The organism is Corynebacterium sp. LaCa_23 (assembly GCF_058182375.1).
In genome coordinates this window covers 1132707-1248049 of the sequence record NZ_CP190825.1, presented here as the reverse complement: position 1 = coordinate 1248049, position 115343 = coordinate 1132707, and the positions used below count along the sequence as shown (strand labels likewise).

The window sequence follows — 115343 nt, the reverse complement described above, 5'->3', positions numbered from 1 at the left end:
ATCCGCGCTCATGCCCTCCGTCACAGAAGCTACCTGAAGGCCAAAAAATTCCACGACGGGCCGCATCCATTCGGCATCGCGGCTGGCTAGGTAGTCATTGACCGTCACGACGTGAACGCGCTTTCCGGTCAGCGCGAAACCCGTTGCGGCCATCGCGCCGACGAGAGTCTTGCCCTCACCGGTAGCCATTTGAATGACATCGCCGGTAAGCAGTCGCAGTACCGCCTGCGATTGCACGGTAAATGGGTGCAGGCCCAGGGTGCGTTCGCACGCTACGGCCAATGCACCCAGGAATTGTGCCTTGTCTGCGACCTCGCCGCCGCGCACCGCAGCGCGGGCGGCTTGGGCCACGGCAGCATCGTCGCTCTGCGCGAATTTCTCCGCGGCGGAGCGAGCTTCATCCACGATGGCCTTGGATTTCTTATCGTTTCGCTCGCTTTGCGAGCCCATCGCTTTCCAGAACCAATCGAATGCTCCCACGACAATTCCTCCTTTAGGGGCTGGCTGCCTACGACTCTAGTCAACCTCATCTGGCTTGGAACTTATGGGGCCGTTATTGTAGGTGCCATGCAATCCGTCAATGTTAAGCTGCCGTCCAGCCGAGGAACCGAGATGGCAGGAACCATCGACTTTCCTGATGCTCCCCCTCTCGCCTTCGCCGTCTTCGCGCATTGCTTTGCCGGCTCGCGCCACACCCCTGGCGCGGCCCGCACCTCGAAGCAATTAACGGAATTCGGTATCGCCACCTTGCGCTTTGATTTTCCCGGTTTGGGGCAATCAGAAGGCGAATTTGCGGACACTACGTTTAACCAGAATGTCGACGATATCCGCGCCGCAGCGGACTGGCTAGAAGAACACTATTCCGCACCACAGATGCTCATTGGTCACTCCTTGGGCGGCGCAGCGGTGCTCAAGGCCGCCACGGCAATGAAAAAGATTCGCGCCGTGGCCACCATCGGCGCCCCCTTCGATCCCGCGCACTCCGTGCTGCACTACGCGGATAAGATCGGCGAGGTAGACGCTAATGGTGAGGTCGAGGTCGTCTTGGGCGGCAGGGCCCTGACCATTTCGCGCAAATTCCTGGAGGATTTGGCAGAAACCAATCCGGAAGAATATCTACCGCGGTTGCGCAAGCCCCTCTTGTCCCTGCATTCCCCCATCGACCAAACGGTGGGCATCGACAATGCGCAAAATATCTTCCGCATGACCCGCTACCCCAAGTCCCTCGTCTCGTTGGATAAGGCCGATCACCTGCTCACGAAACAGGGTACGGCGGCCCGCGCCGCTGATCTGATCGGTGCCTGGTCCCAGCAATTTATTGTTCCCGACTATGAACCCGAGGAAGTGGGCACCGACGCCGCCGTTGCCCGTCCCGCTACCGGCACCAAGTTCGGCGTCGTGGTCCGCCACAATGATCACTCCGTGACCGCGGACCGCACCAAAAAGGAAGGCGGAAAGGGCAAGGGCTTTACCGCAACCGGCCTGCTCATGTCGGCCTTGGCAGCTGCCTCCACCCAGGCCATCAAGGAGGCCGGCAAGAAGCTTGCGCTTGACGATGTCCACGTGACCATCACCCAGACCGGTACCACCTCCTTCGAGCGCCGCATCGAACTAAAAGGCTCCTTGAGCGATTCCGATATCGATGCATTGCGTGCGGCCGCACGCGATACCGACGTCGAGCGCATGGCCGCCGGCGCTACCATCACCGATGTCGTGGACGCCAACTAATGGTGGCCCTCAACCCCATCGCCGGTTCCCGCCGCTGCCCCTGCACGAGCGGGCTGAGCTTTGGCGAATGCTGCGGCAAGTACCATGCCGGTGCCAAAGCTCCCACGGCCGAAGCCCTGATGCGTTCGCGGTTTAGCGCATTCGTCAGCGGCGATGAGGACTATCTTCTGCGCACCTGGGATCCGGTGACTCGGCCGAGCTCATTGGACTTGGCTGACTCCCCCATCCGGTTCTACCGCCTCGATATCCTCGATACCGAAGGCGGTGGTCTTGTAGACGATAAGGGCATTGTGGAATTTGAGGCCTTCTACAAGGGCGAGGCGGTAGGCTCCCAGCGAGAGCGATCGTCTTTCCGGCGCCTTAATGGCTCATGGGTCTATTCCACCGGCGAGCTTTAATGCAGGTCATGGCCTTGATTTCACTGTGGAATTATCCTGATGTAATCTAGGGCAGTCGCAACAAATAATGCGACGCCGGGCTATGGCGCAGTTTGGTAGCGCACTACACTGGGGGTGTAGGGGTCGCAGGTTCAAATCCTGTTAGCCCGACAAATTGTCCCACGGCTATGGAATCACCTCCTCAGCCGTGGGATTTGCTGTGTGCCTTGCCTACACCGCAAATAGGATGGCGAGACCAAGCAGGATAAGCACCGTGGGAAATAACACACTCTCCCACTTCTCTAGTGCTTCTGCCACCGCTGGCCGTGTGGCCACGAACTTCGCGGCCGCTACAAGGCCTGCGACCAAAACGAGGAATACGATGCAGTACACCGCGATGTCTGCCGGCGCAGACGTGGTAAATACCGGCAGGTACACACCGATATTATCGCCGCCGTTGGCAAACGTGACCCCGGCTACCGCAGCGACACTGAGCTTCTTTCCAGAAACGTCATCGTCGTCTTCCCCGCGAAAAGCCTCCCAGGCTGCCCAGAGGCCAATGGCCAGGGGAATAAGCCCGAAAAAGCGAATCCAGTTTTCCGGAAGGATGGCGCTAAGTCCCAGACCAAGTGCCACGGAGACCGCGAGGATCCCCAAAAATCCCAGGTACTGGCCCAAAAGGATGGTTTTAGTCGTGCCCTTCCTGCCCGCGCCACGGGCAAAGAATAGCGAGAGAACAACGATATCGTCGATATTGGTGACGATGAATAAGACGATTGCGGATGCGAGAGTAGTAAGCACCCAGCTAGCTTAACGCATCCACCGATGACAATTGTCATGGAAACCTAGTGACACAGTTCCTGCTATTACGAACACAAGCCTGGTTAAGTGCAAAACATGAAAACGACACGCACCCCAAGCTCAATTTCCTCACCAGCGATTAAAGTACGCGACGTAGAAAAAGTCTTCGCAGCAAATTCCTCGCATTCAGTGCGAGCACTTAATGACGTATCAGTCTCCATCGCCCCCGGGGAAATCGTAGCGTTGCTAGGTACCAACGGCGCTGGAAAGTCCACACTCATTGACCTCATCTTGGGGCTTACCGAACCATCTTCCGGCACTGTCACAGTCCTAGGCAAAAGCCCCCAGGAAGCGATCAACAACGCACAGCTAGCAGCGGTGCTTCAATCCGGAGGTCTTCTCCCTGACCTCACCGTAAGCGATACTTTAAAAATGATTTCCGCTACCTTTGCCCAGCCCCTAGACATTGGCGAGGTTGCACATCACACCAACTTAGAACCGATATTGTCTCGACGGGTAGGCAAGTGCTCTGGTGGCGAGCAACAACGTCTTCGATTCGCGCTGGCGCTCCTAGGTGACCCGCAGATTCTCATCCTTGACGAGCCGACTGCCGGTATGGATCCAGGCGCTCGCCGGGACTTTTGGGCGTCTATGCAGCACCAGGCTGAGCTCGGGCGCACCATCTTCTTCGCGACTCACTATCTCGAAGAAGCAGACAATTTTGCTGAAAGGATAGTGCTTTTGCACAAAGGGGAAGTTGTGGCCGATGACAAGGTAATTGACATACGTAGCCGCGGCGGGGTCCGAAGAATTACGGCCCAATTTGACGGCAGTATTCCTCCAGTCAATTCGCTACCGGACGTAACTGATGTCACCCGCACTGGAGATCACATTCAAATGACTACCTCAGATTCGGATTAACTGGCCCGCCATCTTCTTAACCACACAGGCGCTTATGACCTCACCATTAGCGCTCATAGCCTGGAAAATACTTTCCTCGCGCTTACCGATGAGCACAGCTAACCCATTTCTCCTCCCGCCAGCCCCCAAACGAAAGATTCCAACCATGTCTAATAGTTCCACCGTGCCTGGGTTTAGTAACACAATGCGTTTTGCTGGGTACAATTTCCTCCGGCTGCGCCGCAACCTCGCCCCGCTATTTTTCACCACCATTTTGCCGGTATTTTTCTATTTACTTTTCGGCACACTAATGGACTTTGGCAACCTTCCCATTCACAACGGTAACTTTGCAGCTCTCCAAATGATCAGCATGGCCCTGTACGGCGGCGTCGCCGGTGCGGTGGGAGCCGCTGCTGCTTCAGTCACTGATGCTCGATCCGGTTGGAGACGCCAACTAGCGCTTACTCCGCTGCGCCCTCACCAGATTTTCTGTGCGAATATCACCTCCATAGCATTGCAAGCTCTGCTCCCCATTGCAGCAGTGTTTCTCACTGGTGCATTAACTAACGCTGACATGGAGCCCCACCAATGGGTTCTGTCCTTTCTTGCGTGCGTTGTTGTCTCTATTCCCTTTGGCTTATATGGGATGATATGGGCACTTGCTTTACCGACGGATAACTCCGTGGCCATTGCTTCTTCCTCTATTGTCCTCCTGCTGTTCGCCGCCAATGTCTTTATCCCCCTATCTTCCTCACTTATGGCGTTTGCCCGCTTTACACCCCTTTTTGGCCCAGTAGTGCTGGCTCAATGGCCGTTGGCAGAAGGGATGCAACTGCTCAATGATGCCGATGGCACGGTTAACCATTCCTTGTGGAGCGCGGGACTAAACTTCGCCGTATGGACCGCAATTTTCGTCGGAGCCTGCGCAATGCTGCTCCACCGCGACAAATCACGAATGTAATGGATTCATTCCATTCGCCCTTCAAGGGATTCGCTACAAATAATGCGGTGTTTGCTAGCGTTTGGCTTATATTTCTGCTCTTCGGCTTAATTCTCAGTTTCGCTCAGCCTGGTGTGGACGCTACGCAGCGCCTAGGTTCCACTGCCTGTGTTATCGCTTTCAGCGCCCTATATTTCTTCAGCTTTGGTTCAGTGACTTACTACCCGCGGGGCTGGAACTTACGTTATCGCTTGGCCGCTCGGTGGTCTGCCTTAGCGCTCATAGCACTTATCTCCATACCCTTCTTCGGAGTTTATGCTACGACGTTTGTGCCCTATCTAGCTGCTTTCCTCGGGTTTCAATTACCGTTGCGTCGGGCATTATTATGGGTACTTCTTACCGGACTCGTAGTCACAGGTGCCTTATGGAGCGTCGATTCGCAGGACCTCTTAGGGACATTCATTGTGATATTCGGCTGGCCAATTTTGCTGGTGTTGCTAGGCACAATGTCTCAAAGAGAAGACTCGCGCACGGATTTAGAGCATCAACTCGATCTCGCTCGCCAACGTGAAGACATTGCCACAGACGTCCATGATTTGCTCGGTCACTCGCTTACCGTCATCAATTTAAAATCTGAGTTGGCACAGCGGCTAGTAGACGTAGATCCAACTCGAGCTCGAAACGAGCTTCAAGAAATAAGTGACCTTTCCCGTAAGAGTTTGGCAGAAGTCCGCTCCACAGTTACCCGGATGCGTATGCCGACCTTCGAAGGAGAAGTTCAGGCAGCACGACGAGCATTCGATACTACAGGGATTCAAGCGCATCTTCCTGCCAACGTCCAAGCCGTAGGACTTTATGACGCCGCCTTTTCCTGGGCATTACGTGAGCTCACCACTAACGTTATTCGCCACTCAGGAGCACAGAACTGCTGGGTTAGCATAACCCAAAATAAGCTCCAAGTCGTAGACGACGGTTGCGGCTTCGATCCGAAAAAGCAGTACCAAAGTGGCGGGCTACACGGGCTGCACAAGCGAATGAAGGACAGCGGCGGAAAGTTGATTATTATGAGGAAGGACGACCGCACCGTAGCGCTGATTACTATGAATGGTGATACTGAGTTACTACCCTTAGACAGTGAAGTGGAGTCCGATGGCTGATACATCTCCACCCATCCGCATCCTCATCGCGGAGGATCAATCATTGGTTCGCGGTGCCCTTGTCGCTCTCCTAGCTACCGAACCAGATATCGAGGTAGTTGCTCAATGCGCAACGGGCAACGAGGTTGCAGGGCTCGTTGCCAAGCACAATGTGGAGGTAGCTCTACTCGATATTGAGATGCCTGGAAAGAGCGGTCTAGACGTAGCTGAAGAGCTCTCCGGCGGTCCATGCAAATGCCTCATCGTTACTACTTTTGGCCGTGGCGGCTATGTAAAACGTGCTATTGATGCTGACATCGCTGGATTCATAGTCAAAGACACTCCCCCCGAACAACTCGCGGAGGCAATTCGCCGAGTAAAGGCTGGGCTGCGGGTGATCGATCCTGCCTTAGCACGAGAAAGTCTTTTTACCCCGGACAACCCGCTCACACCCCGGGAACGAGAAATCGCGCGGCTTTTATTATCTGGGGTGACTTCCTCAGAACTGGCGCGCAAAGTGCATCTTAGTCCAGGCAGTGTACGCAATGTCGTGTCCAGTATCATGACAAAAACCGATGCGAATAATCGCTATGAGGCTGCGACGAAAGCCCAAACTCAGGGTTGGATTTAAAAAGCGCATTTTTCACCAGTCCAATCGGACCGCGTATTCCAGAAAAATCGGCCATAGACATAGGCTTAAGCCCCGCTCCTGTCTGGAACGGGGCTTAAGCGATATTTAATTAGAAACTAGGGCGAGAACTACTTGTTCTCGTCGTCGCCGTCATTATTGGTGCCGAGCTTGTCATCAATGGCATCGCGGGCCTTATCTACCTGGTCTGCCTTGTCCTCGCCCAGCTTGTCCTTGGCAAAGTCCTCGGCCTTGTCCAGGCCTTCCTTGGTAACTTCCTCGCCCTTTTCGGAGTTCAGTGCTTCCTTTGCCTTGTCAAAGATACCCATTGCTAATCCTTTCGTTGTTTACTTCATCTAACCATTGCCGCATCCGGCAACACTGCCCACGATAACGACGCTGTCGAGACTTCGCCACCAAAGGTTGTCAGAAGTTCTAAAGTGATAGCGTTAATGAGATCAATGACCAGCTCGCACGGAAAAGGCAGAAAATGACGCACACTAGCCCTAGTGCAGATGGCAACGCCGCGGAATTCTTTGGGTTGGTGTGGCCTGGCAAGCAGGCCGCGCGCGCGGCAGCAGAGGCTCCCCTAACCGCCGAGTTCGAGATCGATGCTGCGTTAAGCAGCGTAACCGACTCCCCCAATAGCATCTATTTGGCCGATAACCTGGCGGTTCTACAGCACTGGGCTTCCACGGGCGAGACCTTCGATGTCATCTACATCGACCCGCCGTATAACACCGGCCGGGACTTTGTCTACCGCGATAATTACCGCGCGCGACGCGAGGTAAATTCCGGCAGCTATGCCCAGTGGCACGCCGAATGGCTGTCCATGATGTTGCCGCGGCTCATCCTGGCGCGGCGGGTGCTGGCGGAAAACGGCTTTATATTCGTCTCCATTGGAGAGGACGAGGCTGCTAATACCCGCAAGGTCTTGGATGAGGTTTTTGGCGAGGGCTGCTATGCCGGGCAATTCATTTGGAAAAAGGCCGGCACTGGGAAAAACGATTCCAAGTATGCGGTGGTCGAACACGAATACATCCTCTGCTATGCCAAGAACCCGGATAACCCTGGATTTAACCTGGATGCAGAGGGCTACACCAGCACCAAATATAACCACGAGGATGAACGCGGCAAATACTCCTTGGTGCGCCTTGATTCTAAGACCCTGGGGTACCTGCCATCGCTGGATTTTCCCATTGCCTCACCCGATGGCACGCAACACTGGCCGGACCAACCGGCTGGCCACAGCCAGGTAGCGCGCTGGCGCTGGGGCAAGGACATGGTGGAAAAACGCTACGATGAGTTGGTCTTTCGGCGCGGATTCGTCTACACCAAGAACTATCAAAAGGCAGGGGTGCGGCCGCGATCCATCCTCGATGGGCAAAGGTTTGGCGTAACGCGCACTGGGCGCCGCGACGCAGAGGACGTCATGGGCGTAGAGGGAACCTTTGATTTCCCCAAGCCAGTGCGCCTTATCAAGCATCTCATCGCCATTGGCGGCGGGGACGATGCCCGGGTGCTCGACTTTTTCGCAGGCTCTGGCACCACGGCGCAGGCGGTCATGGAACTCAACCGGGAAGACAATGGCGCGCGCAGCTTTCACCTAGTGCAAATTCCAGAGCCCACTGCCCCGAACAGTGCGGCGCACCGGGCAGGCTTTTTTAGCGTCGCGGATATTTGCGTAGAGCGCGTGCGATCCGTGCCTGGGTCCTCTTTCCGGGCCTACCGCGCGATCTAGGTTTCGCGGGTGCCGTCGGGCCTGCCCGGAATACCGAAGAAGTCCAAGACTCGGTCAGTGGCGAAGAACTTTCCTACTTCATTATTTTTGTCTCCAAGACCACCCGGCCACACGTGGGAGCCGCCGCCAATTCGGATATGCTCCAGCGGTGCAGAGCATCCCCGCCAATGCATGTCGAGGGCATTATTGACCAAGCGGTTGGTTTCTACTTTCTCCGAGCATTCATTGCGCTTGCGGTCCTGCTCTAGGACGGATTCGACGGAGAAGTACTTGGTCTTGTGCCGGGTTCCGCCGTAATAGCCCACGACGGGGTCATCGGTGCCGTGCATATCGAGGCGTCCTACGGGTTCATGGGCGCAATCTTTCAGAATATCTTCGTAATATGCAGCGGAAATGGTCGCGACCGAGTGGAAGATGCCGGGCATCTGGCAGGCCAGGTAGGCAGCAAAACCGCCGCCATTGGACATTCCGGTGGCAAAAAGCCGCGAATCATCAACGTTATAGGTCGCGCGGAGGGAATCGAGGATATCGAGCACGAATTTCTTGTCCTCGCTCCCGCTCGTTTCCGCATATGGGGCTGGACTCCACGCCTTTTTCTTGCCCGTGGGAAAGACGGTAATGGCTTGTGCCGCATCGAGGCGGGAATAGCCGCGCAAGTTTTCCGCTGACTGTCCCCATCCGTGAAAAGCCAACACCACAGGCCACTGTTTTTGGGCCGTATAATTTTCCGGAACGCTGAGAATAAATGAACGCCCAGACGGCAGGTTAATCGTGGTATGGGATCCCGGTTTAGGGCCACTGAGCGGCGCAGAGGTTGGAATCCCGAGCTGCGAGGCAGCCGAACCGTGCGATTGCGTGCTTTCGCTGCGTGCCGCCGAGCCTGATTCTTCCTCGTTATTTGCGCATGACACGCCCAGCGCCGCCACGCAGCACAAGACTGCGGTGCTCAACGCAGCGCGCATCGGCCTCCGTCTCATGATGTACGTCCCTTCTGCCAAGCGGCCCATAATTGTTTATAACGGCCCCCATAATTTAGCAGTTCTAAATGGCTACCCTGTTCTACCACCCGGCCATTGTCCATGACCACGATGGCATCGGCGCGCGAGGCCTGATCCAGGCGGTGCGCAACCACCAAGGCGGTCCGCCCCTCCATCACAGTCTCCGCGGCGTCCTCTAAGGATTCAGCGCCCACCGAGCCTGCTTCCGCCGTGGCTTCGTCCAAGATGATGATGCGCGGATCCAGCAACACGATTCGGGCAAGAGCCAATTGCTGCGCAGCCACCGGGTCCAACGGCATGCCTTGCGCGCCCACGATGGTATCGAGGCCCGCTTCCAGATCGAAAAACCAGTCAGCCTGCACTTGGCGTAGGGCCTGAACCATTTCCGCATCGGTGGCCTGTGGCGCTGCGAGTGCAAGATCCTCGCGCAAACTCCCAGAAAAGACGTGCACCTCCTGGGAGACGAGGGCGAGGCGCTGGATACGCTCGGCATCGGAAAGCAGCGAAACCTCGACGCCATCAACAAGCACGGTGCCCTTATCCGGGACGCGCAAGCCCGCGAGCAGGGCTGCCACGGTGGACTTTCCCGCGCCAGACGCCCCAACGAGGGCCACCGTTTCGCCCGGCTTAATCGCAAGGTTGAGCCCCTCGACGGCCCACGAGTTATCGCCATAGCGGAAGGAAATATCCCGCATGACCACGCTGCCATCGCCCCTCGGTGCACCGCTATCCGGCACAGGTTGGGGCGGATCGATGACCACGCCCACGATACGCGCCAATGAGGCATACCCAGATTGCACCGTATCCAGCACGCGCATCAGCCCCATCAGTGGACCGCGCAGGCGAATGAGCAATAACATCGCCGCGGTGACCGCGCCGACTGTAAGCGCATTGGCCTGGACCACCCAGAAGCTTACCGTCAAACCGCTGCCCAATAAGACCAGCTCAATGCCGGTGAGGTGGGCCTGGAGAACCATCATCGTCCGGCGCGCGTTATAGCCTTCTTCCACCACACGCGTTGAAGCCGCACCGATTCGATCGTGCATCGTATCTTCCATGCGGAAGGCACGCACCGTATCCCTGCCGTGGATTGCCTCTAAAAGCCGGCGGGCGCGGTCCGCCATGGCAGCGCGCTCAGCGGCATACCGGTCAGGGGCGCGCCGCAGGTAATACCGGGCGGCAAAGAAATACAGCGGGGTCACGGCGAGGATGACCACGAGGTATTGCCAATCCACCGTAAGCAGCGCTACTGCCGTTGAGGCAATGGCAAAAATGGACTTTGCCAGCACGGGGACCGTCTCTGTAACCGCGGCGGAAAGTTCCGCGACGTCATCGGTAGAGCGCGATACCAAGTCTCCGGTCCCGGCATCTTCGACGCGGTGCGTGGGAAGGCCGAGTGCCGTAGAGACCATATCCTCGCGCAGAGACGCGATGACGCGCTCGGTCAGCTGGGACAGAACATAGAATCCCGTTGCCGATAAAGCGGCAGACGCGCCCGCGATCCCGATGAGCAGGACTCCGAGGAGGGCGATGTTGGCGCCCGTTGTCACGGCATCGACAATTTTGCCGAGCAGGATCGGGATGGTGACATTGGCCGCTGCTCCGGCTATCAAAAACACCACGGCGATAAGGGCGCGACGGCGCGCGTAAGGAATCAGCGATAACTGCTGCGCCACAACCTTTCGCACCTGTGGCCACGTGGCGGTGGGAAAACGCATTAGGATTCCACCCCCACTGCATGCCAAGCAGGCGCCGATGTATAGACGATGGTGGGTTTGTCCTTCCGGTAGTCCGCAACGCGGTGGGCTACTTCCTGCTCAGTAACGGAATCGACCGCGGTGGTGGGATCAGAGAGAATAAGCACCTCTGGATCCGCGGCGATGGCGCGGGCAAGGGCGACTCGTTGCTGCTGGCCGCCGGACAGGTTGTTTCCGCGCTCACCCACGGCGCGGTCCAGCCCACCGGGAATATCCTCTCCGGCGGCCACCTCTAGAGCCCGTGCGGCCGTATCCGCATCCGGATGAATATTATCCTGCACGGTTCCGGTAAAGAGCATGACCTCGTGTGGCACGACGATGAATTTTTCCCGGGGTAGGTCTCGCAGTTCTTCCGGAGCATGTCCATCGATGGCGGTCACCCCTGGCCGCAGCGCAGGAACCTGTGGTGCGGCGTCCTCGGGAAGTCCAGGAGCGCCCAGCAGGCCCACGATTCGCTGCGCACTCGCCTGCGCCGCGGCCCACCGGGAGGCAATATTCCTTCCCAGCATGGTCATCGGGGTAATGATGAATTGGGTAAGGCCAATGATCATAATGAGCTCACCAATGCTCATCTGCCCATCCAGCGCCAGGTAGCCGGCGGCAACCGCGACGGCGATGACATAAATCGAGCCCAGCGCCTCCGTAGAAGCATTCAATCCAGCCTGCGCCGCATTGGCCTCAACGGTTCGCTCGTAGGCGGCATCGGAATCGCCCGCATACCGCTTGCGCACCGTGCCAATCGCTCCGATCCCTTTAATAATGCGCAGGCCATGGACAATATCCGTCGCCGTCGCGCTCGCCCGGCCCAATGCTTCTTGCCGGATACCAGAGCGCTTGCGCAAGGGACCAGCCGAGCACAGCGATCCCCACACCACGATGGGGCCGCCGCATAAAATGGCCACGCCTAGCGGCAGATTCACCCGGCTGGTCATCACCGCGACATAAATGATCGACGTAATCTCCGCCACCGGGAACACCGTCATCATCACCGCATTCTGCACACGGGTCGCATCGGTCGAGGCAATGGCCAATAACTCCCCTGGCGTGCGTTTCGGCCCGCCCATCCCTTTGGGATCCATAATCCGATCCGTGATGGCCATGCGCACGTCGTGGCCGATAACCAGCATGCTGCGCGCGTTGAGCCCGCGGCCACACCACCCAGTGACGGTATTTACGGCGAAGGCTAGGACCAGAAGTGCAAGCCACCACCACAGTCGCCCGATCGATCCTTCCACCACCGCTTCATCGATGGCATAGCCCACGATGACCGGCGTTGTGCCGTTGAGTACGAAGGAGATAGCCATGCACACGGCCGCTGGGATGGTCATCCCAGGCCGGGAGAAGACAGCCTTCAGCAACCACCGCCGATCTGATGGTTCTGGAAGTGTTGCCATAACAACCCATTCTAATTCCCGGTAGGTTAGATAGCCTATGTCGACTCGCCACCCCAACCCCCAGCACTTCCCCAGCTACCGAAATCCCTCTGCGAAGCAGAAGCCTACCTTCAGCACCGATCCCCAGCGCACCCAGGCAGCGCGCGCCTTCCACCACGGTGCACATACCTATCAGGATGTCCGCCCCCATTACCCGCCCGAGGTTGCTGAGCTCATCGCCGGAGCCCACCGCGTTGCCGATATCGGCGCCGGCACCGGCAAGCTCACTGAGTCCCTCATCAACCCCACCGTGCTTGCGGTCGAGCCATCGGCAGATATGGCCCGCGTGCTCCACCGCCGCCTAGACGTTCCCATCATCCGCGCCACGGCCGAGCACACCGCGCTTGCCGATGCCTCCCTCAACGCCGCCTGCCTCGCCCAAACCTGGCACTGGGTCGACGTTGCCGCCGCTTCCGCCGAGCTGGACCGCATCCTCGCGCCGGGCGGGCGCGTCCTTTTAGTGTGGAATACCCTCGACGTACATGCGGATCCCTGGATCCTTCGGTTAAGCCGCATCATGCACTCCGGCGACGTGCATAAGCCCGGCTTCTATCCCGAATACAAAGCGCCCTGGATCTTAGAGCGCGAACTCCGGCTGAGCTGGACCCACGAGCTCACCCCAGAACAGCTCCACCAACTCATGCGCACCCGTTCCTACTGGCTCAGAAATAACGAGGACATCCACGAGCGCATGACCCACAACCTGAACTGGTACCTCTACGAGCACATGGGCTTTTCGACCGGGCAAAAACTGCACATCCCGTACCGCACGGATGCATTCGTGCTGGTACGGGAGGAGTCTATCTCGAGGGACTGATTACAGGAGAACCTGGGCCAAGAGGGAGCCGACGACACAAGAGGTAAATACGGAGATCGCTCCGGGGATAAGGAACGAGTGGTTGATGACGTATTTGCCAATTCGCGTCGTACCCGTGCGATCGAAGCCAATGCAGGCCAAGTCAGAAGGATAGGTTGGCAAGATGAAGTAACCATAAGCTGCGCCGTAGAAACCAACAATGACAGCCGGGTCAATGCCCAATTGCAAGCCAATAGGGGCAATTGCTACCAGTGCAGCAGCCTGCGAATTGACCAACTTGGACACAACCACCAACACGACGGCGTACGTCCATGGGGCCGCCTCAACGACAGAACCCAAGTTCGTTTCCAGGGCATCGATATGGGATTGGAAGAACGTATCTGCCATCCACGCAACACCGAAGACCGAAAATACAGCGGTCATGCCGGCCTTGAATACTGGAGTAGACGCAATCTTTTTGGTATCCACTTTGCAGCTAAGAAGGATGATGGCGCCGGCGACGAGCATGACCATCTGGATCACTAGATTCATCGATACCGGGCTCAGCTCGCCATCATCACCAGGAACCAGGGGGCGCAGGAACTCAAAAGCGCCGAGGAGGACCACGCAGGCAATAGCGACAAGGAAAACGACTACTGAACGCTTAGCCTCGCGGGAAAATTCCTTACCGATGAGCGAATCGGCGCTCTCATTGATGCTGGCGGCAAACTCTGGGTCTTTCATCCGTTCTTGGAAAGCCGGATCCTTGTCCAGGTCCTTGCCGCGACGCAGCGACCATAACGCAGCGAGGAGCACACCACATAATGATGCGGGTAGCGCTACCGTAAGAATCTGCGGAATCGAATAAGCCTTGTCGATAGCTCCAGCATTTTCCGCAAGGATCGATGCAAGAGAAACGGTAGCCACGGACACCGGTGAAGCGGTAATACCCATCTGGGCCGAGGTCGAGGCCACTGCCATCGGACGCTCAGGACGAATTCCCTTTTTGAGCGCGATGTCTTCAATAATCGGAAACATGGTGTAGACCACGTGGCCAGTGCCGCACAGTACGGTAAGGAACCAAGTAGTCAGTGGTGCCAAAATGGTGATGCGCTCTGGATGAGCACGCAAGAACTTCTCCGCATGCTGCATCATCACTTCCAAACCTTGTGCTTGTTGCAATGTGGCTGCACAGCCGATAACGGCAATGATTGTGAGCATGACCGACACGGGGGGCTCGCCCGGTGCCAAGCCAAATACGAAGACCATCAGCATCAAGCCGATGCCAGAAATTAATCCGAGGCCGATCCCGCCATAGCGGGTGCCCAAAAGCAAAGCACTTAAAATGATTATGACTTGAAGCACGATAGCCAAGACTGAATCCGGGGCAATCACATTCGCTAACATGTCATGCCTTTCAAACAGAAAGTAAATGGTTGACAAGTTTTATCCTATCGGCGCCATAGTGCTTTCACCGAAGCGAAAAGGAGAGCAAAGTGTCACACCATTGTTGGTGACACTTTTGCTCTCCTAAGTGGTAAAATACCGGGTTAACCGGCGAAATTATGTAGTTTTGAGGCCCCCTGATGCCTCTGCAGAGAGCTCCGGCTTTGCTGGCGAGACAAGCTCAACTACACCTCACGTGCCAACCCCGAAAGATGTTGTGCACTATTAGTTGTCGACTCCTCAGGCCTTGTCCTTCCCAGACTTCTGGTCAATCTTATAGTGCAAGTGATTTTTCACTGCGGGCCACTCATGCCGCAGTACGCTATACACGCAGGTATCTCTGACTAACCCGTTATCTAGTATTTGCTGGCCGCGAAGGATTCCATCAAGATGTGCCCCGAGGGATTCCAGCGCACGGCGGCTTTCGCGGTTAAAGGAGTTGGTGGTGAAAAACACGGATAAGCAATCAAGCTGCTCAAATGCATGGCCCATGAGTGTCAGTTTGCAGTCTGCATTAACCGCAGTATTCTGCGCCGAAGCCCGGTACCAGGTGTATCCGATTTGTGCGCGCCTATTACCCAGATCTAAGGCCTGATACCCAGTCATTCCCACTGTAGTGCCGGCTGAATCAAACACCGTAAAAAGCTGCGACCCGTGGGAGTCATACCAAGAAATGCGTTCTTCCACGGCCTTTTCCATCTCGCTTGGTGATGGAACCTTGGTATACCACCGCTTCCATAATTCCCCGTCCTGCACCGCCTCAGCCAGTCCAGGGGTATGCTCCATGCTCAACGCCTTGAGAGTGATATTTTGCCCGCGCAAGATCTCGATTTTCTGTGACACCGTATTTACCTTCTTGCTTTCTGGGCCTAAGCCAATGATCTAATGTCTTTCAAGCTTAGCTGCCAATGACACCGAGCGTAATGAAATAGATAAAAACGAGCGAAGCCCCACGGTTGTGAAAGCTTCGCTCGTTTTCGCAGTGAACTCTTATTTCCGCTTTTTACCTCGGCGTTCGCGCACGCGCACGGCAATGCGGATTGGAGTGCCGTGGAAACCAAAGCGCTCGCGGAACTTGCGCTCAAGGTAGCGCCGGTAGGATGCGTCGAGGAATCCAGTGGTAAAGAGAACAATCGTCGGCGGCTGGGTCGATGCTTGCGTAGCAAAGAGCACGCGTGGTAAACGATTATTCTTCATCGGCGGCGGGTTGGCAGCAATCGCCTCACGCATCCAGTTATTGAGCTGGCCGGTGGACACGCGCTGATCCCAGCTTTCTAGGGCCTCGATCATGGCCGGCTCCAGCTTTTGCAAGGCGCGGCCGGTCTCAGCCGAAATATTAACGCGGGTCACCCACGGCAAGTGCCGCAGCTGCTCGTCAATCTCACGATCGAGGTAATAGCGGCGGTCCTCATCCATCAGATCCCACTTATTGAACGCAATGACCAGTGCCTTGCCGGATTCCAGCACCATATTGAGCACGCGCTGGTCCTGCTCGGAGATCTCCTCGGAGGCATCGATAAGCATGATGCATACCTCGGCCGCATCGATCACGCCACGGGTGCGCAAGGACGCATAATACTCGTGGCCCTGCGCGTTCTTGACTTTCTTGCGCAGGCCCGCGGTATCAATGAACTTCCACAACTGCTCATCTAGCTGCACCAGCGAGTCCACGGGATCCACCGTGGTGCCGGCGACATTATCCACCACCGAGCGCTCCTCGCTGGTGAGCTTATTGAGCAACGAGGACTTGCCCACATTAGGCCTGCCGACGAGCGCGACGCGGCGAGGGCCCGACGTAATCGAGGTCTCGCGCGGTTCTTCGGGGAAGCTGCGCAGGATCTCATCCAGCACGTCCGCGCCACCGCGTCCATGCTGTGCGGACACCGGCCACGGGGCCCCGAGGCCCAAGGCGTAAAACTGCGCCATATCCGCATACTGGTTATCGGAATCAAACTTATTCGATACCACGATCACCGGAACCGGGGACTTTTGCAGGCGGCGCGCCATGACCTCATCGGTTTCGGTAATGCCTACCTTGGTGTCTACCACCATTACGATGACATCGGCGGTATCCATCGCCATTTCCGCCTGGCGGGCGATATCGGCGTGCATGCCTTTGACGTTGGGATCCCAACCGCCGGTATCCTGCACGATAAAGCGCTGCCCATTCCAGTCCGCCACGTAGGACACGCGGTCACGGGTAACGCCAGGGTGGTCTTCTACGACGGCCTCGCGGCGGCCGAGGAAGCGATTAACCAGCGAAGACTTGCCCACATTCGGTCGGCCCACAATAGCGACGGTGCACAGGGCTTCTTCGGTGGCATCGGCAAAGCCCAGCGACTGCGAGAGCTGCTCCCACTCGTCCTCACTGAGAGGCTGCTCTAGGTCGTCCTCGTCCCCGTAGTCGGCCTCGCCGAACTCTGACTCATCAAAGTCGTAGTCGAATTCTTCGGCATCAAAATCGTCCGTAGCCCACCCCGGCGAGGTCTCTACCGTTTCCTCGTCGAACTTACCCGCAGGGTAATGGAACTGCGTGACTTCTTCCTCTGGGGACTCAAAATCTTTGTTGCTCATGAGCGGGACTCCTTAACCACGTTGATAAGAGCCTGCACGACATCCTCCGGGCTCATGTCAGAGGTATCGACAATAGTGGCGTCGTCGGCGGGGCGAAGCGGCGAGGTGGCGCGGGAAGAATCCGCGGCATCGCGGCGCTGCACATCTGCCAGTACCGATTCAAAATCGGAGGCAATACCGGCCTTTTCGTTTTGATCGTGCCTGCGCTGCGCACGGACTTCCGCGGAAGCCGTCATAAAGGCCTTCGCCGGGGCATCGGCTAGCACCACGGTGCCGATATCGCGGCCCTCTACAATGGCGCGGTGGGCGCGTTGCGCAAGCGTGCGCTGCAATGCCACCAAGTTCTCGCGCACCTCTGGGATGGCAGATACTGCGGAGACGTTCTGGGTGACCTCGTCTTCCCGGATAACGCGAGAGACATCGGCGCCATCGAAAAGCACCTGCGTGGAATCCGGATCATCGGAAACCTCCAAGGGCAGGTTGGCCGTCGCGGAAATCACCGCCTGCTTGTCCGCGGGATCCACGCCTTGGCGCAATACCACAAGGGTTGCCACGCGGTACATGGCGCCGGTATCGATGTACTTTGCATCCAATTGCTTGGCTAGGGTCCGGCATGTCGTGGACTTCCCCGTTCCGGAGGGCCCATCGACCGCGAGGATCAGGCCTTCATCAGGCATATTCGAAATCATTACATCCCCACCGCCTTGTACAAGCTCGTCAACTCGTTGGAATTTAGCGCGCGCAGCCCACCGGGCTTCATATCGCCCAATTGGACCGTGTGCAGCTTGGTGCGCACCAGGCGCTGCACGGGGTAGCCGGCTTCCTTCAGCAGGCGGCGCACGATGTGCTTGCGCCCTTCGTGTAGCTCTACTCGGACCAAAGAGAATCCCTGATTCTTGTCCACTACCTGCACAAAATCGGCCTTGGCTAGGCCATCTTCTAGCTCGATGCCCTCTTTAAGCTGGCGCACCAACTTATTATCGGCCTCGCCCAATACCGTGGCCAGGTAGGTTTTCTTCACCTCATATTTGGGGTGCATCAGGCGGTTGGCCAATTCCCCATCATTGGTGAGGATGAGCAGGCCTTCCGTATCCGCATCCAAGCGGCCTACGTGGAATAGGCGCTGGCCCGAGGCAACCTTTTCAGAAACCACGTCACCCACGCAGGGACGGCCGAGATCATCTGACATCGTCGACTGCATTCCGCGGGGTTTATTGAGGATGAAATATTCTTGGTCCTCGTTGACGTTGACGCGAACGCCATCAACGCGGATGACGTCCACGGCGGGATTGACCTTCACGCCCTGCTTGAGGATGACATTGCCGTTTACTTCAACGCGTCCGGCATCAATGAGGATTTCCGCGTGGCGGCGCGATGCGACGCCCGCCTTGGCCAAGACCTTCTGCAGGCGCTCGCCCTTGGGCTTATCGTCATCGACCAGCCAGTCAGCGCCCAAATCGCGCGCCACCGATTCTGCAGTGGCCTTCTGCTTTTTCTTGGAAACGTGTTGATTACGAGCCGGCTTGGCATTAGAGACAACGATATCGCTGTCTCGCTGCTTCTTATCCGGTGTGCCGTCACGGCGAGCGGGAGGAGTCACTTAAGTGTCCTTTTCTCTCGAAGATATGAAATTACCTGCGTGAGTCTACCCCACCTCAGTACTCTTCGTCGATTGCATCGACGTCTGGAAGCAGCGGCGCCAGATCCGGAAGGCGTTCCAGCGAGTCTATACCTAGCAGTTCGAGGAAAAGCTCGGTGGTTTCATATCGGTGCGACGCCCCCTCGAACTCGTCCTGCGGGAGCTCACGGATGAGCCCGCGCAGGTTAAGGGTGCGCATCACGCCGTCCACGTTGACCCCGCGGACCGCAGAGACCTGCTGGCGCGTGACCGGTTGGCGATAGGCCACGACGGCGAGGGTTTCCAAGGCCGCGCGCGAGAGCTTCGTTTGCGCCCCATCCAATAAAAACTCCTCCACCGCGCTGGCGTTTTCCTGGCGGGTATAAAACCGCCAACCTTCTGGCGTTTCGCGCAGCTCAATTCCAGAGCCGCGGCTATCGAATTCACGTTGGATGGCCCGCAAGCAGTCACTAATGACCGCAGGTTCTACGCTAAGCGCCCGCGCCAAGGACTCTACGGATGCCGGCGAATCGAGCACCAGCAAGATCGATTCAAGCCGGGATCGCAATTGCGAAATGAGCGGAAGATCCATGCCCCTTAGATTACAACCACCGACGGCGGTGCTAGCACTAGTCCCAATTTGCTGCGGCAACGACCGCAGGATCTACGTCCAAGCCGGTCCAGGAAAGGTCCAGCTGGCCCAACGCCTCCTCCTGCTGGGCATCAACCGCCTTGGCCTTAAACAGTTCCAAGAGCGCCAAGAACCTGCCGACGATATGCATGGTTGTGGTGCAATCCCGGGTAAGCGAGGAAAAACTTGTCCACTGCCCTGCGCCCATGAGTTTGAGCGTTTCGAGGATCTTTCCAGCCTGCTCGGGCACGGAGACGGCGACGCCATGAATATGGCCCGTTGCCACTTCTTCCGGCGGCTTGGGGCGAAAGACGCCCGCCGCCATTTCCGCAAAGCTCGCTGGAGTATGCCCCAACGTCACGGGAGGTAGAAGCTCCGCAAATTGCTCCTCGATGCTCACGGCGCGCGGGTAACTGCGCTGTGCCTCCCGTTGCCAACGGGCAAATTGATCCGCCGCCTGTTTATAGGCCTTGTACTGCAAAAGGCGGGCAAAGAGCAGGTCGCGCGATTCCAGCAGCTCCAGGTCCTCTAGGTCATCGACTTCGCCCCGCGGCAATAGCCGTGCGGCCTTTAAGTCCAACAGCGTTGCCGCCACGACCAAGAAATCAGTCGTCTCATCCAAATCCGCGTTCTCGCCCAATTGGCGGGTGTAGCCAACGAATTCATCCGTCACCTCAGACAAGGCCACATCCGTGATATCCATCTTTTTGGCCTGGATGAGCTGCAAAAGCAGATCAAATGGGCCCTCGAAATTCCGCAGCGCAATGCGGAAGCCCGTAATCTCTGGCTGCGTCACGGTAGTTTAAACGGTCGAGCGTTCGATGACTTCCTTCGCCAGATCGCGGTATTGCTGCGCGGCCTGCGAATTGGGCGCCCACGAGGTGATGGGCTCGCCGGCCACGGAGGTTTCTGGGAAGCGCACGGTACGGGTAATGACGGTATCGAATACTTGATCCCCAAAGTATTCCACCACGCGGGACATCACCTCACGGGCATGCTTGGTGCGCCGATCAAACATGGTGACCAGAATGCCCATTACTTCCAGATCGAAGTTGATGCGGTCAGAGACCTTTTCCACCGTGTCCGTGAGCAAGGCAAGCCCGCGCAGCGAGAAGAACTCGCATTCCATCGGGATGATGACGCCCTGGGAACAAGCTAGGGCGTTGACCGTAAGCAGACCCAAAGAAGGCTGGCAATCAATGATGATGAAGTCATAGTCGCGGCGCACCGGACGCAGGGCGCGGGCCAAGGTGTGCTCGCGGCCTACTTCATTGACCATCTGAATCTCTGCTGCGGAAAGGTCAATATTGGCCGGAACGAGGTCCATGCCGGACACGCTGGTGTGGTGAATGGCGGAGTGGATAGAGGTATGGCTATCCAGCATCACGTCATAAATCGAGTCCTCGATGTCATCATGGTTTAATCCCAGCCCAGCCGAAAGAGCACCCTGCGGGTCCAAGTCAACCAAGAGGACCTTGCGCCCATACTCTGCGAGGCAGGCCCCCATATTGATGGTGGACGTGGTCTTGCCCACGCCGCCCTTCTGGTTACACATCGAGATGATGGTGGCGGGCCCATGTTTTTCCAAGGGGGCGGGTTCCGGCAGCTCGCGGACAGGGCGGCCAGTTAGCCCCGTCTCTACATCAGAGGTTGAAAAGAGACCCTCTTCGCTCACAGTCAAACCTTCTTCCTTGACGCCAAGTCATGGACCATGACATTTGGCATAGGGTTGCTTACAACGTTGTAACTATAGCGTACCCGCTCCCCTTTATGACTACCGAGACTTTGCAAATATCAAGCCTCTAACTTTGACTTAAACGCTGAAAGCTACGCCCGCGGATGCGCTGTCCGCCACACCTCCCGCAAGGAATCAGCAGTCACGTGCGTATAGATCTGCGTGGTAGTCACGGAGGAATGCCCTAAAAGCTCCTGCACGGTGCGCACATCGGCACCGCCTTCGAGAAGGTGCGTGGCAAAGGAATGACGCAGCGTGTGCGGGGAAATGGACTTATCCAACTGGCTGCGCTGCGCGGCGGTCTTAATGATGGACCACGCGCTTTGCCGCGATAGCGCGCCACCGCGGGTATTCAAAAACAGCGCAGCCGTTTTGCCCTTTCCCAGCACGGGACGGGCGCGCACCAGATAGGCATCGATGGCCTGGCGAGCATGCGAGCCAAGGGGTACGAGCCGCTCCTTATCACCTTTGCCGTGCAGGACTAGGACGTCATCGCCAGTAGCTACGTCATCGACGTTGAGCGAAATTACCTCAGAAATGCGCGCCCCAGTGCCATAGAGTACTTCCAATAGCGCCCTATCGCGAAGGTCGACCGGCGTTTCCGTCGGCGTCGCTTCGATAAGCTGCGTCACCTCATCAACGCTCAAGGTCTCTGGCAGGTGCTGTCCAGTGGAAGGCGGGCTTACCTCGGCCGCAACATCACTATCAATTTCACCCTCCGCAACGGCGAATTTATGCAACCCGCGGGCCACGATGAGGGCACGGTTGGCAGAGGACACCGCCATTGTCTCGCGCAGGTCCTTTAAGTAGGCTTCCACCATCGGGCGAGTCACCTGCCGCAGGTCCTGGACCCCATTGTCCGCCAGCCAATCTACGTACCGGCGAATATCCCGCCGATAATTGCTCAGGGTGTTCGCTGAAACCCCGCGTTCGACGGCGAGGTGATTCAACCAGGTCTGAGCTATGTCCTTTGCGGCAGTCACTGCTTTTTCAGGTCCGGTCCGCTGCGGCGGGCAGCCATGTGGGTCGGGCGCAAATCAAACGGCGCATCCACCGAACGCGTCTGCTTCCCGCCAACAACCGTGGCATATGCAGATAAAATACCCGCGCACGCGACGGAGTTAACGATCTCGCCGCCCAGCACCCTGTCAACCGCCTGGTCTAGATCCACCCAGGCAAAATCCATATCGGCTTCTTCATCGCCGGTATCGTGCAGCGCTGGGACCTCGCTAAGGTCGCGGGCAAGGAAAATCCGCACTGCTTCCTCGCAGAACCCCGGTGAGGTCACCATATCCGTAAGAACTTCCCAGTCCTTGGCTGCCAGGCCGGCTTCCTCCTGCAACTCGCGCTGCGCGCCGGACAGCTCATCCTCGCCCTTCACATCGAGCAATCCTGCCGGCAGTTCCCACAGCCGCTTGCCGACGCTATGCCTGTACTGATGCACCATCGCGATGCGCCGATCCTCATCTAGGGCCACCACCGCGACGGCACCCAGGTGCTCAATGATTTCCCTATCCGCAGTATTGCCTCCCGGCATGGACAACGTATCGCGGCGTACGGCGACGATAGGGGCACCAAAAATTAACTCTGAATCCAAGACTTGAAAATCGTGGGCCACTATTCTTTCTCCTCTTCAGGTAGGGCGGAATCCGCGCTTTCTGCAGAACCGTAGTCTCCCCTGCCCCCATTGAGCTGTTCCTCGGCGGCGGAAATGACGGCGATGCGCTCTACCGCACGTTCAATGCCATCTACGGTAGAAAGATCCAGGTCTTTGGTGCGCAGCTGCTCTATTGTCTTTTCATCTTGGGTCTGTTTGGCCCGCGCACTCAGTACCACGCTGCCATTGACCTCGTCCAAGGCGGTGGCGAACTCTGCCAAGGTATCCGAATAATATCCGCGCACCCCGCTGCCGGAGACGATGATGATGGACTGGGCCGGAAGGATGGTCCCGTCCTCATAATCAATAAATTCCTTATCGCGCAGGGCACGCAGCAGCTCGGATCGCTCCTTCACGCTTGCGAGCGGCTCCGTGCTTTCTTGGTCCATGGATAAGGCCGCGCCCAAAGCCTCGCCGCCATAGCTTCCCACGGTTTTATCGAGCCCCTTGAGATCTGCCTTTTTCGGGGCCTTATCTTTAAGGATCGATACGATATCGTCTTTGCTTTCCCCGCGCAGGAAGTCTTTGCTCAGCTTGATTTCTCCTGCCTTGGTGGCCCCGGAGGCTTCTAAGAGCTTCGTGATATCAGACAGGTCCCTGCTATTTGCATCATCGGTGGAAATGACCAGCACTGGCCGCTGCGATAACGTCCCAGATACCAAGTCCGGTGCCACGTTCTTGACTATGTCATCGCTCGCCTCATTTTGGTTCTGCAAGATCTTGTTTTCTTGCACCACCTTGCGGTGTTCCGCACGGATCGGGTCATCATCGGCCACGCTGGTAGTCAGGTTGGGCGCGATCACCAAGGCTCCGAGGGCTACACCGACCGCTGCGCCGAGTCCAAGGCCCGTAATTAGTTGCGTTTTCGCCATACTGCTACCCCCGCTCAGAATAGGCTCGACCACGTTTGGCTCAAATTACTCAAGAAATCCTGGCTCCCGCCAAAGCCCACGATCAAGATGATCGCTGCAATCGCGACCAAGATGCTGAGGAGGGCCCATAGCCAGCCAAGGTGTGAAGATGGAACAGAATACAGGTTGATCACAGCCTCCGCATCAACCGCCTTGGTTCCAGCCTTCAGCCGAGACAAGACGGCAGACGGTGCCACCCGGTTGGCAAAAACATCATCGAGGTCAAAGCCGCCGCCTGCCTGCACGATGAGGCCCGCACCGTGGTAATCAGCAAAGAGCAGCGCTAAATCCGTGGCCGATTCCGATGCCGCCGGGAACGTCATGGCCCCAATACCCAGCTCTTGGATGCGGTCAAGGCCTTCCACGCTGCCTTCTGGATCCGCGGGTACGACGATGCGCGCGCCGCAGCGCAGCGCCTCATCGCTTACCTTGGCCGGATCCCCAATAACGAAGTCAGGCTTATATCCCTGCTCCAGCAAGGAATCCGCGGCTTCCTCAACCGCAACGAGCAGCGGCTCATATTCCCGGATGAAATTCCGCAAGTCTTTCAGCAGGGCTCGGTGGTCTTCGGTGGGAGATAAAACAATGACCTTCCTGCCAGCTATCTCGGCACCGGATGCGGGGACACCGAGGCCATCGATAAGCAGCGGGCCTTCAGAGTTAATGAAGTCAATGGAGCTTGCGAAATAGGACTCCATGTGGTCAATGAGTGCGCTTTGTGCCGCCTTGAAGTTCTTGTCTGCGCGCTCCCGGGAAATCTTCTGCCCCGTCCCGATTACTTTATCGCCAACGTAGACCTTTCCATCCTCGCCGATATGCGCCTTTTTGCCGTCTTTAAACTCCGAGATAAATTCCTCGCCGAGGCCCTCGAGGAGGTCAATATCGGCATCGAGAAGCATGTGCGGACCGCAATTAGGGATGGAACCGGTAGAAAACCTGGCGACATTGACCACCGCGGAGGGCTGCAAGTCCACAAGCGTTTGTGCCTCGGGCCGGGAAATATTCGCCGCATCGATAACGGCGATATCACCTGCAGAAAACTTCTTAAGACCTTTCGCGCCCGGGGTGCAATCGCGCAATGCGGCAGACTCACCGGGTTGCTCAGGGGTACGGGAAAACAGAGCCATGCGCCCCATTCTTCCTTGCTTAGTCCGCCAGCTGGGTAAGGCGCGCGGAAGCTTCCTTTTGTGCGCGGTCAAAAAGCTCTTGGGCGTGGGCGCGCCCAGTGTCCGTGTCATCCAAACCGGCCAGCATGCGCGCCAATTCCTCAACGCGCTCCTGCTCCGATAACTCGGCTACCCCAGAGGTAAACTTATCCTTCGAAACATGCAAATGCGCATCTGCATACGCGGCTACCTGCGGCAAGTGGGTGACAACGATAACCTGGTTATGCGCAGCCAGCCGCGCTAGCCGCCGCCCAATTTCCACCGCCGCACGCCCGCCCACGCCGGCATCGACCTCATCGAAGACCAAGGTCGCACCATCTTCGCTGGCGAGCACAACCTCAAGGGCAAGCATGACGCGAGACAGCTCACCACCGGAGGCCGCGGTGGCCAACGGCTTCCCATTGAGTTGCAACTCCGCGGCATCGGCACCCGTCTTCGAATACTTGGCTGTGGAAAGCTCAACCGACAAAGTGGAATTGGGCATGGCCAATCCATGCAACTCCTCAGTCACCAGCTTGCCCAGCGCTTCCGCAGCTTTCTGGCGGCTCTTCGTAAGCTCCGCCGCCTTCTGCTTCATCTCCTGTTCGGCCTCTTTGACCTGTGCCTTAAGCTCCTCGAGGACCTCCGTCGAGGTATCCATCGACTGCAATTTGGCCTCCGCCTCATCGCGCCACGCCAATACGCCATCGATATCGCTAGCGTATTTCCGGGTCAATGCTCGGAGATCCTGCTGGCGCTGCAGCGATTTTTCCAACAGATTCGGATCCGCCGGCAGCCCCGCGAGGTATCCGCCGAGCTCAGCCGAGATATCGCCTAGCTGCGAGGTGAGCTCAGAGATGCGCTCGCCCAAATCCGCCAACTGTTTATCCGAGGATCCCACCAGCGCCGAGCCCGCGCGCCCGAGCAGCGAAGACGCAGCCTCATCAAGCTCTTCAGTACCATCGATCGCTGCCAAGGCAGTGTGCGCGGATTCGCGCAGGCCGTCGACGTCTTGCAAGCGCTGCACCAACTGCACCAGCTCCGCGTCTTCGCCTGGCTCGGGTGCCACACCGTTGATTTCCTCTAAGGCATATTGCAGGCGGTCCGCTTCCTGGGCAAGCTCCCTACGGGACTCGGTGCGCCGGCGATAGTCCTTGGCCAAGCTGCGCCACTTTTTGAAGGCCTCCGCATAGTCTTCCCGGATGCCAGCCAGTTGCGGATCCGCACGGTCTACCGCCGCGAGCTGCTCTTCTGGAGCCAAGAGGCGCAATTGATCGTTCTGTCCATGCACGGTAAGTATCTCCCGCGCGAAATCTCCCAACGTGGCGGCCGGTACGGCGCGGCCGCCCAAATAGGCCCGCGATCGCCCCGCTGCTGAAACGGTCCGCGAGACAATAAATTCACCATTTTCATCTGGCTCGCCGCCCACCGAGTCCACCAGCTGGCTAATGCTCTCTTTCGCGGAACTAAAGTGGCCTTCCACGGCCGCTTTTTTGGCGCCATCGCGCACCCGAGAGGCATCGGCACGCCCGCCTGCCAACAGTCGAAGCCCCGTGACCACCATGGTTTTGCCCGCACCGGTTTCACCGGTCAATACGGTCAAGCCCTCCGACAATTCCGCAGAGCTATGGCGAATGACTCCTAAATCATTAATAGAAATATCGACAAGCACTATTTCTCCTTCGGTCCGCGCCAGCCTTCCACGGGCAACCGCAGCTTAGAGACCAATCGATCCGTAAAGGGCTGATCATCTAACCGCACCCAGCGTACGGGGCGCTTACCGCGCACCACCTCGACGCGGGCACCCGGCGGCATAATAAGTTCCCTGCACCCATCCAAGATAACCACGGCCGGTGTGGTTTGCATGGTTGATTCCACTGCCACCAGTGAATTCGGGGAAACCACTAATGGTTTGGTAAAGAGCGCATGGGCATTATTCGGCACGACCAAGATTGCATCCAGGGATGGCCACAGCACTGGGCCTCCAGCTGAAAACGCATACGCCGTAGAACCCGTTGGGGTAGAAATCAGTACGCCATCACAACCGAACGACGAAACGGGGCGCCGGTCGATCTCCAAAATCGCATCCAGCACGCCCGACCTGTTCTGGTTTTCAACCGAGGCCTCATTCAAAGCCCAACTGCTAGCCAGTTGGTGACCGTTGGCATCCGAAATAGAGACATCCACCGTCAACCTGTCCTCTACCCGGTAGCTTTTCTCAATCACGCGAGCGACGGCACGGTCTAATGACTCCACTTCCCATTCCGCGAGGAAGCCTACGTGGCCCAGATTCACTCCGAGGACCGGGATATCTACCGCCCGCGCCATATCGGCGGCGCGCAGGAAGGTGCCATCACCGCCTAAAACAAGGACCAGTTCGCATCCCGCCGCAGCAGCATCAGAATGCGACACATGTTGGAGTCCCGGCAAGACGGTTTCGTCCGCGCACACGCGCACCGTTATCCCCGCTTCCTGCAATAATTCGGCTGCACGGGAGGTAGCCTGCAGGTTCTCTGCACGATTGGCATGCGGAACCAACAATATCTCTCGCATTATTGCGGACCTTCTTCAACGGCAGTATCAATCATCTGTTTCATTGTAGCTGCGTCCGTTGACATACCGTCCTTTTTCAGCCAAAGGAAATATTCCACGTTTCCACTCGGGCCAGGCAATGGTGAAGCCACAACACCGTGCAGGCTAAGGCCTAAAGACACGGCAAACTCGGCGACATCCTGTGTAACCTCTTTCCGCATCTCGGGAGAGCGGACCACCCCGCCGCTGCCAATGCGATCCTTGCCCACCTCAAACTGCGGCTTAACCATCGGCAGCAGCCACGCTCCGTCCTTCATACACTCCACAATTGCTGGCAGTACCAGCTTTAAGGAAATGAAGGATAAATCCCCGACCATGCCATCACACAGGCCATTGGTCATTTCTGGATTAATAGTGCGGATATTGGTCCTATCCAAGACGGTTACGCGGTCGTCATTTTGCAGCCGCCACAGTAATTGCCCATACCCAACGTCAACAGAAAGCACTTCCCTCGCACCAGAGGCCAGGCACACATCCGTAAAACCTCCCGTCGATGCCCCTGCATCTAAGATGCGACCGTCCATGTCGACGTCGAATGCGGCAAGCGCGCCCAAGAGCTTATGTGCGCCGCGGGACGCCCACTTGTCTTCCTCGGACTCCTCGACCTTGATGGAGACTTCAGGATCCACAACTGTTGCAGGCTTTTCTGCTTTAAACCCGCCGACCGTCACACGGCCAGACTTGATCATCTCGCGGGCTTGCTCACGAGATCGCGCAATCTTTCGGCGCACAAGTTCTGCATCCAGCCTGCGGCGTTGTGGTGGCATTAGTTCTCCTGCAAAGCATTCCGCAATACGGAATGCGCCCTGTCCAGTTGATCGACTTCTTCTGCAAGTGATGGCGCATCTTCGCCAAGAATTGTCGAAATCTCTGAATCTACTGCTTCAGGCTCTTTCACGGCCCGAAAATCGTGTGGCTTTACCGCCATTTCGACACAACCTTTTCCGCAAATTCGCTACGCGGCTGAATATACCGAGGTGGTGCCGGCATTGACCACGCCACTTCCAATACGGTCCGCAATGCTTGCACCGAGGTAGAGGACTCATTTCCGCCCTGCAAAAGAACGTCATACCCATCGCACCGCGCGGTAAAGTCTCCTTGCGGTCCCGGTCGCACCTGCGAAATAGGCAATGAAAGCTCGTGCATGCCCGCACCAATAAAGTTGGGCCGCGCCTCCACGGGGGCCTCGATAAGCTCAAGCTCGCCCGAGACACCGGTCAATACATGGAAAGTATTCATCGCTGCGGTGTTACCCCCAACGATATCCGTATCTAGCCTGTCGCCCACCGCCAATGGCTTTTTCGACCCGACCTTTTTGGCTGCGAGGAAGAACATCGCTGGTTCAGGTTTGCCGGCAGAAACGGGCTCTACTCCCGTCGCCTTCTGGACAGCAGCAACGAGGGAACCATTGCCAACGCCTAGTCCTCGCTCGATTGGAAGGGACGTATCCAAGTTCGACGCAAAATATTTCGCGCCTGCCCGGATAGCCAGAGCCCCCTCCGTTAACTGTTCCCAGCCAACGGATTTATCAAAACCTTGCAGGACGGCGGCTGGTTTATCATCGGCACTCGAGACCACGGAAAAACCCATGTCTTTAGCCAAATTACGGAAAGAATCCGCGCCAATAATTAGTACCTTGGCACCCGAAGGAATTTCCTCGGCAGCCAATTGCAATACCGCTTGGGCGGAGGTGACGATGTCACCTGAATCAGCCGTCAAGCCGATATCCGTTAGCATCGTCGCAACGGCTTCAGGGCTGCGCGACGCATTATTTGTTACATATACTGCGGGAACACCGCACGTATTAATAACGTCTACGACGTTGCTGAGCGGACGACCGCCTTCCCAGACGGTTCCATCCAAGTCCAACAATAAGGCATCATGTTTGCTTAAAACACTCATTACTTACATTCCGCCAATCGGTCAGCGGCATCGGTCCAATCACCCTCATCAATGGCGATGGTGTGCTCGAACCACTCTCGGGCTTCGTCCTTGCGCCCTGCGGCAAGCAGAGCATTTGCATAGGCATACGACAACCTACAAGCACTTACTCCACGATCGCTGCGGTCCGGTTGTGCCCGCTGAATTGTAACCACCGCTGATTCGGGCTGATCGAGGTCAAGGCGAGCACCCGCCAGCACGATCGCTAATTCAATGGCGGATTCTTTGTCTAGTTCCTTCGCCTCTTCGCTGCGCCCCAGCTCTAATGCCTTTTCCGGCCGACCCAACCCACGTTCACAATCGGCCATAACCGCGAGCATCCCCGGGCCGCCAGAAATACGACGGGCAGCACGAAGCTCAGCGAGCGCCTCTTTCCACTCGCCGGCGCGGTATGCAGCGATACCGTTAACTTCCCGAGCGATAGCCACACGTCCTGCACGATCCTTAGCCGCACGCGCATGCCGCAGCGCCAGTTTAGGATCATCGTCCATCCAGGTTGCTGCCATGATCATGTGCTTAGCGACGGCCTCCGAGTTCTCTTTAGAGAGAGACTTCAGGTCTTGGAGCACCAATGGGTCCAAGTCATTGATATCGACCTCTTCAGGAATATCCGGATCGGTCATACGACGGTTGATTCGCTCTTCCCGATACCCAGAGCGCTGTGGAGAGAAAGACTTCTTCTTTCCCCCGCCGCGAGAATCGCGGTCCCCCGAGTTGCGTGGATTTCGACCCCGACGGTCTTGTCCGCGGCCATTACGGCCGTGCTGGTTGCGCTCCGACATTCAGTCCTACCCTTTCTTGGTTGGAACTCGCACAGAAATACCGCACCCATTCTACAGTGCCAAACGACATTCAAAGAATCTAGAATATCCTCGTCGATTGCCCGTAGTTTGATGAACCCGGCCACTGCTTTTGGGCGAACTGGTGTGGTGGTGTTGGGTTGGTGGGGTTGCCCGCAAATCGTGGACACGTAGTTAAGCTGCTTAGGGGTTAAGCAGCGGCCTTCTTATTACCATTTTGATCAGCGAGCTGGGCTTCGAAATCGACGGGGCTTACCATCCCGATGGACGAGTGGCGACGGCGCCGGTTGTAGACAATCTCAATCCAGCGAGCCACCGCCTTCCGGGCTTCGTTGCGGGTTCGCCATTCCTTCCGATCGTAAAATTCGGTCTTCAATGTCGACCAGAACGACTCGGCCATCGCATTGTCAAAGCAGACACCAGTACGGCCGACCGATTGTGCAATCCCTAGTTCTTGACAGACCTGCCACAGCTGTTCGCTGGTGAACTGGGTACCACGATCGGCGTGGAAGACCACGCCGTCGGGTACTTCACCACGCAGGGTGTAAGCCATGCGCAGTGCACGTTCAACTAGGTAAGAATCCTGCACACTATCCATGGACCAGCCTAGGACTCGGCGGGAGTGTCCATCGCGGATAACGCATAGGTACAGCCAGCCCTCATTCGTGCGTAGATAGGTAATATCCGACATCCACACTCGATTAAGCTGCCCTTGATCAAATAGGCGTTTCACTAGGTCTGGAAGCGTTGACTTCCGCTTGGATTGAATCGTCGTTACGGGAACAAACGCCCTGGGTGAGATGCCTTCAATACCCATCATCCGCATGCGTTTGGCCACGGTTTTGCGATTCACATAGACCCCACCCTCGGCGAGTTCTGCAGTAATCCGTGGGGCACCGTAGACTTCGTCAGAATCTTCCCAGATGTCATGAATTTTCCTGTCTAACTGGTCGAGGAATCTCTGACGCTGATTTTCACCACGAAGCCGTACTGCTTGAGCCTTTTGCCATTTATAGTAGCCAGAACGAGAAACCTCTAATAACCTGCTCATTCGTTTGATGCTGTAGTTCGCCTTGCTCTGGCTGCATTAGCTCAAATTTTTCCGATCGCGTTGCTTCGCAGCGAAGAAGGCGGTGGCTTTTGACAAGAACTCATTATCCATCTTGGCCTCAGCTAACTCACGACGCAGGCGAGCGTTTTCGGCTCGTATATCGGCATCACTGCGGCCATCTACCGAGCCTTGGCGTTCCCGCTCAAGTTTGACCCACCTGCCTAAAATTGTGGCTGATACGCTAATTTCCTTAGCCACATGAGCGATTGGGCGCCCAGACTCAATGACCAGTCTGGCGGCCTCCTGCCGGTACTCCGGGGTGTACTTCTTCCTTGACGAACTCACAATGAACATCCTCTCCTACGGACACAAGATCCGCACTAATCGGGTGTCCACTAAACGAGGGTAACCTCATCCGGGCCAGCGGCAGGTGAGGTCTCTGCCTTGTGTGTAGGCGCGGATGTGGCTGGTGGGCTGGTAGCTTTCGGTTTCTTTTGGTTTTAAGTGTCGGGTGAAGGTGTCGATGTTTTCTAGGTTGGTCATGCGGGACCAGCCGTAGCCCGGGAAGTAGACCTTTGTATCTGCACTCCCGGCGGCTCCGGAGCCGTCATTGTGGTCGGGGTTAGTGGCGGCTGCGGTGGTGAAGGTATTGATCGCAACTTTGGTATTGGTGTTATCCAGGATGAGTTGGATAAGCGCCTCACCGGCACCGCACTGATTATTGTCTGCTTGGGAATCGATGTGGCGGGCGATAATAGCGGCCGTAGCTTTATCACACGTTAGGCTCATGGTGGCGCGGTTGTTATGCACTGACACGTTCAGGGTGGGCTCGACCTCGTCTGTGTCATCGTCTGTGAGATTGTGGGTGTCGATGAAGTCGCGGATAAACCGGCGGATATCCGCCACCGTGGGTACATGCTGGCACGGTGCTGTCGGGGTGAGAAAATCTGCTAGGGCAGCATCGACCAGGCCTATGTGGTCGCGGTTGTCGCCTATACGTTCTATTTCCCTATCGATAACCCTCAGGCGTGGTGTATCCAGGATCCACTGCTCCATGTTGGTCGCTGTAACGAGGGGTAGTTCTTGCATGCGGAAATGTGCCCTGATAATCCCCGACAGGGTGCTGTAGGTTAGGCCTAAATCTTTAGCCAGGCTCGTCAGTGTCAGATCGACGTCGTCGTCGAGGTCTGGAAGGAGTGATTGGTAGAAAAACCAGGAGTCCTTCCGGGCGTGTGCTCCAGCTGCAGCAATAGGGTTGCCGGGTGTGTTGGTGGCGTAAAAGACTACCGGTACCTCCCCCACAGCCTCACCATCAGAGTCGTAATCAGGATCAGTGTTGGTGTCGTAGTCCAGTGGCTCGCCGGCTTTACGGGTATTCCCCAGCGTGGTGTCGCCTACTGGCTCGTGGTCTGTCGTGGTAGGTGGTGGTGTGTTAATTGTCATCGTAACCGTGTCCCCCGGGGTGTACTACACCCTCAAAAGTGTCGAATGTCTTTTCGCCTAACACGGATTTACCCTATCCACCACACCTGACAGTAGGGGGTAAAACCACGACACCTACCACGCATTCCCCCAGCTCGACAGAGAACAACCCACAAATACCAACGGGGGTAAAACACCAAGTAGTCCCCGAAACACCAACCACCCACAATTATTCGGGGTGGTGGCCTTTCGGGGACTACCAGAATCACTATTTTGTTGTTTTGTTGTTTGGTGTCGGCGGTGACTTACTCTCCCACAACCTCCCGGTTGCAGTACCATCAGCGCGTACAGGCTTAGCTTCCGGGTTCGGAATGGGACCGGGCGTTTCCCTGCAGCTATGAACCACCGACAAACCTATCAGAACACTACCCACTGTGTGTGGTGTTGTGTCAGATACTGCATAGTGGACGCGACACACACGATAATGTGTATTTTTGTTTGTTTACTCGCTTCACAAGTCCACCCAACAATCATCCCCACACGTGGTGTTCGGGGGTTGTTGTGGTGTGTTTGTTTTGGTCAATTAGTACCAGTAGCCTTCACACCTTACAGTGCTTCCAAGTCTGGCCTATCTACCCCATAGTCTTTAGGGGACCTCAAAAGAAACCTCATCTTAAAACAGGCTTCCCGCTTAGATGCTTTCAGCGGTTATCCCTTCCGTACGTAGCCAACCAGCGATACCCCTGGCGGGATAACTGGCACACTAGAGGTACGTCCGTCCCGGTCCTCTCGTACTAGGGACAGCCTTCTTCAAGTTTCAACGCGCGCGGCGGATAGAGACCGAACTGTCTCACGACGTTCTGAACCCAGCTCGCGTGCCGCTTTAATGGGCGAACAGCCCAACCCTTGGGACCTACTCCAGCCCCAGGATGCGACGAGCCGACATCGAGGTGCCAAACCATCCCGTCGATATGGACTCTTGGGGAAGATCAGCCTGTTATCCCCGGGGTACCTTTTATCCGTTGAGCGACACCACATCCACAAGTAGGTGCCGGATCACTAGTCCCGACTTTCGTCCCTGCTCGACATGTCTGTCTCACAGTCAAGCTCCCTTGTGCACTTACACTCACCACCTGATTGCCAACCAGGCTGAGGGAACCTTTGGGCGCCTCCGTTACATTTTGGGAGGCAACCGCCCCAGTTAAACTACCCACCAGGCACTGTCCCCAACCCAGATCATGGGCCAAGGTTAGATGCTCAATCCGATCAGAGTGGTATTTCAACAACGACTCCACCACCACTAGCGTGACGGTTTCACAGTCTCCCACCTATCCTACACAAACCGAACCAAACACCAATACCAAGCTATAGTGAAGGTCCCGGGGTCTTTTCGTCCTGCCGCGCGTAACGAGCATCTTTACTCGTAATGCAATTTCACCGGGCCTGTGGTCGAGACAGCAGAGAAGTCGTTACGCCATTCGTGCAGGTCGGAACTTACCCGACAAGGAATTTCGCTACCTTAGGATGGTTATAGTTACCACCGCCGTTTACTGGGGCTTAAATTCTCAGCTTCGCTAACAAACGTTAACTAACCGGTCCTCTTAACCTTCCAGCACCGGGCAGGCGTCAGTCCATATACATCAACTTAACGTCTTCGCATGGACCTGTGTTTTTGATAAACAGTCGCTTCCCTCTATTCTCTGCGACCCCACAACACTCCAACCGCAAGGGTCTTCACGTCACAGGGCCCCCCTTCTCCCGAAGTTACGGGGGCATTTTGCCGAATTCCTTAACCACAGTTCACCCGAACGCCTTAGTATCTTCAACCTGACCACCTGTGTCGGTTTAGGGTACGGGCCATACACACACTCGCTAGAGGCTTTTCTCGACAGTACAGGATCACCACCATCAACCCTTTTGGGTCTACGCATCACGCCTCAACCACAAAGTGTGGCGGATTTACCTACCACACGGCCTACACGCTTACACCACCAATCCACTAAGTGGCGCGGCTACCTCACTGCGTCACCCCATCACTTGAACCACACATCAGGCCCCACGACATCAACACCACCAACACTCAAAAAAGTGAAAAGGTAGCGTATCCGCAGTGGTTAGTATCCGTGCTTTATCATGGGCGCACATGTACGGGTACCAGAATATCAACTGGTTATCCATCGACTACGCCTGTCGGCCTCGCCTTAGGTCCCGACTCACCCTGGGAAGACGAACTTGACCCAGGAACCCTTAGTCATCCGGCGGTAAGGATTCTCACCTTACAATTCGTTACTCATGCCTGCATTCTCACTCGCACACAGTCCACGCCTCCTCACGGTAACGCTTCCACCCATGCACGACGCTCCCCTACCCAAACAACAAAAAATTGTTGCTTGCCGCGGCTTCGGCGGTGTACTTGAGCCCCACTACATTGTCGGCGCAGAACCACTCGACCAGTGAGCTATTACGCACTCTTTCAAGGATGGCTGCTTCTAAGCCAACCTCCTGGCTGTCTTCGCGATCCCACATCCTTTTCCACTTAGTACACCCTTAGGGGCCTTAACCGGCGATCTGGGCTGTTTCCCTCTCGACTATGAAGCTTATCCCCCACAGTCTCACTGCCGCACAACACAATTGATGGCATTCGGAGTTTGGCTGACATTGCTAAGATTGTAGTCCCGCTCAACCAACCAGTCGCTCTACCTCCACCAAGCTAAATGCGACGCTGCACCTAAATGCATTTCGGGGAGAACCAGCTATCACGGAGTTTGATTGGCCTTTCACCCCTACCCACAGCTCATCCCCGCAGTTTTCAACCTACGTGGGTTCGCGCCTCCACAACCTCTTACAGCTGCTTCACACTGGCCATGGGTAGATCACCCCGCTTCGGGTCCAGGACATGCCACTTATCACCCCATTAGGATTCGGTTTCCCTACGGCTACCCCACACGGGTTAACCTCGCGACATGCCGCTGACTCGCAGGCTCATTCTTCAAAAGGCACGCCATCACACAATAAAAAGCGCTCTGACGGATTGTAAGCACATGGTTTCAGGAACTATTTCACTCCCCTCCCGGGGTACTTTTCACCATTCCCTCACGGTACTATCCACTATCGGTCACACTGAGTATTTAGGCTTACCGGGTGGTCCCGGCAGATTCACAACAGATTCCACGAGCCCGTTGCTACTCGGGAACCCAACAACCCCCACATCATCATCTTCAGCTACAGGACTCTCACCTACTCCGGTAGGCCATTCCAAACCACTTCACCTAACAACAATGCAAAAAGGGCGTGCCACTGGTAGATGACACAAAATCAGGCCCCACAACACCGCACACACAACCCCTACCAGGTATCACATGCACACGGTTTAGCCTCATCCACGTTCGTTCGCCACTACTAGCAGAATCATTATTATTTTCTCCTCCTACGGGTACTGAGATGTTTCACTTCCCCGCGTAACCCCCACAACAGCTATGAATTCACTGAAGGGTAACCCCACATAACCAGGGCCAGGTTTCCCCATTCGGACATCCTCGGATCAACGCTTTATTGACAACTCCCCGAGGCTTAACGCAGCCTTACACGTCCTTCATCGGCTCAGCATGCCAAGGCATCCACCATGCGCCCTAAATAACGAACACACCAACCACCACACACAAACCACACAACACGAAGCCATGCAGCCAGCATGTGGCAGCAACAAGTGAACTTGACAAAATAAACAAAAAGAAAAATCACATCACACACACAACACCACCCACAAAAGCAGGCGGCATCATGTGAGATGCTCGCGTCCACTATACAGTTCTCACACAACACCCCAACCAGCAACAAACACCACCACAATGAATGGCATCCATCAACCAGTCAGGCACACAAAAAAGGGGGATAATGCCCCAGACACCCAACAATGCACCAACGACTTACCAATCAACTTTACTTCCTGTATGCATGGACACTTTTACGCATGTCACAAAGCACTGTCTCAACACTCGGTCCTGTCGATTAAGGTGTATGTCCTACCCGGAATTGCCATATTCGGTGGCAGCAGAACACTCGCCTACTCAACCACCAACCCACCATCAAACAACAGTGGACAACCCACAACTGTGGGTCATGGCTGCAACTGCAGCCAAAATAAAAGCTCCTTAGAAAGGAGGTGATCCACCCGCACCTTCCGGTACGGGTACCTTGTTACGACTTCGTCCCAATCGCCGATCCCACCTTCGACGGCTCCCTAACACGTTTAGGCCACCGGCTTCGGGTGTTACCAACTTTCATGACGTGACGGGCGGTGTGTACAAGGCCCGGGAACGTATTCACCGCAGCATTGCTGATCTGCGATTACTAGCGACTCCGACTTCATGGGGTCGAGTTGCAGACCCCAATCCGAACTAAGGCCGGCTTTCAGCGATTCGCTCCACCTCACAGTGTCGCAACGCGTTGTACCGACCATTGTAGCATGTGTGAAGCCCTGGACATAAGGGGCATGATGATTTGACGTCATCCCCACCTTCCTCCGAGTTAACCCCGGCAGTCTCTCATGAGTCCCCAACCAAATGCTGGCAACATAAGACAAGGGTTGCGCTCGTTGCGGGACTTAACCCAACATCTCACGACACGAGCTGACGACAACCATGCACCACCTGTACACCAACCACAAAGGGACGAACTATCTCTAGCCCAATCTGGTGTATGTCAAGCCCAGGTAAGGTTCTTCGCGTTGCATCGAATTAATCCACATGCTCCGCCGCTTGTGCGGGCCCCCGTCAATTCCTTTGAGTTTTAGCCTTGCGGCCGTACTCCCCAGGCGGGGCGCTTAATGCGTTAGCTACGGCACGAAAGTCGTAGAAAGACCCTCACACCTAGCGCCCACCGTTTACGGCATGGACTACCAGGGTATCTAATCCTGTTCGCTACCCATGCTTTCGCTCCTCAGCGTCAGTAACTGCCCAGTAACCTGCCTTCGCCATCGGTGTTCCTCCTGATATCTGCGCATTTCACCGCTACACCAGGAATTCCAGTTACCCCTACAGCACTCAAGTTATGCCCGTATCGCCTGCACGCCCGGAGTTAAGCCCCAGAATTTCACAGACGACGCGACAAACCACCTACGAGCCCTTTACGCCCAGTAATTCCGGACAACGCTCGCACCCTACGTATTACCGCGGCTGCTGGCACGTAGTTAGCCGGTGCTTCTTATCTAGGTACCGTCACAAAAAAGCTTCGTCCCTAGCGAAAGGAGTTTACAACCCGAAGGCCTTCATCCCCCACGCGGCGTCGCTGCATCAGGCTTGCGCCCATTGTGCAATATTCCCCACTGCTGCCTCCCGTAGGAGTCTGGGCCGTATCTCAGTCCCAATGTGGCCGTACACCCTCTCAGGCCGGCTACCCGTCGCCGCCTTGGTAGGCCATTACCCCACCAACAAGCTGATAGGCCGCGAGCTCATCCTACACCGAAAAAACTTTCCAACCACCACACTAAAGATGGTTCCTATCCGGTATTAGACCCAGTTTCCCAAGCTTATCCCGAAGTGCAGGGCAGATCACCCACGTGTTACTCACCCGTTCGCCACTCGAGTACCCTGCAAGCAGGGCCTTTCCGTTCGACTTGCATGTGTTAAGCACGCCGCCAGCGTTCGTCCTGAGCCAGGATCAAACTCTCCACAAAAAGAATTTCAGCAAAACACTGAAAAGGCCGTGAAAAGCCCAAACCTAACCAAAAGAACAAACCACCACAAACCCACAAAAGCAGGCCCATGCTGGCGTCCAAAAATTACTACAAAGAAAAAAATAAACTGCCTCCCCAACCCGACGGGGCACAAAAAAGGGAGACAAAAAGTTGAACACAATCACATGCCAACCAATCCATCAATGCAGCCGAAACACTAAACAGTATTCAAAAAGATGCGTATTCCAACACCTTACCGGCACACACCAACCAACAAGCACACTAGGCTTGCCGGCCAACAGACCAATCAACACACAACCATGCACACAAAAATAAAAAATAAGTACATTGGCACACTATTGAGTTCTCAAACAACATCCACACACCACAAGAAAATTAACCAAACGTTAACCTCTCAGCGGCGGCTCGTACCAACTTACCCAACAACCTGAACCAAGTCAAATCCCCGAGCCAAGTCAGTACAAAAAGTCACTCAAAAGTAACCAACCGGCTACCTCTCGGCGACTTCGATAAAGTTACACCCAACCCCGAAAAACACACAAATCCCCAGTTAAAAGCACAAAACGCGATTACCAAGGGATCAGTTAACAGCTAAGCTGACGCTCCTAGGAAGGATTCACAACCCGTGCTCCGGCGAAACGCTTCTTGCCTTTACGCAACACGAGCCACGAACCATGCAGCAGATCGTTGGAATTCGGCGACCACTCGATGTCCTCGATGCGCTGGTTATTCACGTAAGCGCCGCCCTCGCCCACGGTGCGGCGCGCAGCACCCTTTGATTTTTCCAGTCCCGCCTCAACCAGCAGATCCAGAATCGTTGCCTCTGGGCCAACCTCGGCAATCTCGGTTTCCTGCAATGCGGAAGACAACGTGGCCTCGTCCAAATCCTGCAGCTCTGCCTTACCAAACAACGCCTGGGAAGCCAGCTCCACTCCTTCGGTGGCCTGCTCGCCGTGCACCAGGGTGGTCATCTCCCGTGCCAATACGCGTTGCGCCTCACGCTTGTGGGGTTCCTCCTCTACCTTGCGTGCCAGCTCTGCGATCTCCTCCTGAGTGAGGAAGGTAAACCAACGCAGGTAGTCGATAACCACCGCGTCGCCAGCATTAATGAAGTACTGGTACCAGGAGTACGGGCTGGTCAGCTGTGGATCCAGCCACAGTTTGCCGCCGCCGGTGGACTTGCCAAACTTATTGCCCTCGGCATCTGTCACCAACGGCACCGTCAGGCCGTGGACCTTCGCACCATTCACGCGACGATTCAGATCGACGCCGGAAACGATGTTTCCCCACTGGTCGCCACCGCCAATTTGCAGCACACAGTCGTACTCTTTGTGCAGGTGCACAAAGTCGTTTGCCTGCAGCAGCATGTAGGAAAACTCGGTGTAGGAAATACCGTCGGATTCCAGGCGGCGCTTGACCGTATCGCGGTCCAGCATGGTATTCAGCGAAAAGTTCTTACCGATATCGCGTAGGTACTCGATGACGTTGATCTGGCTAGTCCAGTCCGCGTTGTTCACCATAACCGCCGGGATTGCGGACTCGCCCGCCTCAGTGAAGTCCACGAAGGCCTCAAGTTGGTCCTTGATTGCCTGCATATTCTCTGCGATCTGCTCTTCTGAGAGCATGGAGCGCTCTCCGACATCCCGCGGGTCACCGATCATTCCCGTCGCGCCACCGGCCAGCGCGATGGGACGGTGGCCGAAGCGTTGGAAGCGCTTCAGCATAATCAGCGGCACGAGGTGGCCAGCGTGCAGCGAGCTTCCCGTCGGGTCAAAACCGCAGTACAAGCTGATCGGGCTCTCTGCGGCTTCCTTCAATGCCTCCAGGTCTGTGGACTGGTTGATCAGCCCGCGCCATTGCAGTTCGTCGATGATGTTCGTGTTGTTGCTCATACGAAGGTGTTCCCTTTTATTTGTTCTCTGTGGGGTTGTTTTTCTTTGCAGTGCGCGGGGCTCTACTCGTTCGGAGCTAGTGGGCAGTACTCGCCGGGCCAGTCCACGGCTTCGTCGACCAGCATGACCGGAATACCATCCTGTACCGGATAGGCCTTGTTCAGCCTTGGGTTCACCAAATAGTCGCCGTGATCCTCCAGCGGCTGCTTGTCGATGGGGCACACGAGGATCTCTAGGAGCTTCTGATCGATCATGCTGCTTAGTCTAACCCGTACCCCAGACAAGCTATTTAGTGGCTCCCTGATGTTGCTTGCCGATGTCCCCTCGGTCAATCGCCTAACCCATAACTTCACCCTCGCGTGGTGTGCGTTACAGTGGAAGGCGCAACCGAACACGGGCGCTCGAGGTATCGAGCTGAGATCGCGCTGTATGCCCGCGCGAGTACCGCTAGAACCTGCCTGGTTAGAACCAGCGAAGGAAGAATGAGGAGAGTCAACTATGACGGATACGTCTACCCAACACACCCGTACCACCATTCCGAACGACGAGTACGGTGCGGAAATCCACCCGAAGCACAGCTTCGCCCCCATCGAAAAGCAGGTGGAATCCTTCGGCAAGACCTTCACCCTACAGGTGCCGGAGACCGAGGTGCAGCTGGACGATTCCCCTACCGGCCCGAACGCGCCGCAGAAGCTCTACCGCACACGTGGCCCGTGGGCCGAGCCGACAGAGGGGCTAGAGGCTCTGCGCAGCGAGTGGATCGAAGCTCGCGGCGATGTGGAGGCCTACGAGGGCCGGCGCCGCAACCTGTTGGACGACGGTAACCGCGCCCTCAAGCGTGGCGAGGCCAGCGACGAGTGGAAGGGTATAAGCCGCGAGACACTGCGGGCCAAAGACGGCAAGCGCGTAACCCAGATGCACTACGCCCGCCAGGGTATTATCACCCCGGAGATGGAATACGTCGCACTGCGCGAGCACTGCGACGTAGAAAAGGTGCGCGAGCAGGTTGCCTCCGGTAAGGCAATCATCCCGAACAACATCAACCACCCGGAGTCAGAGCCGATGATCATCGGCAATGCCTTCAACACGAAGATCAACGCCAATATCGGCAACTCCGCAGTGACCTCCTCCATCCGCGAAGAGGTGGACAAGCTGCGCTGGGCTACCCGCTGGGGCGCAGATACCGTGATGGATCTATCCACGGGCAACGACATTCACACCACCCGCGAGTGGATCATGCGCAACTCTCCGGTGCCGATCGGTACCGTGCCGATCTACCAGGCCCTTGAGAAGGTCGACGGCGTGGCCGAGGACCTGACCTGGGAAATCTTCCGCGATACCGTAATCGAGCAATGCGAGCAGGGCGTGGACTACATGACGATCCACGCCGGGGTGCGCCTGCCCTTCGTGCCGCTGACCACCAAGCGCGTGACCGGCATCGTTTCGCGCGGCGGTTCCATCATGGCCGGCTGGTGCCTAGCCCACCACAAGGAATCCTTCCTGTACGAGAACTTTGACGAGCTGTGCGAGATCTTCGCCAAGTACGACGTCGCGTTCTCGCTTGGCGATGGCCTGCGCCCCGGCTCCATCGCCGATGCCAACGACGCAGCCCAGTTCGCTGAACTGAAAACCATCGGTGAATTGACCCACCGTGCCTGGGAGTACGACGTTCAGGTCATGGTAGAAGGCCCAGGCCACGTGCCGCTCAACATGGTGCAGGTCAACAACGAAAAGGAGCAGGAATGGTGCGGCGGCGCGCCGTTTTACACCCTGGGACCGCTGGTTACCGATATTGCTCCCGGCTATGACCACATCACTTCCGCCATCGGTGCGGCCAATATCGCGATGGGTGGTACCGCGATGCTGTGCTACGTCACCCCGAAGGAGCACCTCGGCCTACCGAATAAGGACGACGTGAAGACTGGTGTGATCACCTACAAGGTCTCCGCGCACGCGGCGGACGTCGCCAAGGGCCACCCTGGCGCCCAAGAGTGGGACGATGCGATGAGCAAGGCTCGCTTCGAATTCCGTTGGCACGACCAGTTCGCCCTGTCCCTGGACCCGGATACCGCCCAGTCCTACCACGACGAAACCCTGCCTGCGGAGCCGGCGAAGACCGCCCATTTCTGCTCGATGTGCGGACCAAAATTCTGCTCCATGCGCATCAGCCAGGATATCCGCGACGCATTCGGCGAGAAGATCGACGAGGCTCTGGCCACCGACCGAGAGCAATCGCTAGTCAAGGACCTCGGCTTGCCTGGCTTCGGCCGCCAGAGCGTGGACGAAGAGGGCGTCACTAACGCCGAAGGCGAAGAAGAAATGGCCGAGGAGTTCCGTCGTGCGGGCTCCAAGCTCTACCTAAACCGGGACGAGGCCAAGGAAGTTTCCGAGGATCTGCAAAAGGAAGCAGCGGCGTACAGTGAGCGCTAACCAGCTGGACCTGCGGTGCTACCACGTGACGGGCGCATCGCGGGAGAAGGTCGTACAGGTTGCCGCGGCGGCAGCAGCCGGTGGCGCGGGCGTGATTCAAGTTCGCAGCAAGCCCATTAGCGTGCGCGATCTGACCGAGCTTGCTATCGACGTGGCGGCGGCGGTCGAAGAGGCCAATCCAGCAACGCGGGTGCTTATCGATGACCGAGTCGACGTGGCCGCCGCGCTGATGGGTAACCACAATATCCACGGCGTACACATCGGCCAAGACGACCTGGATCCGCGCCTGGCACGGCAGGTTCTTGGCGAGGATGCGATCATCGGGTTGACCACCGGCACCCTCGAGCTCGTGCAGGGTGCCAACGAGTACGCCGATGTGATCGACTACATCGGTGCCGGGCCGTTCCGACCCACGCCCACGAAATCCTCTGGTCGAGCCCCGCTGGGGTTGGAAGGCTATCCCCCGCTCGTGGCAGCTTCGGCCGTTCCGGTGGTGGCGATTGGAGACGTCCAGGCTGCCGACGCCGAAGCGCTGGCCGAAACCGGTGTGGCTGGTGTCGCGATTGTGCGCGCCTTCATGGATTCCCACGATCCGGCTGCGCTAGCGACCACAGTTGTCCGAGCTTTCGACCGCGCGAATGCAGCCACAGGTTCACATGCATAATGCCGAGCACGCGATCATTGGCGCGGGAATCATCGGGCTTACCACCGCATTCGAGCTGGTGGATGCGGGTGTCGACCCACCGGAAATCGTGGTGATCGATCCCCACCCCATTAGCGGTGCCACGTTCGTGGCCGGCGGCATGCTGGCTCCGGTGGCGGAGGTGCAATACCGGCAAGAGCCGTTGTACCCGCTGATGGTTGCTTCGGGCGAGATGTTCCCTGATCTTCTGGCCAGGTTGAGTGCGAAAACCACCGCACCGACCGGGCATCGCCGTGAATCCACCCTGGTGGTGGGCGCCGACCGCGCCGATGGCGTGCACATCCGCGAGCTGCTGGCGCTACAGCAGAAACACGGCATGGATGCCCACGCGCTGCCACTTCGGCAAGCACGAAAGCTAGAGCCTGGGCTCAGTCCCCAACTGGCGGCCGCGGTGGAAATCCCGGGCGACCATCAAATCAACCCGCGCATGTTCAGCGCGTGCCTGCTGGAATATCTGCAGCACGCCGGGGTTCGCTTTCTGTCCACGGCAGCAACGCGCATCGACGGCCAAAATGTGCAGCTTGCCGATGCCCCCATGGTCACTGCCAACATGATCTACCTCTGCAACGGGCTGGGCGCCAAGAACGTGGATGGCTGGTTCGAGGGTGCCAATCCCCTAGCGCTACGGCCGGTGTTGGGTGACATGCTGCGGCTGCGGGTACCAGAGGAGCTAGCGCCAACCACCCGAGTGGTGCGCGCATTCGTGGAGGATCGGCCGGTGTATGTTATTCCCCGCACCGACGGCACCATCGCTATCGGTGCCACCAGCCGCGAAGACAACCGCAAGGGCCCGTCTGTGGACGGTGTGCACACGCTCCTTCGCGATGCCATCCGCGTGGTTCCGGGACTGGAGGATTGCGAGTTCATCGAAGCGATCGTTGGAGCCCGGCCAGGCACCCCCGATGATTTGCCCTACCTGGGCAAAGTACGCGACGGGCTAGTGATCTCCACCGGGTACTTCCGCCACGGAATCCTGTTGTCCGCCTTTGGGGCTAAGGTAGGTGCCCAGTTGGGGTTGGGCACGTCCTCGGGGTTGGACATCTCGGCCTGCGATCCGCTACGCCACGCCCGATAGCCACAAAAGAAAGGAATAAGCACCATGGAATACACGGTTAATGGAGAACCCCGCAGCAGCGATGAGCACATCACCGTGGCCGCTGTCGTAGAAGCAGAAACTGGCGATGCCGTGCCGAAAGGCGTGGCCGTAGCCGTCAATGGCGATGTCGTTCCAGCCAGCAACTGGTCTTATGAAGTCGCCAACGGCGATGAGCTCGATATCCTCATCGCCGTACAGGGCGGTTAGGAATCTCCTATGCTTACTATCGCAAATAAACAATTCGATTCGCATCTAGTAATGGGAACCGGCGGGGCCAGCAGCCAGGACATGCTGGAGCAATCCCTGGTTGCCAGCGGTACGCAGCTCACCACCGTCGCCATGCGTCGGCACAGCGCTAAGAGTCCCGGTGGGGAATCTATCTTTGAACTCTTACAGCGTTTAAACATTGACGTGCTGCCCAATACTGCGGGGTGCCGCACCGCCCGTGATGCCGTGACCACCGCCAAGCTAGCCCGCGAAGCGCTGGGCACCAATTGGGTGAAGGTGGAGGTGATCGCGGATGACCATACGCTTCTGCCCGACGTGGTAGAGCTCGTGGATGCCTGCGAGATGCTGGTTACCGAAGGATTCGTAGTGCTGGCGTATACGAGCGACGATCCGGTCATCGCCAAGCGGCTAGAAGACGTGGGCGTGGATGCGGTGATGCCTTTGGGCTCGCCGATTGGTACGGGTCTGGGTATCCTGAACCCGCACAATATCGAGCTGATTTGTTCGCGCGCCCAGGTTCCCGTGCTGCTGGATGCCGGTGTGGGCACGGCCTCCGATGCTGCACTGGCCATGGAGCTGGGCTGCGATGGCGTGCTTTTAGCCAGTGCTATTAACCGCTGCCAGGATCCCCTGGCGATGGCGACTGCAATGAAATACGCCGTGGAAGGCGGCCGGTTGGCCCGCCAAGCTGGGCGCATTCCGAAAAGGCAGCACGCCGTGGCCTCGTCATCGTTTGAAGGGTTGGCGAGCTGGGAAGATAAGGTCCTGTAATGAGCCAACTGCCCCGCGAAGAGCTGCATAGAGTGGCCCGCCAGACCCTGTTGCCCGGTTTTGGCATCGCCCAGCAGGAAGCGCTGCACGGCACCCACGTATTTGTCATCGGCGCTGGCGGATTGGGATGCCCCCTGATGCAGCAACTGGCTGCCGCCGGTGTGGGCGAGATTTCTGTTATCGACGACGACACGGTGGATCTGACCAATATCCACCGCCAGATCCTATTCGGCACCCAGGATGTGGGTAGATCCAAGGTGGACGTCGCCGCCGAAAAGCTCGAACAGCTGCAGCCCGGCATCGTGGTGCATGCGATTCGCGACCGCCTTACCGCCGACAACGCCGTGGATTATCTCCGTGGAGTGGACATCCTGGTGGATGGTTCCGATACGTTTGCCACCAAATTCCTAGCCGCTGATGCTGCGGAGATCACGGGTACCCCGCTGGTATGGGGCTCGGTGCTGCGATTTCGCGGCGACTGCGCAGTGTGGTGGTCTGGACCCGGTGCCGAATCGGGCGTGGGCATGCGGGACCTCTATCCCCTGCAACCCGATCCCGATTCCGTGCCGGATTGCGCCACCGCCGGCGTGCTGGGCGTGACCACAAGCGTGGTCGCGGGCCTGATGTCGACCGAGCTAATCCAGTTCGCCACCGGCATGAACCGCGACCGGGTAGGTCTGTTGAGCATCTACGATGCCCTGACTTCCTCCATCACTCACTTCCGCGTGCCCCACGACCCGGCACGTGAGCTAACCACACAGCTGCAGCACAACTACGGTGGCGCTGCCTGTGCCTTACCGGGGGCCGAAGATACCGCGGCGATGTTCGACGATCTGCGCGCCGGCGCCGTGGCCATCGATGTACGCGAAGCCGGGGAGGCCGCCATTGATGATTTCTTTTTTGACGCCACCGCGAAGCATTACCACTTACCGACCACCGTGTGGCAGGAAGATCCAGAGGCAGCGCGCTCCCTGCTCGATTCCCTGCAGGGCGCGGGGCTTAGCGACGCCTGGGTGTACTGCGCCTCCGGCAAGCGATCGGCCAGCTTCATCTCGGCCTTCGCTGAGGAAGCCGAACAGCGTGGCATTATGCTGCACAACGTTGCAGGTGGCATAAAGAGCCAGCCCGCAACATTCCACGGGATGCCGGATCACTAACTAGTGCAAAACATCCGAATATGACAAAGGGTCCTTGCCTTGCAGGAAGACAAGGACCTCTTACAACTTCTAGGGATAGTGGTTCTCACCTTAGCGAGGCAGAGGGAGAAGTTGGATCCCTCTGCCCCACCCGTGCCTTAAAGCAGGGACGGAACGTTAGCAACCAAGGAGAACAGATCCTTAGGATCGTCCGGGTTGGCAATGATGTCAATCTCGGACTCCAAGTCGGTGCCCTTGACGGAATCGCGCAGGTAACGCAGCGCGGAGAAGTCATTGATGGCGAATCCGACATCATCGAAAAGCGTGATCTGCTCATCATCGTCGCGGCCGGTGGCCTGACCGGTGAGCACCTGGTAGAACTCCACGACCGGGAAGTCTTCCGGCTTCTGCTGGATTTCGCCCTCGATGCGGGTCTGCTCAGGGAATTCCACGAAGACCTTGGACTTGTCCAGGATGGAGCTCTCGAGCTCGGTCTTGCCTGGGCAGTCACCGCCGACTGCGTTGAGGTGTACGCCTGGGGCAACGTGGCGATCAGCAAGAATCTGGTTCTGAGCCTTGTCGGCGGTGCAGGTGGTAATGATATCTGCGCCCAGTACTGCCTCGTCGACGCTAGAGCAGGCGGTGATATTAAAGCCAAGTGGCTCCAAGTTACGCTTGAACTTTTCCACTGCTTCAGGGTCGATATCGTAGATGGTGATGTCTTCGATGCCCATGACGCCACGGAAGCCCAGTGCCTGGAACTCGGACTGCGAGCCAGCACCAATCATCGCCATGCGCTTGGAATCCTTGCGCGCAAGGTGCTTGCCCACCATGGCGGAGGTGGCGGCGGTGCGCAGCGCGGTAAGGAGGGTCATCTCTGCTTCGAAGGTCGGGTAACCATTGTCGACGTCAGCGATAACACCAAATGCGGTAACGGTCTGGTAACCGCGAGCAGGGTTGGACGGGTGACCATTAACGTACTTGAAGGAGTACTCCTTACCGTTAGAGGTAGGCATCAGCTCGATGACGCCGAACGGGGTGTGGGAGGCAACGCGCGGAATCTTGTCAAAGCGCTCCCATTCGCGGTAGTCAGCCTCGAGGTAATCCACCATTCCAGTAATGATGTTCTCTACGCCTTCGCGCTGAATCCAGCGCGCCATATTTTCGACGTCTACAAACTTAACAGCGTGGTTCATAAGAATTCCTTTCTTAGTTCTTGGAGTGAAGGTCTGTTTGTGGTGCGGCAGGGAAGCTCGAGGTTGGCAGGTGCTTTGCCTTCCTCTCCTCCGCAATAGTGCGGATACGCTCGCGCCATGCAAACCACATTGCCACAAAGACCGGAATGAGCAGCACGGTCGATGCAAGCGCATAGGTTCCGATCGGATAATCAAAGGCCATCAGGATAATTACCAGGCCAATGAAGATCAGTACCGCCCAGTCTCCGCCTTGACCAAATGGTGAGCGGTACCCAGGACGAGTATAACGCCCACTCTTGGATAGTTGGATAAACCTCAGGTGAGATAGAGCAACCGCAGCCCACGAGGCTAGAGTGCCCAACGCAGCCAGGTTGAGGACGATTTCGAATGCCATCTCAGGCACGACATAGTTGAGGAAGACACCTGCCAAGCCCACCAGGGCTGCCATCACGATGCCGCCATAGGGCACGCCCGACTTGGACATACGGGCACCGAACTTCGGGCCCGAGCCAGAGGTAGACATGTTGTACATAATGCGGCCGGTGGAATACAGGCCAGCATTAAGCGAGGAAATAGCGGCTGTAATAACCACCAGCTGGAAGATTGGAGCGGCCACGCCAACGCCAAGGGACTCAAAGAAGGTCACAAAGGGCGACACTTCTGCCACGTAGTTGGTGTACGGCAGCACTAGGGTCAACAGCAGAACAGAGCCAAAGTAGAAGACCAAAATACGCAGGAGGACGTTGTTTACCGCGCGCGGGATGTGCTTTTCTACGTCCTTGGTTTCACCGGAGGTGGTACCCACCAGCTCGATACCTGCATAAGCAAAGACAACACCCTGGATGACAATCACGGCAGGTAGCAAGCCATTAGGCAACCAGCCACCGGTACTAGAAATCAGGCTGAAGCCAGTCGGGTCTCCACTCGGATGACCAAAGATTAGAACACCGATGGCCACGAGCATAAAGATAATCAGAGCGACGATCTTAATCAGTGAGAACCAGTATTCCAGCTCACCGAAGATCTTCACCGAAAGCATGTTGAATACCAAGATGCTGCAGATGACGACGAGGGCAAGCGTCCACTGCGGTACCGAGTCAAGCCATGTTGTGTACTGGCTAAACCACTTGATGTAGATGGCCACCGCAGTACCATCCGCGACCAGAGTCATGGCCCAGTTTCCCCAGTACAGCCAGCCGGTAACAAACGCAGCCTTCTCGCCGTAGAACTCTCGAGCGTAGGAGACGAAAGAGCCGGAGCTTGGGCGGTAGACGATGAGCTCGCCAAGGGATCGCAGGATTATGTAGCCGAAGAAACCACAGATGAGGTAAAGCACCGCTAGGAACGGGCCGGCGGTTTGCAGGCGGCTACCAGTACCCAAAAGAAGACCGGTACCAATCGCGGAACCGATGGCAATCATCTGTAGCTGGCGATTGCCCATCCCCTTTTGAAGGCCATGATCTTCCGATGCGAAAACCGCCTTCTCATTCTCGTGCGGCCCAGTACTAGACGGCGGAGAATTTTCAGTCATTTAGAGATCGTCCTTTCATTGGCAGGAATGCGTGTACTAGGTCTCATTCCTCGAGAAGACATTAACACAACACTATGTAACCCATGTCACCACTACCCCCAATTTGTTCAACAACACGGTTAGTACCTTGGGAATGAGTCGATCTCCTACCCCCGTTGGAAATATAAAAGAACCGCATGGCCATAGACCATGCGGTAAGAAGGGGGATTTCGCCAGTTAGCGCAACGGCTTCTGCGCCCACTCGCGCGCCGCGGCGGCATTTTCGCGGACGGTTTCGCGCTGCTCAGCAACGCGGACGCCGGCGGTTCCGCCTTTTGTTGTGCGGGAAGCAACGGCACCGTCGATGGTCAGAACCTTGCGCACCTCTGGGGTCAGTCGCTTGTCGACGCCCTTGAGTTCCTCATCAGTGAGGTCCACCAGGTCCACTCCCCGCTCTTCGGCGATGCGTACGCACGCGCCGGAAGCTTCGTGTGCTTCGCGGAAGGGCACGCCTTGGCGCACCATCCACTCGGCTAGGTCGGTGGCCAGGGTGAATCCGCGTGGCGCCAACTCGCGCATCCTGTCCTCATTGAAGGACAAGGTGGACACGAGCCCGGTCATCGACGGCAGCAGCAAGTTGAGCTGTGCTACCGAATCCACGATCGGTTCTTTGTCCTCTTGTAGGTCGCGGTTATAGGCCAGCGGCTGTGCCTTCAGCGTGGATAGCAAGCCAGTGAGGTTGCCAATCAGGCGCCCAGTCTTGCCGCGGGTAAGTTCCGGGATATCCGGGTTCTTCTTTTGCGGCATGATGGATGAGCCCGTGGACCATGCGTCGTCCAAGGTGACGTAGCCGTATTCCGGGGTGCACCAGTAGATGATCTCTTCTGCCAGCCTGGACATGTCAACGGCAATCTGTGCCAAGACAAAGGCCGTCTCCGAAGCGAAATCGCGAGACGCGGTGCCATCCAAGGAGTTCTCCGCAGCGGAATCGAATCCGAGTTCCGCGGCGATGGCCTCTGGATCAAGCTGCAGGGAGGAACCTGCGAGTGCACCCGAGCCATACGGGGATACGGCTAGCCGCTTATCCAAGTCCTGCAGGCGCTGAATATCGCGCAGCAGTGGTTGGGCGTGGCCCAGCAACTCGTGCGCAAGCAGGATGGGCTGCGCGGCCTGGGAGTGAGTTTTACCCGGCATGATGGCCTTGGGGTGCGCTGCGGCTTGATCCGCTAGGGCATCGACAAGCTCGGAGACCTGCAGGGCCGTATCGCGGATGGCATCGCGCACCCACATGCGAAAGAGCGTGGCGACCTGATCGTTGCGGGAACGTCCCGCGCGCAGGCGGCCGCCTACTTCGGGCCCGACGATGTCGATGAGGCCACGCTCCATGGCGCCGTGCACATCTTCATCGGTGGGTGCTGGGACAAATTCGCCTGAAGCAACCTTCTCCCCGAGCTCGGTGAGCCCGGTCAGCATGGTGTCGAGGTCGGCATCGGAAAGCAGCCCTGCCTTGTGCAGCACCTTGGCGTGCGCCTTCGAGGCGAGCACGTCGTACGGGGCAAGCACCCAGTCAAAGTGAGTGGAAACCGAGAGGGCGAACATCGCCTCGGAAGGGCCGCCGGAGAAGCGGCCGCCCCAGAGCGCGCCTTCGTTAGTCTTGTGTGGTTCCATCGGTGCCTATTTCTCTGCGCTGGTGGGGAAACCACCCTCGCGGTCACGCTGGTTGGAAATCTGGGTGGACAAGCCGTGCAACTGGACAAAGCCCTTTGCCGCGGTCTGGTCGAAGGTATCGCCGGTGTCGTAGGTAGCCAGATCGAAGGAGTACAGCGACTGGCCGGAGCGGCGGCCGGTCACGGTCGCGGTACCTGCGTGCAGGCTCAGGCGGATATCGCCGGTGACGTTCTCCTGGGATTCCTCGATGAAAGCATCCAGGGAGCGCTTGAGCGGCGAGTGCCACAGGCCGTCGTAGACCTCCTCGGACCACCGCGCATCCGTCAGGCGCTTGTAGCGTGCCAGCTCGCGCTCCACGGTGACATCCTCCAGCGCCTCGTGAGCCTGGATGAGCACCATGGCACCCGGTGCTTCGTAGACCTCGCGGGACTTAATGCCCACCAACCGGTCCTCCACCATGTCCAAGCGGCCGATGCCCTGGGCACCAGCACGGCGGTTGACCTCTTCGATGACCTGCAGCGGGGTCAACTTCTTGCCATCGACGGCAACCGGAACACCCTTCTCAAAGGAAATGATGATCTCATCCGGAGCATTGCCCAGGCCCGGGTCTTCCGTATATGCGTAGAGATCCTTTGTCGGTGGGTTCCACAGATCCTCCAGGAAGCCGGTTTCTACCGCACGGCCCCACAGGTTCTGGTCGATGGAAAATGGCGAGGCCGCCGATTGCTCAATGGGCAGGTTAATCTCTTCGGCAAAATCGATGGCCTTATCGCGGGTCCATGCATAATCACGCGCTGGGGCGACGATCTCTAGCGATGGATCCTGGGCGCGGAAGGACACCTCAAAACGCACCTGGTCATTGCCCTTACCGGTGCAACCGTGAGAAACGTGCGTTCCGCCGTGCTCCTGCGCGGCCTTTACGAGATGCTTGGTAATAAGCGGACGGGAAATGGCAGATACCAGCGGGTACTGCTTCATGTACATGCCATTCGCCTTAATGGTGGGCACGCAGTATTGCTCCGCAAACTCATCTTTGGCGTCGATAACGATGGATTCCACCGCACCGCAATCGAGCGCACGCTGGCGTACTGACTCCATATCCTCGCCGCCCTGACCCAAGTCGAGGGAAACGGCAACGACATCGCCGCCGGTCATCTTTGCCAGGTATGGAATGGCTACCGAGGTATCGAGGCCACCGGAATAGGCCAAGACTACGCGTGCAGACATGCTAAGACTCCTTAATTAATTGAAAACAATTCGGTTAGTTAAATAATATACGAGCGGGTGTGAGAATGCCACAATTTATTAAATCCTCTGCGAGGTCAGCGTCTCCGCCAATTCTGCGCCGGTAACTCCCTCGCGCGCCAGCACAAAGATGGTGTCATCACCAGCGATGCACCCCACCACGTCATGCAGACCCACGCGGTCGATAAAGCTGGCGAGGTATTGCGCCGCGCCCGCTGGTGTGCGCAGCATCGCAATATTCATCGAGGAATCGTGGGAGACCACCAATTCATCCAACATGCGCCGCAGCTTCTCGCGCGGACCGCCCACCTGGTCTTCGAATTGCTCCAGCTCACCTGCGACCATATAGTACGAGCGCCCGCCATCTCGCTTGACCTTTTTTGCTCCCAGCTCATCAAGATCTCGCGAGAGCGTGGCCTGCGTAATGTCGATGCCTTCTGCCAACAAGAGCTCCGATAATTGGACCTGGCTCGTGACGCGGTTGCGGTCCAGGATTTCCAAAATCTTTGCCTGCCGGGCAGTACGAGTGCTCGGGGTACTCATGGCTAGCTATTCTCCTTATTGATATCGAGCAACCACACCAGCAATGCCTTTTGGGCATGCAGGCGGTTTTCTGCTTCATCAAATACCCGGGACTGCGGTCCATCGATAACCTCTGCGGTCACCTCGTTTCCACGATAGGCCGGCAGGCAGTGCAAGAAAATCGCGTCCTTCTTTGCCTTTGCCATCACGTCTTTAGAGACCTGATACGGCAAGAACGGGGTGCGCCTGTCCTGCCCATCGTTTTCCTGTCCCATAGATACCCAGGTATCCGTTATTACCACATCAGCGCCGGACACTTCTTCCACATCATCGGTCACCGTCACATTGCCGCGCTGCCGTGCGCGCTCGACAAATTCGGGACGCGGTTGGAACCCTTCCGGTGACACGATGGAAATATCCATGCCTGCGGTAGCAAAGCCAATCATATAAGAATTGGCCATATTATTATTGCCGTCCCCAAGATAGACCGCCTTGCGGCCTGTAAGGTCACCTAGGTTTTCCCGGCAGGTCAGGAGATCGGCCAGGATTTGGCAGGGATGCAGGTCATCAGAAAGCGCATTGACCAGCGGCGCCGTCGAAGTCTCGGCCATCTGTTCCAGGTTGTCGTGGGCATAAGTGCGCCAGACAATGGCCTCTACGTAGCGGGACAAGACCGCGCCCGTATCCTGATAGGACTCGCCCTTACTCATATGAGTGCCAGAAGAATCAACGGTAATGGCGCTGCCGCCCATGTGCGCAATTCCGGTTTCAAAGGAAAAGCGGGTGCGTGTAGATGTCTTATCAAAAAGGACGGCTACCGTCTTTGGCCCCTCCAACGGGCGCCGCGCGAACGGGTCGGCCTTGAGCTGGACCGCCAAATCGAGGACTTCCTTTTGTTCCTCTGGGCTCAGGTCATCATCGGCTAAAAAATGGCGCAAGTTCATACTAATTCCTCCACAACGGTGCGTAATTTTTCCAGGGCAGCATCGATTTCCTGCTGCGATATGATCAGCGGCGGGGTAAGGCGCAGGACGTTCTCGCTCGGGGCGTTGAGAATAATTCCCTGCGCGAATCCGCGCTTGACGGCCTCGCGAGCAACCGGTGCATTTAATACAACTCCGAGCATGAGACCGCGCCCGCGCACCTCGCTGACCCCGGGAATCTCCTTGACTTGCTGCGCCAAGTACTCGCCTTTGGCGGAGACCTCATTCAAGAACTCCTGATCCAGGGCATCGAGTACAACATTGGCCGCCGCACACGCCACGGGGTTTCCGCCAAAGGTGGTCCCGTGGGAACCTGGCTGGAATAAGTCCTTGGCGCGCCCACGGGTGATGGTGGCGCCGATGGGCAGTCCGGCACCCAACCCCTTGGCCATGGTGATGACATCGGGGGAAATTCCCTCAAACTCGTGGGCAAAGAACTGCCCCGTGCGCCCAGCCCCGGCTTGGACCTCATCGACGATGAGCAAAATGCCGTGCTCATCGCATAACTCAGAAACGGCCCGCATAAAACCGGCAGGAGCAGGAATGACTCCGGTCTCGCCCTGAATGGGCTCGAAGATGATGGCGGCGGTATCCGCGGCGTCTTGCTCCACCAACTGGCGCAGGTAATCGATATCGCCGTAGGGGTAAAATTCCACGCCACTAGGCAGTGGGCGGAATGCCTTTTGCTTATCAGGCTGCCCAGTCATGGCCAAAGAGCCCATCGTGCGGCCGTGAAAACCATGGTGCGCAGCAAGGATGCGCCGCCTACCGGTCAGCCGCGCGAGCTTGAATGCGGCCTCGTTTGCCTCCGATCCGGAGTTGCAGAAAAATACGCGCGCCTCACTATCGCCCACCCGTTCAATCAGCTTTGCCCCAGCGTCTAGCACGGGTTGGGTGGCAAAAAGATTGGAGGTATGCACAAGGGTGCGGCTTTGCTTGGCAACAGCATCCGCTACCTCCGCATTGCCATAACCCAAGGAAGTAACGGCGATACCGGCCAGCAGGTCAATGTAGGTTTTCCCGTTTTCATCAGTAAGGGTGGCCCCTTCCCCGGAGACTAGGCCGAGTGGCGGCTGGCCATAGGTATTAGCCAGCGTTTCTGACCACCGGCCGGTCAGAGTTTCTTGCGTGCTCATGCGATATCGTCCTTCCTGAACACTGTGCCTTCGGGATAATCGTGCTTTTCGTAATCATCGGGCAGGACCATCGTTCCAATGCCACCCGGAGTTAAAAGCTCAAGGAGCACAGAATGGCCTATTCGGCCGTCGATGACGTGCGCCGCGGATACCCCGCCCTGCACGGCATTGAGGCAGGATTCCATTTTGGGAATCATGCCGGAGCTCAGGCCGGGAAGCAGCCCGGTAAGCTCATCGCTTTCGATTTTGGAGACTAGCGAATCCTTATTTGGCCAGTCGGTATAAAGGCCTTCCACGTTGGTCAAGATGACCAGGCGCTCTGCTCCCAACGCGCTCGCTAGCGCACCCGCGGCGCTATCGGCGTTGATGTTATACACCTCGCCATCGGCTCCTGGCGCGATAGTTGAGACCACCGGGATGCGGCCGGCTTCGATGATGTCATTGACCGCTGCCGGGTTGACCTCCACGATATCGCCCACCATCCCGATATCGGTTGCCTCTCCTTCTACCTCCACAAACCGCTTGGTAGCGCGGAAAAGCCCAGCGTCTTCGCCACTTGTGCCCACGGCGTAGGGCCCGTGCGAGTTAATGAGGTTCACCAGACCGCGGCCGACTTGGCCAAAAAGGACCATGCGCACCACGTCCATGATTTCGGGCGAGGTGACGCGGAAACCGCCCTTAAACTCGCCTTCGATACCGAGCTTATCCAGCATGGAATTGATCTGCGGGCCGCCGCCGTGGACGACAACGGGCTTTGCTCCAATGGTGCGCAGAAACACCATATCCGCCGCAAAGGCTTCCTTGAGTTCCTCATCCACCATGGCGTTGCCGCCATACTTGACGACGACGATTTTATCGCGGAAGTGCTGCAGCCACGGCAAGGCTTCAGCCAGCACCGTAGCGCGTTCTTGATTATTCAATCCGGGAAACATTTCTCCTCCTAGGAGCTATACGCCGAGTTAATCTCAACGTAGGAGTAGGACAAGTCCGTGGTGCGGACGAACGCTGTACCCTCACCGCCGGTGCCGAGATCCACGCGGACATCAATATCCGCCCCGCTCAAGTCCACATCGCGGGCCCCGGGCGCGCCCGTCGAGTATTCGCATACCGGCTGGTCATTGAAATAGACGGAAATATTGTCTGGGTCCATGTCTGCATCCGCCATGCCGACGGCGGCCAGTACCCTGCCCCAGTTGGGATCGGAGCCAAACATGGCGCACTTGAATAAATTGTCCCGGCCCAGGGTGCGAGCGGCATTGAGCGCTTGCTCATCAGATCCCGTGCCTTCGACGGTGATCTTGACGCGCTTTGTCACTCCCTCAGCATCGGCTTGGAGCTGATCCGCAATATCCGCGCAGACCTCTAGGATTGCCTGGTCCAACTCCTCTTCGCTGGGCTGGACGCCGGAGGCCCCGGAAGCCATGACAATCACGGTGTCATTGGTAGAGGTCGAACCGTCCACGTCCAACGTATTAAACGTCTGTGCGCAGGCCTTCTCCAGCGAGTTCTGCAGGGTAGCTGCGTCAGCGACGGCATCGGTAGTAATACAGACCAGCATCGTGGCAAGCGATGGCGCCATCATGCCAACGCCCTTGCCCATAGCGCCCACAGACCACCCATCGCCCGTATAACCGGATTCCTTAGGAACTGTATCCGTGGTCATAATCGCAGTGGCGGCGTCATTGCCGTGCTGTGGGGTCGTGCCCACGTGATCGACGACGTCCGCGATGCCCGCAAGTGCATTGTCCATAGGCAGCGGCTCGCCGATGAGCCCGGTAGAACAGATGGCAATATCTTTCACGGCGATTTCCGTGCCATGGGATACGGCATCGACCATCGCGCGTGCATCGACATCGCCTTGCGCGCCATTGCACGCATTGGCATTGCCGGAGTTGATGACTACGGCACGCAACTGGCCATCCGCTACCGCCTCGCGGGAGACCTTAACGGGGGACGCCACCACGCGGTTGCGCGTGAACACCGCCGCCGCGTCCGAGCGCGGGCCTTCATTGATAATCAATGCCAAGTCCGACTTGCCGGAGGGCTTGATTCCGGCCTTTACGGCGCCGGCGCTAAATCCGGCGGGTCCGGTGATTACTGGTGTAGTCATCATATTCTCCTCTTCTTAATGCGCAGCCCTACGGGGCGACTGCGGCTTGGGGCAATCCCAAAGTTTCTGTCCATCCCAATGCAAGGTTCATGCATTGCACGGCGGCACCGGCGGTACCCTTGCATAAATTGTCGAGCGCCGCGGTGATGATGAGGCGGTGGGAATTGTCATCGACGTGGACTTGGATATGCACCATGTTCGTACCCACCACGTTCTGGGTTTCCGGTTGCTGGCCTTCTGGCAGCACGAGGCAGAAAGGCTCATCTGCATAAAATTCTTCGAAGGCGGTGCGCACCTGCTGCTTGCCGATTCCCCCTTTCAGCTCCGCCGTAATCGTCGCCAGAATCCCACGGGGCATGGGTACAAGCACCGGGGTGAAACTCACGGATACCTCGTCGCGAGAAAATGGTTGCAGGTTCTGCACGATTTCCGGGGTATGCCGGTGAGTGCCGCCTGGTTTATATGCCTTAACGTTTCCCATGGTCTCCGCGCCCAATTGCGCAACGGATGCCTTCTTTCCCGCTCCGGAGACACCGGTAATGGCAATCACGGAAAGGGCGGGCTCCACGAGATCGCGGGCAATGGCGGGCAACGCCCCCAAGGTAATGGCCGTGGGGAAACAACCAGGCACGGCTACCCGGTTCGTACCTTTGAGATTCGACCTATTGTCTGGGAGTTCCGGGATACCGTACGGCCACTGCCCCGCATAGTTCCCGCCGTAGTAGGCTGCCCAATCGCTCTCCTCGCGGAGCCGAAAGTCAGCGGCGCAATCGATGATGGTGATCTCATCGCCCAAGTGCTCCGCAAGTCGCGCTGAGTGCCCGTGCGGCAAGCCCAAGAAGACGACGTCGTGTCCGGCTAGCTCTTCGGGAGTGGTGTCAGTAATGACGCGATCCGCCAGCTGCGGGAGGTGCGGCATGATTTCTGCGACGCGCTGGCCCACTTGGGAATTTCCCGTCAAGGAACCAATGCGCAGGTCACCGGAGTGATAGGCAGGGTGGAATAGCAGCAGGCGCAGTATCTCTCCGCCGGCGTACCCTGTGGCCCCTGCCACTGCTACTGAAATCGTCATACGAGGAACTATAGCAAGAAATACGTTCCACTGTATGTTATTCAGTGAATTGGGTTACTTTCCCCAGCTCAGAGAGTATGAAAATAATTAACATGTTGCATGAAAACGCAGAATGGCGAAGACCCAAGACCCGAGTAGCTTATGTGCCACCAAAGTCTGGTTCTTCGCCGTTTAATGCAAAAGGCTAGGCTTTTGGCCCGTCCTATGCTCGCATTTCTGCACCGAAGCGCTGCTTGGCCAATTCGGCTGCCGTCGTGCGGTGCTCGTTGACCTCTTCATCGGTCAAGGTACGGTCCGCAGCGCGGAATTGCAGCTGGAAGGCCAAGGACTTCTTGCCCTCACCCAATTGCTCACCGCGGAAGATATCAAACAGGTCGACCGACTCGATGAGGTCTCCTGCGCCCTCTTCCACCGTTGCGCGCACCTTTTCCGCTGGAATATCTTCATCCACCACCAGCGCGATGTCCTGATGCAAGGCTGGGAATGCCGACAATACCGGCGCTGGGAAGCGCTCGGTCAGCGGCAGCGCGGTGATATCAAGCTCCATCGCGCACGTGCGCGGTGGCAGGTTGAGGGCTTCGAGCACCTGCGGATGCAATTCACCGGCATAGCCCACGATGTCATCTGTTCCTGCCACCTTGATGGCGGCGCACCGGCCTGGGTGCCATGGCAGGTGGTCCGCGGCTTCAACCTCGATATCCAGGCCAGCGGCGCGGGCCACCAAACGCGCGGATTCAATCGCGTCCGCGTAAGTGTAATCGCGGCCTTCGCCCCACGGGCCCTCGTGCTCCATCTTGCCGGTTGCAACGGTTGCCACGTGCAAGGGCTGTTCAGGAAGCGTGCGCAGGAGTTCTTCTACCACTTCATCACCAGGACGCTGTGCAACAGACGGCATGGGCGAAGATTCTGCGCGCTTGAAGGCCACCTGCTGCAAGCCATAGAGCGCCAGATCTTTACGGCCGCGAGCAACATTGCGGCCCAAGGCCTCAAGCGTTGCGGGAAGCAAGGTCGTGGCCAAGATGGCTTTGTCAGATTCCAAGGGATTCTGCACGGCGACGGTATTGCGGCGGGCATCGTCAGCCGCAAGGCCCCACACATCAAAGGTGTCGTTTGCGATAAACGGCGTGGGCAAAACCTCTGCATAGCCGGCATAAGCCAAACCGTGGCCGATGGCGCGGCGGCGTTTTTGCGCTGGGGTCAAACCGCGACCGCCTGCCGGGGTGGGCAGAACGGTGGGGATATCTTCCAGGCCTTCCAGGCGCAGGACCTCCTCGATGAGGTCAACATCCATGGAAATATCGGTCCGCCACGTCGCGGGCGTGACCTGCAGAACCGAATCCGAACCTTCCTCGACCGTGCAGCCCACCTCTTTAAGGCGAGAGATAACGGTCTCGCGGGAGTATTCGACGCCGGCGTATTCACTCGGCTTTTCCGCACGCAAGCGAATGGCTTGGGGCTCGGCTACCTCTCCGACGAGGGTACGTCCCTTTTCCACCGTTCCGCCCGCAATCGAGTGCAATAGCGCGCACGCAATATTAAGGGCCACCTCAACGATGGCTGGATCGACGCCGCGCTCAAATCGGCGGGATGCCTCAGAGGAAAGCTTGTGGCGGCGAGAGGTACGGGCGACGGTAATGGGATCCCAGATAGCGGATTCGAAGTAGACATCGGTGGTCTGATCAGAAATCTCTGAGTGCGTGCCGCCCATAACACCGGCCAAAGATTGGATGCCGTTGTCATCGCAGATGACCACGTCCTCACCAGAGAGCTCGCGCGTGACGTGATCGAGGGTCTCAAACTTCTCGCCCTCTTGTGCATTGCGCACCGTGAGATCGCCCGCGACTTCATTGGCATCAAAGGCATGCATCGGGGTGCCCAAAAGCAACATGACGTAGTTGGTCACGTCCGTTGCCACATTGACGCTGCGCTGGCCGCACAGCATGAGTTCGCGCTCCATCCAAAATGGGGTGCGCGCCTGCGGATCGATGCCGCTTACCTTGCGCACGCCAAATCGCTGCGCCTTGGTCTCCTCGCGCAGATCGATGTTGATAAGCGAGCCTTCTGCCTCTGGAACCGCAGAGGTATCGATCCCGGCCAACGCTGGATCATCGGCGACGTCCTTAAACTCCAAGTCAAAGGAAGAGGCGATTTCGCGGCTTAAGCCACGCGCAGATAGCGCATATCCGCGGTCCGGGGTGATGTTGACGTTAAAGTCGGTATCGGACAGGCCGACGACTGGACGGGCATCTTCGCCTACCATGTCCGCGACTTCTTCACCCAGCACGATGATACCGTTTGCCTGCGCGCCAAGGCCCAGCTCAGCAGCGGAGCACATCATGCCATTGGAGATGTGATCGTAGGTTTCGCGCGCCGCGATTTTGAACCCACCGGGCAGCTCTGCGCCGGGCAGGGAGACTACAACGTAATCGTGCAAGCGGAAGTTACGCGCACCGCAGATAATGCCTTGCAATTCACCGGTGCCATTTGCCTGGCCAACGTTGACCTGGCAGTACCGGATGGGCTTTTTGAACTGCGTGAGCTCTTCGATTTCTACGACCTGGCCAATGACCAACGGGCCAGTGGTCTCAGGGATCGGCTCATATCCTTCGGTTTCAAACCCCACGCGGACGAAACCGGAGTCCATATCGGCAGCGGACACGCTCCAATTCGGATTGGAGGCACGAAGGATACGGGTAACCCAGTCTTGGGAAATAAGCATGATGTATCTATCCTTTCTGGGTTTTAAGCCTGTACGCCAAAGGGCAGGGTGAAGCGGACATCGCCTTCAACCATGTCGCGCATATCGGTCAGTCCATTGCGGAATTGCAGGGTGCGCTCAAGGCCCATGCCGAACGCGAAGCCCGTGTATTCTTCCGGGTCAACGCCTACCGCGCGCAGCACGTTGGGGTTGACCATTCCGCAACCGCCCCATTCGATCCAGCCGGCGCCGCCCTTTTTATTGGGGAACCAGACGTCCACCTCCGCGGAAGGCTCCGTGAACGGGAAGTAATTCACGCGCATGCGCGTCGTGGTTTCGGGTCCGAAGAGCACCTTGGCTAGGTGCTCGAGCGTTCCGCGCAAATGAGCCATGGTCAGGCCCTTATCCACGGCTAGGCCCTCCACCTGGTGGAAGACCGGGGTGTGGGTGGCGTCCAGCTCGTCCGTGCGGAAAACGCGCCCTGGGCAGGCGATGTACAGCGGCACATCGCGCTCGAGCATCGTGCGCACCTGCACAGGCGAGGTGTGCGTGCGCAGAACCTGCTTGGAGCCTTCCTTGCCCACGTGGAACGTATCCTGCAGGGTGCGCGCTGGGTGATCCGGCTTGAAGTTCAGGGCATCGAAATTAAAGTACTCGGCCTCAATCTCTGGGCCATCGGCGATTTCCCACCCCATGCCAACGAAAATATCGGCAATGCGCTCCGATAAGGAGGTAATGGGGTGCAGCGCACCCGTTTGCGCCCGGGTCGTAGGAATGGTGACGTCGACGGTTTCGGCCTTGAGCTGGGCCTCGCGGGCCTGCTGCTCCAATTCCTCCTTGACCTGCGCAAAACGCTTTTCCATCTTGCCGCGGGCCATGTTGACGGCCTTGCCGGCGGCTTTGCGTTGCTCCTTAGGTATTTGGCCGAGGGATTGACGGGCTTGCGGGATATACCCGTTATCGCCTAAGTGCTCGCGGCGAGCAGCGGTGAGATCCTCTAGCGTCTCTGCTGCTTCGAAGGCTGCGATAGCCTTATCGGCCGCGGCCCCCAGGGCCTGTTCGGTCAATTCGATCTGCGGTGTATCGGACACGTACTTCGTACCTTCTTCTCGCGCGAAAACTAACGCGTGCAATCTTACTCTGTCACTAGGACACGGACAGCCCCCAGGGACCCCTTTTTCATTCGTTACCGCGGAGCTACGCGATTACGGTCTAGTTCTGGTCCTGCGCCTTGGCGGATTCGTACAAGCAGATGCTGGCCGCGGTGGCAAGGTTGAGTGACTCCGCGCGCCCCCGCAGCGGGATGCGTACCCGCATATCGGCCTCTTCAAGCAGCTCGCCCAGCCCGTGGGCTTCATTGCCGAAGAGCCAGGCGGTGGGTTGGGAGAGGTCGGCATCGGCAAGCTCTACTTCCCCATCCGCGGCTGTGGCGACGATTTGCATGCCAGACTTGCGCAGCTGCCCCAATACGTCCTTGATATTTGGATCGCGCGTGACGGGGACGTGGAATAAGGAGCCGGCTGAAGCGCGGGCAACCTTGCTGCCTAGGGGATCCACAGTCTCGCCCGCGAAAATCACGCCATCGGCACCCATCGCATCCGAAGTCCTAATCAACGTCCCCGCGTTTCCGGGCTCAGAGGTAAGAACCGGTACCGAAATCAACTTCGGCTTCCCGTTGAGGATCTTTCCCGCAGACCACAAGACGGAGGAACTGCACAGAGCGAAAATTCCCGTCGTCGTCGCGGTATCGGCCAGGTGCTTGGCGGCCTTGTCCGTAATGGGGTGGACGTAGACATCCATATACCCACAGGCCGTAACGATGTCCGCAAAGCGCTCGGCAGCCTTCTCCGTCACGAATACGTCCGTCGCCGCACCCGTGGATACTGCGGCGTCGACAGCATTTTCGCCCTCGATAATGAACTGCTTAGCCTTCTTACGGCTAGCAGCCCGGTGCAATTTCGCCGCGTTGACGATGCGCGGAGTGCGTTCAGTAAAGGCGGAGTCAAAGTCTAAATTCATAGACCCTACCCTACCTTGGGCGCTGAACTGCTCGTTTCACGCCTTAGACATGACAAAGCCCTGCCAGAAATCCGGCAGGGCCATGGCAAAAAATTACTTCTTTAACGGGACTCCGCGTGCATCTTTGTCATAACTACCGCCGCCCACGAGGATCATAATGAACTCAATGAATACCCATAACGCCACGATGCCCCAGAAAAGGAATCCTATACCGAACAAGAGGGTAAAACAGCCAGCGACATTGAGTGAAAGTTGCAGCACTCCAAATATATTTCGTCCTGTGTAGAAATTATGAGCTCCAAACCATCCTAGAAAGAAGCATAGGATCACGGTGGCGACCCAGGACTTTTGATCGCTATCGACTGAGTGCTGTGTCTGAGGAAATGGCTGGTTATAGCCCTGCTGCGGATAACCGCCGGATTGGAAGTCCTGGGAGTAATACGGCCGATCCTGGCCTGAAAATTGGCTCGAACCAGGGTTGCTTTCTGGTTGCTCACGGTTATATGGGCTTGTCATGTTGCGGCGGTCTCCTTGCACATGCTGGGTTTATCGACACATTAATTTAGCACATAAAGCGAAAAGGTTATTTGCAGGCTTTATGCGGTCAGACAGCACAAAGCCCACCCCGCACCGAGTCAATCAGTGCCGGAGTGGGCAATCAGCTATGCAGCTGGAGAGGCTTACGCGGCCTTCGGTGCGTTGACGTCCTCAGGCAGGGCGGCCTTGGCGGTCTCGCACAGTGCGGAGAAAGCCTCGAAGTCGTTGACGGCGAGCTCGGCGAGGATCTTGCGGTCTACCTCGATCTCGGCCAGGCGCAGGCCGTGGATGAGGCGGTTGTAGGTGATGTCGTTCATGCGGGCAGCAGCATTGATGCGCTGGATCCACAGCTTGCGGAACTCGGACTTACGCGCGCGACGGTCGCGGTAAGCGTAAGTCATAGAGTGCAGCCACTGCTCCTTAGCCTTACGGTACAGGCGGGAACGCTGACCACGGTAGCCCTTGGCGGACTTCAGGATCGCGCGACGCTTCTTCTTTGCGTTAACTGAGCGCTTTACTCGTGCCACAGTAATACTTCCTTAAATTCTGGTTGAGATGGTGGATGTGGGTTGATTGGGCGCTATTAAGCGCGACCGAGCAGGCGCTTGACGCGCTTGGTGTCTGCCTGGGAGACGGACTCGGTGCCCTTGAGGCGACGGGTACGCTTGGAAGGCTTGCCCTCCAGCAAGTGGCGGCGGTTTGCTTGCTCGCGGCGCAGCTTGCCGGAACCGGTCACCTTGATGCGCTTTGCGGTGCCCTTGTGGGTCTTCTGCTTCATGAGTATTAAGTCCTTAAATCCTACGTGGAATATGGTTTACTTTTTGCCCTTACGAACCGGACCCAAAACCATGGTCATATTGCGACCATCCTGCTTGGGGCGGGACTCAACTACGCCAACCTCGGCGACGTCATCGGCCAACCGCTCCAAAAGCCGGAAACCCAGCTCCGGTCGCGATTGCTCACGGCCGCGGAACATGATGGTCACCTTGACCTTGGATCCCTTTTCCAGGAAGCGAACTACGTTACTCTTCTTGGTCTCATAATCGTGATCGTCGATCTTCGGACGGAACTTCTGTTCCTTCACCACGGTCTGCTGCTGGTTCTTACGAGATTCGCGAGCCTTTTGGGCCTGCTCATACTTGAACTTGCCGTAGTCCATGATTTTGGCAACTGGGGGCTTAGCCTTAGGAGCTACCTCGACCAAATCCAGGTCAGCTTCATAGGCAAGCTTGCGGGCATCATCGGTGCGGACGATACCCACCTGTTCACCACCGGGGCCAACAAGACGGACCTCGGGTACTCGGATACGCTCATTAATGCGAGCTTCAGCGCTGATTGTGGTTCTCCTCGATTAGGGGGTTATGGGTAATGAGTTCACCTACCGTGGACCACAAACGAATCTAACCCGGTCTGTCATAGACAGCCGGGAGATCTCACAGAGCCAGACACGAATGCCTGGTTACCTTTACCGTTATCCAACGAACCTGAAGTTCGCGGCATCGGGTGGGAGAATCTCCGCTTGTGACCCAGGTTCCTGCAAAAGGTACCTTGGGCGGTAGTGGATATGACAGTAGCAGCCGCCACCACTTAAGGCAAACCGCGGTGAACTAAGCATCCTTACAGGAGGAATCGGGCTCCAGTTTTTCATCCGCGATGGCTTTGTCAATGGCCTTGAGGACATCATCGGCAAGGTCATCGATCGCGGCGGAGCCATTCTCGTAGTCCTCGCCCTCGACGATGACGCTTAGGGCTACCCCTACCCTTTTACCATCCTTTTCATGCACGCCGAATTGCCGGAAGGTGTAGTCATCGCTATTTTCATCGAGTCCCCAGCCGCTTTTTGCCCGGGTGCTTGTGTGTTTGGAGAGGCCAACGTTTTGCCATTCCACGATGTCATTTAATACTTCATGGACGTATTCGGCTTCCTTAATGCAGGGCAATTGCGCACCGAAATTTGCCTGCTCCTGCAATGGCCAGGTGGCATACCCGAAAGAACCTTCCTCGATGGAGGCTTTCGAGCCGTGCTCGCGCAAGAGCTTTTCCACCGCCTCTGAGGCCTCGCCTTCCTCCCACTGCACCTGCGACCACAATGCGTAGGCGGCGTCGTTGTCGGATTCCTTGATGGCCAAATCCACCAAGGATGGATCGGCACCGTCCTGCAGCGCCGTAATGGCGATGGGCACTTTGATGGTGGACCATGCTGGGCCTTCGCCCTTGTCTCCCGCGGAGATTTTTTGGTTACCGGCGGCGATGGCCACGCCAACCTTGGCATCGTAGTCCTTGGACACTGCCTCAACTGCGCGGTCTAGATCTTTGGCGATTGCGGCATCGGCATTATCGCTAGAGCTTGCCGATGCCCCCTCCCCCGCCGTATCCGGCGCCTGCTCAGGCGACGAGCACGCCGACACGGCAGCAAGCGATACCGTGGCCAGTATCGCTCCTAATCTCTGCCGCAGGTTCATTCCTCACAGACTAGCCCATGATTTAAAAAGAGGACAATTTTTCACAGAAACTATCGCCCTTATTTTTAAGGCAGCATTTCCTTGAGGTAGCCGCCTGTATAGGAGCCTTCCACTTGTGCGACCTTTTCCGGGGTACCCTGCGCGACCACGGTGCCGCCGCCGGCACCGCCTTCGGGCCCCATATCCACAATCCAGTCCGCTGCCTTGATGACATCGAGGTTGTGCTCAATGATGAGCACGGAATTGCCCTTATCTACCAAGCCTTGAATCACCAGCATTAACCGGCGAATATCCTCAAAGTGCAGACCGGTCGTCGGCTCATCCAAGATATAGATGGTGCGGCCATTGGTGCGCTTTTGCAGCTCCGAGGCGAGCTTCACGCGCTGGGCCTCACCGCCGGACAACGTGGTGGCGGCTTGGCCGAGGCGGACGTAACCTAGGCCGACATCGACAAGCGTGGCCAAGTAGCGGTGGATAGAGGTAATGGGCTCGAAGAAGTCCGCGGCCTCAGAAATCGGCATGTCCAGCACTTCCGCGATGTTTTTGCCCTTGTAGTGGACCTCCAGGGTCTCGCGGTTATAGCGCGCGCCCTCGCAGACCTCACACGGAACATAGACATCGGGCAAGAAGTTCATCTCAATCTTGATGGTGCCATCGCCCTGGCAGGCCTCGCAGCGCCCGCCTTTGACGTTGAAGGAAAAACGGCCGGCCTTGTAGCCGCGCACCTTTGCTTCTTGGGTCTCCGCAAAAAGGTTGCGAATCTTATCAAAGACGCCGGTATAGGTCGCCGGGTTGGAACGCGGTGTGCGGCCAATCGGGCTTTGATCCACCTGTACCAACTTATCCAGGTGCTCGATGCCCTCCACGCGCTTGGCGCGCCCAGGAACCTGCCGGGCGCGGTTCAAGTTATTGGCCAAGGTCTTGGCCAGGATTTCATTGACCACGGTGGACTTGCCGGAGCCGGATACACCGGTAATGCACACCAGCACGCCGAGCGGAATCTCAACGTTGATTCCCTTGAGGTTATTTTCCCGGGCACCAACCACCTTCAGGGTGCGGTCCTTATCGATCTCGCGGCGGTGATCCGGAACGGCCAGGACCTTGGAACCGGATAGGTACTGCCCCGTTAGAGACTCCTTTACCTGCTCCACGCCGGCGGGCTCGCCTTGGTAGACCACTTCACCGCCGTATTCGCCGGCGCGCGGGCCCACATCCACGAGCCAATCGGACGAGCGAATGGTGTCCTCATCGTGTTCGACCACGATGAGCGTATTGCCGATATCGCGCAGGCGCTGCAAGGTCGAAATCAGGCGGTGATTATCGCGCTGGTGCAAACCGATGGACGGCTCATCCAACACGTACAGCACGCCGGCGAGCCCAGATCCAATCTGCGTGGCCAGGCGGATGCGCTGGGCCTCGCCGCCAGACAGGGTCGAGGCGCCGCGATCCAGGGTGAGGTAGTTAAGGCCCACATCCAATAAGAAGCGCAGGCGGGCTTGGGTCTCCTTCAGCACCGCCCCGGCGATGATTTCCTCGCGGTGTCCTAAGACCAGCGAATCCAAGAATTCCGAGGCATCTTCGATGGACAGGGCGCTCAGCCCCGCGATGGACTGTTCGCCATGCGTGGTCGACGCCAGGCGCACGGCGAGGATTTCCGGCTTCAGGCGCGTTCCCTTACACGTGCTACACGGCACCCGGCGGGTGTATTGCAGCAGCCGATCCTTTTGGGACTGCGAATCCGTCGTATCCAATTTGCGGTGCAAGAATCCGACGGCGCCCTCAAAGGGCGCGGTCCAATTGCGCTGGCGGCCATAGCGGTTCTTATAGCGCACCCGCACCTCGGTTTCGGTGCCGTAAATCAACGCATCGCGCTGCTCCTTGGTCAGCTCGCTGACGGGGGTCTGCGGGTCAAAGCCCAGGGCCTTGCCCAAACCTTCCACGAGTTTGACGAAGTACCGGGAGTTCGGGCTGGAATGCCACGGCTGCACGGCATCAACGGCCGGGGCATCCGGATCCGGAATGAGCAGGTCTACATCCACTTCGAGCTTCGTGCCCAAGCCATCGCAGACCGGGCAGGAACCAAAGGGCGCGTTAAAGGAAAACGCGCGCGGTTCGTATTCCTCGATGGTAAGGGTATGGCCATTGGGGCAGGCCGCCTTCTCGGAATAGGTATGCGTGAGTTCTTCTTTATCAACGAACTCGATGGTGACGAGGCCATCGGCAAGCCGCAAAGCCGTTTCCACGGAATCGGTCAGGCGCTGCTTCTGCGATGCCTTAACCTGCAGCCGGTCCACCACCACCTCGATGGTGTGCTTAACCTGCTTCTTCAACTTCGGCGGATCGCTTAATTGGTGGGTCTCACCATCCACGCGCACGCGGGAGTAGCCCTGCGCCGAAAGGTCCTGGAAGAGGTCAACAAACTCACCCTTGCGCTTCCGCGCCACCGGGGCAAGCACCTGGAACTTCAGCTTTTCTTCCTGCTCCAGGACGGCATCAACAATCTGCTGCGGTGTCTGGCGCTCGATGACGGCATCGCACTTGGGGCAGTGCGGGGTGCCGGCACGCGAGAAGAGCAAGCGGAGGTAATCGTAAATCTCCGTAATCGTGCCCACGGTCGAGCGCGGGTTGTGGTTGGTGGATTTCTGATCGATGGATACCGCCGGCGACAGGCCCCCGATGTATTCCACGTTGGGTTTATCCATCTGGCCCAAAAACATCCGGGCATAAGAGCTCAACGATTCCACGTAGCGGCGTTGCCCCTCTGCGAAGATGGTATCGAAGGCCAGCGAGGACTTACCAGAGCCCGAAAGCCCAGTAAAAACCACCATTTTATCGCGCGGAATATCGATATCCACGCCCTTGAGATTGTGTTCCCGTGCGCCTCGCACAATCAATCGTTCTGCCACTGCGCTCCAGCCTCCACATCATAGGTTTTAATCTCCCCTTGAATGTACCCGTAGGCTGGGACGTATGACTAACGAGCTACATCTTCACCAGATCTCCGTTTCGGAGATGGACAATAACTGCTACCTGCTCACCGCCGGCGACCAAGGCTTGCTTGTCGATGCCGCCGATGATGCCCCCGCCATCCTCGACATGGCCCGCGAGGCAGGCGTTGACATCACCGCCGTTCTCACCACGCACCGCCACTGGGATCACGTGCGGGCGCTCGGCGAGGTCCTGCAGGCCACCAACGCAAAGCACTACGCCTCCTTCATTGATTCGCCGGCCATTCCAGAAGACGTAGACGTTGAGCTGCGCGAGGGCGATTCCATCGAGTTTGCCGGCATGAAATTGCCCATCATCATCCTGCGCGGCCATACCCCCGGCGGCGTGGCGCTCGTGGCCACCGTTGACGGCGTCACCAACCTGTTTGTGGGAGACTCCGTTTTCCCCGGTGGATTGGGTCGAACGACCTCTGAGGGTGACTTCGTGCGGCTATATAAGGACGTCACCAAGCGCGTCTTCGAGGAGTTCCCAGATAACGCCATCATTCGCCCGGGGCATGGCAAGCCCACCACCTTGGGGGAAGAACGCCCCAAGTTGGGTGATTGGTGGGAGCGCCGGTGGTGATCTAGGCGGCTATTTCAGCGTATAATGGTCAATCACACGATTGGTCTAGAACAACGAGCTAAGGAGCTTAAAGGACTATGATTCGCAAGTTTGCCCGCCCCATGCTGGCATCGGTATTTGTATGGGAAGGTGTAGACGACCTGCGCAATGCCTCGGAGCACACCAAGGAAACCGAAGGCTTCCTCAAGACCCTGCGCAAGTTCGTCCCCTCCGGTTACAAGAACCTCATTCCCAATGATCCGGAGCTAGCTACCCGCGCCCTTGGCGGCGCAAAGATCGGTGCAGGTACCACCTTGGCTCTGGGCAAGGCACCGCGCACCTCCGCAGCCGTGCTGGCTGCCGCTACCCTGCCCAACTTGGTGGGCAAGAATAACTTCTGGGCCGCAGATAATAAGAAGGACAAGGAAGACCGTCGCAACGGCTTCATTACTAACACCGCCCTGCTCGGCGCGCTGTTTATCACCACCCAGGACACCGAGGGCAAGCCGTCCCTGCGCTGGCGCGCACAGAAGGCCGGTGAGCGCACCAATAAGAAGATTCAGCAGGCGCTGCCCACCAAGTCTGAGTCTCAGGAAAAGCGCGAGGAGCTTTCCGCTCGCGCCAGCGAGCTGTCCAATAAGGCCGGCGACTGGTTCAATGAGACCTCCCAGAAGGCTCAAGCCTATGTGGATGACAACAAGGATGACTGGCAGTCCACCGGTCGCGGCCTCCTGGATACCGCCAAGTCCTATGTCGATGACGCCAAGGACTACGTCGATGACAACAAGGATGACTGGCAGGATTCCGGCCGCGACTTCTTGGACAACGCAAAGTCCTTCATCGAGGACTCCGTCGATAGCGCGAAGTCCTACGTTGATGACAACAAGAAGGACTGGCTGAAGTCCGCTGAGTCCAACGCCAAGACCGCCCGCAAGGGTGCCGTCAAGGCCGCGAACAAGGCACAAAAGCGCGCCGATGACGCCGCATCGAAGCTCGACAAGGCAGATTCCAAGCGCGCTGCTAAGAAGGCTTCCAAGCAGGCAGACAAGCTGCAAAAGAAGGCTAATAAGAAGATCGACGCCGCTATCAAGAAGATTGAAAAGCGCGCTAAGTAATTCGCCTTAACCCTCGCACACGGCCCAGCCCTACGCTGGGCCGTTGTTCTTTGTCACGGCAAGGTCTAAACTCGAACCTCCCCTACGCGGCACGCGGATGCGCGCCCACCCATATTTTCGTGTTTCATTCTGAGGAGTCTTGTGAACTCTGCACCGAAGAATTCTCCAGCCACTCATTCTCCCGCTGATGCAACTTCATCTAGCCGCGCGGAAAACGCTGGAATTTCTGCCATCGAAGCCGAGCAGAACTATGTCGATGGCCTTTTTGACCGCCTCGATGACGAGGTAGCCGCGGCAAACGCGCGCCTAAATGAGGTCCAGGCCGAGGCCGATCCAGCGACCCCCGATGCCGATGCCTTAGTGCGCCGCGAAACGGAATACCACGGCCTCCAGGCCAAGTTGGATCGCCTGAACGTGGCGCAAATGGGGCTCGTTTTTGGCCGCATCGATATCGATGCCCCCGGCGATAACCCGACGGAAGAAGGACTCGATCGCCGCTATATCGGCCGCATGGGTTTGGATGCGCGCGAAGAAAACTACCGCACCCTGCTGCTGGATTGGCGCGCGCCCATGGCTCGCCCCTTTTACCTCGCCACTACCGCACAACCTGAAGGCGTACACACTCGCCGCCAGATCCGCATGACCGGGCGCACGGTCACTGATGTCAATGACGAGGCCTTAGATGGCCCAGGTGTGCGCGAGGAAGAAGCAGGCGTGGCAAGCGAATCCGCCCTGTACTTTGCCATGCAACGCGCCCGCACGGGACACATGACGTCCATCGTGGAAACCATCCAGCGCGAGCAGGACGAAATCATCCGGGATAATACCCGCGGCGTCATGGTCGTAGAAGGCGGCCCCGGCACCGGTAAAACTGCCGTCGCGCTACACCGCGTTGCCTACCTGCTCTACACCCACCGCGAGCAGCTATCTTCCACCGGTGTACTCATCGTTGGACCCAATACCAACTTTTTGGACTATATTTCCCGCGTGCTGCCCGAGCTCGGCGAGACCGGCGTCGTGCTCTCAACCATCGGTGGGCTATTCCCCGGCATCACTCCCACCCATACCGAGGGGCTTGTGGGCCGCGAAATTAAGGGCAGCGCGGCCATGGCGGAAATCCTGAGCGCCGCCGTCAAGGATTATCAGCAGGTGCCAAGTGAGCCCCAGGACATCACCGTAGATGGCCTGACCCTGACCATCACGCCGTCCATGGTGAAGAGGGCGCGCACCCGCGCTCGCCGCTCACGCAAGCCGCATAATCAGGCGCGCGAGGCGTTCATCGAGCACTTCGTGGAGGATCTCGCCCAAGAGATGGCCACCAAGGTGGGCACAGATCCCCTGGGCGGGGAAAACCTCCTAAGCCGCGCGGATGTGGACCAATTCCACGACGATCTTGCCGTTGATGAGTCCGTGGTGGGCTGCATCGATGATTTTTGGCCCGAGCTTGATCCCTCTGAGGTCCTCGCCGCGTTATTGTCTTCCCGCGAACGCATTGCCTCGGCTGCCCGTGGCTACGATGAGGAGACCCAGTCTGCCTTGTACCGCGCAGATGGATACGCTTGGACCGATTCCGATGCTGCCCTTTTGGATGAGTTGGCCGTCCTCATCGGGCTGCCCAATCCTGAGGAGAAGAAGGCGGCCAAGGACGCCGAGTGGCGCGAGCAGATCGCGGATGCAGAAGATGCGCTGGATATTCTTTCCTCCTCCGAATCCACCGATAACGATGATGACATGTTCGAGGCGGAGATTCTTTCGGCGCACGACGTGATCGACGCGGAGACCCTGGCGCAGCGTCAAGAGGTACGGGATACGCGCACCACCGCGCAGCGCGCGCGGGAGGATCACACGTGGGCATTTGGCCACATCATCGTGGACGAGGCGCAGGAACTTACCCCGATGGAATGGCGGATGCTCTTCCGTCTCTGCCCCTCGCGGTGGATGACGTTGGTTGGCGATACCTCGCAGACAGGTTCCCCAGCTGGCGTGGATGACTGGGGCGAGGCCCTGGAGCCGTTCATCGCCCAGCGCTTCCGCCACCACCTCCTTACCGTCAACTACCGCACACCTGAGCCCATTACCGAGCTTGCTAATGGCCTGTTGGCCTCCATCGATCCGGACGCCACCCCGGCCATTGCCATTCGCGATGGCGAGCCGGTGCGCCGGCTTGCCGATGCCACCTTCACCCCCGGCGTGACCACCGAGGACGATGGCCGCCTGACCGCGGTCATTGACGCCACGAACGCCGAAGCAGTCAAGGGCCTCGAGTTCGACCACGTTATCGTGCTTAACCCGCGCGAGATTGTCGATGCCTCCCCGCAGGGGCTGCAGAACCTGTACGTCTGCATCACCCGGGCCACGCAAACGCTGACCCTAGTGGGAGATACGTCCGGCGTGCTTTAGCCCGCTGGGATCACAAAACCCACCGCGCGGCTCCAGTGAAGGACTCGCTGCGGTGGGTAAGGCGAAAGCCGGTCAGGCGAAGGCCTAGATTAATTAACGGTGTGAACAATCATGACGTCACAATCGGACTGACGCGCCACATCCGCTGGCACCGAGCCGAGCAGACGACCGGTCAGGGAATTAATGCCGCGGTTACCAACGATGAGCAGGTCTGCATCATTGTCATTGACAATGGACATCAGGGCTTGCACCGGCGTGCCAGGGCGGACGGCGGTTTCTACCTTGGAAACCCCGTGCTTTTCCGCTTCTTCCTTGCCTGCCTGCAGGTTGGCTTCGGCTTTCTCATCACCAAGAATAGTGACGGAATCCTGACGCAAGGTCTTCGAAGCCTGCTCTTGATTCTCGTAGTAAGCACAACCGATGATCAGCGTGGCATCGAATGCAGCGGCAATCTTGGCTGCTCGCTCCACGGCGAGGAGGGAGGACTTGGAACCGTCAGTACCGACAACAATCGTGCTGTAGTCGCTCATGATGACCTTTCTTTGTGGGTGTGTACCCTAACTATTCTAGTGTGCCAACTTGGCGTTACTGCAAGTCTAACAATGAAAAGTGATTAACGTTTTTCACTCGTGTTAACCACCACGACATCCACCTTGGATTTATGGGTAAGTTCCGTTGGCACCGAGCCGAAAACGCGCCCGCGCACGGAATTAACGCCGCGATTGCCCACGACCAAGAGCTCAACGTCGTATTTCTCCGTGACCTCGATTAAGGCATTGACGGGGTCACCGGGGGTGGTGACCACCTCAATGTTTTCCGCACCTTCGGACTCGGCAATCCGCTGCGCGTTCGTGAGGTAGGTATCGGCCATTTCCTCGCTGACCACCGGTAGCCTGGAGCCCTCACCGCTGGGGGCACCGAGCATGGAGCCAGAATGGTTATAAGCTGCGGAGACGATGATGAGCTTGGCATCGTATGCCCGCGCCATGGATGCAGCCGAGCGCACGGCGCGCAGGGAAGTTTCGGAGCCATCGGTACCGACGGCGATGGTGTGATACGTAAGCATGATTCTCCTTGCTGGTGAATTACTAGGTCGGCACATTGAACCGGCTTTTAGTCGCCCCCAGTATAGTCAGGACGCCGAACCAATAAGCCTATGGTTGCAGTAGTGCGCACTTTTAGGGGGAGCCTGTTACTGAGACACTGCGAGCGGCGTTAAATTCCGGCTTCCTTTAGGCCGCGCAGCTCCTTCTTCAAATCAGCAATCTCATCGCGCAGCCGGCCGGCTAGCTCGAATTTCAACTCGCGTGCGGCAGCGCCCATCTGTGCCTGCAGGTCATTAATGAGAGCCTCAACCTCATCGGTGGCCATGCTGGAGACATCGCGCTTTTCCACCACCGCTGCAGGATCCGACTCAGCGGCCTCTTCCCCATTATTCTCATAGACCTGATCCAAGATATCCGCGATCTTCTTGCGCAGCGGCTGCGGATCCACGCCGTGTTCCTTGTTATAGGCAATCTGCTTCTCGCGGCGGCGCTCCGTTTCATCGATGGCTTCTTGCATCGAGTCGGTAATTTTATCCGCGTACATGATGACCTCGCCCGATACGTTACGCGCGGCGCGGCCAATGGTCTGGATGAGCGATGTTGTCGAGCGCAAGAAGCCTTCCTTATCCGCATCGAGGATCGCCACGAGGGAGACCTCGGGCAAGTCCAAGCCCTCGCGCAAGAGGTTGATGCCCACGAGCACGTCGAATTCGCCCTGGCGCAATTGGCGCAGCAGCTCCACGCGCTGCAGCGTATCGATATCCGAGTGCAGGTAGCGGACCTTAATCCCCTGCTCCAAGAGGTAATCCGTCAGGTCTTCTGCCATGCGCTTGGTCAAGGTGGTCACCAATACGCGCTCCTGAGAGGCGATGCGGCCGCGGACCTCATCAATGAGGTCATCGATCTGGCCCTTGGTCGGTTTCACCGTGACCTTAGGATCGACCAGGCCAGTCGGGCGAATGACCTGCTCGACAAACTCGCCGCCAGAGGAGGTCATTTCGAAATCGCCAGGGGTAGCGGACATATAAACGGTTTGACCAACGCGCTCTTCAAATTCGTCAAAGGTCAGTGGCCGGTTATCCACCGCGGAGGGAAGGCGGAAGCCAAACTCCACCAGGTTTCGCTTGCGCGACATATCGCCTTCGTACATGCCGCCGATCTGTGGCACGGTCACGTGGGACTCATCGATGATGGTAAGAAAGTCCTCCGGGAAATAATCCAAGAGCGTAGCTGGCGCGGACCCAGCCGGGCGGCCATCCACGTGACGGGAGTAGTTCTCAATGCCGGAACAGAATCCCACCTGCTCGATCATCTCTAGGTCATATTCCGTGCGCATGCGCAGCCGTTGCGCTTCTAGGAGCTTGCCGCGGTTTTCTAGATCCTCGAGGCGCTCAGCCAACTCTTCCTTGATATCGGCCACGGCCTTTTCCATGCGCTCTGGGCCGGCCACGTAGTGCGTGGCGGGGAAAATGCGCACTTCATCGACCTGCTCGATAACATCACCTGTCACTGGGTGGATATAGTACAGCGAATCAATATCATCGCCGAAGAACTCGATGCGCACCGCGCGTTCCTCATATGCCGGAATGATATCGACCGTATCACCCTTGACGCGGAAGGTACCGCGGGTAAAGCCCACATCGTTGCGCTCATATTGGATATCTACTAACAGCCTTAAGAAACGGTCCCTATCGAGCTCCTCGTCGACGGCGATAATCACCGAGCGATCCAAATAGGATTGCGGGGTACCCAAGCCGTAGATACACGAGACCGAGGAGACCACCACAACATCGCGCCGCGAGAGCAGCCCAGAGGTGGCCGAGTGGCGCAGGCGCTCGACGTCCTCATTAATGGAGGAGTCTTTTTCGATATAGGTATCGGTCTGCGCGATATAGGCTTCTGGCTGATAGTAATCGTAATAGGAGACGAAGTATTCCACCGCGTTATTGGGCAATAATTGGCGCAGCTCATTGGCCAGCTGTGCGGCCAAGGTTTTATTGGGCGCCATGACGAGCGTGGGTCGCTGCTGCTTTTCAATCAGCCACGCGGCCGTCGCGGATTTACCAGTACCGGTTGCGCCCATCAGCACAACGTCGCGCTCGTCGCGGTTGAGGCGCTCATTAAGTTCCTCGATGGCCGCAGGCTGGTCACCTGCGGGTTCATATTCAGAAACGACCTGAAACTTGCCGGGGGTGCGTTCTACCTCGCCGACGACGCGGTGTTCAGAATTTGGAATAAGGGGATGTTCAGCAGCAAAAGCCATGCCCGCTATTCTACTGCTTGGACGCTCCTGCTAGCCATTTCACGGCAGCGCGGCCTGGGCGGTGTGCAGCCACTGGTCCAGCTCCCCTGTCGGTTCCCAGAGCGCGTAGACCGACGAGGAATCAGAGCACATCGCTTGATTGATGCGCCGGCGCAGCCACGCCTTAGATTGCGGCGTGTACAGGGACGCTAGATCCGTCGGGGCTACGCCGTCTGGCAGGCCATCGGCAGGCAGCTTCGTCAGCGCCCCTAATGCGATGACCGCTTCGGCTTCATCGGAATCGAGCACTCCAGTGCCGCACGAGCGCTGAAAGTGCCGGAGATCAAAAGAACCATTCCGCAGGCTATCGAGTACGTCTCGCGCCGCGTGATTATCGAATGGTCCAGTGCCCCAAGTTCCCACGCTCAAATAGTGTAGGGACCAAAAGTAAACATTAATAGGAAAAGACGTTAACGCTACTTACCAAAAAAGTTAAGGTTAAGAAGACGCCGCCTCAATCTCATCGCAGACCGCCGCCGCGCGCTCGGCCAGTTGTTCCTGCGTGCCGTTATTATCTATGACATGGCTTGCTGCCGCGAGCCGCTTGTCATCAGAAATCTGGGCGTTAATCCTTTTGCGCGCGTCTGCTTCATCGAGTCCGCGGAACTCCACGAGACGACGCACCCTCTCTTCTGGATCCACGTCAACGACGATGACAAAATCCATATCCCCGTCGAGCCCATTATCCACCAGCAGCGGCATATCATAAACCGTAAAATCAACGCCCTCTTCGCGCGCAGCAGCAAATTGTCGCTGGGTCTCTTCTTGGATACGCGGGTGCGTAATCGAATTCAGGAGCTCGGTGTGCTCCTTATCCACGAACGCACGGCGGGCTAGTTCCTTACGGTCGAGACTGCCATCTTCCTGCAGGATGTCCTCGCCGAATTTCTCCGCAAGCTCGGCCAATGCCGGTTGGCCAGGCTTGACGATGTCCCGGGCAATACAATCTGCATCCACCACCCGCCAGCCGCGCTGGGCGCACAGCTTCGCTACCGTAGATTTTCCGCTGCCGATTCCCCCGGTTAATCCGATTAGCTTCATAAGATACCAGGGTACGCGAAAAGGAGCCCGGCACGACTGCCTGGGCTCCTTGCTGCGGAATTTAAGAGTGCCTTTAGGACTCGAGTTCTTCTTCCGGCTTTGGATGAACCTGCAAGAGTTCATCGCTTGGGGTGACAGCGCCGGTAGCGCCGCTCACGGAACCAAATTTCTTGGCGTTAGTAACAACGACCGGGGTAATCAGGTTGTAGTCCTTGGACTTGATGAAGTCTGCGTCAAAGCTGATGAGCTTATCGCCAGCGGAAACGCGCTGCTTCTTTTCCACGTGGACATCAAAGCCCTCGCCGCCGAGTTCCACGGTGTCTAGGCCAACATGGATGAGCAGCTGTACGCCGTTATCCAGGTTCAGACCGATCGCGTGGCCGGACTTTTGGACGGTGAGCACGGTGCCATCGGCAGGCGCGTAGACGGTATTGCCGGTTGGCTTCACGGCAGCGCCCGGCCCAAGCTTGGCGCCAGCGAAGATGGGATCCGGTACCTCGGACAGGTCCACTGCCTCGCCCTCCAGAGGAGAGTCCAGCTTGATGATTGCCTGTTCTGCTTCCTTGGTGGCGATTCCGGTGGCAGCAGCAACCCCTGCAGCCTGTGCATTCTCGGAACCGTCCGACTCATCATCGGATCCTCCGATGATGCGGGACTCGGAGCGGCTAGCAACCTCTTCCACGGTCTCGTTATTTTCGCGGGCGATGCGCTCGAGGTCGGCCTGCTTTTCCTCTGCGGTGCGGTAACCAAACAGCAGCGTGAGGGAGAAGGAGGTGAAGAATGCCACGGCGATGCCGATGACGTAGCCCACGTGCGGGATCATGGCTGGGGTGGTCAAGATGGAGGTGAAGACGAAGGCGTTAGCGCGGACATCGAAAAGCCCCATCACTGCGCCACCGATGGCACAACCCGGCAGCAGGCGGTAGTAGGTGCGGCGGAAGCGGAGCAAGATGCCGTAGAGGGACGGCTCCGAAATACCGCCGAGCATGCCGGCTGCGAATGCACCGACGGAAACCTGGCGCATGGAGTTGTTCTTCTCCTTCATGGAGATGACCATTACGGCGCCGGTGACGCCGAAGCAGGCAAAGTTCCACGCACCCATCGGGCCTTGGATGAAGTCGTAGCCGTAGGTCGTGATGTTTTGAATCATGATCACGTTGAGCGGCCAGTGCAGGCCCATGGGCACCAGGAACGGGTACAACAGCGGAATGACAATGGCCAGGATGAACGGCGAGAAGTCATTGATCTGGAACAGTACCCAAGAGATGCCATTGCCCACGCCGATGCCGAATGGGCCGAGCAGGAAGGCCGTAGCCGGAATCATGATGAGCAGCGAGAAGAATGGCACGAAGACCATGTGTACGGCGCTCGGGATGATCTTCTTCAAGCCCTTTTCCACCCAGAACAGGCCGATGGCGGCCAAAATCGGCGGGAATACCTGGGAGCCGTAAGAGTTAATCACCAGCGGCAGGCCGAAGACGTTGACGGTATCGCCCTGTTCACCCAGGGACATGAATTCCGGCGTGAGCAAAGCGGCCGGAATGGCGGCCGAGACCCACATATTCGCGCCCAACTTCTGCGCGGCGGTGGCACCCACCATCACCGGCAGGAAGTAGAAGACCGACTGGAACATCGCGTGGGCCAAGCGGTAGCCCTCAGGCTGTTCTTCCAACGGCGCGCGAAAGTCTTGAATGCCAATGGTATCCGCCAGCACCAGCAGCGTGATGATGAGGGAGGCACCAAGCAGCGCCCACAGAATCGGGCGGAAGGTATCAGAGAGGAACTCGAAGCAGTAGTCGATCCAATCGTACTTACCGCGCACACCGTCGTAGTTCTTCTTAGATGAGGAGGCCTCCTCATCCGGCGGATTGACCCCAGGGTCCTTGATGATTTCGCCGTAGTAGCTGGCCACGCCGCCACCCATGACTACCTGGTAGCCATGGGTACCCTGCGTGACGGAACCGAGAACGGCCGTATCGCTTTCCAGCTTTTCCTGATCTACTTTCCCCACATCAGCGAGTTGAAAACGCAGGCGCGTCGCACAGTGCGTCAGCGACGTGATGTTATCGGCGCCGCCCAAGCTATCGATGATGTGTGTGGAAGTGTCCTTCACAGATGCCACTTCATACTCCTTGCATAAAGACAAAACAATAGTCAGTACTCAACTGGCTATTACGTCACACTTGGATTATAAGCTTTATGGCCAGCCATTTCACTTCCTTGGTCCCAGGTAATTGATGACCAGATAGCTTTATCGATTCCAGCAACAGCCTTGTGCAGGGCTGTGAATACTTCTTTGCTGGTATGCCTTCCTGGCAGGTGGCCAAGGACAACAAATCGGCTAACGCGTTCTACTAACGTGATCACCGCTGATTGGTTATTTTTACCAAGGATGAGGTCGCCTTCCCAGTGGCCTGGCAAAATACGTTCAGTAACCTCTTCTGGCCGGTCGTCGATGAGGATCATGTCGTCAACGAAGCGTTGCTGGGCCGGTGTGGTGGTGCGTGTTTGGCGTTTCTTGCGTTTCTTTCTGCCGGTAGGCAAGTCCAGGCCGAGGTCTTTGAGTCTTCCTTTGGACTGTAGATAAAAGGCGTCATAAATCGTTTCGTGACTAATGCGCATGTCCTTATCAGTGGGGTAGTCGATGGGCAGGCGATTGGAAATCTCCTCCGGTGACCATTGTGCCCGCAATTGTGTGCATACATAGTCCCATAACCTTTTGTTGGCTAGCAGTTTCGGTATTTTCGGCCGCAGCCTACGCGCACAAGCCTTTAACTGGGCGGTCTCCGCACGGTACGGGCCTTCAGCGCTGTGGTTTCTGCGTACTTCACGCTGAATTGACGAAGCACTTCGCCCTAAACGGCGCCCGATTTCCCGCAGCGGCACATGCTCACGAAGAAGGTCGGCGATAATAACGCGTTCTTCAAAGCAAATATAGCGATCACTGATGCGTTTATACGGATCCACACCGACAGGCAAGGCAGGGGGCCGAAGCCGTCCAGATTCGATGACGTCATGGCGTTGGCGCAGCGCTTTCATGAGTCTTTTATACGTGGTGGCATCCTCGCCGACAGGTATGAACTCTTTACGTGGCCCTCCGGATTTGATGAGACCTTTTTCGAAGTCTAAAGACAATCGACGATCAATTCCTACTGCAGTCCCAGCATCACAAACAGGCAAGCTCGCCAACCGAAGGCGTAAGTATTCCACCCTTAACTGTGTTTGGCGGACTTTCCGGGCATACCTCGTTAGCCGGATATGGCACCCAGCTTCTGTAGCAACGGCATACGCAGCGGTGGGATGCATCCCACATGTTTTGGCGGCTTGGTGTACCGAAAGTCCGTCTTTAACTAGTTCTACAAGCTGTAAAGCCTGGCTACCGCGACGATCAACTCGTTTGGCTTTATGTATGACTGGCAATCCATGAGCATGACAAAAATTCAAAGCATGCGCGTAATGACAGCCAAGCTCACCAGCAGCCGAACGAACACTACGCCCACTGCCAACCAAGGCGACCAAGCCACGACGATCCGACTCAGACAACGAATGAAACGGGCCAACAACTCCAGGCACAACAACACCCTCCTAAGGGAAAGTGTTGCAACGACCCTCTGAACTCAAGGTGAGAGGCAACACAAACAAAAGCCCAATTTAGTGGTCTTAAGTGGGGATAGTTGTCTTTTTGCAGGCGCCATTGCTTTGCCGCAGGTCAAGAACCCGCAAACGAAAAATACCGGGCAATCGTTTGCATATACTGTCATAAAAGTCACAAAGCCGCGTCCTGCCTCCCCGAAGGAGAAGGACGCGGCTAGTGCAGCTGCGTGGAGTTAGGGACTATCTCACCCTAAGCTCCAAAGGCGTCTTAGTTGCCGGCGAGCTTGTCGCGCAGTGCGGCGAGCTGCTCGTCAGAAGCCAAGGATCCGCCGGACTCTGCCTGAGTCTCCGATGCCGGAGCTGCATCGGTGGAGTCAGAAGAGTAGTTGGAGGATGCTTCAGCGGACTCTGCAGCCTCTGCGGCGGCAGCGCGGTTGCGCTCGATCTGAGCGGTGTGCAGGTTGAAGCGGCGCTCGGACTCTGCGTAGCGTGCCTCCCAAGCCTGACGCTGCTCGTCGAAGCCTTCCTTCCACTCGTTGGTGTCCGGGTCGAAGCCTTCTGGGAACACGTAGTTGCCCTGCTCGTCGTAGGAGTCAGCCATGCCGTACTTGGACGGATCGAACTCTTCGGAGTAGTCCTCGTCAGCCTGCTTGACGGACAAGGAGATACGACGACGCTCGAGGTCGATGTCGATGACCCTGACCATAACTTCCTGGCCAACGGTGACAACCTGGTCCGGAACCTCGACGTGGCGCTGAGCCAGCTCGGAGATGTGAACCAGGCCCTCGATGCCTTCCTCGACGCGAACGAACGCACCGAACGGAACGAGCTTGGTGACCTTGCCCGGAACGATCTGGCCCACAGCGTGGGTGCGGGCGAAGACGCGCCATGGGTCTTCCTGGGTTGCCTTCAGGGACAGGGAAACGCGCTCGCGGTCCAGATCAACGTCCAGAACCTCAACGGTTACCTCGTCACCAACGGTGACAACCTCAGATGGGTGGTCGATGTGCTTCCAGGAAAGCTCGGACACGTGAACCAGGCCGTCGACGCCGCCAAGATCGACGAAGGCGCCGAAGTTGACGATGGAAGAGACAACGCCCTTGCGGACCTGACCCTTCTGCAGCTGGTGCAGGAATTCGGAACGGACCTCGGACTGGGTCTGCTCCAGGTATGCACGGCGGGACAGGACAACGTTGTTGCGCTGCTTGTCCAGCTCGATGATCTTAGCTTCCAGCTCCTGGCCAATGTAGGGCTCCAGGTCGCGGACGCGACGCATCTCAACGAGGGAAGCAGGCAGGAAGCCGCGCAGGCCGATGTCCAGGATGAGGCCGCCCTTGACGACCTCGATGACGGTACCGGTAACCGGCTCTTCCTTGGCCTGCAGCTCCTCGATGGCGCCCCAAGCGCGCTCGTACTGTGCGCGCTTCTTGGACAGGATCAGGCGGCCTTCCTTGTCCTCCTTAGTCAGGACAAGCGCGTCAACCTCATCGCCGACCTCGACAACTTCGTCGGGGTTGACGTCGTGCTTGATGGACAGCTCGCGGGAAGGGATAACACCTTCGGTCTTGTATCCGATGTCCAGCAGTACCTCATCGTGGTCAACCTTGACGACGGTACCCCCGACAATGTCACCATCGTTGAAGTACTTGATGGTGGCGTCTACAGCTGCGAGGAAGTCCTCTGCGGTTCCGATATCGTTGATCGCAACCTGAGGGGTAGTAGAAGATGGCATATTGTAAAAATGCTCCGAATAAATGTAGGAAATCGTTCGTGGACAACTGCGTGTCTCTCGAATTAAAAGCCCATCTGCGCTGCACAAATACAGGAGATAGAGGCCACATTCGATCCCGCCGCGTGATTGCCCCAAGCTTTCCTACAATAGCCTGCAACAACCCGTGGCATAGACATGCTTGTAAAAGCCTACATCTGTCCAGCTTATACGGCAAATATTGGACGCCAACCAGAAAGGTAACCCACCCCCGGTGACTTCGCCTTCTCACGCCAATCAATCCCACTGGGACGGTGACGCGGCCAACTACCATGCCGAGCACCCCGAGTACCTTTCCTCTTTTTATTGGTGCCCAGAGATGCTGCACGAGGCCGATGCGCAGCTGCTTGGCGATGTCTCCTCTGCCGCCGTCCTCGAAATCGGCTGCGGTTCTGCCGCCTGCACCCAGTGGCTCAGCACCCGCGCCCGCTTTGCCACCGGCTGCGATATTTCCCGCGGAATGCTCGCCCACGCAGATCCCGGGTTGGCGCTCATCCAAGCCGATGCGCTGGCACTGCCCTACGCCACCGACTCCTTTGACGTGGCATTCTCTGCATTCGGCGCATTCCTCTTCCTCGCCGATCTCGATGCCGCGCTCGCGGAAGTTGCCCGCGTTGTGCGCCCAAGTGGGCGCTTCGTATTCTCCGTGACCCACCCAATGCGCTGGATCTTCCCCGATGATCCCACCAGCCTCACCGCTGAGATAAGTTACTTCGACCGCGCCTATCTGGAACACGATTCCGCCGGGACGCTCACCTACGCCGAATTTCACCGCACCATCAGCGATTGGTTCCGCGCGCTCCAATGTCGCGGACCATTTCTGATCGAGGACATCATTGAACCGGAACGGCCCGAAGGCTTAGACATCACGTGGGGCCAGTGGTCCCCGCAGCGCGGGGAAGTTTTCCCAGGCAGCATGATTTTCATCTGCCGCGCATACAGCTAACGTAGAGAACATGATCGCCGAAAGACTAGGAATTGCCCTGCGCCGCGCCGTGGCATGGTGGATCGACGCCTTTCTCGTCGCCGCCATCGTCACCGTGGTGCGATGGGTGATTAATGCCCTTGCCAGTACCCCCTTAGCCGGGCGCCCCCAAGAAATCTACGAGGCGGCCGCTCTCGCCGTGGTCTTTTACATCTACCGCGTGTGGGTGGAAACGAAGAAGTCCACCTCCCTGGGCAAATGGTCGATGCAGCTCGAAATCATCCCGGCCCGCTCGCCGCTTGTCACCGCGTGCCTGCGCAATTCGTGGCTACTGCTCACACCCCTGACGCTTACCGGCTGGAACATCGACGGCATTATCCTTGCGATTTTAGGCCTTTCGGTTTTAGCCATCGGCCAAACGCCCTTTGACCTCTTGGCCGGCTGCCTAGTGGAAAAGCGACCTCAGGAGGATTCCACCGCGATGCGCGGCCAGAGGTAGTACACCACGGCAGCAATAGTAATGAGCGCAAATACCCACGAATACGGGAAGGCCACGGCAATGACAGTTACCGCGATCATTACACCGGCCGCCTGTATTCGGTAGCGCCACGGGTTCTCGCCTTCTCTGGCGGCGTTGCCAGCAGAAAGGAAAAACCCAAAAGTTATAACCGCATAGAAAATGAAGTAAGATTTATCGCTGCTTACTGCTTCTTTTAAACCGCTCTCAGCAATTTGTCCCGCCGGGTATGCGACCATGACTGCCCACGTAGTCTCAAAAAAGCGCAAGACGTAGGGATGGGACTTCCAGGTAATTCGTTTTCCGAGAAACTCCATGGAACTACTTTAAAATCCTCATCTGCTTCACGCACTTCTCAGCAGTCTTTCCACTGCCGTTCCACGCGGCGTGACGCGTAGGCGGGAATACCCCAGTCCTCAATCCCCTGCTTATTCCACATGCCGCGCACTTGGCCGTCAATAACGATGGCGCGGCGGAAAATGCCCTGGTTCCCGGGAACGAGCGCGTGGTGCATATCCGCTGACATGGCAAAAAGTCGATCTTGGTAGCCCAAAATGTATTCATCAAAGGCGCCCAATAGCAGCACCGATTTCTTCCTTCTCACCTCTGGCAGCTCCAGCACCTCTGTAGAGACCAGCTCCTCGCCTTCCCTACCTATCCGGATGAGGTCATCCGGCAAATTCTCCGCTGCGGGACGAATGAGCTTTTGGGGCAGCTTGGACCACCACGCAAAGTCTTGCAGCGTCGCCGGACCATGGGCGCGAAAATAGCGCGTCATCAATTCCGTCGTGGCGGCCACCGAGTCGCCGTTAAAGAGGGCCTCCAGGCCGTCTAACTCCACCGGAGTAATGAGCTGCTCTTCGCCTACATAACACGCATGCCCGCTTTCCATGGCGATGCGTACCACGTGCCAGAAAGATAGCTCGGGCAAGGCCCGGGCGGCGCGTGCTTTCAATTCTGCGCGCGTTAATGGGGCATCGATAAGCTGCAGCACGGCTTCCTGTACCGCTGCATCGCCTTTTCGAGGCTTCGCGCATAGCTCGGTTATCCAGCCCATATCCTTGACGGAGGCGGCGAACAGCGTATTGCGCATCGCATAGCCGCGCACGATCTCGGACTTATCCGATTCATCCGTTGCGCGCAGCGCCAAGGACCGGCGCACCGAATGCAGGTCCTGGCCTTGCGTAACGCCAAAGGCGCGAACCGCCTCCGCAGCGGTGCGCCAGCGCTGGGCCGTAAGCCCCTGGGCGGCCAAGCGCATGCGGGCGCGTTCGCGCCGGTTAAGCGTCATCATCGAACTAGTGGGCCGCGGCGTCCCAATCCGTGCCGGCGCCGGCAGAGACTTCGAGTGGCACGTTCAGCTCGATGGCAGAATCCATCTCGCGCTCAAGAATCTCGCGGACTTGATCGGCCTCGCCGGGGGCGACTTCCACCACCAATTCATCGTGGACCTGGAGCAAAACACGTGATTTCATATCGCGCAACGCACGGTCCACGCGAATCATCGCGACCTTGATGATATCCGCGGCCGTTCCCTGGATCGGCGCATTGAGAGCAGCGCGTTCCGCGTTTTCACGGGCCAGCCGGTTATCGGAGTTGAGCTCTGGCAGGTAGCGGCGGCGGCCAAAGAGCGTGGCCGTATAACCATCCTTGCGGGCTTGCTCCACGACATCATCCAGATACTTCTTCACACCGCCAAAGCGCTCAAAGTAGCTTTCCATGATGGACTTGGCTTCACCGGCAGGGATTCCCAGCTGCTGCGAAAGTCCAAACGCGGACAGGCCATAGACAAGGCCATAGGACATGGCCTTTACTCGGCGGCGCAGCTCAGGAGTCACCTGATCCACGGGCACATCGAAGACCCTAGAACCAACGAAATTGTGCAGATCTTCGCCGGCCTTGTAGGCCTCAATCAGCCCGGGATCGGCAGACAGGTGCGCCATAACGCGCATTTCAATCTGCGAGTAGTCCGCGGTCATTAGCTGCTCAAATCCCTCGCCTACGATAAACGCCGAGCGAATCTGGCGACCGGCCTCAGTGCGCACCGGGATGTTTTGCAGATTGGGTTCCGTCGAAGACAAACGCCCCGTCGAGGTCACCGTCTGATTAAAGGTGGTGTGAATGCGCCCATCCGGCTGAACGGTCTTGATAAGGCCCTCCAGCGTGGTTTTCATCTTCTGGTATTCGCGGTGGGCCAAGAGGTGGTCCAAGAACGGGTGCGGGTGCTTGATAGCCAGCTGCTCGATTTCCTTCGCGGCCGTGGAATAGCCCGTTTTCGTCTTTTTCGTCTTGGGCATATCGAAGGTCTCAAAAAGTACGTTTTGCAGCTGCTTAGGCGAATTCAAGTTGAGCTTGTCATCGCCGGCAAGCTCGCGCGCGGAGCGTTCCTGTTCCGCGACCTGCTCCACAAAGGCATCCTTTTGGGTTTCCAAAATGTCTACATCGACCGCAATGCCCGTAGCCTCCATGCGCGCCAGGATGGTCACCAGCGGCAGTTCCAGGTCGGTGTACAACTCGAACGAGTCGATGTCCTGCAGCTCCGCGGTGAGTTTTTCCGCCAGCTCCATGATTGCCGCCGCCTGATCCACCAGGGAGGAACTATCGAGCAACGACATCTGCTCCGAGGCGGCGCCGAGGGACTTTTGAAGGTGGCGCTGGTAGACATCGGAAAGCTCGTAGGTGCGCTGGCCTGGGCGCAGGATATACGCCGCCAAGGCCGTATCGTGCGCAAGCCCGTCGAGCTCAATGCCGCGCCCTGCCAGCATGTGGAACGCGGCCTTCGCGGCGTGGAAATACTTAGGGGCCGGCGATTCTAGCCACTGGACCAAGACCTTTTCCTCATCGGCGGAAAGCTCCCCGAGTTCTACCTGCAAGCCGTGGTGGTTGCGGTCCACAAAAGCGATGGCAGAGGCGTCACCTTGGCCCGGAGTACCTTCGCCTTGCACATATACGGCTACGTGCTCGCGGTTAGGCAACCATTCGCTCAGGGAGGCGTCATCGATGGTGAGCTCGACATCTGGGGAATCCGCAACTTGCTCAGCGGCCTCAGCGCCATCGTTGGGAATGGCCGCTAAGACACGATCGCGCAGGTTGGTGCCAAACTCTAGCTCATCGAACTTCGCAGCAACATCGGCAACCTTGACTTCCCTGAATGCCAGATCATCCGGGCCGACGTCTAAGTCCATATCTGTAATCATCTGGGTAAGCTTCCGGTTCATCTGCACCTGCTCGATGCGTTCGCGGAAGTTATTTCCCACCACGCCATTGATTTCTTCGGCGTGCTCTACCAGCGAAGCCAAGTCTCCATACTTGACTATCCACTTGGTGGCGGTCTTCTCTCCCACCTTGGGAATGCCAGGGAGATTATCGGAAGGATCGCCGCGCAGAGCAGCAAAGTCGGGATACTGCGCGGGGGAAAGCCCGTATTTATCCTCGACGGCTTCCGGGGTAAACCGGTGCAGCGTCGATACGCCCTTCATGGGATAGAGCACCGTGGTCGAATCCGTAACCAGCTGCAGGTAATCGCGATCACCGGTAACGATCAGCGTCTCGTAGTCCTGCGCCTCGGTGGCAAGGGTGGCCAAAATATCGTCGGCCTCGTAATTTTCACGCGAGAGCGTCGTAATGCCCAAGGTCTCCAAGGTATCGCGAATGATATCTACTTGGCCCTTAAATTCCTCCGGTGCGGCCTCGCGCTGCGCCTTATAATCCGGGAACATCTCCGTGCGGAAAGTCTTCCGGCCAACGTCAAAAGCAACCGCGATAGCATCCGGCCTTTCCTCAGAGACAATATTGGACAGCATGGATAAAAAGCCATACACGGCATTGGTGTGCTGGCCACCGGAGGTAGAAAAGTTTTCCACCGGCAGGGCATAAAAGGCACGAAATGCCATGGAATGGCCGTCAATGAGCAAAAGGCGGGTCTTATTGGAAGTCACCTGCCCCATACTAGGCAACACCATGGACACGGCGATACCCCACCCAGCCCCACCGGCTTGAGCAGGCCTTTTTACTGGACGGGGACCCCAATTAGGAATTGCGCCAACCCCTGCGCTAGTATTTCCAACAGTCAAAGGCGCTCGCTTTTGATTGCCCCTGTAGCCCAATTGGCAGAGGCAACGGATTCAAAACCCGTCCAGTGTGAGTTCGAGTCTCACCAGGGGCACATTTCAACCCCGCTTCCTTGCGGAAATATATCCACGAAGGAAGCGGGGTTTCGTCATGTCGCTTTCTTTCTCTTACTGTGACCTCGATTCAGCGTATATCCTTCCGCGAATTGCATATTTACACAACGGCTAAGAAGTGTAATCTCCGCAAAACAACACCGCTTTACCTCGAGACTTTAAGCACAAGCCCATCTCATATAAGGTAGATAACCGTTAAAGTAATGAAAGATATGCAGGCTTAACCCACCGCGGGCGATGGTGTACCACGCCGTTCGGTCTTGAGCCACGAGTTTTTGGCACCCAGAGTGGCCCGTCAACCGCAGTCATGTCTTATACCCAGGTAGATTTTTAATTTATGCACTTTATTTTGAACGCCGTTCGTGGCGCCCTCATCGGTATGGCCGAGCTAGTTCCCGGCATCTCCGGCGGAACCGTCGCCCTCATCGTGGGGATTTATGAGCGCGCCGTCCGCAATGCCAATGACCTCATCTCCGGCAACTTTAAAAAGGTCGAGTGGTCCTTTCTGGGCTCCGTCGCCGTCGGCATGCTCATCGCCGTCTTCGGTTTTTCCACGCTCCTGTCCAACTTCGTTGACAACAACGTCTCTGCCTCCAGCGCCCTCTTTTTAGGCATGGTGGTCATCTCCATCATCGTTCCGCTTTCCATGTTGTCTAAGGCGGAGCGCACCGCCCCCTCCTCCATCATCGCGTTTATCGCTGCTGCCGTCGTGATTTTTATCGTCACGGGCTTTACCTCAGCGCCACACGATGACCCGAGCCTTATCGTGGTCTTCTTTGCCGCAGCGATTGCTGTATGCGCGCTCATCCTGCCGGGTATTTCCGGCTCGCTCATCTTGCTGACTATGGGGCTTTACCAGCCGATCATCGGCGCGGTATCGGACCGTGAGTTAGGCACCATGGGCGTCTTTGCACTGGGTGCCCTGTGCGGGCTCGCCGCCTTCATCAAATTGCTCAACTATTTGCTGAGTACCCACCGCGCTCCCACCCTGGCCGCCATGGCGGGCTTCATGCTGGGATCCCTGCGCGCCCTGTGGCCCTGGGGTGCAGACCAGGACGCTTCTTCGGGTGCCATCATCGGATACTTCATTCTCGGTGCCATTATCGTGTCCATCTTCATCTACGTAGACCGCAGGAACGCGCAAGCCATCGATGAAAGGACGGCGGAATATTAATGCCCTGGGCGATTAATCATCGACCACTAACGGCCGCCATCATGGCGTGCGCACTCCCCTTGAGCGCATGCGTGGTCAACGAGGAGGATTCGACTCCAGAGGGCTGGGAGGAGCCACAGACCGGCGAGGTTCCAGAGATCGCCGCGATGTACCACGACGATGACGGCGTGCTCACGGCAGGAACGAACCCGCCCTATGCCCCGTTTCAGCTCAAGGACTCCCACGGCAATCTGCAGGGCGTAGAGCTCGACCTCGCCCGCGCCGTAGCCGGGGTGCTGGGCCTGAAATTCCAGGCGCTGGAGCAAGACTTCTCCATGATCTTGCCGGCGGTACAGTCCGGCCAGATAGACATGGGCGCCTCCGGGTTTACGGATACGGCCGATCGCCGCGATGAGTTCGACTTCGTGGACCACCTCTATGCAGGCATCCAGTGGGCAGAGCTTGTCGATGGCCCCAATAAGGTCGATCCCCAAAACCCTTGCGGTCTGACCGTCGCCGTGCAGCGCACCACCGTGTCAGAGACCGATGATGTGCGCCCCAAGCAAGAAGCCTGCGATGGCGATCTCACCGTCTTGTCCTATGACACTGGGGATAACGCCGCGCTCGCCGTCCTGATGGGCCGCGCCGATGCTTTATCCGCAGACTCGCCGGTAACCGCTTGGGCGGTCAATCGCTCCGAGGGGAAGATGCGCGCTGTCGGCGATATGTTCCAGGCCTCCCCTTACGGCTTCGCAGTCCCGAAGGACTCGGACTTGGCTAAGGCCTCAGCCGCTGCCCTCCAACACCTCATTGATACCGGTGAGTACGCGGAGATCTTGGCCCGCTGGGGAATTGAAGATGGATTAGTAGACCAGGCGATGATTAATGAAAGGCCCATCAATGGTTAACGAGCACAAAGAGGAAGCCAGCGCGACTGCGCACCAGGAAGCACCCGCCAAGATTGAAGCCCGGCCACTGCGCCACCCTTGGCGGTGGCTCTGCGCGGTCGTGCTGCTCATTCTTGGTCTGTGGTTTGTCATTGCCTCCGCGCGCAATGAGGCCTTTGCGTGGGATACGTACTTCCAGTATCTCTTTGACCAGCGCATCGCCATCGCCTCTCTGCACACGATTGCAATCACCATCTTGTCCATGATCATTGGCGTGGTAGGCGGCGCCATCCTCGCCGTGATGCGCATGTCGCCCAATCCCATCCTGCGCGCCATTTCCTGGATCTTCCTGTGGATCTTTCGCGGCACGCCGATTTATGTCCAGCTGGTTTTCTGGGGCTTGCTATCTGCGATTTATCAATCCATCAACTTGGGCTTTGCAGAGGTCTCCCTGCAAAGCGTGTTGACCAATGCCTTCTTCTTGGCGGTCATGGGCTTGGGCCTCAATGAGGCCGCCTATATGGCCGAAATCGTGCGGTCTGGCATTTCCTCGGTGCCAGAAGGCCAAAAGGAAGCCTCCAAAGCCCTCGGCATGTCTTGGTGGATGACCATGCGGCGCACCGTATTGCCGCAGGCGATGCGCATTATCATCCCGCCGACAGGCAATGAGTTCATTTCCCTGCTCAAGACCTCGTCACTGGTGGTGGCCATCCCCTATACCCACGAGATCTTCGGCCGCGCCACCGATATTTCTGCAGCCCTCTTCCAGCCCATTCCGCTCTTGATGGTCGCCGCCTCCTGGTACTTGGTCATTACTTCCCTGCTCATGGTGGGCCAGTACTTCCTCGAGCGCCACTTCGAGCGCGGCGCCACCCGCGAGCTCACCGGGCGCCAACTTGCCGCGCTTGCCGATGCCGAAGGTACTATCCCCCGCAACGTCTCTGTAATCCAGGAGGGTAAAAACTAATGACTACTCCCATGATTTCCGCCCAGAATGTGCACAAATCCTTCGGGCAATTCGAGGTGCTCAAGGGCATCGACTTAGAGGTCCAACCCGGCGAAGTTGCCTGCCTGTTAGGCCCTTCCGGTTCAGGTAAGTCGACCTTCCTGCGCTGCGTTAACCACCTGGATAAGGCCACGGCGGGCCGCCTTTATGTCGATGGTGAGCTCATTGGTTACCGCGAAAAGAACGGAATCCTCTACGAGATCAGCGAGAAGCAGGCTGCGCAGCAGCGCTCCGATATCGGCATGGTATTCCAGTCTTTTAACCTCTTCCCCCACCGCACGGTGATTGAAAATATCATTGAAGCACCGATGCAGGTCAAGAAGGTGCCAGAGGATAAGGCCCGGAAGCGTGCCATGGAGCTGTTAGATGATGTGGGACTGGCGGCGAAGGCCGATAACTACCCGGTCCAGCTGTCCGGCGGCCAGCAGCAGCGCGTTGCCATCGCCCGCGCCGTGGCGATGGATCCAAAGCTCATGCTTTTCGATGAACCTACCTCCGCCCTCGATCCCGAGCTCGTCGGCGAGGTACTTCGCGTGATGAAGGATCTCGCGGCCCAGGGCATGACCATGCTCGTGGTGACCCACGAGATGGGCTTTGCGCGCGAGGTGGCGGATAAAATTTTCTTCATGGACGGCGGCGTAGTCCTCGAATCCGGTACCCCGGTTGAAGTGCTCGACAACCCACAGCAACCGCGCACCAAGGAGTTCTTGTCCTCGCTTCTTTAGGTAGGCCTCGCGCGGTGCCAGCCGCGCCCTAGGCTCCGTAGGTGACGACGCCGCGAATCAGCGCACTGAGAGCGCCGAGGCTAGCTACCGATAGCGACAGTGCGCGCGCGATATCCCTGGACACGATATGCGCGATGCGCGAGCCCAGCCAGATGCCGATGAACATGCCGGCAATGCCTGCGGGCCAAATAACCCAGGGCAGGCCATCGAATGTCGCGGCGCCGAGCGCGGTCTTGGTGATAACGGAAAAGAGCCCGCCCACCACAAAGATCGGTTGCAGGGTCGCCGTATACATGGCTTGGGGCCATTTGGCCGCCTGGGCGTAGACGGTAATGACCGGGCCGGCCACTCCGGCCAAGGTATTGGTAAATCCGCCAAGGATGCCCGCGGAAATGGCCGGCCCCTTGCCTTCCATCGGCGGGACGAACCTAGCGCCGTAGGTCACCACCGCCAAGGCGATGAGCAGTGCTGCACCCACCACTATCAATAGCCCTGCGGTATCGATCTTGCTAATCAACGCCGCGGCCGCCAGAGAACCGATAATCATCACTGGCGCAATGAGCCCAAACATTCTCCAGCTGACATTGCGGCGGACAGTGACCGTAGTAAGCAGAGCATTGACCGCCGCCAAGACGTTGATCACCAAGATGCCTTCTACCGGGCCCATCACCAGCATGAGAATGGGCCCGCCGATAAGGCCAAGCCCCATGCCAGAGACGCGTTGCAGCGTGGATCCCGCGACAACGACGGCAAAAATAATCAGCGCCAAAATCATCGGCGGTATTTTTCCTTCACCGCTTGTACTACCGGATCAGGAAGCATGCCAGTGACCTCGCCGCCGAATTGCGCGACCTGCTTGCACAGCGAAGAGCTGATGTAGCCGTACTTTTCATCGGTAAGCAAAAAGACCGTATCGATGCCGGACAAACGCCTGTTCATCTGGGCCATCGGCAGTTCGTACTCATAATCCAGGGAAGAACGCAGTCCCTTGACCAAAACGTCTACTCCGTGCTGCGAGGTATAGTCCACGAGCAGGCCGGACCAATAGTCCACGTTAATGCGCGAATCCACGCTCTGGCGGATGAGATCCATGCGCTCGTGCACGCTAAATAACCCTGAAGGCTTTTCTGGGTTGCCAGTAACGAGCACCGTAACCTCATCAAACATCTGGCTGGCGCGCTCAAAAATATTGACGTGGCCAAGAGTGATGGGGTCAAAAGACCCGGGGCACACGGCTGTGGTCATAAAATATCGCTTTCTCTAGTTATCTAAGGTGTCATCGGTTTCGTCGGCATCGTCGGTACCGGGACGGGTATAGACTGCCATATCCATGCGCGCGATGCCGAAGGTACGCTTCTTTAATTTCTGCCCCGTCGGCTCAAAACCTTCGGGCCAGTCGGTCTCGGGCGATTCGACGTGGCGTTCAATGACCACCATCGCGTTATCCGTCAGCACCGGCTCTACTGCAGCGATGAGCCCGGCGACATCGTCAAACGCATAAGGCGGATCCGCTAGAACCAGATCAAAGTAGCCGCGCGGGGCGCTGGCCAGGTACGTAGATACCTTCCTTTCCTCCACGCGGGCACCGGGATGTTTCACCACGCCTATGTTGTGCTTGATGATGGACACCGCCGCAGGGTTGGACTCCACCAGCACCGCCTCGTCTGCCCCACGGCTTAATGCTTCCAGCCCCAAGGCGCCGGATCCAGCGAATAGATCAAGCACCGTGGAGCCTGCGAACCCCCAGCGAGCATTCAACGAGGAAAAGAGGCCTTCCCTCGCGCGATCAGCGGTCGGGCGGGTTCCCTCTGCCGGAACTTTAATAGTCCGCCCCCGCGCTTCGCCTGCAATAATCCGCGTCATTTACGCTTCTCCAATCTCCATAATTAAGTCTCCGCCAATAACATCGCTAAAATCCGCCACCGCTATGCGAGTAATCATCCCCGGGCCTGGGGACACGACGGGCGATTCCAGCTTCGTCGCCTCAACGGTAGCTAGCTCCTGACCAGTGCTGATTTTCTCGCCTACATCGACATGGCAGCGAACGATGCCCGCGAAGGGGGCGTAGATTTTCATACCTATAGCCTATCCCCTCTTAGTTTTTCTCCAAGTATTCCTGCTCGCTTTGGCTCAAATTCCGCGTCAGCTCTTCGGCCAACTGGGGGTTGCGCTGGACCATGGCATACGCATCCGCGTGAGTGCGCTCGACAATATCTTGGTCATCGGCAAGGTTGAGCAACCGCAGCGTCCGGTGCGTACCAGATTGCACCGCACCCAGGATATCGCCCTCGTGGCGTTGCCGAAGGTCTAATTCCGCAAGGTCAAACCCGGACGAGGTCTGGGCAATCTGGGTTATGCGCCTATACGAGGGCGAATTATCCTCCGCTTTCGTATGCATCAGGCAAATGGACGCATTGCCGCCGCGGCCTACGCGCCCGCGTAATTGGTGTAACTGGGAGACGCCGAAGTTCTCTGCCTCGCGGATGAGCATGACCGTGGCGTTGGGAACATCGACGCCCACCTCGATGACCGTGGTGGATACCAAGATATCGATCTCGCCCCGGGCAAATGAGGTCATGACCTCATCCTTATTCGGCATCTTGCCGTGCAAGATATCTACCCGCAGTCCCTTAAACGGGCCAGCAGCAAGCTGTTCCGCCAGTTCAAGCACGCCGCCCTCGCCTTCGATGCGCGGGCAGACGATATACGCCTGGTGGCCATGCGCCACTTCCTCGCGAATGCGCTCAAGCGCCCGCGCCACCCAAATGGGTCGCCACTCCGCCACCACGGCGGACTGGATCGGCTTTCTCCCGCCGGGCAGCTCAGCGAGCGTCGATACGGCGAGATCGCCGAAAATCGTCATGGCGATGGTACGCGGGATGGGGGTTGCCGTCATAACCAAGACGTGGGGGCTTATCCCCTCGCGCGTCTTAGAGCGCAGGCTATCGCGTTGCTCCACGCCAAAGCGGTGCTGCTCATCCACGATCACCAAGCCCAAATCGAAGAACTCGACCGATTCTTGAATGATGGCATGCGTGCCGATGACGATATTCGCCTCACCCGAGACGATATCCAGGAGGGCTTGGCGCTTCTCGGCGGTCCGCATGGAGCCGGTTAAGAGCACAACCTTGACACCGTCTGGAACCGACGTGCCAATAGAGGCCGCGTGCTGGGAGGCCAAGACCTCGGTGGGAGCCAGCAGCGCCGCCTGGCTTCCGGCATCGATGGCCTGCAGCATGGCGCAGGTGGCGACCATGGTTTTTCCCGAGCCCACCTCGCCCTGCAACAAGCGCATCATGGGTAAGGAACCAGACAGGTCATCATCAATCTCAGTGATGACCCTGCGCTGGCCCTGTGTGAGCTCAAAGGGCAGGTGCGTCAATAACTCTTCGCGGAAACCGCCCAAAATGGCGGGCATCGTCGGCGCCGTGTGCGCATGCGCATCGCGCTGGCGCAGCGCCATGACCAGGCCAATGGAAAGCGCCTCGTTGTACTTGAGTCGCTGAACCGCGCGTTGCGGGCCAGCCGCGCCGGGCTCATGGATTTCGCGCACCGCTTGATCCAGGCTGATAATCATCTGCTGGTCCAAAGGCTCCCGGATGGTGGGGGTATGCGCGAGCACGTAGTGGATGGCTCCCATGAGGTACCACGAGGTGATCTTTGCCGTGGCGGGATATACCGGTATCCATTCCCGCTCGAGCAATAATTTATCGAGCCGGCCGAATTGGGACAGGTTGCGCAGGGACCCGGTCGCCTTCTGTGGCTTTTTCTTTCCCGCCGCAGGCGCCTGGTAGGCGGCAAGTTCCCCGTCTGGGCGCCCGAAGGCATCGATTTCTACGAAATCCGGCTGTTGTAGCTGGGGCTGCTGGCGGAAATATTTCAATTTTCCGCTCATCATAACCCGCTGCCCACGGTGGAGCATGCGCAAGACGTACATGGCATTAAAAAACGTGGCGACAGTATGGCCATCGAGCTGGACGTTGATGATGGTGGTCTTGCCCGTATCGCGGGTCGTTATTCCCGTTACGGTTCCGGTAATGGTGACGATATCGCCCTCGGCGGCATCGCCAAGCCCCACGTCTTTATTATGACGGATGTAATCGCGCGGATAGTGCGCTAAGAGTTCCCCGCAGGTCTTATATCCCAGCGCCTTGGTGATCTTGGTAGCGTCTTTTTTATCCAGTACATCGGTCAAAGGGCGGTCATCCTGCCAGCCAAGCATCGCTATTCCACCCCGATCTCGGTAGGAATATCCGGCACTTGCAAGGCCACTACATCGACGCCTAGCTCGGCCGCCAGCTCTTCTTGCGAGATGGCAAGCGGGCTAATGACCGTGACCTGTTCCCCGCCGGCGGCCAACAACTGGCGGCACGTCTTAGCGATGGCTGCCGCAGATTCTTCTTCCGGGTGCGCCACCCGCATCGAGTGCGCCGCATCGCGCATGGATTCTACGACCGCGGCGGTATCCGTATTATCCGGCTCATAGACGGAGATGGCGGCTAGCCCCGCCGCAAGGGAAGAAATCTCCACGGTATGCGCTGCAGTTGCGTGTTCTTCTAGCCCGCTGGATAAAACGATGTCCTCGCCCGCCGCGTGGATTTTTTCTCCTGGTTCGACCACCGTAACCCCAGCGGACTGCACCAGCTCGGCCATGGGGTCGGCGGGCACCGCGGCGTAGACGGTGCGCGTATGACCGGCGCCAGTGTCTCCGCGCGGGGCCGAGGTTTCCGGAAGTGCCTCGAGGCGCAGGTTGCTGACAGATCCTGCGGCAAAGGCGGTTTCGATGACCTTGCCGGCTTGGGCGGAATGGATGTGGATCGAAGCGCTATCGTCGCTTGCTTGCGCGATGACCAAGCTCGTGCCCAAGGGAGCAATCTTCTCCTTCAGTACCGCGCTATCGCCTTCGAAAAAGAAGACCACCTCAAGTTCGGTGACGGCCTCCGGCATGGATTCGGCTGCGTGGCTGGTAGTGCCCTCGATTTCTGCGAGGAGGGCTTCTAAAAGGATGACTAAACCGGCACCGCCTGCATCCACGACCCCGGCTGCGCGCAGTTCTGGCAGCTGCGAGGGTGTTTCCGCAAGGGCTTTCTGGGCGGCGGAAATCGTCTCCGCTACGACGCCGTGAAAACTAGATTCGGGTTGCCGCGCGGTGCTTTCCGCTGTTTCTGCGGCGCATCGCAGTACGGTAATAACCGTTCCTTCCACCGGTTCCGCAATCGCGCGGTCCACGAGCTCTACCGCATGCATAAGCGAAGCTGCAAAGATGGCGCCATCGATGGTGGAATCCACGGTGGCCTCCGCGACCCCGCGCAAGACCTGCGAGAGGACCATTCCGGAATTTCCCCGCGCCCCGCGCACAGCCCCCATGGCTAGCGCGGCCGCAACGTCGCCGCCGCCCTTTTCCACCTCGGCGACGGCGGCTTCCATGGTGTGCGCCATATTCGAGCCGGTATCAGAATCCGGCACCGGAAAAACGTTGAGCGCATTGATTTCGGCGCGCCGATGAGAAAGCTCGCCTACAGCGCGGTGCGCCCAATTGCGCAATCCGTGAGCGTCCAGCGTGCTGGGGTATGACATGCGCAATAGTTTACAAGTCCCACGCGATCTCCCGCGCGCCTTGGTCCCGCAAAAGGGCGTTTGCCCGGGAAAATGGGCGGGAACCAAAGAACCCCCGGCTGGCCGAAAGCGGCGACGGGTGCGGCGAAGTAATGCAGGGCACATCGGGAAGGAAGCGCTCGCAGGATTGGGCATCGCGGCCCCATAAAATCGCGACCATCGGGGTGCGGTTGAGGGCGCGGATGGCGGCCTCGGTCACCTCTTCCCAGCCAATACGCCGGTGCGAACCCGCCTGGCCCGGTGCCACGGTCAGCACCCTGTTAAGGAGCAAGACCCCCTGGTCGGCCCAGGCGCTCAGATCGCCGTCCTCACGCCCGCGAACGCCCACATCGTCATACAGCTCGCGGTAAATATTGACCAAGGAGCGCGGGGGTTTGACCCCCGGCTTGGTGGAAAAGGCCATCCCCATCGCGTGGCCCGGGGTGGGATAGGGGTCTTGGCCAACGATGAGCACGCGGACATCCTCAAGCGGCATCTGCAATGCCCTGCACACGTCTTCTGCCGGCGGCAGGTAATCCTGGTTGTCCAGCGCCTGAGAAATACGTGGCCACTGCTGCTCCAGCACCGGTGCGAGAACCGGTTCCCACGAGGGATGATAGGTCGGGTGCATATCTAAAATCCTGCCCACCCTTCTGCATAACGGGGTCGTTTACCACCCACCGTAACGCCGCTGCCGCGCGAGACGGTGCCGATTTCCCGGAACCCCGAAGGCGCCTGCTTTGCGGTGGTTCCGATCAGGGTATGGTCCTCGCCGCCGGCAAGGACCCACTGCCACGGATCGCAATCGAGGACGGCGGCCGCGGCGTGCAGGAGTGGATCGGGCTGGATGGCATCGGCATCCAAATCGATGTGCACCCCGGAGCGCTGCGCCATGGTTCCGCAGTCTTGGATGAGGCCATCGGAATTATCGGTCATTGCGGTGACCTCGGCGGCGCGGGCGATAACGCCGCGGCCGGGGCTGAGCCAGGGGGCGCAGTGGGCATCAATAAGTGGGTACAAATCCGCATGCTCTGCGGGTAGATCGCGGCCAAACCGCTGCAGCAAAGACAAGCCCGCCGCCGCATGGCCAATCTCGCCGTGGGCCACGACTTTCTGGCCCGCGCGCGCCGCATCAAGGGTCAACGCTGCCCGGCTGCCGCCCAAAAAGCCGATGGCGGTGATGTTGATAACCAACAGGTCCGATTTCGTAATATCCCCGCCCACCAACTCGGCGTTGTAAAAAGAGCAATGCTCGGCGATGCCCTTAGCTACGCCCCTGACAAAACTCACCGACGTATCCCCCGGTGCGGCGATGGCTAAAAGGGCCGCCACTGGGCGCGCGCCCATGGCCTCGATATCGGCGAAGTTGCGCAGGATGGCCTTCTTGCCAATTTCGCGCGGGGTGGACCATTCCCGCAGGAAGTGCCGGCCATCTACCATCAGATCGGTAGAGGCCACCGTGCGCGAATTGGGTGGCGCCGCAAAAAGCACAGCAGCATCATCCCCATTCAAGCTGCTGGGAGCGGCCGCTGTGATTTCTCGAATCACCGCCTGCTCCCCCACGTCCGCGAGAGTCTGACTTAAGTTCACCGGCATCCTTTCGATAAAATGAACCCCTATGACATCCCAATTTAACCGCACCGCGATCTTCATTTCACTTGGGTTGTCCATAGTGATGGTTTTAGCGGTCCTTTTCGGCGCGAAATACGTATTCACAAACACGGCCAAGGCCCCCGTGGCGGTCTCCCCGGTGGATTCGCCAGAGGCCGATTCACAGGCGTGCACGGACTTTGTGCATGCGCTTCCCGATGAAGCCATGGGCCAACCGCGCGCCGATATTGCAGAGCCCGTCCCCGCCGGCGTTGCCGCCTGGGCCGCTAACTCCCAGGAAAAGGTGACGGCGCGCTGCGGTGTAGCCATGCCCTTCCAATACACCGATTACTCCACCACGCAAGATATCGACGGTGAACAGTGGTTCAAGGTCAAGGATGCGACCTCTGGCTCCAACCTATCTACCTGGTACTCGACCCAACGCTTTCCCGTCGTGGCGGTAACGACCTTCAATGACGAAAAACCGCAGGACCTCAACGAGGCCGTTGCCACCTTGGAGAATAAGCCAGCCGAGACCCACCCCGCCCCATTGCGCGATCTTAAGCCGGCAAAGAATGACCGCTGCGCCGCAGTAGAAAAGGCGCTACCGGATGAGATTTCGGATGGCTACCACCGCCGCGATGTAGACGATAAGGACACCTACGTGTGGAGCTCAGAGGGGCACGAGGACATCGTCGCGCGCTGTGGCATCGCCCAGCCAGAAAACTACGAGGCGGGCGTGCAGCTCCAGCAGGTCAACGATATTGCCTGGTTTGAGGATACGACCTTGGCCCAAGGCACGACCGCAGGAACCTGGTTTGCGCTCGGCCGCGAGAATTACCTAGCGCTGCACGCCCCGCAGGATTCCGCGCAGGCAGCACTGGTGGTGCTCAGCGATATCACCGCGAAGCACGTCCCAGAAAGGTAAAAGGAAGCCGCAGGCCTACGCGGTGCGGGCCTCTGCGCTGGCGATGAGCACCTCAAGCAACGAGGGGTAATCCACGCCAGAGGCCGCCAGCACCTGCGGGTACATGGAAATCGGGGTAAATCCCGGCAGGGTATTGACCTCGTTGATGTACAGGCCCTCTTCGGTAACGAAGAAATCCACGCGGGACAGCCCGGTGCAGTTAAGCGCCTTAAAGGCCCGAATCGCCATATCGCGCAATTGCGCCGTGAGTTCTTCTGGGAAAGGCGCGGGAATTTGGGCCGTGACCACGTTATCTAGGTATTTGGTCTCAAAACCATAAAACCCTTCATCGGAGTTATCGATGCCCTTAAGCAGCGCCGGCACAGAGGCAATAAGCTCGCCATCTGGGTATTGCAGGACGCCGACCTCTACCTCGCGGCCGACGATTTCTGGCTCGACCAAAATCTTGTCATCGTCTTCCAAGGCAATGCGCACGGCTTCTGGGAAATCCGCCCAGTCGCTGACCTTGGAGACGCCAATCGAGGAGCCCCCGCGGGCAGGCTTGACGAAGACCGGCAGGCCAAGCCGTTCTTTTTCTTCCGCGGTTAATTCCATACGCCCCTGCACGATGACCTCTGGTGCCACCGGCAGGCCCGCTGCGGATAAAATCTTCTTGGTAAATTCCTTGTCCATTCCCACCGAGGACGCCAATACGCCAGGGCCCACATAAGGGATTCCGGAGAGCTCGAAAAGCCCCTGCATAGTGCCGTCTTCACCATAGGGTCCATGGAGAATGGGAAAGATAACGTCAACCTGGGCATACAGCGAACCGTCACTAATCGTGCGGATTTCGCCCTTACGCGTTGGATCCGCAGAAAGCGCCAATTCCGTGCCGCGCTTGACCTCAGGCATGACGCCATCGACGATTTCTAAGCCCTCGGTATCGCCCGGCGTCCACGTGCCCTCGCGCGTAATGCCGATGGGCACCACCTCGAATTTTTCCGGGTCGAGATGCTTCATGATTGCGCCTGCGGATACGCAGGACACGGAGTGCTCGGTACTGCGGCCACCGTAAAGGACGGCCACGCGGGTCTTTTCAGTCATGGGCGATGATTTTACCTTTCTGCTACTCCGACTTCTTGGAGCGACCCATAAGGGCAATCATCATATCGTCTACAGCCATGCCCTGATGACACACGCCGTAGACGGCTTCCGTAATGGGCATCTCTACCCCAGCCTGCTGGGCTAGGCGGAAGATGGAATCAGAGGAAAACACGCCTTCTGCCACCTGGCCATTGGTGGCCGCCTTTGCTTCTTCTAGGCTGCCGCCTTGACCGAGGCGGTAACCGAAGGTCCTGTTGCGCGAGAGCGTGGAGTTACACGTGGCGACCAAATCGCCCAACCCCGCCAGGCCGGAAAAGGTAAATGGCTCCGCCCCCAAGGCCGTGCCCAGGCGCGTAATTTCCGCCAGGCCGCGGGTAATCATCGTGGCCATGGTGTTATTACCCAAGCCCTTGCCCGAGGCCATGCCGCAGGCCAAGGCGATGACGTTTTTGCACGCGCCACCGATCTCCGCGCCGATGACATCGGTATTTGTATAGGGCCGCAAGTAGGGCGCGGCGATGGCCGCCTGCACCGCCTTGGCGCGCTCTTCGTCGGTGCAGGCGATGACCGTGGCCGTAACCTGCCCCGCTGCTACTTCTTTGGCCAGGTTGGGCCCAGATAGAACCGCCACGCGCTGCGGATCCACACCTGCTGCATCCACGATGACTTCGCTCATGCGCTTGAGCGTGCTGGTTTCTACGCCCTTGGAAATGGAGACCAGCGTGGAATCCTCGGGCAATGCGGGCGCCCAGCGCTCCACGTTGGCGCGCAGGGACTGCGATGGCACACCGAAGACCACGATATCCGCGCCGGAAAGCACCTCTTCCTCATCGTGCGTGGCGCGCAGTGCCGCCGGAAGGTGGACATCCGGCAGGTAGTCAGGGTTGGTATGCGTTTCATTGATCGCTTCCGCCAACTCGGTCCGGCGGGCCCACAGGGTGACATCATTTCCTGCGTCCGCAAATACCTTGGCCAGGGTGGTGCCCCAGGAACCGGCACCCATTACCGCTACTTTTACCATGGCGTCCTCCAAACGTTTTTCCTATTAGTTCCACCTTAAGGCATTTATCACTCCGGGCGTGGCAAGGATGCGGCAGGGATCTCCCCCGTGGAACAATGATGATGAGGTTAACGCCAATTTTTCACTTACCGAAGAAAGGCACGAAAAGCTATGCCGAGCGCGAAGAAGATGCACGAGACCGATAAAGATAAAAAGTCCGAAAAATTCATTTCCGGCCGGCACCAAGAAATTCCGGTGGATCCAGCCAAGGAATTTCCCCGCACTACCCTTGCCGCCGGCGCCGTAGTCTGGCGCGGCGACCCCGCGAACCCAGAGATCGCACTCATCCACCGCCCGCATTACGACGATTGGTCCCTGCCCAAGGGAAAGGTGGATCCAGGCGAATCCCTGCCTACCACCGCGGCGCGCGAAATTGAGGAAGAAACCGGCTTCCACGTACGCCTGGGCAAGTTGATTGGCAAGGTCACCTACCCCGTGCAGGGGCGCACCAAGGTGGTCTATTACTGGGCGGCGTTCTACCTCAGCGGCACCTATACCCCCAATGATGAGACCGATGAGCTGCGCTGGGTGCCCATTGACCAAGCACAGCAGCTTTTGTCCTATGACGTGGACAACGACGTCGTCTCCAAGGCACAAAAGCGGCTGCAGCTCGCCCCCACAACGCGCCTATTGTACGTTCGCCACGCCCACGCCCACGACCGCAAAAAGTGGGAGGGCGATGACAACCTGCGGCCTTTGGATAAGAAGGGGCGTCGGCAAGCAGAAATGCTCGTGCCCATGCTGGCGGCCTATCATCCCACCGCGATCTATTCCGCTCGCCCGCACCGGTGCCAGCAAACCGCCGCGCCGCTTGCCGACGAACTGGGCAAGGACATCGCCATTAATAAGGACTTTGGCGACGAGGCATGGGAAAAGAACCCGGCGGCCGCCAAGAAGGCTTTCCGCCGCGTAGTTGAAGACGGCGGGGTGCCGGTCATTATCAGCCAGGGACAGACCATCCCCGGCATCATCGAGGATTTGGCGCCGCAATTCCTCAAGAAGCCACAGGAGGAATTGAAGTTTAAAAAGGCCTCGGTGTGGGTCTTGTCCTTCAATAATGGTGAATTAACCGGGGCAGATTATCTTCCCAGCCCCCTGCCGGTGCGCTAGCTGGCTTGGCGCTAGCTGGCTTGAGGCGAGCGAGCCCCCGCCTCCCTAGCCGTGCATGCCGAGGTTGCGGCGCACGAACAAGGTGGGGGCCAAAGCCATGAGCCCCGGCAGCACGACGATGCCCACCACGGTTGATCCCAGCGCCATGTAAAGGATGATGAGGACGATGCCCACCAGGAAGGTGGTGCCGATGTTCCTCTTTGCGATCTCCGCGGAAAGCTTAAAGCAGGCCCCTAGGCCTAGGTCAGGGCGTGCTGCCTTGACGGCTGGGACCCACCACCAGAAGAACAGGGCGAAAAGTCCGGGGATTATGAGCAAGACAAAGCCCATGCCGATGACCACGCTGGTCACGAGGTATGCCAGCATGATGCCGCCCATGCCCTTAACGGTAAAGAAATCCCCGAAAGTTAAGTCCTGGCCGTTGACCTGCTTAGTAGCGGCTTGGTACCAGATGGCGTTTGCCCACAGATAAATAACTAACAGGGCTATTACCCCGAGAATAAGTAACAGCACGCCCAGTACGCCAAGGGAACCGTCTAAGGCTCCCTCGGTCGACGCCTCGATGGAAAGAGATCCGCCACCGGCGGCAAAGACTACGGCGATTACGGCGTAAGCGACAAAAAGGACGACCATCTGCACGAGCGGGGCAAAAAGCCACGGCACCCAATTGCGGCCGAAATAGCGGAAGCTATCGCCGATGATGCTGACGGTATCTATGCCGCCTGGGGCGGGCGGCTCGCCGGAATATCCCGGCTGCCCATTTGAATAGGGCTGCTGGGAATAGGGATTGTATCCGTCGTGGTCGCGTGAACCGGAATAAGGCGAAGTCATACCGCAGACAATAGTGGATAATCCCGTTTCACGGCTACGGTGCTGCCGCTATTCCGGGTGAACCGCGGGCTTAAAGCTGGCGCGGGAGTTCTCGAAGCTCGTGATCGCCTCTTCATCGCGCAGGGTGATGCCGATGTCATCAAGGCCTTCCATCAGGCGCCAGCGCGTGTAGTCATCGATGTCGAATGAGTAGGTGTTTTCGCCAACCTGAACGGTACGCGCCTCCAGATCGACCGTGACTTGGGTTTCCCCCGCTTCCAGCTGCTTCCAAATAAGCTCGATGTCTTCTTGTTCCATCAACCCGGTAAGCAAACCAGACTTTCCCGAGTTACCGCGGAAGATATCCGCAAAACGGGAAGAGAAGACCGCCTTAAAACCGTATTCGCGCAAGGCCCACACTGCGTGCTCGCGCGAGGAACCGGTGCCGAAGTCGCGGCCGGCGAAGAGAACGGAGCCGTCCTTGAACTGCTCCCGGTTAAGTACGAAGGTGGAATCGGCGCGCCAGTTGGAAAACAGCCCCTCCGCAAAGCCCGTGCGCTTGACCGATTTGAGGTAGCGCGCGGGGATGATTTGATCCGTATCCACGTTGGACGCCCGCAGCGGGACTCCGGTGCCGGTATGGGTGATGAATTTCTCCATTGTTTCAACCTTTCTCGCTTGCTTATTTCAGGTCAGCCGGGCTGGACAGGTATCCGGTGACGGCGGTAGCGGCAGCAACCTGTGGGGAAACGAGGTGGGTTCGCCCGCCAGGGCCCTGCCGGCCTTCAAAGTTACGGTTGGACGTGGATGCGGAGCGCTCCCCTGGTATCAGTTGGTCGGGGTTCATGCCCAAACACATGGAGCATCCCGCCGTGCGCCACTCTGCGCCGAAGTCTTGGAAAATCCGGTCAAGGCCTTCCTTTTCCGCATCGGCCTTGACCACCGCGGAGGAAGGAACCACGATCATGCGCGTAGTGGAATCGATGGTGCGGCCCTTGACCACCTCAGCGGCGGCGCGCAGGTCCTCGATGCGCGCATTGGTGCACGATCCCACGAAGACGGTATCGATCTTGATATCGCGCAGTGGGGTACCTGGTTGCAGGTCCATGTACTCCAATGCCTTTTTCACGGTGGCCTTGGAATTGTCATCGCCGAAGTCTTCTGGATCCGGTACGGTTTCGCCCAGCGGCAGGCCTTGGCCCGGGTTCGTTCCCCAGGTCACGAACGGTGTCAATGCTGAGCCGTCGATTTCTACGACGCGATCGAATTCGGCGCCATCGTCAGTAGGCAGCGTCTTCCAGTACTCCACCGCAGCATCCCAGTCGGCGCCCTTAGGAGCGAACTCGCGGCCCTTGACATACTCGAACGTCGTCTCATCGGGCGCAACCATACCGGCACGGGCACCGGCTTCAATGGACATATTGCAGATGGTCATGCGGGCTTCCATGGACATCTTGCGGATGGCTTCACCGCGGTATTCGATGATGTAGCCTTGGCCGCCGCCGGTGCCGATCTTGGCGATGATGGCAAGGATGAGGTCCTTGGCGGAAACGCCTTCCTGCAATTCCCCGGTGACTTCGATGGCCATCGTTTTAAATGGCTTCAAAGACAGCGTCTGGGTGGCCATGACGTGCTCTACCTCTGAGGTTCCAATGCCCATGGCGATGGAACCGAATGCGCCGTGGGTAGAGGTATGCGAATCGCCGCACACAATCGTCATGCCGGGCTGGGTAATGCCCAGCTGTGGGCCCACGGTGTGCACGATGCCTTGCTGCTCATCGCCCATCGCGTGCAACCGCACGCCAAATTCTTCGCAGTTCTTGCGCAAGGTGGAAACTTGGGTCCGCGATACCTCATCCTTAATCTCTAAGAGGTTGCCGGATTTAATCCCCAGCGTCGGCACGTTGTGGTCCTCGGTTGCCAGGTGCAATTCTGGGTGCCGCATAGTGCGACCTTGCAGTCGCAGCCCATCAAAGGCCTGCGGGCTGGTAACTTCGTGCAAAAGTTGAAAGTCAATATAGATAAGGTCTGGTGCACCTGCATCGCCCTCTTGGACAACGTGGTCGCGCCATACTTTTTCAGCCAAGGTCAGCTTCTGGTTCATAAACATCACTCCACACTTGAAATCTCATAATTTGGGACGTAGATTTCATTATATGGGAGAGTATAGCGCAGTTTCCGGCATTAAGGTACTAGATCGTGCAATGGCCATCATGATGGCCGCCGCGAACCATCCATCGACCCTTAATGAATTGTGTGAAACCACGGGGCTACCTCGGGCGACGACGCACCGGCTGGCCACCGCGCTGGAGGCACACCGCATCCTTGTCCGCACCCCTGAAGGAAAGTGGAAGGCCGGCCCCGCACTTCCCGGTAACCGCGATCACATCCTAGAAGTTGCGGGCCCCATCATGGACCAACTCCTCAACCGCACCGGCGAGTCCATTCAGCTTTATGAGTTCACGGGCACCACCCGCACCTGCATTGCCACCCGCGAACCCACGTCCGGCCTACACAACGTGGTCCCAGTAGGCCGCCAGCTGCCGCTGACCTCCGGTTCTGCAGCGCGCATCATCGCAGGCTATGTGGACTTTCCCCTAGACGCCGCGCAATTCAGCGCCGCCGATGTGGAAGCCGCTCGCCGCCAGGGCTATGCAGAATCCATCGAGGAGCGCGAAGCTGGCCTAGCCTCCATTTCCGCTCCCGTCTTTGATTCTTCCGGTGTTTTCCGCGCGGCACTGTCCATCTCCGGGTCCGCCGAGCGCTTCCGCCCCTCGCCCGCCAAGAAGTACGCCCACCTGCTTACCTCCGCCGCCCGAGAACTTTCGGAACTGCTCTAGCTTTACAACCATCTCACCACTACCCCTGGGCCAACCGCTGGCCCAGGGTTTTGTCATGTTTTACCTCCACATACCCCGCTCCTCCGCGGTCTAATGAAAAAATATCGAAACTCTGCCGCGCGCTATTGAAACCGTACTGAAAACATGATTTAATGAAAACAGAGTGAAAACGAAAAGGACACTCCCCAACCACAAAGCGCAGAAAGGATTCATGATTATGACTCACGCTACCCACACTGAACACGAGCACACTCACGGTGAAGGCTGCGGCCACGTTGCCTTCCCACACGAGGATCACACCGACTTCGTGCACGATGGCCACATCCACCGCGAGCACGAAGGCCACTGGGACGAGTGCGAGACCACTGAGCACGTCGAGGCTGAGCCACACAGCGAGCACACCCACGGCGAAGGCTGCGGCCACGTTGCCGTCCCCCACGGCGACCACGTTGACTACATCCACGACGGCCACCGCCACGCCGCTCACGGCGATCACTACGACGAGCACTAAGCCTCGCCGCCAAGCGCCCCGCAGCGCCCGAGCGCCGCGATAATCCACCGCTTCGATGCATGGATTATCGCGGCGCTTTTCTACGCATTAGCCCAGCGTGAATTAACCTTTTATTAACCCTAGCCGCATTGATGCGCAAAGCACGGTGACTGAGAGGTAACCAAGCTATCAATTTCGCGGAATCTGCCTGCTTGACTATTAGTTAACACCGTTTCGGTGCTACGGTCTTTCGAGTGATTACTAGTTGGAAGCTTTTTCTCCAAGACTTCGTCCGCCTGTGGCGGACGCCACAAGTCTGGGTGATTCTCATCGGTTTGATGATTACCCCTGCCTTATACTCTTGGGTCAACGTCTCCGGTTTTTGGGATCCCTATGGCAATACCGAACACCTCAAGGTAGCCGTGGTGAATGAGGACAAGGGTGCCTCGTCAGATCTCACCGGCGATATTGACGTCGGCAGGCAGATGATGGAAAAGCTGCACAACAACGACAAACTCGGCTGGCAGTTTATGGACCGCGGCGAAGCCGAGCACGCGGTGAAATCCGGCGATGTTTTTGCCTCCATCATCGTCCCGGAGGATTTTTCTTCTGACTTTGTCAGCCTCTTCGAGGGCACGTACTCTCAACCCACCTTGGAGTATCAGGTCAATGAGAAGATCAATGCCATTGCCCCCAAAGTCACTGACTCCGGTTCTTCTACTCTCGAAACCACGATTAGCGCCACGTTTAATGAAAATGTCGCGAAATCTGTAGCCACCGAGTTGAGGAATTCCGGCGGCGATCTCAGCGATAAGATCAATAGCACCGCGGGCAATACCGCGAATTCCTTCTCAGAGACCGCCGATACCGTGGCCAATTCGCGCAATTCCCTGGCGGATGTCAACGCCACTATCGAGGGTGCCCGCCCCACCATCGCGCAGGCGCGCAAGTCCCTGGGCTCCGTGCAGACCACGATCGATGACGCGCAGCAGGCCTTAAACCAGGTCACCGCCTTGACCGACGAGGTGCAAAAGGAAGTAACCTCCTTCGCTGACGATGCCACCGCCGCTTATATCCAAGGCACGACTGCGCTTGCCGATGGCACCGCGAACGCCAATGCCAATATCGGTTCTGTCACAGGGAAGTTAAACGGCGCTCTCAACCGCGTCGATGCCGCGACCGACGGCGCACAGGGCATCCTTGGTCAAGCCGATAAGGCCATCGACCAATTAGCCGGTGTCGCTGCCCTTCCGGCCCTTCCCCCAGAGGTATCCCAGCAGATCAACCAGTCGGTCTCTGAGCTGCGCGACCGCAATAACCAAAACCGCGCGGTGCTAGGCGAGCTTGATTCCCTCAATAGCGATACCAATGCCACCCTGGATTCACTGAATAAGACCTCAGAATTGCTCAATTCCATGGCCTCCCAAGCGCGCGATGATTCCCATGGACTCCGCGATGACGTGGCCAACGGCCTGCCTAAGCTCAATTCCGCGCTTTCTAATGTCTCCGCTACGGCCGGGCGCCTATCTGCCTCGCTCAACAGCCAGAAGGCGCTGGTTGGGCAAACGGACGGGCTTCTCGGGGGCGTCGACGAGCAGCTGACCCACGCCCAAGAAGTGGTAAAGCGCTTCTCAGTCGACCTGGACCGCGTCGAGGAAGGCCTGCGTTCCGCGCGGACCGATGTCATTGCCTTGAGCAACACGGCCACTAATAACACCGTGCTGAAGTCCGTCAATGGCCTTGATACGGACCACGTATCTTCCTTCCTCTCCTCGCCCGCAGAGATGGAAAGCCACGCGGTCTTCCCCGTTACCCACTACGGCTCCGGCATGTCCTCGCTGTTTATCAACCTCACGCTGTGGATCGGTGCCTTCATGCTTTTGATCATTTTCCGCGCCGAGGTTGACCCGCAGGGCCGCCGGGATCTGACCATCAATAAGGCCTATTTCGCGCGCTTCTTGCTCCTCGGCTTTTTCGCCATTGCCCAGGCGCTAATCGTGTCCATCGGTAACTTGGTCATTGGCGTGGAGCACGTCAGCGCCACCGCCTATGTCCTTACCTCCGTATTCATCAGCCTGTGCTACCTCAGCATTACCTATGGCTTGGTCTCGACATTTGGCCACGTGGGCCGCGGTATCGCGGTGGTCCTCGCCTTCATCCAAATTCCCGGCGCATCGGGCCTGTATCCCATCGAGATGACGCCGGACTTCTTCCGCGCCGTCCACCCCTTCTTGCCCTTTACCTACGGCATCGACGCCATGCGCGAGACCGTGGGTGGGTTCTACGGCACCCATTACATCCGCGACATCGCCGCGCTGACCGGCATGGCGGCTATCGCCTACCTCATGGGCACCTTTTTAAGGCGCGGGTTGTCCAACGTCACCATGCTGGTCAATGACGAGCTGGCCAAGGGCGGGCTCGTCATCAACGAGCAGGTCCACCTCATCGGCAGCCGCTACCGCTTCACCGATCTGTTGTATGCCTCCGCGGACCGCGAGGGATATCAAAAGAGCTTGGATACCAAGTGGATGACCGCGCGGAAGAATTATTCTCAGTTGATGAAGCTGACCATCGCCATTGGCTTGGCCTTGGTTACCGTGCTCGTTATTTGCTCCCGGTTCATGCCGGATCAAAAGGCGATCATCTTCGGCATTGCCTGCCTCGTGGCGCTGATTGCGGTCGCGACCATTTGTTCGCTGGAATACGTGAAGCAAAGCATCGCGCACGATAACCGCCTGGCAGACCTCAGCGATGAGGAAATCCAGCAGCACCTTGAGCATCAACGCCGAAACCCCAATCAGTATCGGCTAGAAGATGTGCAGTCGGATAAACACGCCGAAATATCTTCTACCCCACAATCGCAGGGCGATACTGCAGATAAGCCCGCCGACGGCGGCGAAGAATCCGGAAAGGGAGATAAGTCATGAACAACATCCTGACCATTCTCCGCGATGACCTCAAGGCCATCCGTGGCAACGTAATGACCGCCGTCATCATTTTCGGCCTCGCCATTATCCCGCTGCTTTTTACCACCTTTAACGTGCTCGCCAGCTGGGACCCGTTTGCCAATACCAAACAGCTCAAAATCGCCGTCGCCAGTGAGGACAAAGGCCACCAAAGCGACCTAGCTTCGCTCAAACTCAACCTAGGCGATGAGGTTTTATCCCAGCTCAGCCGCAACGATGATATCAACTGGGTCCTTACAAATAGCGACGATGCCATTGAGGGCACCAAGTCCGGCGAGTACTACGCCGGCATCGTCTTGCCCAAGGACTTTAGCGCCAACCTCCTTACCTTCTATGTGGAAGGCACCGAGCCGAGCAAGCTGAATCTTTACACCAATGAGAAGAAGAACGCGCTGTCGACCACGATTACCCAGCGCAGCGCTACCGGCGTGATCGAAAAGATCGACGAGTCCTTCACCCGCGTCGTGTCCAATGTGGGCCTTGGCGTCATTTCCTCATTGGACCAGTACTTGGATGAGGGTGAAACCCAAGCCGCGCTCAATAACGTGCACCACCGCGTCAACACGGTGCAATCGCGCCTCGATGCGGCCTCAGGCACGGTAATGGCGCTAAGTAATCTGGTTGATTCCACCATTCCGCTGACCCGAGCCGCCAATAACATCCTGAATGAGGCGGGAAACCAGGCTTCCAGCACCACGAATGACAACGGCGAGTCCCCCATCGACATCCTCAAATCCACGCTGGATGAGTCCACTGGTTCTTTGGACGCGTCCCTTGCCGCGACGACGCAGAGCTACGAGGCCCTATCCTCGCAGATTGAGGAATTGCTCAACAACGCCAGCGCCACCTCCGCGCAAACTGCCCAGACCTTCCGCACTGCCGCGGACCGCGTGGGACAGCAAACCGCTGCTTTCCAAGGCGTAAAGGACAGCATCCAAAAGGAAGCGGATAAGGTCAATCTTCCCGCCCCCGTGGCAGCGGGATATAAGGCCGTCATGGGGCAACTCGATGCCAGCATCGCCCAAAGCAATGCGCTGCACGATTCCTTGACCTCCACGGCCAATAACATCGACAACGGCGGAAAGTCCCAAGAGTCCAAGCAACAAACCCAAGCTGCGATTGCCAGCGCCAAGCAGGCCGTACAAAACGCCCGCAACTCCTATAACTCCAACCTCAAGCCGCAGTTAGCAGCCTTGGGCGATAGCGTGGGCACGGTGGCCAACGATATCGATGCGGTCAAGCGCGATATCGCGGGCGTCCGCAATACCATCTCTAATGACAACGATGCCCTCGTCCGCGCCCGCGATATGACCGCCGGCCTATCCGGCACCCTGCAGCAGCAGGCGGCCCGCTTTGGTGAGCTCAGCCAAAAGATCGATGAGATCCGCGACGGCGGCGATCTCAGCCAGCTCGCCGATCTCATCGGCGATGATCCAGAGCTACTGGCCTCCCGCATCGCCTCACCGGTCAATGTGGACCGCCAGCCCATCTACGAGGTTGCCGCCTTCGGTGTTGGTATGACGCCGTTCTACCTCACGCTCTCGCTGTGGGTCGGCGCCCTACTCGCCTGCGTGCTGGTACACACCAACGCCGAACGCAAGTACTTGAAGAAGAACGAAAACCTCGACAAGAAGGATCACTTCACCAGGAACCAAGTCTTCTTGGGCCGCTTCATCACCTTCGGGCTCATCGGCATCGCCCAATCCACCCTTGTGGTCCTCAGCCTGATTTTCTTCGTGGAGATCGAGCCCGAGCACCCATTCATGATGCTCTTTGCCTCGTGGATAATCACACTGGTGTTTATGTTGATAATCTATTCACTGGTTATCACATTCGATAGCGCGGGTAAGGCCCTCGCGGTGCTGCTCTTGGTTATCCAAGTCTCCGGTTCCGGCGGCGCCTATCCCCTGCCGCTGCTTCCAGAGTGGTTCCAAAATGTCAGCCCGTGGCTGCCGGCCACCTACGGCATCGACGCATTCCGCAGCGCCATCGCCGGCATTTATGAGGCCGATATCCTCCGCGAGCTCGGCATGCTCCTCCTCTTCGCCATCCCGGCGCTTATCCTCGGCCTGTTCTTGCGCCCCGCCATGGATAACTATCACAAGCGCCTCCAGAAGGCGATTAAGAAGACGAAGGTCATGGCCTAGCCACACACACCTACACACAACGCCCAGTGCAGCCTGAGAGGCTCGCTGGGCGTTGTTTTTGCAGTGGCGGACCCATCCCCCTCCCTTGGCGCTCACAGGCAGCTGACCCCGCCCCAGTTCTCGCTGAGCCCGTGAGCGCGAAGGGCGGGATGCGGCGACAGCAGGCGCTTTCCGATGCCCCTTCCTCACCCACCGTGCGTCTAGAACGCCATGCTCAACGTGGTGCAGCGAGAGCCGTTTAGGCCCCTGGAGGCGCGAGAAGAAAACGGCAAAAGAAAAAGGCTGCGAGCGTTAAAGCTCGCAGCCAATATATGTACCCCGTACGGGATTTGAACCCGTGTTACCGGCGTGAGAGGCCGGCGTCCTAGGCCGCTAGACGAACGGGGCTCGTTCGCGCGTAGCAGGCAAATCAAAAGCTGTGCTGGCAATTAACTCGCTTGTTGCGGACTCGTTAAACAGTAAACGATGGGTAAACACAATACAAATCAGCAGATAGTGCGGGAATTCGCTCCGGTAAATCCCCCGGTTAAGAGCCGCTGAGTTCCCGATTAATCCGCGAGCGCACATACGAAAAATTCCTCCAACCGCTATGGCTGGAGGAATCATATTATTTGGCACTTTCACGAAACTGCCCGCCAGCCCAAACCACTGACCTGCAAGTACCCTTGCACCACAGAGATTCAGAGTTTGCACCACGGTAATGCAGCTACCAGATTCGGCTCCAACTGTAAGTTCGCGTGCGAATGGGACGGCTACTCCATAAATTCAACGGAGCCCTGCTTCTTAAACTTGACGGGGCGAGAGTATTCGTTACCGAACTCATCAGTCCACGACACTTCCGCCTTGTAGTCGGATCCCCAAACTGCGGCGTAGAAGAACATGATGGAATCTCCAGGTTTCATCGACTCCGCAGTACCCTCATCATCTCCCACTATCGGGCTGTCATTAATCACAGTCACTTTGTGCACTGTCCTACGGGACTTGTTAGTCACACGATAAAGATCCCCGCCGTCCCAGGAGACTTCCCAAATGAACCTATTGGAATCGTCCTTCTGCAGCTGGGCAATAAGCTTCATGGAGTCAGCATTTTCGCGTGACGCTTGCACGAGCTTGTCTTGCTGTTCAGCGATCTTCTCTTGAGCCTTGGTCAAGCGCTTAGCTACAGCATCGCGCTCGCTCTGCGCCTTTTCCGCAAGCTTCGACTGCTTATGCTGGCCCCACCATTTAATAAAACCAAACAACCAACCTACTGCAGCGAGAGCAATAGTAACGCATAATTCCAGAGTCATGCGCTGAGTCTATTACAAATGTCTAATTGAGGACCTACACCTATATGCGTATCTGGACCTGATGCGGACACCACGAGGAATCCAAAACCTAGGGAGTCTCAAGCCACTCCCGCACCGGCGCATACCCCGTCACCTGCCACGCTGGCAACTTATCCCCTTCCCGCTTTACTGCGACGGCATTTTGAATCAGCCAGTGCAGATAGCTACGCCGAAACTCCAAATGCCACAACTCCAATTCCCCATCGGGGAGTCCATCTGAGTCGTACGGGAACGTCAACAGGACATCGGGATCCTGCACCCCATACCTCTTGAGGACTTTGGGCCTGAACTCGGAAAGTGGACACGTCAAGGGCCAGGCCCGGTATTAGTGGCGGTCGGAGCTGCAAGAGTCGAAGTCACTGTTGCGGTCTGAGTCTGAGTGACAGTCTCTGCGGGGAGCTGAGAGACGACGGTCTGGCGAACAGTGGTCGGCACAGACTTAATAGCCATTGCCGTGTTTATCCTGTCCTGTAAGCCGAAGCGCTTCGGGTAAGAACTCCTTAAGCTCCGCGAGCAACGCATTGAGCCTTCTCTGCTTGGTCTGCGCAATGTACAAAACAGAGAGCTTTTCAATAGGCTGGAGAGCTGGGTCTTTTAATTGCGCGGTAAGTTTCTCCAACTCCACCCGAGTCTTCTCAAGGTCGCGGTAAAGAAGTATGCCTCGCGTGTAGTCATCCCAGGTGTTGAGTAGTTCACGGATTGCCCCTTGAAACATTTCCCGATCCCGCATGAAGAAGTTCGGTTGAATGCCAAAGGTGAGTGGAGGGATTTCTTCGAGACTCGGATCTGCCCACTGGAATACGACTCCAACAGGGCCATCTTGAATTACCGCAGCAAAATAGCCCAGCGGTTGACCCGGCACGTAGGCATTCCTGTCCAGTCCGATAGCGCTCGCTCTGGCGTACGGATTCATGAAATCAGCCTGTTCCCCGCCGTCTATTGTGCTGAGGCTCCGAAAGGCTTCGTCAACTTCGTAATTGCGAAAGAAGAGCAAGCTATGCGAGGGCAGTTGCCAGTCGTTAAACAAGTATGTCCGAATCTCTTCTGGCACACGTGCACCCGCGTCAACCATCCGGCATCCCACATTCTTGAGGTAGTAGCGTTCAAGGTTGCGTTGCGTGAAGTTGGTTCCCTCGAAGATCTCTGACCATTGGTATTCGTCACGTTCGCGGAAGTAGTCAAAGTGCTCATACTGAAAAGCGATGAAGTGGTCATAAGCATCATCAAACGGCTTCGTCAACTCATTGTTGCACTTCTGACAAATGGTCTTTCCAAACTTCACAGTCTTGGACTTAGGTCCGCGAACCTGATAGA

Annotated in this window: 100 protein-coding genes, 3 tRNA genes, 3 rRNA genes and 2 pseudogenes (2 of these 108 cut by a window edge); 31 read left to right on the top strand and 77 right to left on the bottom strand. The window is 57.8% G+C overall.

The window, feature by feature from the left end; genetic code table 11:
* A protein-coding gene (gene secA2 / locus ACP8IT_RS06080) for an accessory Sec system translocase SecA2 (protein ID WP_490289727.1) crosses the window boundary here: on the bottom strand, nucleotides 1-480 show its start. It extends 1812 nt beyond the left edge of the window; 480 of the gene's 2292 nt are visible here — the first part of the coding sequence; its start codon is at nucleotides 478-480; its stop codon lies off the left edge, out of view.
* Between the two features lie 87 nt (nucleotides 481-567).
* On the opposite strand from secA2, the gene ACP8IT_RS06075 reads away from it, so the two are divergent.
* From ACP8IT_RS06075 to ACP8IT_RS06065, 3 genes are all read left to right on the top strand, one after another.
* Complete coding sequence (locus ACP8IT_RS06075; RefSeq protein WP_490289726.1) at nucleotides 568-1728, top strand: bifunctional alpha/beta hydrolase/OsmC family protein; 1161 nt, start codon at nucleotides 568-570, stop codon at nucleotides 1726-1728.
* Nucleotides 1728-2126, top strand: coding sequence for a YchJ family protein (locus tag ACP8IT_RS06070; protein WP_490289725.1), 399 nt, complete (start codon nucleotides 1728-1730; stop codon nucleotides 2124-2126). The genes ACP8IT_RS06075 and ACP8IT_RS06070 overlap by 1 nt, the downstream gene beginning before the upstream one ends.
* A gap of 76 nt (nucleotides 2127-2202) precedes the next feature.
* A tRNA-Pro gene (locus tag ACP8IT_RS06065) sits at nucleotides 2203-2276 on the top strand.
* 60 nt (nucleotides 2277-2336) lie between these two features.
* On the opposite strand, the gene ACP8IT_RS06060 is transcribed toward ACP8IT_RS06065, so the two are convergent.
* On the bottom strand, nucleotides 2337-2906 hold the full coding sequence (locus ACP8IT_RS06060; RefSeq protein ID WP_126318999.1) for a cadmium resistance transporter: 570 nt from the start codon (nucleotides 2904-2906) through the stop codon (nucleotides 2337-2339).
* Nucleotides 2907-3002: 96 nt separating this feature from the next.
* Here ACP8IT_RS06060 and ACP8IT_RS06055 point away from each other — a divergent pair.
* The 4 genes and pseudogenes from ACP8IT_RS06055 to ACP8IT_RS06040 all read left to right on the top strand — a co-directional run bounded on the left by ACP8IT_RS06055 (nucleotide 3003) and on the right by ACP8IT_RS06040 (nucleotide 6513).
* A pseudogene (locus tag ACP8IT_RS06055) lies at nucleotides 3003-3929 on the top strand (ABC transporter ATP-binding protein).
* 82 nt (nucleotides 3930-4011) lie between these two features.
* Nucleotides 4012-4767, top strand: a complete 756-nt coding sequence (locus tag ACP8IT_RS06050; protein WP_490293075.1) for an ABC transporter permease — start codon at nucleotides 4012-4014, stop codon at nucleotides 4765-4767.
* A complete protein-coding gene (locus tag ACP8IT_RS06045) occupies nucleotides 4767-5903 on the top strand; it encodes a sensor histidine kinase (RefSeq protein ID WP_023028788.1) in 1137 nt (378 codons plus the stop codon). The genes ACP8IT_RS06050 and ACP8IT_RS06045 overlap by 1 nt, the downstream gene beginning before the upstream one ends.
* Complete coding sequence (locus tag ACP8IT_RS06040; protein ID WP_005282866.1) at nucleotides 5896-6513, top strand: response regulator transcription factor; 618 nt, start codon at nucleotides 5896-5898, stop codon at nucleotides 6511-6513. The genes ACP8IT_RS06045 and ACP8IT_RS06040 overlap by 8 nt, the downstream gene beginning before the upstream one ends.
* A gap of 128 nt (nucleotides 6514-6641) precedes the next feature.
* Here ACP8IT_RS06040 and ACP8IT_RS06035 read toward each other — a convergent pair whose 3' ends face one another.
* Nucleotides 6642-6839, bottom strand: coding sequence for an antitoxin (locus tag ACP8IT_RS06035; RefSeq protein ID WP_005279274.1), 198 nt, complete (start codon nucleotides 6837-6839; stop codon nucleotides 6642-6644).
* Between the two features lie 161 nt (nucleotides 6840-7000).
* On the opposite strand from ACP8IT_RS06035, the gene ACP8IT_RS06030 reads away from it, so the two are divergent.
* Nucleotides 7001-8251: a site-specific DNA-methyltransferase gene (locus ACP8IT_RS06030; protein WP_490289724.1), complete on the top strand. Its 1251-nt coding sequence runs from the start codon at nucleotides 7001-7003 to the stop codon at nucleotides 8249-8251.
* Here the strand turns inward: ACP8IT_RS06030 and ACP8IT_RS06025 are convergent.
* The 3 genes from ACP8IT_RS06025 to ACP8IT_RS06015 are packed head-to-tail and all read right to left on the bottom strand — an operon-like array spanning nucleotide 8248 to nucleotide 12400.
* Nucleotides 8248-9228: a CE1 family esterase gene (locus tag ACP8IT_RS06025; protein WP_490289723.1), complete on the bottom strand. Its 981-nt coding sequence runs from the start codon at nucleotides 9226-9228 to the stop codon at nucleotides 8248-8250. The two genes, ACP8IT_RS06030 and ACP8IT_RS06025, sit on opposite strands and share 4 nt — an antisense overlap.
* A complete protein-coding gene (locus tag ACP8IT_RS06020) occupies nucleotides 9225-10967 on the bottom strand; it encodes an ABC transporter ATP-binding protein (protein ID WP_490289722.1) in 1743 nt (580 codons plus the stop codon). Before ACP8IT_RS06020 ends, ACP8IT_RS06025 begins: the two co-directional genes overlap by 4 nt.
* Nucleotides 10967-12400, bottom strand: coding sequence for an ABC transporter transmembrane domain-containing protein (locus ACP8IT_RS06015; protein ID WP_490290583.1), 1434 nt, complete (start codon nucleotides 12398-12400; stop codon nucleotides 10967-10969). Before ACP8IT_RS06015 ends, ACP8IT_RS06020 begins: the two co-directional genes overlap by 1 nt.
* Before the next feature lie 37 nt (nucleotides 12401-12437).
* Between ACP8IT_RS06015 and ACP8IT_RS06010 the strand changes: the two genes are divergently transcribed.
* Nucleotides 12438-13256, top strand: a complete 819-nt coding sequence (locus tag ACP8IT_RS06010) for a class I SAM-dependent methyltransferase (protein ID WP_490290582.1) — start codon at nucleotides 12438-12440, stop codon at nucleotides 13254-13256.
* Here the strand turns inward: ACP8IT_RS06010 and ACP8IT_RS06005 are convergent, their stop codons facing one another.
* The 25 genes and pseudogenes from ACP8IT_RS06005 to ACP8IT_RS05885 all read right to left on the bottom strand — a co-directional run bounded on the left by ACP8IT_RS06005 (nucleotide 13257) and on the right by ACP8IT_RS05885 (nucleotide 40599).
* On the bottom strand, nucleotides 13257-14642 hold the full coding sequence (locus tag ACP8IT_RS06005) for an anaerobic C4-dicarboxylate transporter (RefSeq protein ID WP_284641759.1): 1386 nt from the start codon (nucleotides 14640-14642) through the stop codon (nucleotides 13257-13259).
* Nucleotides 14643-14921: 279 nt separating this feature from the next.
* Entirely contained in the window at nucleotides 14922-15524 is a 603-nt protein-coding gene (locus ACP8IT_RS06000) for a GNAT family N-acetyltransferase (protein WP_284900743.1), read from the bottom strand.
* Nucleotides 15525-15671: 147 nt separating this feature from the next.
* Nucleotides 15672-17255 (bottom strand): ribosome biogenesis GTPase Der, encoded by a 1584-nt coding sequence (gene der, locus ACP8IT_RS05995; RefSeq protein WP_490290581.1) that lies wholly within the window; start codon nucleotides 17253-17255, stop codon nucleotides 15672-15674.
* Entirely contained in the window at nucleotides 17252-17944 is a 693-nt protein-coding gene (gene cmk, locus ACP8IT_RS05990) for a (d)CMP kinase (protein WP_490290580.1), read from the bottom strand. The genes der and cmk overlap by 4 nt, the downstream gene beginning before the upstream one ends.
* On the bottom strand, nucleotides 17944-18855 hold the full coding sequence (locus tag ACP8IT_RS05985) for a pseudouridine synthase (RefSeq protein WP_005279286.1): 912 nt from the start codon (nucleotides 18853-18855) through the stop codon (nucleotides 17944-17946). Before ACP8IT_RS05985 ends, cmk begins: the two co-directional genes overlap by 1 nt.
* Before the next feature lie 55 nt (nucleotides 18856-18910).
* Nucleotides 18911-19465: an SMC-Scp complex subunit ScpB gene (gene scpB, locus ACP8IT_RS05980; protein ID WP_023017548.1), complete on the bottom strand. Its 555-nt coding sequence runs from the start codon at nucleotides 19463-19465 to the stop codon at nucleotides 18911-18913.
* A gap of 37 nt (nucleotides 19466-19502) precedes the next feature.
* The gene (locus ACP8IT_RS05975; RefSeq protein WP_023017549.1) at nucleotides 19503-20300 is read right to left on the bottom strand and encodes a segregation and condensation protein A; all 798 of its coding nucleotides are present in this window, start codon (nucleotides 20298-20300) and stop codon (nucleotides 19503-19505) included.
* Between the two features lie 6 nt (nucleotides 20301-20306).
* Nucleotides 20307-21179, bottom strand: coding sequence for a ParA family protein (locus tag ACP8IT_RS05970; protein ID WP_023017550.1), 873 nt, complete (start codon nucleotides 21177-21179; stop codon nucleotides 20307-20309).
* Between the two features lie 152 nt (nucleotides 21180-21331).
* Entirely contained in the window at nucleotides 21332-22222 is an 891-nt protein-coding gene (gene xerD, locus ACP8IT_RS05965) for a site-specific tyrosine recombinase XerD (protein WP_284638383.1), read from the bottom strand.
* Nucleotides 22219-22857, bottom strand: a complete 639-nt coding sequence (locus ACP8IT_RS05960) for an NUDIX domain-containing protein (RefSeq protein ID WP_490290579.1) — start codon at nucleotides 22855-22857, stop codon at nucleotides 22219-22221. Before ACP8IT_RS05960 ends, xerD begins: the two co-directional genes overlap by 4 nt.
* Nucleotides 22857-23768 carry a copper transporter gene (locus ACP8IT_RS05955; protein ID WP_284638387.1) on the bottom strand — a complete coding sequence of 304 codons (912 nt, stop codon included), beginning with the start codon at nucleotides 23766-23768 and terminating at the stop codon, nucleotides 22857-22859. Before ACP8IT_RS05955 ends, ACP8IT_RS05960 begins: the two co-directional genes overlap by 1 nt.
* Before the next feature lie 14 nt (nucleotides 23769-23782).
* Nucleotides 23783-24943: a putative cytokinetic ring protein SteA gene (gene steA / locus ACP8IT_RS05950; RefSeq protein ID WP_198012723.1), complete on the bottom strand. Its 1161-nt coding sequence runs from the start codon at nucleotides 24941-24943 to the stop codon at nucleotides 23783-23785.
* 10 nt (nucleotides 24944-24953) lie between these two features.
* The gene (gene recN, locus ACP8IT_RS05945; RefSeq protein ID WP_284638389.1) at nucleotides 24954-26624 is read right to left on the bottom strand and encodes a DNA repair protein RecN; all 1671 of its coding nucleotides are present in this window, start codon (nucleotides 26622-26624) and stop codon (nucleotides 24954-24956) included.
* Complete coding sequence (locus ACP8IT_RS05940) at nucleotides 26624-27505, bottom strand: NAD kinase (protein WP_005279304.1); 882 nt, start codon at nucleotides 27503-27505, stop codon at nucleotides 26624-26626. Before ACP8IT_RS05940 ends, recN begins: the two co-directional genes overlap by 1 nt.
* Nucleotides 27505-28311 (bottom strand): TlyA family RNA methyltransferase, encoded by an 807-nt coding sequence (locus tag ACP8IT_RS05935; protein WP_023017556.1) that lies wholly within the window; start codon nucleotides 28309-28311, stop codon nucleotides 27505-27507. The genes ACP8IT_RS05940 and ACP8IT_RS05935 overlap by 1 nt, the downstream gene beginning before the upstream one ends.
* Entirely contained in the window at nucleotides 28311-28472 is a 162-nt protein-coding gene (locus tag ACP8IT_RS05930) for a hypothetical protein (protein ID WP_005279308.1), read from the bottom strand. Before ACP8IT_RS05930 ends, ACP8IT_RS05935 begins: the two co-directional genes overlap by 1 nt.
* On the bottom strand, nucleotides 28463-29446 hold the full coding sequence (locus ACP8IT_RS05925) for an HAD-IIA family hydrolase (protein WP_284638391.1): 984 nt from the start codon (nucleotides 29444-29446) through the stop codon (nucleotides 28463-28465). The genes ACP8IT_RS05930 and ACP8IT_RS05925 overlap by 10 nt, the downstream gene beginning before the upstream one ends.
* Nucleotides 29446-30267: a hypothetical protein gene (locus ACP8IT_RS05920; protein ID WP_035108485.1), complete on the bottom strand. Its 822-nt coding sequence runs from the start codon at nucleotides 30265-30267 to the stop codon at nucleotides 29446-29448. The genes ACP8IT_RS05925 and ACP8IT_RS05920 overlap by 1 nt, the downstream gene beginning before the upstream one ends.
* 208 nt (nucleotides 30268-30475) lie before the next feature.
* Nucleotides 30476-31690 (bottom strand): annotated as a pseudogene (locus ACP8IT_RS05915) (IS3 family transposase).
* Nucleotides 31691-31747: 57 nt separating this feature from the next.
* Nucleotides 31748-32779 (bottom strand): HNH endonuclease signature motif containing protein, encoded by a 1032-nt coding sequence (locus ACP8IT_RS05910; protein WP_490290578.1) that lies wholly within the window; start codon nucleotides 32777-32779, stop codon nucleotides 31748-31750.
* A gap of 271 nt (nucleotides 32780-33050) precedes the next feature.
* A 5S ribosomal RNA gene (gene rrf / locus ACP8IT_RS05905) occupies nucleotides 33051-33168 on the bottom strand.
* A gap of 154 nt (nucleotides 33169-33322) precedes the next feature.
* A 23S ribosomal RNA gene (locus ACP8IT_RS05900) occupies nucleotides 33323-36402 on the bottom strand.
* Between the two features lie 511 nt (nucleotides 36403-36913).
* Nucleotides 36914-38432 (bottom strand): 16S ribosomal RNA (locus ACP8IT_RS05895).
* The 16S, 23S and 5S rRNA genes sit together here, the layout of an rRNA operon.
* A 626-nt stretch (nucleotides 38433-39058) precedes the next feature.
* On the bottom strand, nucleotides 39059-40345 hold the full coding sequence (gene tyrS, locus ACP8IT_RS05890; protein WP_490290577.1) for a tyrosine--tRNA ligase: 1287 nt from the start codon (nucleotides 40343-40345) through the stop codon (nucleotides 39059-39061).
* 62 nt (nucleotides 40346-40407) lie between these two features.
* Nucleotides 40408-40599 (bottom strand): Trm112 family protein, encoded by a 192-nt coding sequence (locus tag ACP8IT_RS05885; protein ID WP_023031153.1) that lies wholly within the window; start codon nucleotides 40597-40599, stop codon nucleotides 40408-40410.
* 244 nt (nucleotides 40600-40843) lie between these two features.
* Between ACP8IT_RS05885 and thiC the strand changes: the two genes are divergently transcribed.
* Genes thiC through ACP8IT_RS05855 form a run of 6 tightly spaced genes read left to right on the top strand, consistent with a single transcriptional unit; the run spans nucleotide 40844 to nucleotide 46730 of the window.
* On the top strand, nucleotides 40844-42775 hold the full coding sequence (gene thiC, locus ACP8IT_RS05880) for a phosphomethylpyrimidine synthase ThiC (protein WP_490290576.1): 1932 nt from the start codon (nucleotides 40844-40846) through the stop codon (nucleotides 42773-42775).
* Complete coding sequence (locus ACP8IT_RS05875) at nucleotides 42765-43439, top strand: thiamine phosphate synthase (RefSeq protein ID WP_284610776.1); 675 nt, start codon at nucleotides 42765-42767, stop codon at nucleotides 43437-43439. The genes thiC and ACP8IT_RS05875 overlap by 11 nt, the downstream gene beginning before the upstream one ends.
* Complete coding sequence (gene thiO / locus ACP8IT_RS05870) at nucleotides 43432-44553, top strand: glycine oxidase ThiO (protein WP_490290575.1); 1122 nt, start codon at nucleotides 43432-43434, stop codon at nucleotides 44551-44553. Before ACP8IT_RS05875 ends, thiO begins: the two co-directional genes overlap by 8 nt.
* Nucleotides 44554-44577: 24 nt before the next feature.
* Entirely contained in the window at nucleotides 44578-44781 is a 204-nt protein-coding gene (thiS, locus tag ACP8IT_RS05865; RefSeq protein WP_284610774.1) for a sulfur carrier protein ThiS, read from the top strand.
* A gap of 9 nt (nucleotides 44782-44790) precedes the next feature.
* The gene (locus ACP8IT_RS05860) at nucleotides 44791-45573 is read left to right on the top strand and encodes a thiazole synthase (RefSeq protein WP_490290574.1); all 783 of its coding nucleotides are present in this window, start codon (nucleotides 44791-44793) and stop codon (nucleotides 45571-45573) included.
* Complete coding sequence (locus tag ACP8IT_RS05855) at nucleotides 45573-46730, top strand: ThiF family adenylyltransferase (RefSeq protein WP_023017898.1); 1158 nt, start codon at nucleotides 45573-45575, stop codon at nucleotides 46728-46730. The genes ACP8IT_RS05860 and ACP8IT_RS05855 overlap by 1 nt, the downstream gene beginning before the upstream one ends.
* 137 nt (nucleotides 46731-46867) lie before the next feature.
* Here ACP8IT_RS05855 and ocd read toward each other — a convergent pair whose 3' ends face one another.
* The 19 genes from ocd to uvrA all read right to left on the bottom strand — a co-directional run bounded on the left by ocd (nucleotide 46868) and on the right by uvrA (nucleotide 68773).
* Nucleotides 46868-47905: an ornithine cyclodeaminase gene (ocd, locus tag ACP8IT_RS05850; protein WP_005280341.1), complete on the bottom strand. Its 1038-nt coding sequence runs from the start codon at nucleotides 47903-47905 to the stop codon at nucleotides 46868-46870.
* 13 nt (nucleotides 47906-47918) lie between these two features.
* Nucleotides 47919-49436 (bottom strand): amino acid permease, encoded by a 1518-nt coding sequence (locus ACP8IT_RS05845; RefSeq protein WP_023017897.1) that lies wholly within the window; start codon nucleotides 49434-49436, stop codon nucleotides 47919-47921.
* 216 nt (nucleotides 49437-49652) lie between these two features.
* Nucleotides 49653-51083, bottom strand: a complete 1431-nt coding sequence (gene argH, locus ACP8IT_RS05840) for an argininosuccinate lyase (RefSeq protein ID WP_490290573.1) — start codon at nucleotides 51081-51083, stop codon at nucleotides 49653-49655.
* A gap of 6 nt (nucleotides 51084-51089) precedes the next feature.
* Entirely contained in the window at nucleotides 51090-52310 is a 1221-nt protein-coding gene (locus ACP8IT_RS05835) for an argininosuccinate synthase (RefSeq protein WP_023017895.1), read from the bottom strand.
* A gap of 78 nt (nucleotides 52311-52388) precedes the next feature.
* Complete coding sequence (locus ACP8IT_RS05830) at nucleotides 52389-52871, bottom strand: arginine repressor (RefSeq protein WP_005282729.1); 483 nt, start codon at nucleotides 52869-52871, stop codon at nucleotides 52389-52391.
* A gap of 2 nt (nucleotides 52872-52873) precedes the next feature.
* Nucleotides 52874-53794 (bottom strand): ornithine carbamoyltransferase, encoded by a 921-nt coding sequence (gene argF, locus ACP8IT_RS05825; RefSeq protein ID WP_005280336.1) that lies wholly within the window; start codon nucleotides 53792-53794, stop codon nucleotides 52874-52876.
* Nucleotides 53791-54969 carry an acetylornithine transaminase gene (locus ACP8IT_RS05820; protein ID WP_005282714.1) on the bottom strand — a complete coding sequence of 393 codons (1179 nt, stop codon included), beginning with the start codon at nucleotides 54967-54969 and terminating at the stop codon, nucleotides 53791-53793. Before ACP8IT_RS05820 ends, argF begins: the two co-directional genes overlap by 4 nt.
* Nucleotides 54966-55901, bottom strand: a complete 936-nt coding sequence (gene argB, locus ACP8IT_RS05815; protein ID WP_005282711.1) for an acetylglutamate kinase — start codon at nucleotides 55899-55901, stop codon at nucleotides 54966-54968. Before argB ends, ACP8IT_RS05820 begins: the two co-directional genes overlap by 4 nt.
* Before the next feature lie 8 nt (nucleotides 55902-55909).
* Entirely contained in the window at nucleotides 55910-57079 is a 1170-nt protein-coding gene (gene argJ / locus ACP8IT_RS05810) for a bifunctional glutamate N-acetyltransferase/amino-acid acetyltransferase ArgJ (protein ID WP_490290572.1), read from the bottom strand.
* A gap of 28 nt (nucleotides 57080-57107) precedes the next feature.
* The gene (gene argC, locus ACP8IT_RS05805) at nucleotides 57108-58151 is read right to left on the bottom strand and encodes an N-acetyl-gamma-glutamyl-phosphate reductase (RefSeq protein WP_490290571.1); all 1044 of its coding nucleotides are present in this window, start codon (nucleotides 58149-58151) and stop codon (nucleotides 57108-57110) included.
* Between the two features lie 202 nt (nucleotides 58152-58353).
* Nucleotides 58354-60870, bottom strand: a complete 2517-nt coding sequence (gene pheT / locus ACP8IT_RS05800; protein ID WP_490290570.1) for a phenylalanine--tRNA ligase subunit beta — start codon at nucleotides 60868-60870, stop codon at nucleotides 58354-58356.
* 23 nt (nucleotides 60871-60893) lie between these two features.
* On the bottom strand, nucleotides 60894-61940 hold the full coding sequence (gene pheS, locus ACP8IT_RS05795; protein ID WP_284631779.1) for a phenylalanine--tRNA ligase subunit alpha: 1047 nt from the start codon (nucleotides 61938-61940) through the stop codon (nucleotides 60894-60896).
* 121 nt (nucleotides 61941-62061) lie between these two features.
* Nucleotides 62062-62868, bottom strand: a complete 807-nt coding sequence (locus ACP8IT_RS05790) for a TrmH family RNA methyltransferase (protein WP_490290569.1) — start codon at nucleotides 62866-62868, stop codon at nucleotides 62062-62064.
* Between the two features lie 93 nt (nucleotides 62869-62961).
* Nucleotides 62962-63384 carry a TM2 domain-containing protein gene (locus ACP8IT_RS05785; protein ID WP_490290568.1) on the bottom strand — a complete coding sequence of 141 codons (423 nt, stop codon included), beginning with the start codon at nucleotides 63382-63384 and terminating at the stop codon, nucleotides 62962-62964.
* Nucleotides 63385-63548: 164 nt separating this feature from the next.
* Nucleotides 63549-63932, bottom strand: a complete 384-nt coding sequence (gene rplT / locus ACP8IT_RS05780) for a 50S ribosomal protein L20 (RefSeq protein ID WP_023017886.1) — start codon at nucleotides 63930-63932, stop codon at nucleotides 63549-63551.
* Between the two features lie 56 nt (nucleotides 63933-63988).
* Nucleotides 63989-64183 carry a 50S ribosomal protein L35 gene (rpmI, locus tag ACP8IT_RS05775; protein WP_005280326.1) on the bottom strand — a complete coding sequence of 65 codons (195 nt, stop codon included), beginning with the start codon at nucleotides 64181-64183 and terminating at the stop codon, nucleotides 63989-63991.
* Between the two features lie 36 nt (nucleotides 64184-64219).
* Complete coding sequence (gene infC / locus ACP8IT_RS05770) at nucleotides 64220-64741, bottom strand: translation initiation factor IF-3 (protein WP_081443661.1); 522 nt, start codon at nucleotides 64739-64741, stop codon at nucleotides 64220-64222.
* Between the two features lie 271 nt (nucleotides 64742-65012).
* Nucleotides 65013-65867, bottom strand: coding sequence for a serine hydrolase (locus ACP8IT_RS05765; RefSeq protein ID WP_490290567.1), 855 nt, complete (start codon nucleotides 65865-65867; stop codon nucleotides 65013-65015).
* A 65-nt stretch (nucleotides 65868-65932) separates the two neighbouring features.
* Complete coding sequence (gene uvrA, locus ACP8IT_RS05760; protein ID WP_005282689.1) at nucleotides 65933-68773, bottom strand: excinuclease ABC subunit UvrA; 2841 nt, start codon at nucleotides 68771-68773, stop codon at nucleotides 65933-65935.
* Nucleotides 68774-68837: 64 nt separating this feature from the next.
* On the opposite strand from uvrA, the gene ACP8IT_RS05755 reads away from it, so the two are divergent.
* The 3 genes from ACP8IT_RS05755 (at nucleotide 68838) to ACP8IT_RS05745 (ending at nucleotide 72934) form a co-directional block, all read left to right on the top strand.
* Nucleotides 68838-69440 carry an MBL fold metallo-hydrolase gene (locus ACP8IT_RS05755; protein ID WP_023017883.1) on the top strand — a complete coding sequence of 201 codons (603 nt, stop codon included), beginning with the start codon at nucleotides 68838-68840 and terminating at the stop codon, nucleotides 69438-69440.
* A gap of 77 nt (nucleotides 69441-69517) precedes the next feature.
* A complete protein-coding gene (locus ACP8IT_RS05750; protein ID WP_023017882.1) occupies nucleotides 69518-70534 on the top strand; it encodes a DoxX family protein in 1017 nt (338 codons plus the stop codon).
* 141 nt (nucleotides 70535-70675) lie between these two features.
* The gene (locus ACP8IT_RS05745; protein ID WP_490290566.1) at nucleotides 70676-72934 is read left to right on the top strand and encodes a HelD family protein; all 2259 of its coding nucleotides are present in this window, start codon (nucleotides 70676-70678) and stop codon (nucleotides 72932-72934) included.
* Between the two features lie 89 nt (nucleotides 72935-73023).
* On the opposite strand, the gene ACP8IT_RS05740 is transcribed toward ACP8IT_RS05745, so the two are convergent.
* The 8 genes from ACP8IT_RS05740 to rpsA form a co-directional block, all read right to left on the bottom strand.
* Nucleotides 73024-73464 carry a universal stress protein gene (locus ACP8IT_RS05740; RefSeq protein ID WP_005282685.1) on the bottom strand — a complete coding sequence of 147 codons (441 nt, stop codon included), beginning with the start codon at nucleotides 73462-73464 and terminating at the stop codon, nucleotides 73024-73026.
* 83 nt (nucleotides 73465-73547) lie between these two features.
* Nucleotides 73548-74000 (bottom strand): universal stress protein, encoded by a 453-nt coding sequence (locus ACP8IT_RS05735; protein ID WP_005280318.1) that lies wholly within the window; start codon nucleotides 73998-74000, stop codon nucleotides 73548-73550.
* A gap of 149 nt (nucleotides 74001-74149) precedes the next feature.
* Nucleotides 74150-76243, bottom strand: a complete 2094-nt coding sequence (uvrB, locus tag ACP8IT_RS05730; RefSeq protein ID WP_023017880.1) for an excinuclease ABC subunit UvrB — start codon at nucleotides 76241-76243, stop codon at nucleotides 74150-74152.
* A 39-nt stretch (nucleotides 76244-76282) separates the two neighbouring features.
* The gene (locus tag ACP8IT_RS05725) at nucleotides 76283-76645 is read right to left on the bottom strand and encodes a DUF4259 domain-containing protein (RefSeq protein WP_126318935.1); all 363 of its coding nucleotides are present in this window, start codon (nucleotides 76643-76645) and stop codon (nucleotides 76283-76285) included.
* 75 nt (nucleotides 76646-76720) lie between these two features.
* Complete coding sequence (coaE, locus tag ACP8IT_RS05720) at nucleotides 76721-77323, bottom strand: dephospho-CoA kinase (protein ID WP_005282672.1); 603 nt, start codon at nucleotides 77321-77323, stop codon at nucleotides 76721-76723.
* A 73-nt stretch (nucleotides 77324-77396) separates the two neighbouring features.
* Nucleotides 77397-79445 (bottom strand): glucose PTS transporter subunit IIA, encoded by a 2049-nt coding sequence (locus ACP8IT_RS05715; RefSeq protein WP_490290565.1) that lies wholly within the window; start codon nucleotides 79443-79445, stop codon nucleotides 77397-77399.
* Between the two features lie 50 nt (nucleotides 79446-79495).
* A complete protein-coding gene (locus tag ACP8IT_RS05710; protein WP_490290564.1) occupies nucleotides 79496-80458 on the bottom strand; it encodes an IS30 family transposase in 963 nt (320 codons plus the stop codon).
* 727 nt (nucleotides 80459-81185) lie between these two features.
* Nucleotides 81186-82649 (bottom strand): 30S ribosomal protein S1, encoded by a 1464-nt coding sequence (rpsA, locus tag ACP8IT_RS05705; RefSeq protein ID WP_490290563.1) that lies wholly within the window; start codon nucleotides 82647-82649, stop codon nucleotides 81186-81188.
* Nucleotides 82650-82899: 250 nt separating this feature from the next.
* Here rpsA and ACP8IT_RS05700 point away from each other — a divergent pair, with 250 nt between their 5' ends.
* Nucleotides 82900-83631, top strand: coding sequence for a class I SAM-dependent methyltransferase (locus ACP8IT_RS05700; RefSeq protein WP_490290562.1), 732 nt, complete (start codon nucleotides 82900-82902; stop codon nucleotides 83629-83631).
* Between the two features lie 10 nt (nucleotides 83632-83641).
* Nucleotides 83642-84109, top strand: a complete 468-nt coding sequence (locus tag ACP8IT_RS05695; RefSeq protein ID WP_490290561.1) for an RDD family protein — start codon at nucleotides 83642-83644, stop codon at nucleotides 84107-84109.
* Here ACP8IT_RS05695 and ACP8IT_RS05690 read toward each other — a convergent pair.
* Genes ACP8IT_RS05690 through polA form a run of 3 tightly spaced genes read right to left on the bottom strand, consistent with a single transcriptional unit; the run spans nucleotide 84073 to nucleotide 88074 of the window.
* Nucleotides 84073-84444: a hypothetical protein gene (locus tag ACP8IT_RS05690; RefSeq protein ID WP_005280309.1), complete on the bottom strand. Its 372-nt coding sequence runs from the start codon at nucleotides 84442-84444 to the stop codon at nucleotides 84073-84075. The genes ACP8IT_RS05695 and ACP8IT_RS05690 overlap by 37 nt on opposite strands.
* Before the next feature lie 38 nt (nucleotides 84445-84482).
* Nucleotides 84483-85421 (bottom strand): DNA glycosylase AlkZ-like family protein, encoded by a 939-nt coding sequence (locus ACP8IT_RS05685; protein ID WP_490290560.1) that lies wholly within the window; start codon nucleotides 85419-85421, stop codon nucleotides 84483-84485.
* 4 nt (nucleotides 85422-85425) lie between these two features.
* Nucleotides 85426-88074, bottom strand: coding sequence for a DNA polymerase I (gene polA / locus ACP8IT_RS05680; protein WP_490290559.1), 2649 nt, complete (start codon nucleotides 88072-88074; stop codon nucleotides 85426-85428).
* Nucleotides 88075-88218: 144 nt separating this feature from the next.
* On the opposite strand from polA, the gene ACP8IT_RS05675 reads away from it, so the two are divergent.
* From ACP8IT_RS05675 to ACP8IT_RS05655, 5 genes are all read left to right on the top strand, one after another.
* Nucleotides 88219-88292 (top strand) — tRNA-Leu (locus tag ACP8IT_RS05675).
* A 356-nt stretch (nucleotides 88293-88648) separates the two neighbouring features.
* Nucleotides 88649-89485 (top strand): DUF368 domain-containing protein, encoded by an 837-nt coding sequence (locus tag ACP8IT_RS05670; RefSeq protein ID WP_237792049.1) that lies wholly within the window; start codon nucleotides 88649-88651, stop codon nucleotides 89483-89485.
* Nucleotides 89485-90372, top strand: a complete 888-nt coding sequence (locus ACP8IT_RS05665; protein ID WP_005280305.1) for an ABC transporter substrate-binding protein — start codon at nucleotides 89485-89487, stop codon at nucleotides 90370-90372. Before ACP8IT_RS05670 ends, ACP8IT_RS05665 begins: the two co-directional genes overlap by 1 nt.
* Nucleotides 90365-91318 (top strand): amino acid ABC transporter permease, encoded by a 954-nt coding sequence (locus ACP8IT_RS05660; protein WP_490290595.1) that lies wholly within the window; start codon nucleotides 90365-90367, stop codon nucleotides 91316-91318. The genes ACP8IT_RS05665 and ACP8IT_RS05660 overlap by 8 nt, the downstream gene beginning before the upstream one ends.
* The gene (locus tag ACP8IT_RS05655) at nucleotides 91318-92082 is read left to right on the top strand and encodes an amino acid ABC transporter ATP-binding protein (protein WP_284636718.1); all 765 of its coding nucleotides are present in this window, start codon (nucleotides 91318-91320) and stop codon (nucleotides 92080-92082) included. The genes ACP8IT_RS05660 and ACP8IT_RS05655 overlap by 1 nt, the downstream gene beginning before the upstream one ends.
* Before the next feature lie 28 nt (nucleotides 92083-92110).
* On the opposite strand, the gene ACP8IT_RS05650 is transcribed toward ACP8IT_RS05655, so the two are convergent.
* Genes ACP8IT_RS05650 through ACP8IT_RS05615 form a run of 8 tightly spaced genes read right to left on the bottom strand, consistent with a single transcriptional unit; the run spans nucleotide 92111 to nucleotide 99348 of the window.
* The gene (locus ACP8IT_RS05650) at nucleotides 92111-92857 is read right to left on the bottom strand and encodes a sulfite exporter TauE/SafE family protein (protein ID WP_005280302.1); all 747 of its coding nucleotides are present in this window, start codon (nucleotides 92855-92857) and stop codon (nucleotides 92111-92113) included.
* Nucleotides 92854-93327 (bottom strand): pantetheine-phosphate adenylyltransferase, encoded by a 474-nt coding sequence (coaD, locus tag ACP8IT_RS05645; protein ID WP_005280301.1) that lies wholly within the window; start codon nucleotides 93325-93327, stop codon nucleotides 92854-92856. The genes ACP8IT_RS05650 and coaD overlap by 4 nt, the downstream gene beginning before the upstream one ends.
* A 15-nt stretch (nucleotides 93328-93342) precedes the next feature.
* Complete coding sequence (gene rsmD / locus ACP8IT_RS05640; RefSeq protein ID WP_490290558.1) at nucleotides 93343-93945, bottom strand: 16S rRNA (guanine(966)-N(2))-methyltransferase RsmD; 603 nt, start codon at nucleotides 93943-93945, stop codon at nucleotides 93343-93345.
* Nucleotides 93946-94158, bottom strand: coding sequence for a biotin/lipoyl-containing protein (locus ACP8IT_RS05635; protein WP_005280298.1), 213 nt, complete (start codon nucleotides 94156-94158; stop codon nucleotides 93946-93948). It abuts the gene before it with no gap.
* A gap of 19 nt (nucleotides 94159-94177) precedes the next feature.
* Nucleotides 94178-96304 (bottom strand): ATP-dependent DNA helicase RecG, encoded by a 2127-nt coding sequence (locus ACP8IT_RS05630; RefSeq protein ID WP_490290557.1) that lies wholly within the window; start codon nucleotides 96302-96304, stop codon nucleotides 94178-94180.
* Between the two features lie 2 nt (nucleotides 96305-96306).
* Entirely contained in the window at nucleotides 96307-97659 is a 1353-nt protein-coding gene (locus tag ACP8IT_RS05625) for a DAK2 domain-containing protein (RefSeq protein WP_490290556.1), read from the bottom strand.
* 10 nt (nucleotides 97660-97669) lie between these two features.
* On the bottom strand, nucleotides 97670-98308 hold the full coding sequence (locus tag ACP8IT_RS05620) for a uracil-DNA glycosylase (protein WP_284637474.1): 639 nt from the start codon (nucleotides 98306-98308) through the stop codon (nucleotides 97670-97672).
* Between the two features lie 2 nt (nucleotides 98309-98310).
* Entirely contained in the window at nucleotides 98311-99348 is a 1038-nt protein-coding gene (locus tag ACP8IT_RS05615; RefSeq protein ID WP_284900571.1) for a thiamine-phosphate kinase, read from the bottom strand.
* Here ACP8IT_RS05615 and ACP8IT_RS05610 point away from each other — a divergent pair.
* Entirely contained in the window at nucleotides 99296-100195 is a 900-nt protein-coding gene (locus ACP8IT_RS05610) for a DUF3515 domain-containing protein (protein ID WP_490290555.1), read from the top strand. The two genes, ACP8IT_RS05615 and ACP8IT_RS05610, sit on opposite strands and share 53 nt — an antisense overlap.
* A 15-nt stretch (nucleotides 100196-100210) precedes the next feature.
* Here the strand turns inward: ACP8IT_RS05610 and ACP8IT_RS05605 are convergent, their stop codons facing one another.
* Together ACP8IT_RS05605 and ACP8IT_RS05600 are read right to left on the bottom strand one after the other, a co-directional pair.
* Nucleotides 100211-101278 (bottom strand): D-alanine--D-alanine ligase family protein, encoded by a 1068-nt coding sequence (locus tag ACP8IT_RS05605; RefSeq protein ID WP_490290554.1) that lies wholly within the window; start codon nucleotides 101276-101278, stop codon nucleotides 100211-100213.
* A gap of 22 nt (nucleotides 101279-101300) precedes the next feature.
* Nucleotides 101301-102299, bottom strand: coding sequence for an NAD(P)H-dependent glycerol-3-phosphate dehydrogenase (locus ACP8IT_RS05600; protein ID WP_490290553.1), 999 nt, complete (start codon nucleotides 102297-102299; stop codon nucleotides 101301-101303).
* Between the two features lie 150 nt (nucleotides 102300-102449).
* On the opposite strand from ACP8IT_RS05600, the gene ACP8IT_RS05595 reads away from it, so the two are divergent.
* Complete coding sequence (locus ACP8IT_RS05595) at nucleotides 102450-103448, top strand: NUDIX hydrolase (RefSeq protein WP_237799742.1); 999 nt, start codon at nucleotides 102450-102452, stop codon at nucleotides 103446-103448.
* Between the two features lie 45 nt (nucleotides 103449-103493).
* Here the strand turns inward: ACP8IT_RS05595 and ACP8IT_RS05590 are convergent, their stop codons facing one another.
* From ACP8IT_RS05590 to leuC, 3 genes are read right to left on the bottom strand one after another with little or no spacing between them, the layout of a single operon-like run.
* Nucleotides 103494-104279, bottom strand: a complete 786-nt coding sequence (locus tag ACP8IT_RS05590) for a hypothetical protein (RefSeq protein ID WP_023017842.1) — start codon at nucleotides 104277-104279, stop codon at nucleotides 103494-103496.
* 48 nt (nucleotides 104280-104327) lie between these two features.
* The gene (gene leuD, locus ACP8IT_RS05585; RefSeq protein ID WP_284639048.1) at nucleotides 104328-104918 is read right to left on the bottom strand and encodes a 3-isopropylmalate dehydratase small subunit; all 591 of its coding nucleotides are present in this window, start codon (nucleotides 104916-104918) and stop codon (nucleotides 104328-104330) included.
* A 22-nt stretch (nucleotides 104919-104940) separates the two neighbouring features.
* The gene (gene leuC / locus ACP8IT_RS05580) at nucleotides 104941-106362 is read right to left on the bottom strand and encodes a 3-isopropylmalate dehydratase large subunit (RefSeq protein WP_490290552.1); all 1422 of its coding nucleotides are present in this window, start codon (nucleotides 106360-106362) and stop codon (nucleotides 104941-104943) included.
* Nucleotides 106363-106414: 52 nt separating this feature from the next.
* Here leuC and ACP8IT_RS05575 point away from each other — a divergent pair, with 52 nt between their 5' ends.
* The 4 genes from ACP8IT_RS05575 to ACP8IT_RS05560 all read left to right on the top strand — a co-directional run bounded on the left by ACP8IT_RS05575 (nucleotide 106415) and on the right by ACP8IT_RS05560 (nucleotide 112701).
* Nucleotides 106415-107098 carry an IclR family transcriptional regulator gene (locus tag ACP8IT_RS05575; RefSeq protein ID WP_023017840.1) on the top strand — a complete coding sequence of 228 codons (684 nt, stop codon included), beginning with the start codon at nucleotides 106415-106417 and terminating at the stop codon, nucleotides 107096-107098.
* A gap of 217 nt (nucleotides 107099-107315) precedes the next feature.
* Nucleotides 107316-107609 (top strand): hypothetical protein, encoded by a 294-nt coding sequence (locus ACP8IT_RS05570; RefSeq protein ID WP_005282583.1) that lies wholly within the window; start codon nucleotides 107316-107318, stop codon nucleotides 107607-107609.
* 233 nt (nucleotides 107610-107842) lie between these two features.
* Nucleotides 107843-110515 carry a YhgE/Pip family protein gene (locus ACP8IT_RS05565; RefSeq protein ID WP_490290551.1) on the top strand — a complete coding sequence of 891 codons (2673 nt, stop codon included), beginning with the start codon at nucleotides 107843-107845 and terminating at the stop codon, nucleotides 110513-110515.
* On the top strand, nucleotides 110512-112701 hold the full coding sequence (locus ACP8IT_RS05560; protein WP_023017838.1) for a YhgE/Pip domain-containing protein: 2190 nt from the start codon (nucleotides 110512-110514) through the stop codon (nucleotides 112699-112701). Before ACP8IT_RS05565 ends, ACP8IT_RS05560 begins: the two co-directional genes overlap by 4 nt.
* A gap of 314 nt (nucleotides 112702-113015) precedes the next feature.
* Here the strand turns inward: ACP8IT_RS05560 and ACP8IT_RS05555 are convergent.
* From ACP8IT_RS05555 to ACP8IT_RS05545, 3 genes are all read right to left on the bottom strand, one after another.
* Nucleotides 113016-113088, bottom strand: a tRNA-Glu gene (locus ACP8IT_RS05555).
* 365 nt (nucleotides 113089-113453) lie between these two features.
* On the bottom strand, nucleotides 113454-113990 hold the full coding sequence (locus tag ACP8IT_RS05550; protein WP_005282577.1) for a hypothetical protein: 537 nt from the start codon (nucleotides 113988-113990) through the stop codon (nucleotides 113454-113456).
* 478 nt (nucleotides 113991-114468) lie between these two features.
* Nucleotides 114469-115343, bottom strand: partial view of a hypothetical protein gene (locus tag ACP8IT_RS05545; protein ID WP_039885585.1) — the 3' portion only. Its footprint extends 169 nt past the window's final position; 875 of the gene's 1044 nt are visible here — the last part of the coding sequence; the start codon falls outside the window, past its right edge; its stop codon occupies nucleotides 114469-114471.

Excerpts from the sequence above, each read along its gene's own strand:
- ACP8IT_RS06075 (WP_490289726.1), top strand. The coding sequence starts at position 568 with ATGCAATCCGTCAATGTTAAGCTGCCGTCCAGCCGAGGAACCGAGATG.
- ACP8IT_RS06070 (WP_490289725.1), top strand. The coding sequence starts at position 1,728 with ATGGTGGCCCTCAACCCCATCGCCGGTTCCCGCCGCTGCCCCTGCACG.
- ACP8IT_RS06050 (WP_490293075.1), top strand. The coding sequence starts at position 4,012 with ATGCGTTTTGCTGGGTACAATTTCCTCCGGCTGCGCCGCAACCTCGCC.
- ACP8IT_RS06045 (WP_023028788.1), top strand. The coding sequence starts at position 4,767 with ATGGATTCATTCCATTCGCCCTTCAAGGGATTCGCTACAAATAATGCG.
- ACP8IT_RS06040 (WP_005282866.1), top strand. The coding sequence starts at position 5,896 with ATGGCTGATACATCTCCACCCATCCGCATCCTCATCGCGGAGGATCAA.
- ACP8IT_RS06035 (WP_005279274.1), bottom strand. The coding sequence starts at position 6,839 with ATGGGTATCTTTGACAAGGCAAAGGAAGCACTGAACTCCGAAAAGGGC.
- ACP8IT_RS06030 (WP_490289724.1), top strand. The coding sequence starts at position 7,001 with ATGACGCACACTAGCCCTAGTGCAGATGGCAACGCCGCGGAATTCTTT.
- ACP8IT_RS06025 (WP_490289723.1), bottom strand. The coding sequence starts at position 9,228 with ATGAGACGGAGGCCGATGCGCGCTGCGTTGAGCACCGCAGTCTTGTGC.
- ACP8IT_RS06020 (WP_490289722.1), bottom strand. The coding sequence starts at position 10,967 with ATGCGTTTTCCCACCGCCACGTGGCCACAGGTGCGAAAGGTTGTGGCG.
- ACP8IT_RS06015 (WP_490290583.1), bottom strand. The coding sequence starts at position 12,400 with ATGGCAACACTTCCAGAACCATCAGATCGGCGGTGGTTGCTGAAGGCT.
- ACP8IT_RS06010 (WP_490290582.1), top strand. The coding sequence starts at position 12,438 with ATGTCGACTCGCCACCCCAACCCCCAGCACTTCCCCAGCTACCGAAAT.
- ACP8IT_RS06005 (WP_284641759.1), bottom strand. The coding sequence starts at position 14,642 with ATGTTAGCGAATGTGATTGCCCCGGATTCAGTCTTGGCTATCGTGCTT.
- der (WP_490290581.1), bottom strand. The coding sequence starts at position 17,255 with ATGAGCAACAAAGATTTTGAGTCCCCAGAGGAAGAAGTCACGCAGTTC.
- cmk (WP_490290580.1), bottom strand. The coding sequence starts at position 17,944 with ATGATTTCGAATATGCCTGATGAAGGCCTGATCCTCGCGGTCGATGGG.
- scpB (WP_023017548.1), bottom strand. The coding sequence starts at position 19,465 with ATGGATCTTCCGCTCATTTCGCAATTGCGATCCCGGCTTGAATCGATC.
- ACP8IT_RS05955 (WP_284638387.1), bottom strand. The coding sequence starts at position 23,768 with ATGGCGAAAACGCAACTAATTACGGGCCTTGGACTCGGCGCAGCGGTC.
- steA (WP_198012723.1), bottom strand. The coding sequence starts at position 24,943 with ATGGGGCGCATGGCTCTGTTTTCCCGTACCCCTGAGCAACCCGGTGAG.
- ACP8IT_RS05940 (WP_005279304.1), bottom strand. The coding sequence starts at position 27,505 with ATGCGAGAGATATTGTTGGTTCCGCATGCCAATCGTGCAGAGAACCTG.
- ACP8IT_RS05935 (WP_023017556.1), bottom strand. The coding sequence starts at position 28,311 with ATGCCACCACAACGCCGCAGGCTGGATGCAGAACTTGTGCGCCGAAAG.
- ACP8IT_RS05930 (WP_005279308.1), bottom strand. The coding sequence starts at position 28,472 with ATGGCGGTAAAGCCACACGATTTTCGGGCCGTGAAAGAGCCTGAAGCA.
- ACP8IT_RS05925 (WP_284638391.1), bottom strand. The coding sequence starts at position 29,446 with ATGAGTGTTTTAAGCAAACATGATGCCTTATTGTTGGACTTGGATGGA.
- ACP8IT_RS05920 (WP_035108485.1), bottom strand. The coding sequence starts at position 30,267 with ATGTCGGAGCGCAACCAGCACGGCCGTAATGGCCGCGGACAAGACCGT.
- ACP8IT_RS05910 (WP_490290578.1), bottom strand. The coding sequence starts at position 32,779 with ATGACAATTAACACACCACCACCTACCACGACAGACCACGAGCCAGTA.
- tyrS (WP_490290577.1), bottom strand. The coding sequence starts at position 40,345 with ATGAGCAACAACACGAACATCATCGACGAACTGCAATGGCGCGGGCTG.
- ACP8IT_RS05885 (WP_023031153.1), bottom strand. The coding sequence starts at position 40,599 with ATGATCGATCAGAAGCTCCTAGAGATCCTCGTGTGCCCCATCGACAAG.
- thiC (WP_490290576.1), top strand. The coding sequence starts at position 40,844 with ATGACGGATACGTCTACCCAACACACCCGTACCACCATTCCGAACGAC.
- thiO (WP_490290575.1), top strand. The coding sequence starts at position 43,432 with ATGCATAATGCCGAGCACGCGATCATTGGCGCGGGAATCATCGGGCTT.
- thiS (WP_284610774.1), top strand. The coding sequence starts at position 44,578 with ATGGAATACACGGTTAATGGAGAACCCCGCAGCAGCGATGAGCACATC.
- ACP8IT_RS05860 (WP_490290574.1), top strand. The coding sequence starts at position 44,791 with ATGCTTACTATCGCAAATAAACAATTCGATTCGCATCTAGTAATGGGA.
- ACP8IT_RS05855 (WP_023017898.1), top strand. The coding sequence starts at position 45,573 with ATGAGCCAACTGCCCCGCGAAGAGCTGCATAGAGTGGCCCGCCAGACC.
- ocd (WP_005280341.1), bottom strand. The coding sequence starts at position 47,905 with ATGAACCACGCTGTTAAGTTTGTAGACGTCGAAAATATGGCGCGCTGG.
- ACP8IT_RS05845 (WP_023017897.1), bottom strand. The coding sequence starts at position 49,436 with ATGACTGAAAATTCTCCGCCGTCTAGTACTGGGCCGCACGAGAATGAG.
- argH (WP_490290573.1), bottom strand. The coding sequence starts at position 51,083 with ATGGAACCACACAAGACTAACGAAGGCGCGCTCTGGGGCGGCCGCTTC.
- ACP8IT_RS05835 (WP_023017895.1), bottom strand. The coding sequence starts at position 52,310 with ATGTCTGCACGCGTAGTCTTGGCCTATTCCGGTGGCCTCGATACCTCG.
- ACP8IT_RS05830 (WP_005282729.1), bottom strand. The coding sequence starts at position 52,871 with ATGAGTACCCCGAGCACTCGTACTGCCCGGCAGGCAAAGATTTTGGAA.
- argF (WP_005280336.1), bottom strand. The coding sequence starts at position 53,794 with ATGAACTTGCGCCATTTTTTAGCCGATGATGACCTGAGCCCAGAGGAA.
- ACP8IT_RS05820 (WP_005282714.1), bottom strand. The coding sequence starts at position 54,969 with ATGAGCACGCAAGAAACTCTGACCGGCCGGTGGTCAGAAACGCTGGCT.
- argB (WP_005282711.1), bottom strand. The coding sequence starts at position 55,901 with ATGTTTCCCGGATTGAATAATCAAGAACGCGCTACGGTGCTGGCTGAA.
- argJ (WP_490290572.1), bottom strand. The coding sequence starts at position 57,079 with ATGACTACACCAGTAATCACCGGACCCGCCGGATTTAGCGCCGGCGCC.
- argC (WP_490290571.1), bottom strand. The coding sequence starts at position 58,151 with ATGACGATTTCAGTAGCAGTGGCAGGGGCCACAGGGTACGCCGGCGGA.
- pheT (WP_490290570.1), bottom strand. The coding sequence starts at position 60,870 with ATGCTTATTTCCCAAGACTGGGTTACCCGTATCCTTCGTGCCTCCAAT.
- ACP8IT_RS05790 (WP_490290569.1), bottom strand. The coding sequence starts at position 62,868 with ATGAATTTAGACTTTGACTCCGCCTTTACTGAACGCACTCCGCGCATC.
- ACP8IT_RS05785 (WP_490290568.1), bottom strand. The coding sequence starts at position 63,384 with ATGACAAGCCCATATAACCGTGAGCAACCAGAAAGCAACCCTGGTTCG.
- rpmI (WP_005280326.1), bottom strand. The coding sequence starts at position 64,183 with ATGAAGCAGAAGACCCACAAGGGCACCGCAAAGCGCATCAAGGTGACC.
- ACP8IT_RS05765 (WP_490290567.1), bottom strand. The coding sequence starts at position 65,867 with ATGAACCTGCGGCAGAGATTAGGAGCGATACTGGCCACGGTATCGCTT.
- ACP8IT_RS05755 (WP_023017883.1), top strand. The coding sequence starts at position 68,838 with ATGACTAACGAGCTACATCTTCACCAGATCTCCGTTTCGGAGATGGAC.
- ACP8IT_RS05750 (WP_023017882.1), top strand. The coding sequence starts at position 69,518 with ATGATTCGCAAGTTTGCCCGCCCCATGCTGGCATCGGTATTTGTATGG.
- ACP8IT_RS05740 (WP_005282685.1), bottom strand. The coding sequence starts at position 73,464 with ATGAGCGACTACAGCACGATTGTTGTCGGTACTGACGGTTCCAAGTCC.
- ACP8IT_RS05735 (WP_005280318.1), bottom strand. The coding sequence starts at position 74,000 with ATGCTTACGTATCACACCATCGCCGTCGGTACCGATGGCTCCGAAACT.
- uvrB (WP_023017880.1), bottom strand. The coding sequence starts at position 76,243 with ATGGCTTTTGCTGCTGAACATCCCCTTATTCCAAATTCTGAACACCGC.
- coaE (WP_005282672.1), bottom strand. The coding sequence starts at position 77,323 with ATGAAGCTAATCGGATTAACCGGGGGAATCGGCAGCGGAAAATCTACG.
- rpsA (WP_490290563.1), bottom strand. The coding sequence starts at position 82,649 with ATGCCATCTTCTACTACCCCTCAGGTTGCGATCAACGATATCGGAACC.
- ACP8IT_RS05695 (WP_490290561.1), top strand. The coding sequence starts at position 83,642 with ATGATCGCCGAAAGACTAGGAATTGCCCTGCGCCGCGCCGTGGCATGG.
- ACP8IT_RS05690 (WP_005280309.1), bottom strand. The coding sequence starts at position 84,444 with ATGGAGTTTCTCGGAAAACGAATTACCTGGAAGTCCCATCCCTACGTC.
- ACP8IT_RS05685 (WP_490290560.1), bottom strand. The coding sequence starts at position 85,421 with ATGATGACGCTTAACCGGCGCGAACGCGCCCGCATGCGCTTGGCCGCC.
- polA (WP_490290559.1), bottom strand. The coding sequence starts at position 88,074 with ATGGGGCAGGTGACTTCCAATAAGACCCGCCTTTTGCTCATTGACGGC.
- ACP8IT_RS05670 (WP_237792049.1), top strand. The coding sequence starts at position 88,649 with ATGCACTTTATTTTGAACGCCGTTCGTGGCGCCCTCATCGGTATGGCC.
- ACP8IT_RS05665 (WP_005280305.1), top strand. The coding sequence starts at position 89,485 with ATGCCCTGGGCGATTAATCATCGACCACTAACGGCCGCCATCATGGCG.
- ACP8IT_RS05660 (WP_490290595.1), top strand. The coding sequence starts at position 90,365 with ATGGTTAACGAGCACAAAGAGGAAGCCAGCGCGACTGCGCACCAGGAA.
- ACP8IT_RS05655 (WP_284636718.1), top strand. The coding sequence starts at position 91,318 with ATGACTACTCCCATGATTTCCGCCCAGAATGTGCACAAATCCTTCGGG.
- ACP8IT_RS05650 (WP_005280302.1), bottom strand. The coding sequence starts at position 92,857 with ATGATTTTGGCGCTGATTATTTTTGCCGTCGTTGTCGCGGGATCCACG.
- coaD (WP_005280301.1), bottom strand. The coding sequence starts at position 93,327 with ATGACCACAGCCGTGTGCCCCGGGTCTTTTGACCCCATCACTCTTGGC.
- rsmD (WP_490290558.1), bottom strand. The coding sequence starts at position 93,945 with ATGACGCGGATTATTGCAGGCGAAGCGCGGGGGCGGACTATTAAAGTT.
- ACP8IT_RS05635 (WP_005280298.1), bottom strand. The coding sequence starts at position 94,158 with ATGAAAATCTACGCCCCCTTCGCGGGCATCGTTCGCTGCCATGTCGAT.
- ACP8IT_RS05630 (WP_490290557.1), bottom strand. The coding sequence starts at position 96,304 with ATGCTTGGCTGGCAGGATGACCGCCCTTTGACCGATGTACTGGATAAA.
- ACP8IT_RS05625 (WP_490290556.1), bottom strand. The coding sequence starts at position 97,659 with ATGTCATACCCCAGCACGCTGGACGCTCACGGATTGCGCAATTGGGCG.
- ACP8IT_RS05620 (WP_284637474.1), bottom strand. The coding sequence starts at position 98,308 with ATGCACCCGACCTATCATCCCTCGTGGGAACCGGTTCTCGCACCGGTG.
- ACP8IT_RS05610 (WP_490290555.1), top strand. The coding sequence starts at position 99,296 with ATGACATCCCAATTTAACCGCACCGCGATCTTCATTTCACTTGGGTTG.
- ACP8IT_RS05615 (WP_284900571.1), bottom strand. The coding sequence starts at position 99,348 with ATGGACAACCCAAGTGAAATGAAGATCGCGGTGCGGTTAAATTGGGAT.
- ACP8IT_RS05605 (WP_490290554.1), bottom strand. The coding sequence starts at position 101,278 with ATGACTGAAAAGACCCGCGTGGCCGTCCTTTACGGTGGCCGCAGTACC.
- ACP8IT_RS05600 (WP_490290553.1), bottom strand. The coding sequence starts at position 102,299 with ATGGTAAAAGTAGCGGTAATGGGTGCCGGTTCCTGGGGCACCACCCTG.
- ACP8IT_RS05595 (WP_237799742.1), top strand. The coding sequence starts at position 102,450 with ATGCCGAGCGCGAAGAAGATGCACGAGACCGATAAAGATAAAAAGTCC.
- ACP8IT_RS05590 (WP_023017842.1), bottom strand. The coding sequence starts at position 104,279 with ATGACTTCGCCTTATTCCGGTTCACGCGACCACGACGGATACAATCCC.
- leuD (WP_284639048.1), bottom strand. The coding sequence starts at position 104,918 with ATGGAGAAATTCATCACCCATACCGGCACCGGAGTCCCGCTGCGGGCG.
- leuC (WP_490290552.1), bottom strand. The coding sequence starts at position 106,362 with ATGAACCAGAAGCTGACCTTGGCTGAAAAAGTATGGCGCGACCACGTT.
- ACP8IT_RS05575 (WP_023017840.1), top strand. The coding sequence starts at position 106,415 with ATGGGAGAGTATAGCGCAGTTTCCGGCATTAAGGTACTAGATCGTGCA.
- ACP8IT_RS05570 (WP_005282583.1), top strand. The coding sequence starts at position 107,316 with ATGACTCACGCTACCCACACTGAACACGAGCACACTCACGGTGAAGGC.
- ACP8IT_RS05560 (WP_023017838.1), top strand. The coding sequence starts at position 110,512 with ATGAACAACATCCTGACCATTCTCCGCGATGACCTCAAGGCCATCCGT.
- ACP8IT_RS05550 (WP_005282577.1), bottom strand. The coding sequence starts at position 113,990 with ATGACTCTGGAATTATGCGTTACTATTGCTCTCGCTGCAGTAGGTTGG.